The 115,343-nt window shown below is 72.3% G+C and carries 86 protein-coding genes, 1 tRNA gene, 2 rRNA genes, 1 other RNA gene and 1 pseudogene (1 of these 91 running past the window's edge); 26 read left to right on the top strand and 65 right to left on the bottom strand.

Going from position 1 to position 115,343, the window contains the following annotated elements:
* From ACEZDE_RS22240 to ACEZDE_RS22225, 4 genes are all read right to left on the bottom strand, one after another.
* A protein-coding gene (locus ACEZDE_RS22240) for a glycosyltransferase 87 family protein (RefSeq protein ID WP_380538521.1) crosses the window boundary here: on the bottom strand, positions 1-94 show its start. 1,376 nt of this gene lie to the left of the window's left edge; 94 of the gene's 1,470 nt are visible here — the first part of the coding sequence; its start codon is at positions 92-94; the stop codon falls past the left edge of the window.
* 167 nt (positions 95-261) lie between these two features.
* Entirely contained in the window at positions 262-1,773 is a 1,512-nt protein-coding gene (locus ACEZDE_RS22235; RefSeq protein WP_380538519.1) for a glycoside hydrolase family 18 protein, read from the bottom strand.
* A gap of 271 nt (positions 1,774-2,044) precedes the next feature.
* Complete coding sequence (locus ACEZDE_RS22230; RefSeq protein WP_380538517.1) at positions 2,045-3,490, bottom strand: sensor histidine kinase; 1,446 nt, start codon at positions 3,488-3,490, stop codon at positions 2,045-2,047.
* Positions 3,487-4,179, bottom strand: a complete 693-nt coding sequence (locus ACEZDE_RS22225; RefSeq protein ID WP_380538515.1) for a response regulator transcription factor — start codon at positions 4,177-4,179, stop codon at positions 3,487-3,489. Before ACEZDE_RS22225 ends, ACEZDE_RS22230 begins: the two co-directional genes overlap by 4 nt.
* A 67-nt stretch (positions 4,180-4,246) precedes the next feature.
* Between ACEZDE_RS22225 and ACEZDE_RS22220 the strand changes: the two genes are divergently transcribed.
* Positions 4,247-4,759, top strand: coding sequence for a hypothetical protein (locus ACEZDE_RS22220; protein ID WP_380538640.1), 513 nt, complete (start codon positions 4,247-4,249; stop codon positions 4,757-4,759).
* A gap of 12 nt (positions 4,760-4,771) precedes the next feature.
* On the opposite strand, the gene ACEZDE_RS22215 is transcribed toward ACEZDE_RS22220, so the two are convergent.
* The 4 genes from ACEZDE_RS22215 to hppD all read right to left on the bottom strand — a co-directional run bounded on the left by ACEZDE_RS22215 (position 4,772) and on the right by hppD (position 10,018).
* The gene (locus ACEZDE_RS22215; RefSeq protein WP_380538513.1) at positions 4,772-6,001 is read right to left on the bottom strand and encodes an FG-GAP-like repeat-containing protein; all 1,230 of its coding nucleotides are present in this window, start codon (positions 5,999-6,001) and stop codon (positions 4,772-4,774) included.
* Between the two features lie 54 nt (positions 6,002-6,055).
* Entirely contained in the window at positions 6,056-7,420 is a 1,365-nt protein-coding gene (locus ACEZDE_RS22210) for an FAD-binding oxidoreductase (RefSeq protein ID WP_380538511.1), read from the bottom strand.
* Between the two features lie 28 nt (positions 7,421-7,448).
* A complete protein-coding gene (locus ACEZDE_RS22205) occupies positions 7,449-8,846 on the bottom strand; it encodes a M1 family metallopeptidase (RefSeq protein ID WP_380538509.1) in 1,398 nt (465 codons plus the stop codon).
* A gap of 65 nt (positions 8,847-8,911) precedes the next feature.
* A complete protein-coding gene (hppD, locus tag ACEZDE_RS22200; RefSeq protein ID WP_380538507.1) occupies positions 8,912-10,018 on the bottom strand; it encodes a 4-hydroxyphenylpyruvate dioxygenase in 1,107 nt (368 codons plus the stop codon).
* A gap of 152 nt (positions 10,019-10,170) precedes the next feature.
* Between hppD and ACEZDE_RS22195 the strand changes: the two genes are divergently transcribed.
* The 5 genes from ACEZDE_RS22195 (at position 10,171) to ACEZDE_RS22175 (ending at position 14,542) form a co-directional block, all read left to right on the top strand.
* Positions 10,171-10,641, top strand: a complete 471-nt coding sequence (locus ACEZDE_RS22195) for an Lrp/AsnC family transcriptional regulator (protein WP_380538505.1) — start codon at positions 10,171-10,173, stop codon at positions 10,639-10,641.
* Between the two features lie 32 nt (positions 10,642-10,673).
* Positions 10,674-11,321, top strand: a complete 648-nt coding sequence (locus tag ACEZDE_RS22190) for an ABC transporter permease (protein ID WP_380538503.1) — start codon at positions 10,674-10,676, stop codon at positions 11,319-11,321.
* A 37-nt stretch (positions 11,322-11,358) separates the two neighbouring features.
* On the top strand, positions 11,359-12,597 hold the full coding sequence (locus ACEZDE_RS22185; RefSeq protein ID WP_380538639.1) for a betaine/proline/choline family ABC transporter ATP-binding protein: 1,239 nt from the start codon (positions 11,359-11,361) through the stop codon (positions 12,595-12,597).
* Positions 12,594-13,433 (top strand): ABC transporter permease, encoded by an 840-nt coding sequence (locus ACEZDE_RS22180; protein ID WP_380538501.1) that lies wholly within the window; start codon positions 12,594-12,596, stop codon positions 13,431-13,433. The genes ACEZDE_RS22185 and ACEZDE_RS22180 overlap by 4 nt, the downstream gene beginning before the upstream one ends.
* Before the next feature lie 152 nt (positions 13,434-13,585).
* Complete coding sequence (locus ACEZDE_RS22175) at positions 13,586-14,542, top strand: glycine betaine ABC transporter substrate-binding protein (RefSeq protein WP_380538638.1); 957 nt, start codon at positions 13,586-13,588, stop codon at positions 14,540-14,542.
* Positions 14,543-14,603: 61 nt separating this feature from the next.
* Here ACEZDE_RS22175 and ACEZDE_RS22170 read toward each other — a convergent pair whose 3' ends face one another.
* The 5 genes from ACEZDE_RS22170 to ACEZDE_RS22150 all read right to left on the bottom strand — a co-directional run bounded on the left by ACEZDE_RS22170 (position 14,604) and on the right by ACEZDE_RS22150 (position 21,124).
* Positions 14,604-15,473 carry a hypothetical protein gene (locus ACEZDE_RS22170; RefSeq protein WP_380538499.1) on the bottom strand — a complete coding sequence of 290 codons (870 nt, stop codon included), beginning with the start codon at positions 15,471-15,473 and terminating at the stop codon, positions 14,604-14,606.
* A 121-nt stretch (positions 15,474-15,594) separates the two neighbouring features.
* A complete protein-coding gene (locus ACEZDE_RS22165) occupies positions 15,595-16,332 on the bottom strand; it encodes an IclR family transcriptional regulator (protein WP_380538497.1) in 738 nt (245 codons plus the stop codon).
* Between the two features lie 187 nt (positions 16,333-16,519).
* The gene (locus ACEZDE_RS22160) at positions 16,520-18,277 is read right to left on the bottom strand and encodes a DEAD/DEAH box helicase (protein ID WP_380538636.1); all 1,758 of its coding nucleotides are present in this window, start codon (positions 18,275-18,277) and stop codon (positions 16,520-16,522) included.
* 203 nt (positions 18,278-18,480) lie between these two features.
* On the bottom strand, positions 18,481-19,962 hold the full coding sequence (locus ACEZDE_RS22155) for an MFS transporter (protein ID WP_380538634.1): 1,482 nt from the start codon (positions 19,960-19,962) through the stop codon (positions 18,481-18,483).
* A 190-nt stretch (positions 19,963-20,152) separates the two neighbouring features.
* Positions 20,153-21,124, bottom strand: a complete 972-nt coding sequence (locus ACEZDE_RS22150) for an esterase/lipase family protein (RefSeq protein ID WP_380538495.1) — start codon at positions 21,122-21,124, stop codon at positions 20,153-20,155.
* Positions 21,125-21,690: 566 nt separating this feature from the next.
* On the opposite strand from ACEZDE_RS22150, the gene ACEZDE_RS22145 reads away from it, so the two are divergent.
* Both ACEZDE_RS22145 and ACEZDE_RS22140 read left to right on the top strand, forming a co-directional pair.
* Positions 21,691-22,974, top strand: coding sequence for a helix-turn-helix domain-containing protein (locus ACEZDE_RS22145; protein WP_380538493.1), 1,284 nt, complete (start codon positions 21,691-21,693; stop codon positions 22,972-22,974).
* A gap of 203 nt (positions 22,975-23,177) precedes the next feature.
* Positions 23,178-23,249 (top strand) — tRNA-Cys (locus ACEZDE_RS22140).
* A 772-nt stretch (positions 23,250-24,021) separates the two neighbouring features.
* On the opposite strand, the gene ACEZDE_RS22135 is transcribed toward ACEZDE_RS22140, so the two are convergent.
* The 13 genes from ACEZDE_RS22135 to ACEZDE_RS22075 form a co-directional block, all read right to left on the bottom strand.
* Entirely contained in the window at positions 24,022-24,870 is an 849-nt protein-coding gene (locus ACEZDE_RS22135) for a helix-turn-helix domain-containing protein (RefSeq protein ID WP_380538491.1), read from the bottom strand.
* Positions 24,871-24,907: 37 nt separating this feature from the next.
* Positions 24,908-25,063: a hypothetical protein gene (locus tag ACEZDE_RS22130; RefSeq protein ID WP_380538489.1), complete on the bottom strand. Its 156-nt coding sequence runs from the start codon at positions 25,061-25,063 to the stop codon at positions 24,908-24,910.
* Between the two features lie 317 nt (positions 25,064-25,380).
* On the bottom strand, positions 25,381-27,018 hold the full coding sequence (locus tag ACEZDE_RS22125; protein WP_380538487.1) for a glycoside hydrolase family 13 protein: 1,638 nt from the start codon (positions 27,016-27,018) through the stop codon (positions 25,381-25,383).
* Positions 27,019-27,035: 17 nt separating this feature from the next.
* Positions 27,036-27,842, bottom strand: a complete 807-nt coding sequence (locus tag ACEZDE_RS22120; protein WP_380538486.1) for an ABC transporter permease — start codon at positions 27,840-27,842, stop codon at positions 27,036-27,038.
* A gap of 45 nt (positions 27,843-27,887) precedes the next feature.
* On the bottom strand, positions 27,888-28,664 hold the full coding sequence (locus ACEZDE_RS22115; RefSeq protein ID WP_380538484.1) for an ABC transporter permease: 777 nt from the start codon (positions 28,662-28,664) through the stop codon (positions 27,888-27,890).
* 26 nt (positions 28,665-28,690) lie between these two features.
* Entirely contained in the window at positions 28,691-29,635 is a 945-nt protein-coding gene (locus ACEZDE_RS22110; protein ID WP_380538482.1) for an ABC transporter ATP-binding protein, read from the bottom strand.
* A gap of 49 nt (positions 29,636-29,684) precedes the next feature.
* Positions 29,685-30,983 (bottom strand): condensation domain-containing protein, encoded by a 1,299-nt coding sequence (locus ACEZDE_RS22105; protein WP_380538480.1) that lies wholly within the window; start codon positions 30,981-30,983, stop codon positions 29,685-29,687.
* Positions 30,984-31,005: 22 nt separating this feature from the next.
* Positions 31,006-31,662, bottom strand: a complete 657-nt coding sequence (locus ACEZDE_RS22100) for an HAD family hydrolase (protein WP_380538478.1) — start codon at positions 31,660-31,662, stop codon at positions 31,006-31,008.
* Positions 31,663-31,709: 47 nt separating this feature from the next.
* Positions 31,710-32,630 (bottom strand): carbohydrate kinase family protein, encoded by a 921-nt coding sequence (locus ACEZDE_RS22095; protein ID WP_380538476.1) that lies wholly within the window; start codon positions 32,628-32,630, stop codon positions 31,710-31,712.
* Entirely contained in the window at positions 32,631-33,668 is a 1,038-nt protein-coding gene (locus ACEZDE_RS22090; RefSeq protein ID WP_380538474.1) for a zinc-dependent alcohol dehydrogenase, read from the bottom strand.
* Entirely contained in the window at positions 33,665-34,927 is a 1,263-nt protein-coding gene (locus tag ACEZDE_RS22085; protein ID WP_380538472.1) for an aspartate aminotransferase family protein, read from the bottom strand. The genes ACEZDE_RS22090 and ACEZDE_RS22085 overlap by 4 nt, the downstream gene beginning before the upstream one ends.
* Positions 34,928-34,992: 65 nt before the next feature.
* Complete coding sequence (locus ACEZDE_RS22080; RefSeq protein ID WP_380538470.1) at positions 34,993-36,624, bottom strand: glycoside hydrolase family 13 protein; 1,632 nt, start codon at positions 36,622-36,624, stop codon at positions 34,993-34,995.
* A 63-nt stretch (positions 36,625-36,687) separates the two neighbouring features.
* Positions 36,688-38,079: a condensation domain-containing protein gene (locus ACEZDE_RS22075; protein ID WP_380538468.1), complete on the bottom strand. Its 1,392-nt coding sequence runs from the start codon at positions 38,077-38,079 to the stop codon at positions 36,688-36,690.
* 395 nt (positions 38,080-38,474) lie between these two features.
* Here ACEZDE_RS22075 and ACEZDE_RS22070 point away from each other — a divergent pair, with 395 nt between their 5' ends.
* The 7 genes from ACEZDE_RS22070 (at position 38,475) to ACEZDE_RS22040 (ending at position 44,917) form a co-directional block, all read left to right on the top strand.
* Positions 38,475-38,729, top strand: a complete 255-nt coding sequence (locus tag ACEZDE_RS22070) for a phosphopantetheine-binding protein (RefSeq protein WP_380538466.1) — start codon at positions 38,475-38,477, stop codon at positions 38,727-38,729.
* 6 nt (positions 38,730-38,735) lie between these two features.
* On the top strand, positions 38,736-39,272 hold the full coding sequence (locus ACEZDE_RS22065) for a phosphopantetheine-binding protein (RefSeq protein ID WP_380538464.1): 537 nt from the start codon (positions 38,736-38,738) through the stop codon (positions 39,270-39,272).
* The gene (locus ACEZDE_RS22060) at positions 39,269-40,771 is read left to right on the top strand and encodes an AMP-binding protein (protein WP_380538462.1); all 1,503 of its coding nucleotides are present in this window, start codon (positions 39,269-39,271) and stop codon (positions 40,769-40,771) included. Before ACEZDE_RS22065 ends, ACEZDE_RS22060 begins: the two co-directional genes overlap by 4 nt.
* On the top strand, positions 40,768-41,586 hold the full coding sequence (locus ACEZDE_RS22055; RefSeq protein WP_380538460.1) for an alpha/beta hydrolase fold domain-containing protein: 819 nt from the start codon (positions 40,768-40,770) through the stop codon (positions 41,584-41,586). Before ACEZDE_RS22060 ends, ACEZDE_RS22055 begins: the two co-directional genes overlap by 4 nt.
* A 427-nt stretch (positions 41,587-42,013) precedes the next feature.
* Positions 42,014-42,736 carry a GntR family transcriptional regulator gene (locus tag ACEZDE_RS22050; protein WP_380538458.1) on the top strand — a complete coding sequence of 241 codons (723 nt, stop codon included), beginning with the start codon at positions 42,014-42,016 and terminating at the stop codon, positions 42,734-42,736.
* A 101-nt stretch (positions 42,737-42,837) separates the two neighbouring features.
* Complete coding sequence (locus ACEZDE_RS22045; protein ID WP_449341712.1) at positions 42,838-44,535, top strand: oleate hydratase; 1,698 nt, start codon at positions 42,838-42,840, stop codon at positions 44,533-44,535.
* A gap of 37 nt (positions 44,536-44,572) precedes the next feature.
* A complete protein-coding gene (locus ACEZDE_RS22040; protein WP_380538454.1) occupies positions 44,573-44,917 on the top strand; it encodes a hypothetical protein in 345 nt (114 codons plus the stop codon).
* A 69-nt stretch (positions 44,918-44,986) separates the two neighbouring features.
* Here ACEZDE_RS22040 and ACEZDE_RS22035 read toward each other — a convergent pair whose 3' ends face one another.
* A complete protein-coding gene (locus ACEZDE_RS22035) occupies positions 44,987-50,830 on the bottom strand; it encodes a hypothetical protein (protein ID WP_380538452.1) in 5,844 nt (1,947 codons plus the stop codon).
* Positions 50,831-50,947: 117 nt separating this feature from the next.
* On the opposite strand from ACEZDE_RS22035, the gene ACEZDE_RS22030 reads away from it, so the two are divergent.
* Genes ACEZDE_RS22030 through ACEZDE_RS22020 form a run of 3 tightly spaced genes read left to right on the top strand, consistent with a single transcriptional unit; the run spans position 50,948 to position 52,994 of the window.
* On the top strand, positions 50,948-51,622 hold the full coding sequence (locus tag ACEZDE_RS22030; RefSeq protein WP_380538450.1) for a class I SAM-dependent DNA methyltransferase: 675 nt from the start codon (positions 50,948-50,950) through the stop codon (positions 51,620-51,622).
* A complete protein-coding gene (locus tag ACEZDE_RS22025; RefSeq protein WP_380538448.1) occupies positions 51,619-52,008 on the top strand; it encodes a PadR family transcriptional regulator in 390 nt (129 codons plus the stop codon). Before ACEZDE_RS22030 ends, ACEZDE_RS22025 begins: the two co-directional genes overlap by 4 nt.
* A complete protein-coding gene (locus ACEZDE_RS22020; protein WP_380538446.1) occupies positions 52,005-52,994 on the top strand; it encodes a hypothetical protein in 990 nt (329 codons plus the stop codon). Before ACEZDE_RS22025 ends, ACEZDE_RS22020 begins: the two co-directional genes overlap by 4 nt.
* Before the next feature lie 54 nt (positions 52,995-53,048).
* Here ACEZDE_RS22020 and ACEZDE_RS22015 read toward each other — a convergent pair whose 3' ends face one another.
* The 6 genes and pseudogenes from ACEZDE_RS22015 to ACEZDE_RS21990 form a co-directional block, all read right to left on the bottom strand.
* Positions 53,049-55,568 (bottom strand): xanthine dehydrogenase family protein molybdopterin-binding subunit, encoded by a 2,520-nt coding sequence (locus ACEZDE_RS22015; RefSeq protein ID WP_380538444.1) that lies wholly within the window; start codon positions 55,566-55,568, stop codon positions 53,049-53,051.
* A gap of 515 nt (positions 55,569-56,083) precedes the next feature.
* A pseudogene (locus ACEZDE_RS33770) lies at positions 56,084-56,578 on the bottom strand ((2Fe-2S)-binding protein); the annotation flags it as partial.
* Between the two features lie 86 nt (positions 56,579-56,664).
* The gene (locus tag ACEZDE_RS22005) at positions 56,665-57,537 is read right to left on the bottom strand and encodes an FAD binding domain-containing protein (RefSeq protein WP_380538632.1); all 873 of its coding nucleotides are present in this window, start codon (positions 57,535-57,537) and stop codon (positions 56,665-56,667) included.
* 198 nt (positions 57,538-57,735) lie between these two features.
* Entirely contained in the window at positions 57,736-59,364 is a 1,629-nt protein-coding gene (locus ACEZDE_RS22000; protein WP_380538439.1) for a beta-N-acetylhexosaminidase, read from the bottom strand.
* Between the two features lie 85 nt (positions 59,365-59,449).
* Positions 59,450-59,740: a DUF3039 domain-containing protein gene (locus ACEZDE_RS21995; protein ID WP_380538437.1), complete on the bottom strand. Its 291-nt coding sequence runs from the start codon at positions 59,738-59,740 to the stop codon at positions 59,450-59,452.
* A 24-nt stretch (positions 59,741-59,764) separates the two neighbouring features.
* Entirely contained in the window at positions 59,765-60,343 is a 579-nt protein-coding gene (locus ACEZDE_RS21990; protein WP_380538630.1) for a YqgE/AlgH family protein, read from the bottom strand.
* Positions 60,344-60,597: 254 nt separating this feature from the next.
* On the opposite strand from ACEZDE_RS21990, the gene murA reads away from it, so the two are divergent.
* Positions 60,598-61,932: a UDP-N-acetylglucosamine 1-carboxyvinyltransferase gene (gene murA, locus ACEZDE_RS21985; protein WP_380538435.1), complete on the top strand. Its 1,335-nt coding sequence runs from the start codon at positions 60,598-60,600 to the stop codon at positions 61,930-61,932.
* Between the two features lie 114 nt (positions 61,933-62,046).
* Here murA and ACEZDE_RS21980 read toward each other — a convergent pair whose 3' ends face one another.
* The 8 genes from ACEZDE_RS21980 to ftsE all read right to left on the bottom strand — a co-directional run bounded on the left by ACEZDE_RS21980 (position 62,047) and on the right by ftsE (position 70,939).
* Positions 62,047-62,328 (bottom strand): HU family DNA-binding protein, encoded by a 282-nt coding sequence (locus ACEZDE_RS21980; RefSeq protein ID WP_380538433.1) that lies wholly within the window; start codon positions 62,326-62,328, stop codon positions 62,047-62,049.
* Between the two features lie 376 nt (positions 62,329-62,704).
* Positions 62,705-64,156, bottom strand: coding sequence for an NAD-dependent malic enzyme (locus ACEZDE_RS21975; RefSeq protein ID WP_380538431.1), 1,452 nt, complete (start codon positions 64,154-64,156; stop codon positions 62,705-62,707).
* Between the two features lie 315 nt (positions 64,157-64,471).
* The gene (locus tag ACEZDE_RS21970; protein ID WP_380538429.1) at positions 64,472-66,793 is read right to left on the bottom strand and encodes a HelD family protein; all 2,322 of its coding nucleotides are present in this window, start codon (positions 66,791-66,793) and stop codon (positions 64,472-64,474) included.
* A gap of 191 nt (positions 66,794-66,984) precedes the next feature.
* Positions 66,985-67,353: a transfer-messenger RNA gene (ssrA, locus tag ACEZDE_RS21965) on the bottom strand.
* A gap of 121 nt (positions 67,354-67,474) precedes the next feature.
* Complete coding sequence (gene smpB, locus ACEZDE_RS21960; RefSeq protein ID WP_380538427.1) at positions 67,475-67,972, bottom strand: SsrA-binding protein SmpB; 498 nt, start codon at positions 67,970-67,972, stop codon at positions 67,475-67,477.
* Between the two features lie 33 nt (positions 67,973-68,005).
* Positions 68,006-69,115 carry a S41 family peptidase gene (locus ACEZDE_RS21955; RefSeq protein WP_380538425.1) on the bottom strand — a complete coding sequence of 370 codons (1,110 nt, stop codon included), beginning with the start codon at positions 69,113-69,115 and terminating at the stop codon, positions 68,006-68,008.
* A 112-nt stretch (positions 69,116-69,227) separates the two neighbouring features.
* Positions 69,228-70,181 carry a permease-like cell division protein FtsX gene (gene ftsX / locus ACEZDE_RS21950; protein ID WP_380538423.1) on the bottom strand — a complete coding sequence of 318 codons (954 nt, stop codon included), beginning with the start codon at positions 70,179-70,181 and terminating at the stop codon, positions 69,228-69,230.
* Between the two features lie 68 nt (positions 70,182-70,249).
* On the bottom strand, positions 70,250-70,939 hold the full coding sequence (ftsE, locus tag ACEZDE_RS21945; RefSeq protein ID WP_380538421.1) for a cell division ATP-binding protein FtsE: 690 nt from the start codon (positions 70,937-70,939) through the stop codon (positions 70,250-70,252).
* A gap of 351 nt (positions 70,940-71,290) precedes the next feature.
* On the opposite strand from ftsE, the gene ACEZDE_RS21940 reads away from it, so the two are divergent.
* Positions 71,291-71,485, top strand: coding sequence for a hypothetical protein (locus ACEZDE_RS21940; RefSeq protein ID WP_380538419.1), 195 nt, complete (start codon positions 71,291-71,293; stop codon positions 71,483-71,485).
* A 104-nt stretch (positions 71,486-71,589) separates the two neighbouring features.
* Here ACEZDE_RS21940 and ACEZDE_RS21935 read toward each other — a convergent pair whose 3' ends face one another.
* The 4 genes from ACEZDE_RS21935 to ACEZDE_RS21920 all read right to left on the bottom strand — a co-directional run bounded on the left by ACEZDE_RS21935 (position 71,590) and on the right by ACEZDE_RS21920 (position 77,616).
* The gene (locus tag ACEZDE_RS21935) at positions 71,590-72,129 is read right to left on the bottom strand and encodes an LPXTG cell wall anchor domain-containing protein (protein ID WP_380538417.1); all 540 of its coding nucleotides are present in this window, start codon (positions 72,127-72,129) and stop codon (positions 71,590-71,592) included.
* Positions 72,130-72,313: 184 nt separating this feature from the next.
* The gene (gene prfB / locus ACEZDE_RS21930) at positions 72,314-73,423 is read right to left on the bottom strand and encodes a peptide chain release factor 2 (protein ID WP_380538415.1); all 1,110 of its coding nucleotides are present in this window, start codon (positions 73,421-73,423) and stop codon (positions 72,314-72,316) included.
* Between the two features lie 40 nt (positions 73,424-73,463).
* A complete protein-coding gene (locus ACEZDE_RS21925; protein WP_380538413.1) occupies positions 73,464-75,749 on the bottom strand; it encodes a protein kinase domain-containing protein in 2,286 nt (761 codons plus the stop codon).
* A gap of 163 nt (positions 75,750-75,912) precedes the next feature.
* Positions 75,913-77,616, bottom strand: coding sequence for a serine/threonine-protein kinase (locus ACEZDE_RS21920; RefSeq protein ID WP_380538411.1), 1,704 nt, complete (start codon positions 77,614-77,616; stop codon positions 75,913-75,915).
* Between the two features lie 297 nt (positions 77,617-77,913).
* Between ACEZDE_RS21920 and ACEZDE_RS21915 the strand changes: the two genes are divergently transcribed.
* Positions 77,914-80,865, top strand: a complete 2,952-nt coding sequence (locus ACEZDE_RS21915; protein WP_380538409.1) for an FHA domain-containing protein — start codon at positions 77,914-77,916, stop codon at positions 80,863-80,865.
* 91 nt (positions 80,866-80,956) lie between these two features.
* On the opposite strand, the gene ACEZDE_RS21910 is transcribed toward ACEZDE_RS21915, so the two are convergent.
* The 7 genes from ACEZDE_RS21910 to ACEZDE_RS21880 all read right to left on the bottom strand — a co-directional run bounded on the left by ACEZDE_RS21910 (position 80,957) and on the right by ACEZDE_RS21880 (position 92,552).
* The gene (locus ACEZDE_RS21910) at positions 80,957-81,901 is read right to left on the bottom strand and encodes a carbohydrate ABC transporter permease (protein ID WP_380538407.1); all 945 of its coding nucleotides are present in this window, start codon (positions 81,899-81,901) and stop codon (positions 80,957-80,959) included.
* Positions 81,898-82,872 (bottom strand): carbohydrate ABC transporter permease, encoded by a 975-nt coding sequence (locus ACEZDE_RS21905; protein ID WP_380538405.1) that lies wholly within the window; start codon positions 82,870-82,872, stop codon positions 81,898-81,900. The genes ACEZDE_RS21910 and ACEZDE_RS21905 overlap by 4 nt, the downstream gene beginning before the upstream one ends.
* An 85-nt stretch (positions 82,873-82,957) precedes the next feature.
* Positions 82,958-84,340, bottom strand: a complete 1,383-nt coding sequence (locus tag ACEZDE_RS21900) for an ABC transporter substrate-binding protein (RefSeq protein ID WP_380538403.1) — start codon at positions 84,338-84,340, stop codon at positions 82,958-82,960.
* 215 nt (positions 84,341-84,555) lie between these two features.
* Entirely contained in the window at positions 84,556-89,517 is a 4,962-nt protein-coding gene (locus ACEZDE_RS21895; protein ID WP_380538401.1) for an NAD-glutamate dehydrogenase, read from the bottom strand.
* Between the two features lie 154 nt (positions 89,518-89,671).
* A complete protein-coding gene (gene pruA, locus ACEZDE_RS21890; RefSeq protein ID WP_380538399.1) occupies positions 89,672-91,309 on the bottom strand; it encodes an L-glutamate gamma-semialdehyde dehydrogenase in 1,638 nt (545 codons plus the stop codon).
* Between the two features lie 13 nt (positions 91,310-91,322).
* Positions 91,323-91,988, bottom strand: coding sequence for an HAD family hydrolase (locus ACEZDE_RS21885; RefSeq protein WP_380538397.1), 666 nt, complete (start codon positions 91,986-91,988; stop codon positions 91,323-91,325).
* 48 nt (positions 91,989-92,036) lie between these two features.
* A complete protein-coding gene (locus ACEZDE_RS21880) occupies positions 92,037-92,552 on the bottom strand; it encodes a DUF6912 family protein (RefSeq protein ID WP_380538395.1) in 516 nt (171 codons plus the stop codon).
* Positions 92,553-92,842: 290 nt separating this feature from the next.
* Here ACEZDE_RS21880 and ACEZDE_RS21875 point away from each other — a divergent pair, with 290 nt between their 5' ends.
* Complete coding sequence (locus ACEZDE_RS21875; RefSeq protein WP_380538393.1) at positions 92,843-93,307, top strand: Rv3235 family protein; 465 nt, start codon at positions 92,843-92,845, stop codon at positions 93,305-93,307.
* Positions 93,308-93,353: 46 nt separating this feature from the next.
* Here the strand turns inward: ACEZDE_RS21875 and secA are convergent, their stop codons facing one another.
* The gene (gene secA, locus ACEZDE_RS21870) at positions 93,354-96,125 is read right to left on the bottom strand and encodes a preprotein translocase subunit SecA (RefSeq protein WP_380538390.1); all 2,772 of its coding nucleotides are present in this window, start codon (positions 96,123-96,125) and stop codon (positions 93,354-93,356) included.
* Between the two features lie 245 nt (positions 96,126-96,370).
* Between secA and ACEZDE_RS21865 the strand changes: the two genes are divergently transcribed.
* Positions 96,371-96,943, top strand: coding sequence for a GNAT family N-acetyltransferase (locus ACEZDE_RS21865; RefSeq protein WP_380538388.1), 573 nt, complete (start codon positions 96,371-96,373; stop codon positions 96,941-96,943).
* 44 nt (positions 96,944-96,987) lie between these two features.
* On the opposite strand, the gene ACEZDE_RS21860 is transcribed toward ACEZDE_RS21865, so the two are convergent.
* From ACEZDE_RS21860 to ACEZDE_RS21840, 5 genes are all read right to left on the bottom strand, one after another.
* Positions 96,988-97,830: an endo alpha-1,4 polygalactosaminidase gene (locus ACEZDE_RS21860; protein ID WP_380538628.1), complete on the bottom strand. Its 843-nt coding sequence runs from the start codon at positions 97,828-97,830 to the stop codon at positions 96,988-96,990.
* Between the two features lie 149 nt (positions 97,831-97,979).
* Entirely contained in the window at positions 97,980-98,675 is a 696-nt protein-coding gene (locus ACEZDE_RS21855; RefSeq protein WP_380538386.1) for a spherulation-specific family 4 protein, read from the bottom strand.
* 84 nt (positions 98,676-98,759) lie between these two features.
* Positions 98,760-100,214 (bottom strand): hypothetical protein, encoded by a 1,455-nt coding sequence (locus ACEZDE_RS21850; protein ID WP_380538384.1) that lies wholly within the window; start codon positions 100,212-100,214, stop codon positions 98,760-98,762.
* A complete protein-coding gene (gene pelF, locus ACEZDE_RS21845; RefSeq protein ID WP_380538382.1) occupies positions 100,211-101,683 on the bottom strand; it encodes a GT4 family glycosyltransferase PelF in 1,473 nt (490 codons plus the stop codon). Before pelF ends, ACEZDE_RS21850 begins: the two co-directional genes overlap by 4 nt.
* A 113-nt stretch (positions 101,684-101,796) precedes the next feature.
* Positions 101,797-104,037, bottom strand: coding sequence for a hypothetical protein (locus ACEZDE_RS21840; RefSeq protein ID WP_380538380.1), 2,241 nt, complete (start codon positions 104,035-104,037; stop codon positions 101,797-101,799).
* Between the two features lie 379 nt (positions 104,038-104,416).
* Between ACEZDE_RS21840 and ACEZDE_RS21835 the strand changes: the two genes are divergently transcribed.
* The gene (locus ACEZDE_RS21835; protein ID WP_380538378.1) at positions 104,417-105,616 is read left to right on the top strand and encodes a winged helix-turn-helix domain-containing protein; all 1,200 of its coding nucleotides are present in this window, start codon (positions 104,417-104,419) and stop codon (positions 105,614-105,616) included.
* An 18-nt stretch (positions 105,617-105,634) separates the two neighbouring features.
* Here ACEZDE_RS21835 and ACEZDE_RS21830 read toward each other — a convergent pair whose 3' ends face one another.
* Together ACEZDE_RS21830 and hpf are read right to left on the bottom strand one after the other, a co-directional pair.
* Positions 105,635-106,375, bottom strand: a complete 741-nt coding sequence (locus tag ACEZDE_RS21830; protein ID WP_380538376.1) for a response regulator — start codon at positions 106,373-106,375, stop codon at positions 105,635-105,637.
* Between the two features lie 168 nt (positions 106,376-106,543).
* Positions 106,544-107,173 carry a ribosome hibernation-promoting factor, HPF/YfiA family gene (gene hpf, locus ACEZDE_RS21825; RefSeq protein ID WP_380538374.1) on the bottom strand — a complete coding sequence of 210 codons (630 nt, stop codon included), beginning with the start codon at positions 107,171-107,173 and terminating at the stop codon, positions 106,544-106,546.
* Between the two features lie 427 nt (positions 107,174-107,600).
* Here hpf and ACEZDE_RS21820 point away from each other — a divergent pair, with 427 nt between their 5' ends.
* Entirely contained in the window at positions 107,601-108,344 is a 744-nt protein-coding gene (locus ACEZDE_RS21820) for a ComF family protein (protein WP_380538372.1), read from the top strand.
* Here the strand turns inward: ACEZDE_RS21820 and ACEZDE_RS21815 are convergent.
* Genes ACEZDE_RS21815 through mtrA form a run of 3 tightly spaced genes read right to left on the bottom strand, consistent with a single transcriptional unit; the run spans position 108,313 to position 113,090 of the window.
* Entirely contained in the window at positions 108,313-110,259 is a 1,947-nt protein-coding gene (locus ACEZDE_RS21815; RefSeq protein WP_380538370.1) for an LpqB family beta-propeller domain-containing protein, read from the bottom strand. The two genes, ACEZDE_RS21820 and ACEZDE_RS21815, sit on opposite strands and share 32 nt — an antisense overlap.
* Entirely contained in the window at positions 110,246-112,411 is a 2,166-nt protein-coding gene (gene mtrB, locus ACEZDE_RS21810; protein ID WP_380538368.1) for an MtrAB system histidine kinase MtrB, read from the bottom strand. The genes ACEZDE_RS21815 and mtrB overlap by 14 nt, the downstream gene beginning before the upstream one ends.
* A 1-nt stretch (position 112,412) precedes the next feature.
* Positions 112,413-113,090 carry an MtrAB system response regulator MtrA gene (gene mtrA, locus ACEZDE_RS21805; protein WP_123502153.1) on the bottom strand — a complete coding sequence of 226 codons (678 nt, stop codon included), beginning with the start codon at positions 113,088-113,090 and terminating at the stop codon, positions 112,413-112,415.
* 553 nt (positions 113,091-113,643) lie between these two features.
* On the opposite strand from mtrA, the gene ACEZDE_RS21800 reads away from it, so the two are divergent.
* Positions 113,644-114,636 carry a glycerophosphoryl diester phosphodiesterase membrane domain-containing protein gene (locus ACEZDE_RS21800; RefSeq protein WP_380538366.1) on the top strand — a complete coding sequence of 331 codons (993 nt, stop codon included), beginning with the start codon at positions 113,644-113,646 and terminating at the stop codon, positions 114,634-114,636.
* A gap of 411 nt (positions 114,637-115,047) precedes the next feature.
* Here the strand turns inward: ACEZDE_RS21800 and rrf are convergent.
* Both rrf and ACEZDE_RS21790 read right to left on the bottom strand, forming a co-directional pair.
* Positions 115,048-115,164, bottom strand: a 5S ribosomal RNA gene (gene rrf / locus ACEZDE_RS21795).
* Between the two features lie 76 nt (positions 115,165-115,240).
* A 23S ribosomal RNA gene (locus ACEZDE_RS21790) occupies positions 115,241-115,343 on the bottom strand; the annotation flags it as partial.

The following is a 115,343-nucleotide window of genomic DNA, read 5'->3' as shown; positions in this document are numbered from 1 at the left end:
GGTCGGCGACCGCGGCGGCGGGGCCGGTCCGCGGACCGGTTCCGCGGGCGGTCGTGCCCGCGGCGTCCTCGGCGTCCCATCCGAGACTTGTCACGCAGCGCTCCTCCAGCTGACCGGTGGGTGACCGGCTCACCAGACTTGCACGGAAGGACCCCGGAACCGCGCCGACTCCCGGGGCGGCAAAAGCCGGGCAGACCCCGGCAACCAGCCGGGGTCTGCCCGTCACGGCCCGATCGGGCCGTCAGAAACAGTGCGTCGGATTCACCCGTTGTAGGTACCGAACGCCTTGGCGAAGTCGTACGTGGACTGGGCGATGCTGCTGCAGCTGGCGTCGGCCCAGGCCTGCGCGCCGCCCGCGCACTGCTTGTCCCGGGTCGCGGACCACATCGACAGCCAGGCCAGGTGCTTGGTTCCGGCGAAGGTCGCCAGCTGCTTGGCGTCGGCGACGGTGAAGACCTCGCTGGCGGTGTCGTTGACGCCGATCATCGGGGTGACCGCCACGTGCTTCCAGGCGTCCGCGTCCGAGTAGCCGAAGATGCTCTTGACCTGGGCCTGGGTGGCGGTGGCCGCGTCGATCGCGTAGGTGCCCATCCGGCCGCTGGGGCTGGGGGCGGCGCCGTCACCGTAGTCCATCGCCATGATGTTGACCGCGGCCACCGAGACGCCGTTGGACTTGGCGTTCTGCAGCAGGTCGGTGCCGGACTGGACCAGGCCGGAGGGCAGCACCGGGAGGGTGAAGGAGACCTCCAGGGTCTTCCCCTTGGCCTTGGCCGCGGACTGGAGCTGGGCTATCGCCTGGTCGCGGCGGGTGATCCCGGCGGTGTCGGTGGTCGCGCCGCCCTCGATGTCGAAGTCCACCTTGGTCAGCCCGTAGGCGTCGATGACCTTCTGGTAGGCCGCGGCCAGCGAGCTGACGGAGGTGCAGGACTCCGCCAGCTCGGTCCCGTTGGCACCGCCGAAGGACACCCGGACGTCGCCGCCGGCCGCGCGCAGCGCCGCGATCTGGCCGGGGACGCCGGTGCTGTCCAGCGGGCTGACGCCGCCCCACTCCGGGGTGCAGGCCGCGCCCGCGGTGATGAAGGCGAGGTTGTAGTTCTTGGCGCCGCCGGCCTTGGCCGCGGCCAGGGTGTCGAACGCGGGGTAGAGGGAGGTGTCCACGTACGGGGAGAAGCCGCCGGTCGCGGTGCTGCCGCTGCTCGGGGCGCTGCTGCCGGCGGTGGGGGTCGGCGTGGTCGACTTGGTCGGGGACGCGGTCGGCGCGGCCGACGTGGTGGGCGCGGCGGAGGCGGAGCCGGTCGGCTGCCCGCTGGGCGTCGGGGCGGCGCCGGTGGAGCAGTCGGCGCCGTTGACGGTGCAGCCGGTGGGCGCGCCCGAGCCGGAGACCACGAAGCCGACCACCGCGTGCTGACCGGCCGTCAGGGTGCTGTCCCAGTTCGCCGGGGTGACCGTGATGTGGCCGCCGCTGGCGGTGTAGGTGGCGTTCCAGAGCGAGCTGATGGTCGCCCCGGCCGGGAGGTCGAAGGCCAGCTTCCAGCCGCTGACGGTGGAGCCGCCGGCGTTGCTGACGTCGTACTGCCCGCTGTAGCCGTTGCCCCAGTCGCTGGTGGTGGAGTACACCGCGCCGACCGTGGCCGCGCTGGCGCTCGCCGCGAGGGCCACCACCGTGCCGCCGACCAGGGCCGCGGCGACCGCCGAGGCCCCGATCACCGTTCCGCGGCGGGAGCGTCGGCGACGGGTTCCGCCGTTGGCACGGGCGCGGGAATGGGACGTCATCAGGGTTACCTCCGGTGCGGACTGCCGAGCATGGGGGCCGGGTCGCGTGGGGGAGGGCACGGAGGGGACGCCCTCCTGACGAAGAGTCACTCCCCGGCCCGTCGACCCGGCCGCCGCCGACGCTACCGGCCGGTCACCGCCGTGGAAGGCCTGCTCAGACAGAGGTAGAACCCCCTTAGGCCGCCGTTAAGGAACCCGCGGAACGCGTTGCTCCGGTCCGGGCCCGGCTTGCGGCTGGTCCGGGCTCCGGCCCGCACCCCGCTCCTGGCGGTTAGCGGACCACCCTGACCCGCATCCGGGCGCCGCGGCGGCGGGTGCGGGACTCCTGCTCCGGGGGGCGGGCCGGGACGGCGGCCCTGAGCATGATCCGGACCTCGGTGCCGCCCAGCATCGAGCGGCCGATGGTGACGCCGCCGCCGGTGGACTCGGCGACCCGGCGGGCGATGTCCAGGCCGAGGCCGGTGGAGCCGGGGCCGCCGTGGCCGTGGCCCCGGCGCAGCGCGGAGTCCGCGTCGGGGATGCCAGGCCCGGCGTCGGAGACCAGGATGTAGAGCGCGTCGCGCTCCCGGTGCACGTCCACCGCGAAGGCGGTGCCCTCCGGGGTGTGCCGGAAGACGTTGCCGAGCAGCGAGTCCAACGCGGCGCCCAGTTCGGCCGCCGGGACGGTGACCGGGGCGGGCTCCTCGGCCCCGGCGAGCCGCCAGTCGCGCCGTTCGTCCTCGGCCAGCGGGGACCAGAAGTCGACCCGCTCCCGGATCACCTCGGCGGCGTCGCAGGACAGCGGTTCCGGCACCGCGTCGCCGTCGGGCCCGGGGCTCTGGCCGGGGCCGATGCCGCCGCCGGGACCGGCCAGCGAGCGGCTGCGGTCGCGGGCGGTGCGGATGATCCGGTCGACCTCGCGTTCCAGCTGGTCCACCGCGTGCCGGGTCTGGTCGGCGGCGACGCCGGTGCCCAGCGAGGCCGCGTTGAGCCGCAGCACGGTGAGCGGGGTGCGCAGCCGGTGCGACAGGTCGGCGGCGAGTTCCCGCTCGGCGGTGACCAGCTGGGTCACCCGGTCGGCCATGGCGTTGAACGCGGCGGCGGCCTCGCGCAGCTCCGGCGGCGAGTCGTCGGCCTGCGGGACCCGCACCGCGAGGTCGCCCGCGCCGAGGGCGCGGGCCCCCGCGGCCAGGCGGCGGGCCGAGCCGACGATCCGGGTGCCGAGCCGGTCGGCGACCAGCACCGAGATCAGCACCAGCGCCAGCGCCACCCCGGTCAGCACCAGCCAGGCCGTGCGCACCCCCTGGCTCAGCGCCGAGTCCGGGACGAACACCTCGACCACGGCGATCCCGCCGCTGCCGACCGCGACCGGCGAGAGGTAGGCGTAGCCGCCGGGGACGGTGGCGCTGGCCGCGCCGCCCTTCAGCTCGACCGTGCGGACCTCGGTGTCGGTGGCCCGGGAGGGGCCGATGGTGGTCAGGAACGGGCCGCCGTTGATCGGCACGTGCACTGCGATCCGACCCTGCGACCAGGCCTGGGTGCTGGCCAGGGCGCGTTGCAGCGAGTCCTGGTTGGTGGTGATGGCGAGCGCCGGGCCGAGTCCGCCGGCCTGCCGCTCGGCGGCGGTGAAGGCGCGGTCGCGGGCGGTCTCCCGGACCATCAGGCCGAGCGGGATCAGGAAGGCGAGCGCGACCATGGTGGTGACCGCGACCGAGACCTTCACCAGGGCCCATCTCACAGCGCGGGCTCCACCGGCGGGTCCAGCCGGACACCCACCCCGCGCACGGTGTGCAGGTAGCGCGGCTTGGAGGCGGTCTCGCCGAGCTTGCGGCGCAGCCAGGACAGGTGCACGTCGATGGTCTGGTCGGTGCCGTAGGGCTGCCGCCAGACCTCGGCCAGCAGCTCCCGCCGGGAGACCACCACGCCGGGCCGCGCGGCCAGGAACGCCAGCAGGTCGAACTCGCGCCGGGTGAGGTCCAGCTCGGTGCCGTCCAGGACCACCTGGCGGCGCTGCAGGTCGATCCTGATCCCGCCGACCTGGAGGTGCTGCCCGGTGCCGGGCGCGGCGGCGGAGCGGCGCAGCACGGCCGCCATCCGGGCGCTGAGGTGCTCCCCGGAGAAGGGCTTGACCAGGTAGTCGTCGGCTCCGGCGTTGAGCAGCCTGATGATCTCGGCCTCGTCGTCCCGGGCGGTGGAGATGATCACCGGGACGTCTGTCAGGCCGCGGATCATCTTCAGCGCCTCGCCGCCGTCCAGGTCCGGCAGTCCCAGGTCGAGGATCACCACGTCACAGCCGACCTGCGCGACCTCGCGCAGCGCTTCGAACGCGGTGCCGACGCTGCGGACCGCGTGCCCCGCCCCGGAGAGGTGCCGGATGAGAGCGGACCGGACGAACGGGTCGTCCTCGACCACCAGGACTGTTGCCATGAACCTGAAGGTAACCCATTCGGATGATCTTCTGGGAGGGGCTGTCGTACATACTGTTCCCGTGCGCATGGGTCTGGTCCGGGCAGGGGCGTGGGCAGCGGCGACCGCGGCAGCGGTCTCGGTGTCCTGGTTCGGCGTGCACAGCGTCCTGGCGGACGACTCGGCCGGTCAGCCGCAGACCCTGGTGGTCGCGGTGACCGTGCCCGCCACGGTGCCCCCGCCCCCGCCGCCGACCTCCATCGGCACTCCGGCGCAGACGCCCTCGGCCTCGCCCACCCCTGACGCCGGGCCGACCGCCGCCCGCACCGCGCATGCGCAGCCGTCGGGCCCGGCCGCCCCCGCCGCGCCGCCCGCCTCGCCGTCCGAGGCGGTGCAGAGCTTCACCCGGCCCGGCGGGCTGATCGTGGTGGCGATGGGCGCGACCTCGGCCCACCTGGTCACCGCCACCCCCGACCCGGGCTGGTCGGTCCACACCTGGTCCCAGCCGACCTGGCTGCGGGTCGACTTCGAGAAGGACGACGGCACCGACTCGGTCTTCTACGTCACCTGGAACGGCCACCCGCCGACGGTCCAGACCTGAGCCGACGGCCGGTCAGAAGTACAGCTCGCGCGGGTCGATCGCCATGTACTGGTTCCAGGCCGTCCTGCTGTGGGTCAGCGTGCCCTTGCCGGTCCCGGAGAACAGGCTGAGGACCGGGGCGGTCACCGAGTAGAGGTCGTTGCGGCCGTCCCCGTCCACGTCGCCGACCGCGAAGAACCGGGCGGACTGGGGCACCCCGCTGATGATCAGGTGCCGTGCGCCGAGCACGCCGGTGGCGGTGCCCGGGTACAGCCACAGGTTGCCCTTGCTGTCCCTGGCGGCCAGGTCCGGCCTGCCGTCGCCGTTCAGGTCGCCGGCGCCGACCAGCGAGGTCATCCCGTTCCAGCCGGTGCCCAGCGCGTGACGGGAGCTCAGGGTGCCCTGCGCGTTGCCGGGGTAGATCCAGAGGTTGCCCTTGGCGTCCCTGGCCACCAGGTCGTTGCGGCCGTCCCCGGTCAGGTCGCCGATGCCGACCAGCGCGGTCATCCCGTTCCACTGCACCCCCAGCGGGTGACGGGAGCTCAGGGTGCCCTGGGCGTTGCCGGGGTAGAGCCACAGGTTGCCCTTGGCGTCCCGGGCGATGACGTCCTCGCGGCCGTCGCCGTTGAAGTCGCCGTGCCGGACCAGCGCGGTCATGCCGTTCCAGCCGGTGCCCAGGTTCTTCACCGAGCCGTCGACGTCGAGCCGCCACAGGTTCCCCTCGACCGAGCGCATCAGCAGTTCGCTCTGGCCGTCGCCCAGGAAGGAGCCGAAGCTGTGCGGGGTGGGGGTCGAGGACACCTGCGGCGAGTACCAGTCGATGTACTGCTGGCCGGTGTCGGCCTCGTGCCCGGTCGGCGCGAGCCGCACCGACCCGACGTGACCGGTCATCCCGGTGACGACCGAGGTGTCGCCCCAGGCGAACTCGTCCGCTCCCTCGGCCGGCGGATTGCTGTCCGACCCGTACTTACTGCCCGCCGGGGCCGAGTACCCGGTCCCGGGGAAGATGGTGGCGTACGAGGTGGTCCGGTTGGCCCAGGACCTGGCCTTGGTGCCGGCCGTGCCGAAGTCGCTCTGGCTGCTGTGGTAGATCGACACCGTCCCGGTGCCGCCGGCACCGGAGAAGAGGCAGAAGTCGCCGTTGGGGCAACGGCTCCCGGTCACGCTGGAGGCCGAGGCGGTAGTGGCCCCGGTCAGCGTCCCGGCGAGGACGCCGAGCAGCGCCGTCCCCGCCGCCAGGATTCGGGCAGTCCTCTTCAGCACGGTGTCCCCCACTCTCCCCACCGCACATCCGTGCGAGTGTCGGTGAGCAAACTACTACAGCACCTTGCCCGGGTTGAGCAGGCCCATCGGGTCGAACGCGGCCTTGACCCGGCGCTGCAGCTCCAGGCCGACCGGGCCCAACTCCTCGGCCAGCCAGTCGCGCTTGAGCAGGCCGACGCCGTGCTCCCCGGTGATGGTGCCGCCCAGGGCCAGGCCCAGGGCCATGATCGCGTCGAAGGACTCCCGGGCGCGGGCCGACTCCTCCGGGTCGTCGGCGTCGAAGACCACCACCGGGTGGGTGTTGCCGTCCCCGGCGTGGGCGACCACGCCGATGGTGAGGTCGAAGCGCTCGGCGATCTCGGCGGTGCCGTTGATCATCGCGGCCAGCGCGGTCCGCGGGACGGCGACGTCGTCGACCATGGTGGTGCCCAGCCGGTCCATCGCGGTCAGCGACAGCCGCCGGGCCTGCAGCAGCAGTTCGGACTCGGCGCTGTCGGCGGCCGGGACCACCTCGGTGGCCCCGGCGGCGGTGCACAGCTCCCCCGCTGCGGCCAGGTCGGCGACCGGGTCCAGGCTGTCGAAGGCGATCAGCAGCAGCGCCGCGGTGGAGTCCGGCAGGCCCATCTGCGCCATCGCGTTGACGGCCCGGACCGAGACCGTGTCCATCAGCTCCATCAGCGAGGGGGTGAACCCGGCCTCCATCACCGCGCAGACCGCCGCGCAGGCCGCGTCGGTGCTGGGGAACTCCGCGGCCAGGGCCAGTTGCGGCGGCGGGGTGGGCCGCAGCGCCAGGGTCGCACCGACCACCACACCCAGGGTGCCCTCGGAGCCGACCAGCAGCCGGGTCAGGTCGTAGCCGGCCACCCCCTTGGCGGTGCGCCGCCCGGTCCGCAGCAGCTGGCCGTCCGCCAGCACCACGTCGAGGCCGAGCACGTACTCGCTGGTGGTGCCGTACTTGACGCAGCAGAGCCCGCCGGAGGCGGTGCCGATGTTGCCGCCGATGGTGCAGCTCTCCCAGCTGGACGGGTCCGGCGGGTAGCAGAGGCCGTGCTCCCCGGCCGCGCGCGACAGCGCGGCGTTGACCACGCCCGGCTCGACCACGGCGGTCCGGTTCACCGGGTCGATCTCCAGGATCCGGTTCATCCGCACCAGCGACAGCAGGATGCACCCGTCCACGGCGTTGGCCGCCCCGGACAGGCCGGTCCGCGCGCCCTGCGGCACCACCGGCACCCGCAGCGCGGTGGCGCAGCGCAGCACGTGCCGCACCTGCTCGACCGTGTCCGGGAAGACCAGTACCGCCGGGGCCCCGCTGGCGCAGAACCCGGCCATGTCCTGCCGATAGGCGGCCGTGACGTCGGGATCGGTGACGACGGCCGCCTCGGGCAGCCCTTCCCTCAGCAGGTCGGCCAGGTCGCTCATGGCGGTACGCACCTCTCGAACACGTGGGCTACGGCTGTGCGGGCTTGCCCTGGCCATACAGCCATGTCGCGAACAGCGCGTCCAGTGCTTTGGCGCTGCCGGGCGCCAGTTTCCGGCTGAGCGCGACGAACTGGGCGGTGTCGCCGTGACCGTAGCGGTGATCGGTGGCCCAGGTCCGCAGGACGGAGAAGAAGACCGGGTCGCCGACCGTCTCGCGGAGCTTCTCCAGCACCATCGCGCCGCGCTCGTAGCCCGGGGTGCCGAACAGCCGCGCCGCGCCGCCCGGGTCGGCGGCGGGGTGGGACCAGAGGTCGGCGGACGCCGGGAGGGCGTAGGCGGCGGCGAACCGCGCGGCGGTGGTGGGGCCGCCGTGCTGGGCGTCCCAGAGCCACTCGGCGTAGGTGGCGAAGCCCTCGTTCAGCCAGATGTCCTTCCAACTGGTCAGGCTGACCGAGTCGCCGAACCACTGGTGCGCGGTCTCGTGGACCAGGGTGTCGATGTCCGGCGCCCGGTCGTAGATCGGCCGGGACTCGGTCTCCAGCGCGAAGCCGACCGAGGGGGCGTGCTCGACGATCGCCCCGGCCGAGTCGAACGGGTAGCGGCCGAACATCCGGCTCTCCCAGGTGACCACCTCGGGCAGCTGGGCCAGCACCGGCGCGGCAGCCGCCGCCTCGCGCGGGTCCACGGCGTTGTAGACCGGCAGCCCGGAGGCGGTCCAGTCCTGGCTGACCTGGAATTTCCCGACGCTCGCGGTGACCAGGGCAGCCGCGGTCGGGCGGCTCTCGCGCCAGGCGAAGACCGTGCTGCTGCCCTCGTCCCGCTGGCTGACCAGGCGTCCGTTGCAGACCGCGGTCCAGCCGTGCGGGACCGCGACGGCGATGTCGTAGGCCGACTTGTCCAGCGGGTGGCCGTTGGCCGGGAACCAGGTCATCGCGCCCTGCGGCTCCCCGGCGACGAAGGACGAGCCGTCCGGCTGGGTGATCCAGCCGTCGGCGGAGCCGTCCGGGTCGGTGACCGGCGCGGGCTTGCCGGCGTAGGTCACCGTGGTCCGGAAGCTGCTCCCGCTGTCGATCGCCGCCGCCGGGGTGACCAGCAGCTTCACCCCGCTCTGGGTGAAGTGCGCCGCGCTGCCGTCCACCACCACCGCACTGACGGTCAGTCCGGACAGGTCCAGGTCGAAGGCGCTGAGGTCCTGGGTCGCGGTCGAGGTCAGCACCGCGGTCCCGGCCAGCTTCCCGGTCGCGGGCGTGTAGCCGAGGCTGAGCCCGTAGTGGACGACGTGGTAGCCGCCGTCCCCCGACTGCGGGAAGTACGGGTCCCCGGCGCCGGCCGCGCCGGGCGTGGCGCCGCCCCCCTGGGAGGCGCCTGCCAGGAGGGCGACGAGCACGGGAACCGCCGCGAGGGCGAGAAGGCGACGAGTGATCATTTCCTCAGGCTAGATCTGACATGCCGTCATCGCATCCGCTGCGCGCGGCGGCGGGTGCCGTCCGGTCAGAGGTTGCCGCGGCGCTCCTGCTCCCGCTCGATGGCCTCGAACAGGGCCTTGAAGTTGCCCTTGCCGAAGCCCATCGAGCCGTGACGCTCGATCAGTTCGAAGAACACCGTGGGCCGGTCCTGGACCGGCTTGGTGAAGATCTGCAGCAGGTAGCCGTCCTCGTCCCGGTCGGCCAGGATCTTCAGCTCGCGCAGCTCGTCCAGCGGGACCCGGGTCTCGCCGACCCACTCGCCCAGGGTGTCGTAGTAGGAGTCCGGGGTGTCCAGGAACTCCACCCCGGCCGCCCGCATCGCCCGGACCGTGGCGGCGATGTCGTTGGTGGCCAGCGCCAGGTGCTGGACCCCGGGGCCGCCGTAGAACTCCAGGTACTCGTCGATCTGCGACTTCTTCTTCGCCGCGGCCGGCTCGTTCAGCGGGAACTTGACCTTGCGGCTGCCGTCCGCGACGACCTTGGACATCAGCGCCGAGTACTCGGTGGCGATGTCGTCGCCGACGAACTCCTTCATGTTGGTGAAGCCCATGACCTGGTTGTAGAAGGACACCCAGGTGTCCATCTTGCCCAGCTCGACGTTGCCGACGCAGTGGTCCACCGCCTGGAAGAAGCGCCGGGCCGGCGGCTCCACCAGCGGCGTCCTGGCCGCGTAGCCGGGCAGGTAGGGGCCGTCGTAGCCGCTGCGGTCGACCAGGGTGTGCCGGGTCTCGCCGTAGGTGGCGATGGCCGCCAGCACCACCGTGCCGTGCTCGTCCTTCAGCTCGTACGGCTCGACCAGGCCGGTCGCGCCGTGCTCCACCGCGTAGGCGTAGCCGGCGTGCACGTCCGGGACCTCGATGGCCAGGTCGACCACGCCGTCGCCGTGCGCGGCGACGTGCTGGGCCAGGAAGACGCCGTGCTCGGTGGCGGCCTTGACCACCGAGCTGAACACGAACCGGGCGCCGCCGGACTCCAGCACGTAGGAGGCGGTCTCCCGCTCGCCGGTCTCCGGGCCCGAGTAGGCGACCAGGCGCATCCCGAACGCGGTGGAGTAGTAGTGCGCGGCCTGCTTGGCGTTGCCGACGGCGAAGACGATCGCGTCCATGCCCTTGACCGGGAACAGGTCACCCATGACGGCCTCCGAGAGCGAAGTAGTGGTGGTGCGGGTACCGTCGCGCCGATCCGGCGGCTGCGCAACTGTGCCGCGAATCGCTGCACATGCTGTACAGCAGGACCAGTCAGCGGCGATGATGACTGGACAATCTGTACACCCTCGGAGGCCCCGTGTCCGGCATCGACCCGCTCGACTCGTCCCTGCTGGTGCTGCTGGCCGAGGACCCGCGCCCCGGGGTGCTGGAGTGCTCGCGCCGGCTCGGCGTCGCCCGCGGGACGGTGCAGGCCCGACTCGACCGGCTGCGGGCCAACGGGGTGATCCGCGGCTTCGCCCCGCAGCTCGATCCGGCCGGGCTCGGCTACCCGGTGACGGCCTTCGCCACCCTGGAGATCTCCCAGGGCCAGGGCAGCGACGTACGGGCCCACCTGGCCTCCGTCCCCGAGGTGCTGGAGCTGCACACCATCACCGGGCAGGGCGACATGCTCTGCCGGATCGTGGCCCGCTCCAACGCCGACCTCCAGCGGGTGATCGACCGGGTTGTGGGTTTTGATGGGATTGTGCGGGCTTCCACCGCCATCGCCCTGGAGAACCCGGTCCCGTTCCGGGTCCTCCCCCTGGTACGGCAGGCCGCCGGGGACTGAACCACCCGACGACCAGGGAGTGCTGACCACCGGTGAGTTTCTGGGACTACGTCAGCAGCCGCCAGCAGCAGCTGCTGAGCGACACCTACCAGCACGCCAGCGCGGTGTTCCAGTGCATGGTGGTGGCGGTGCTGCTGGGCGTCGCCATCGGCGCGCTGACCTACCGCAGCGACCGGGCCGGACGGCTGGCCACCCTCGCCACCGGCACCGTGCTGACCATCCCCTCGTACGCGCTGCTCGGGCTGCTGATCCCGGTGCTCGGCCTCGGCGTCCCGCCCACCGTCACCGCGCTGGTGCTGTACGCGCTGCTGCCGATCGTGCGGAACTCCATCGTCGGGCTGCGCGGGGTGGACCCGGCCCTGGTGGACGCCGCCCGCGGGATCGGGATGACCGGGATCGCCCGGCTGGCGAAGGTGGAGCTGCCGATCGCCTGGCCGACCATCCTGGCCGGGGTCCGGGTCTCCACCCAGATGAGCATGGGCATCCTGGCCATCGCCGCCTACGCCTCCGGGCCCGGCCTCGGCAACGAGATCTTCTCCGGCATCGCCAGCCTCGGCAGCGCCAACGCGCTCAACGAGGTGCTCGCCGGAACGCTCGGCATCGTGGTGCTCGCCCTCCTGTTCGACGCCGCCCTGGTCCTGCTGGGGCGCCTGACCGTATCGGCGGGTATCCGTGCCTGACTCAGCCAACCCGTCCACCGCCTTCCAGCCGCCGCCGATCACCAACAGCGCCCCGGTCACCGGCGCCACCATCGAGCTGGAGAACCTGACCAAGCGCTACCCGGGCAACCCCGCGCCCTCGGTGGACGCGGTCAGCATGGAGATCGCCGCCGGGGAGACGGTGATCCTGGTCGGCCCGTCCGGCTGCGGCAAGAGCACCACCCTGCGGATGATCAACCGGCTGATCGAGCCCAGCTCGGGCCGGATCCGGATCGACGGCGAGGACGTCACCGACATCGACCCGGTCCGGCTGCGCCGCCGGATCGGCTACGCGATCCAGTCCTCCGGCCTGTTCCCGCACCTCACCGTCGCCGAGAACATCGCCCAGGTGCCGCGGATGCTCGGCTGGGGCAAGCAGCGGATCAGGGAGCGGGTCGAGGAGATGCTCGACCTGGTCGGCCTGGACGCCCGCGAGTTCCACGACCGCTACCCGCGGCTGCTCTCCGGCGGCCAGCAGCAGCGCGTCGGCGTGGCCCGCGCGCTGGCCGCCGACCCGCCGGTGCTGCTGATGGACGAGCCGTTCGGCGCGGTCGACCCGATCACCAGGGACCACCTCCAGGACGAGCTGATCCGGCTGCAGCACGAACTGCACAAGACCATCGTCTTCGTCACCCACGACTTCGACGAGGCGATCAAGCTCGGCGACCGGATCGCGGTGCTGCGCGAGCAGTCCCACATCGCCCAGTTCGACACCCCCGAGGCGATCCTCACCAACCCGGCCGACGACTTCGTCTCCGGCTTCGTCGGCGCGGGCGCGGCGCTCAAACGGCTCAACCTGACCCGGGTCCGCGACGTCGGCACCGCCGACTTCCCCTCGGTGACCGTGGACGAGCCGCTGCAGGACCTGTTCGACCGGTTCCGCAGCGGCGGGGCCAACGAGATCCTGCTGCTGGACCGGCGCGGACGCCCGTACAAGTGGCTGCGCCGCGGCGACCTGATGCGTGCCCGCGGCTCACTGGCCCGCGCCGGGGCGCTGGTGAACCACACCGTCAGCCGCGACGCCACCCTGCGCGACGCGCTGGAGGCGGTGCTCACCGACAGCGGCGGCCGGGTCGCGGTCACCGGCCGGCGCGGCGAGTACGTCGGCGTGGTCGACATGGAGACCCTGCTCAACTCGGTGCACGAGCTGCTGGAGGCGGACCGGCTGACCGCCCTGGAGCACCGCGAGGAGCAGCACTCCCGGGTCGACGAGGAGTTGGAAGGCTATGCCGGCGGCGGCGGAGGCGAGCACCAGTGAGCACCAGCACCGAGGCGCCCGCGCCGGTCCCCCCGTCCTCCCCCTCGTCCGGGCTCGAACCCGGGCCCGCTCCGGCCACCGGCCGGCGCCGCTGGACCAGCCGGATCACCCTGCGGAAGCTGCTGGTCACCCCGCTGGTGCTGGCGGCGCTGCTGCTCGGCACCTACCTCTGGATCACCCACGCCGACCTGGACTCGATCGAGCGCACCTCGCTGGACGGCGGCCAGGTCCGGCTCTATGTCTGGCAGCAGGTGGTGCTGACGGCGGAGTCCACCTTCTTCGTCCTGGTGATCGCGCTGCCCGCGGGCATCCTGCTGACCCGGCGGTTCGCCCGCCGCGGCGTGCCGTTCGCGGTCGCGCTGGCCAACCTCGGCCAGGCCACCCCGGCGATCGGGCTGCTGGCGCTGCTCACCATCTGGCTGGGCATCGGCGCCCGCACCGCGCTGATCGGCATGGTCGCCTACGCGGTGCTGCCGGTGCTCAGCAATACCATGGCGGGGCTGCGCGCCATCGATCCCACCCTGCTGGACGCGGCCCGGGGCATCGGCATGTCCCCGCTGGGGGTGCTGCGCCGGGTCGAACTGCCGCTGGCGGTGCCGCTGATCCTGGCCGGGGTGCGCACCGCGCTGATCCTCAATGTCGGCACCGGCACCCTGGCCGCGTTCGCCGGGGGCGGCGGGCTGGGCAACCTGATCACCGCGGGGATCACCACCCAGCGCACCCGGGTGCTGATCGTCGGCGCGATCCTGACGGTGTGTCTGGCGCTGCTGGTGGACTGGCTGGCGTCCCTGGCCGAGCTGGAGCTGAGCCCGCGCGGACTGGAGGTCCGGCAGTGACCGCGGTCGGCACGGGCGGCGGCACAGGACGCGCGGCTGACGGCACGGGAGGCGGCACGGTGGTGACGCCCGTGCTCACGGCGGTGCGTACCGCAGGGCCGGCCCGGAGCGCGGAGCGGCCGGCCCGACGCCGTCCGGTCCGCCGGGCCGCGCTGGCCGCGGCGACGCTGCTGACGACCGTCCCGCTGGCCGGCTGCGGGCTGCACAGCGGCACGGTGATCCCCTCCGACGTCGGCCCCGGCACCCTCGGGCAGGGGCTGCCGCTGAAGGGCGTCACGCTGACCATCGCCTCCAAGAACTTCACCGAGAACGTGATCCTGGCCGAGATGATGGGCCTGGTCTGGACCGCCGCCGGGGCCACCGTGATCGACCGGACCAACATCTCCGGCTCCATCGGCGCCCGCCAGGCCATCGTCTCCGGCACCGCCGACGGGATGTACGAGTACACCGGGACGGCCTGGATCACCTACCTGGGCAACACCAAGCCGATCCCCGACCCGCAGCGGCAGTGGCAGGCCGTCCGCGACGCCGACGTCAAGAACGGGCTGACCTGGCTGCCGCAGTCCCGCTTGAACGACACCTACGCCCTGGCCGGGAACGCCGCCGCGGTCGCCAAGTACCACCTGAAGAACCTCTCCGACGTCGCCGCGCTGTCGAAGTCGAACCCGTCCGCGGTCACCCTGTGCGTCGACAACGAGTTCGGTGTCCGCGACGACGGGCTGACCGGGATGGAGAAGGCGTACGGGATGCAGATCCCCAAGTCCAACCTGCGGACCATGGACGCCGGGATCGTCTACACCACCGTCGCCGCCGGGAAGTCCTGCCTGCTCGGCGACGTCTACAGCACCGACGGCCGGATCCCGGCGCTGAAGCTCTCGGTGCTGGACGACGACAAGCGCTTCTTCCCCAACTACGACGCAGCCCCGGAGCTGTACACCAAGGCGGTGCGGGAGCACCCGGCGATCCCGGGGCTGCTGGACCCGGTCTCGGCGAAGCTGGACAACACCGTCGCCCAGGATCTCAACGGCAAGGTCGACGTGCAGGGCGAGGACCCGCGCGCGGTGGCCCGGCAGTGGCTGATCGACCAGCACTTCGTGGTGCCCAAGTAGCAGCGCCGGGGCTCCGGCCGCAGCCGTCGGGTACCCCGGTGGCAGCCGCCGGGGGCTCCGGTCAGCAGCTGGGGACGGTGCCGGTCCCGCTCTGCAGCGCGTTCAGCGCCTGCACCGCCTGGGTCAGGTTCTCCACCGGGACCAGCCGCAGCCCGGCCGGGAGCCCGGCCTTGCCGTCGCCGCACTCGGCCCGCGGCAGCAGGAACACCGTTGCCCTGGAGGCCGCCGCCGCCTTGGTCTTCAGCGCGACCCCACCGACCTCGGACACCAGCCCGGAGGAGTCGATCTCCCCGGTCCCGGCGATGATCGCGCCATTGGTCAGGTCCCCGGCCGCACCGGCCTTGCCGCTGCCGTTCCCGGCCAGCTCGTCGATGATGCCCAGGGTGAACATCAGCCCGGCGCTGGGGCCGCCGACGTCGGCGAGGCTGATGGTGACCTTCACCTGCGCCGGGTCCAGGTGCAGGAAGCCCAGCGCGGCGGCGGACGCGGCCGACTGCGAGTCGGTCATCTCCTGCTGGTTGGTCTGCTGCACCTGCTGGACGTTCTGCCCGGCCGGGTAGACCGCGCTGTGCGGGACCACCGCCTCGTCCTTGGCGGGCCAGGCCCTGAGCGCGTCCAGCAGGCTGACCGAGTCCTGCGGGCTGGTCGCCGAGATCGTGGTCATCCGCAGCTGGCCCACGGTCTGCCGGACCGGGTGCCCGGTGACGGTGATCACCGGGACCGGCTTGCCGTCCGACTGGCCCGGCTGCACCGGGGTGTCGGGGTAGCTGCCGAGGGTGTTCGCGGTGATCCCCGGGTACATGATCGTGAACGGCAGCGGCGCGAAGCCGGCCACCCCGAGCAGGGCCAGCACCACGACGGTGCAGACCGTCAGGACGACGGCGCGGCGCGACAGGCGGGACGCAGACAGAGAGAACGGCACACCGCGCATCAAAACACACCGCCCGCCGACCGGCCTCATCGGCTCGCTGGACCCGGACGGCGGAGCGCACGGCGGAGCGCTCGACGCAGCGGTCTGCGCAGCGCTCCGCGCGGCCGTCGGCGCGGGGCCGTCAGCGCAGCGCCTCGGCGACCTCGGTCGCCGCCTCGACCACCCGCGGGCCGACCCGCTCCGGAACCATCCCGCCGAGCATCACCACGCCCACGCAGCCCTCGATCCCGCTCAGCCCCAGCAGCGCCGCCGCGGCCCCGCAGGCCCCCGAGCGCTCCTCGGGGCCGCGGTGCAGACCGCCGTTCACGTCGCCGTCCACGCCACCGTTCAGGCCGTCGCCCCCGTGCCCGGAGCCGTGCGCCGCGGCCGGACCGGTGGCCGCGAACGGCGGCTCGGGTCTGGCCCCGTACGGCAGCGCGCGGGCGGCCAGGATCGCGCGGCCCGCGGCGTTCTCGTCCAGGCCGTGCCGCAGGCCGGTGCGGTAGGCGACGTGGAAGTCGGTCCAGCTGGGCTCGATCACCGCCACCACCAGCGCCTCGTGGCCGTCCACCAGGGTCAGGTGGGCGGTCGCGCCCAGGTCCTCGGCAAGGTTCCGCAGCGCGGGCAGCGCGGCCTCGCGCAGCAGCGGGTGCACCCGGTGCGCCAGCCGCAGCACGCCCAGGCCGACCCGGGCCCGGCCGCCGATGTCCCGGCGGACCAGGCTGTGCTGCTCCAGCGTGGCCAGCAGGCGGTAGACCACGGTCCGGTTGACCTCCAGGCGCCCCGCCAACTCGGTGACGGTGAGCCCGCGTTCCGAGTCGGCCAGGAGTTTCAGCACCCTGATCCCACGGTCGAGGGTCTGCGAAGTCTCGGCGGTCACAGCTCTGGCTCCCCTTCCGCCGGATGCGTTGAGGGAGGACGCTAGTGACGAAGCACCGCTCTGCGGAAGGGCTTGTCCAGAATTCGGTCAGGATTCCTTGAAACCGACCGACCGGATCGGGGCAAGAGCGGACAATCGGCCGGGGAGTCCGCCGACCGCGATCACTATGTGACCCTCGCCGGGATCTCTAGGTGATCTTCGTGGCCCACTCCTGGATCTTCCCGATCCGCGCCTGCAGCTGTCCCGCCGTCGCCTGCGCCGTCAGCGGACCGCCGCAGACCCGCCGCAGCTCGTTGTGGATGGTGCCGTGCGGCTGGCCGGTCCGGTGGTGCCAGGCGCCGACCAGACCGTTCAGCTCCTTCCGGAGCTCCTGCAACTGCTTGTGGGTGACCACCGGACGCTTCTCGGCGGGCAGCTCGATCAGGTCGGCCTGCTCGGCCGGTTTGGCCTTGCTGCGCTGGATCTGCCGGGTCTGCCGCCGTTGCAGCAGTATCTGCACCTGGTCCGGCTCCAGCAGGCCCGGGATGCCGAGGTACTCCTCTTCCTCCTCGGAGCCGGCGTGCGCCTGCATGCCGAACTCCTTGCCGTCGTAGAGCACCCGGTCGAACACCGCGTCCGACTCCAGCGCCTCCCACGGCAGCTCGTCCATGCCGCCGTCGGCCTCGTCCTTGGTCTTCTCGGCGTCGGCGAGCAGCGCGTCCTCCTCGTCGTAGAGGCCGTCCTCCTTGCCCTTCTTCCGGTCCAGGACGTGGTCGCGCTGCAACTCCATCTCATTGGCGAAGGTCAGCAGCGTCGGCACGGACGGCAGGAACACCGACGCGGTCTCGCCGCGCTTCCTGGCCCGGACGAAGCGGCCCACCGCCTGCGCGAAGAACAGCGGGGTGGAGATCGAGGTGGCGTAGACGCCGACGGCGAGCCGGGGCACGTCCACGCCCTCGGACACCATCCGCACCGCGACCATCCAGCGCTGGCTGCCCTCGGAGAAGTCGGTGATCCGCTGCGAGGCCTCGGCCTCGTCGGAGAGGACCAGGGTGACCTTCTCGCCGGTGATCTCCCGGATCATCTTGGCGTAGGCGCGGGCCACGTTCTGGTCGGTGGCGATGACCAGGCCGCCCGCGTCCGGGATGCCCTTGCGGACCTCGGTCAGCCGCTTGTCGGCGGCCCTCAGCACATTCGGCATCCACTCGCCCTGCGGGGCCAGCGCAGTGCGCCAAGCCTGGGCGATGGCGTCCTTGGTCATCGGCTCGCCGAGCCGCGCGGCGACCTCGTCCCCGGCCTTGGTGCGCCAGCGCATGTTGCCGCTGTAGGAGAGGAAGATCACCGGACGGACCACGTGGTCCTCCAGCGCGTGCCCGTAGCCGTAGGTGAAGTCGGCAACGCTCTTCCTGATCCCGTCGTTCCCGGCCTCGTAGCCGACGAAGGGGATCGGGTTGGTGTCCGAGCGGAACGGGGTCCCGGTCAGCGCCAGCCGCCGGGTGGCCGGCTCGAACGCCTCGGCGCAGGCCTCGCCCCAGGACTTGGAGTCGCCCGCGTGGTGGATCTCGTCCAGGATCACCAGGGTCTTCCGCTGCTCCACCCGGTTCCGGTGCAGCATCGGGTTCACCCCGACCCCGGCGTAGGTGATCACGATGCCCTGGTAGTCCTTGGACAGCGGCCCGCTGCTGTAGCCCGGATCCAGCCGGATCCCTATCCGCGCCGCCGCCTCGGCCCACTGCTTCTTCAGGTGCTCGGTCGGCGCGACCACGGTGATCTGCTGCACCACGTGCTGGTGCAGCAGGTACGACGCCAGCGTCAGCGCGAAGGTGGTCTTGCCCGCGCCGGGGGTCGCCACCGCGAGGAAGTCCCGCGGCTGCTGCTCGACGTAGCGCTCCATCGCCGCCTGCTGCCAGGCGCGCAGCGCCCCGGCGGTACCCCAGGGGGCCCGGCCGGGGAAGGCGGGCGACAGCGACGAGTGGTGCGGTGTCGGCTGGTGCGACGGCGGCTGGTGGGCTGACGGCTGGTGGGATGCGGTTGCGGTACTCACGGTCTCCGGCACGGGTCGGCAGCAGGAACGTCACCCGCACACCGCTCGGCGCCCGGCTCGGCGCCCGGTCGTCGGACAACCCGCCAAGCCTACCGGGGCAGTGCGTCGGCCCGGTGTCATCGGCGCTACCGGCGGGGTCGGGTCCGCGAACAGACGGCGGCGCCGACGAGGGCGACGGCGGCCATGGTGGCGAAGATCGCCGCGAAGCCGCCGCGCGTGTCCGTCCCGACCAGCGAGAACAGCACCCCTGCGGTGCCGGTCAGCAGCACGTTCCCGAGCGCGTCGCTGACCTGGAGCGACGCCGAGTTCTCGCCGGTGTCGTCGGCCGCGGAGAGGCTCAGCATCAGCACCCCGAGGCTGGCGATGGTCAGCCCCATGCCCATTCCGCCGACCGTCCAGAACAGCGCGACCACGTACGCGGGGACGGCCGGGAACAGCACAAGACCGGCTCCGGCGATGGCCAGCGCGGACATCAGCAGGCCGGAGCGGATCAGCAGCGAGCGGTGCCGGTCGGCCCAGGAGCGTCCCTGGATCCAGGAGCCCAGGGCCCAGCTGAGGCCGCCGCTGGTGAGCGAGGCGCCGGCCAGGGTCGGCGAGAGGTGGCGCTGGGTGACCAGCATCAGCGGGATGAACGCCTCGGCGGCGAAGAACGCCCCGGCCGCGATCCCGCGCAGCAGGATCACCGTGGGCAGCCCGCGGGCCGCGCGGAAGGTCCCGCGCGGGAGCAGCCGGGTGACGGCGGGGACGAGCAGCAGCAGCCCCGCCGCGGCGGGGAGCAGGGAGTAGAGGTCGAGCAGCTGCCCGGCGTACTGCAGCAGCCCGGCGCCGACGGCGAGGGCGAGTGCCAGCAGGATGCGACGGCGGTTCAGCTCCCAGGCGCGGGGGGCGGGGGCGGCGGTGCCGTCGGTGGCCGGGGCGGCGGGGGTGCTTCCGGGGGTGGCGGCGGTGCCGTCGGTGGCGGTGCCGTCGGCCGCGGTGCCGTCGGCCGCGGTGCCGGGGGCCGCGGCGTGGACGGCGTCGGGGGCGTCGGGGGCGTCCTGGGCACCCGCGGCCTGCAACCGGCGCAGCTGAGGCAGCATCAGCGCGACCGGCAGCACGATCAGTACCGGGATGGAGAGGAACACCCAGCGCCAGCCCAGCTGCTGGGTGACCGTCCCGGAGATCACCGGGCCGACGATCGACGGCAGCACCCAGGCCGAGGAGAACGCCGCGAACACCGAGGGCCGCAGCCGCTCCGGGTAGGCCCGGCCGACCACCACGTACAGGGCCACGATCAGCAGCCCGCCGCCCAGGCCCTGGACCGCGCGTCCGGCGACGAAGCCCCACATGTGCTGCGCGGTGCCGGCGATGACCAGGCCGACGCCGAAGGTGCCGATGCCCGCGGTGAGCGGTCCCAGCGGTCCGCGTTTGTCGCTCCACTCCCCCGAGACCACCATCGCCAGCAGGCTCGCGGTGAAGTAGCCGCTGAAGGCGAAGGCGTACAGCCCGAGTCCGTCCAGGTCGCGGGCGGCGACCGGCATGGCGGTGTTGACCGCGGTGGCCTCGAACGCGACCAGCAGCACGCAGGAGACGATGCCGAGGGTGAGCGCGCGGTAACGCCCGCTCATCACCCCGCCGGTCTCGGCGGAGCGGGCGGGGTCCCGGTCGTGGTCGCGATCGTTGTCGCGGTCGGGGGCGGAGGAACGCGTGCGGGTGGTCACCGAAGTGATTGTAAGGGTCATCCAATAGGTTGACCCCTGTCCGGAGGCGGACGACGACTCAGCCTCCGGACCTAGGCACACCTCCTGCCGCCACCGGTCAGAACAGCGGACCGGTGATCGGCAGCACCACCTCGCAGGGAACGCTCCGCGGATGCGCCGGGTCCAGCGCATTCAGTACGTCGGTGAGCGCGATCGGGTCGGCGGCGATCTCCAGGTGGTCGGTGGAGTCGAGCAGGCACTGGTGCTGGAGCGTGATGTCGGTGACGTTGGGCGCCGCCGGCAGGAAGGCGTTGGTGTACGGGGTGACCACCTCGTCGTCCACCGACTCGATGACGGTGTAGGTCACGCTCGGCGAGGTCTCGCCGCCCGCGTTCAGCGCGGTCAGGAACGGCGATCCGACCTCCTGCTCGACACAGGCCGCGCAGGGCCCGTTCAGCAGGCCGTTCACCGGGATCAGCAGCTGCAGCGCCTGGCCCAGCTGGGTGATCCCGTCCAGCGTGGTCCCGTTGTTGCTCGGGGCCAGCGCCACCAGCTTGTCCACCTTGGCCGCGCCGCCGAGGTTCTTGATGTAGTAACGCGGCATCATGCCGCCCTGCGAGTGGCCGAGCAGGTCCACCTTGGACGTCCCGGTGGCGGCCAGCACCTGGTCCACGAACGTGGCGAGCTGCGCGGCGCTGGCGCCGATCTCGCCGGTGCCCTGGAAGATCGCGTTCGGCGAGCTGCCGCCGTAGTTGAAGGCGAAGACGCAGTACCCGTTGTTGGCGAGCAGCGGGGAGGCCGCGGCCCAGTTGTCGGACATGTTGCCGAAGGTGCCGTTGACCAGCACCACCGCCTCGGGGTGGGCCGCGCTGGGCTTGCAGGACCAGTCGTTGGCACCGAGCGGCGCCTTGGTCGGGGTGAGCGCGCCGGCCACGGCGCCGGTCGCGAAGTCGTAGTTGACCGGGTAGTGGGTCGCCGCCGCGGCAGGCTGGGTGCCGGCCACCGCGAGTCCCAGGGCGACCGCCGCGGCAGCGGTGAGCAGCCGGGTCCCGCGCCGCGTCTTCTCTCTCTGTGCCTTTTCTGTGGCCATGCCGAAAACCGTCCCTGTCTCGGAATTGCGGATACGGTCCTGCCTATAATCGGATGGAATAGCGGACCGCTGACAGGTCGTGGACGCTAGAAGCGCCGTCCAATCCCGTCAATGCATTTCGCAGCCGGTTCCGTAAAGTACTCGACCGGATGCCATGATTCCCTCCGCCCACTCCGGCCGACCTGTCATCAGACCTAGCGGGAACGGCGCCGCGGCAGCGCCGCGGGAACGGCGCGGGGGCTCGCCGGGCCGGTGCCGCCGACCCGGGACCGCCGCTCCCGCCCACCCCTGCGAGGTCACAGACAGCCATGTCAGATCTATTGACTCGTCAGTAACATGGCCGCATACTCACGTCGGGCGGCTCCGCTCACAGGGTGGCGGATCCCTGATCCGAGGGGCATGAGGTTGTGGACAGGCCGTGGACCGCCCTGCCGCGCAGTTTCGCGGTCGAACTGAGGAAAGAGCAGACGACCCTCGCCGCCGAGATCATCAGTGAGATCAGGAAACAGGTACCCGAATTCTCCCGACCGCTGTCCGGGAATTTCGGCACGGGAATCAGGTACGGCGTGGAGACCGCGCTGGCCGAGTTCACCGACCTGGTGGACGGCTCCGCGCCGAGCCGGGACGAGCGGCTGCGGGTCTACCGGGCGCTGGGCCGGGGCGAGGCCGCGGAGGGCCGCAGCCTGGACGCGTTGCAGGCGGCGTTCCGCACCGGGGCGCGGGTCGCCTGGCGGCGCTACGCCCGGGTGGCCCGACGGGTCGGCCTCGGGCCGGATCTGCTGGTCGTGGTCGCGGAGGCGATCTTCACCCACATCGACGAGATGGCGTCCGCGTCGGTCCGCGGCTACAACGAGGCCAAGACCGACGAGCCCGGTGCCTTCGTCCGCCGGAGGCGAGCCCTGCTCGACCTGATCGTCACCGCGGCGCCGGGTCCCGCGGTAGCCCAGGCCGCAGCCGACGCGGACTGGCCCTTGCCCGCGTGGGTCGCCTGCGTCGCCCTGAGCCCGGCGGGCAGCGGCGCCGGCAACGGCGCGGGCGGTACGCGGACGGGCACGGGCACAGGCGGCAACGGCGCGGGGACGGGCCGCGCAGTCGGCAACGGCGCGGGCATCGGGGGCGTGGGCCTCGGCACCGGAACCGGCTCCGGCCTCAGCCCCAACCTCGAGCTCGGCCTCGGGCCCGGCGCCAACCCGACCGGTACCGGCCTCCGCAGCCTCCCTGGAGGGATCCTCTCCGAGCCCGACGGCCCCGCCCCCTTCCTCCTCCTCCCGGACCCGGCCCGCCTACTGACGGACCCCCACCTCCGAACCACCCTCGCCGACCGCGGAGCGGTGGTCGGTCCGACCGTCCCGCTGGAGCTGGCCGCCGACTCCCTCCGCTGGGCCCGCGCCGCCCACGCCACCACCCAACGCACCAACCCCGGCACCAGCGCCGGCCCCGACCGCCCCGGCCCCGGCCCCAATCCCGGCACTGCGACTGTGGCCCGCCCCGCCCCCCGCACCGTCGACGACCGCCTCGCCGAACTCCTGCTCCTCGGCGACCCCCCGCTGGTCCGCCTGATGGCCGCACGACGCCTGTCCCCGCTGTCCCCGCTCACGCCGAAACAGAGCGAGCGCCTCGGTGCGACCCTGCTGGCCTGGCTGCAGACCAACCGAGGAACCGCGCCGGAGGTCGCCACCCGACTGGGCATCCACCCGCAGACGGCCCGTCAGCGACTGCACCGGGTCCAGCAACTCTTCGGCCCGGCGCTCAGCGACCCGGACGCCCGCTTCGAACTGGAGGTCGCCTTGAGAGGGCGGCTCCTCGCCGCGGAGCCGGGACGGAATTCCCATGAGGGTGTTGACGAATAGGGGGGCGAATACCGTAGAGTCAATTGCAGAAGCGCAGGACCGGAACAAACGACCAGGAGCCGACGATGAACGGGAAGGCAGTGCACAGCATGCAGCGCACCCCCCGTCGCGGCGCCTGTCCGGTCGACTGTCGCCCCAGCTGTCGCACGACGTGTCACCCTTCCGTCGCTGTCTGACCCAGCATCACCGTTCCTCCCCGTCACGGCCGTGTGCCCGAGTGGTTGAGGGGACCGCCTGCAAAGCGGTTTACGCCGGTTCGATTCCGGTCATGGCCTCTGAGCTGGGACTTCTTCCCAGCCGATCAGAACAAGATCACCACACTCAAAGGAAACGTTCTTCGCCGAATCCATCACCCTTGCGCAGGCCACCACGAATAACGTGGCCGATCTTTTCGTGTACGCCTGGTAAATGCGTAGGACTTCCATCATGGCCCTGGCCAAATGGGCTTGAGGCGTCAGCCGGTGGCGGCGGAGCGGGCTTCCCGGACCGCGACACCCTCACCCTGAATCTCTACCTGCGGTGGGGCTGAGGCATGCTCAGCAGCGATGTGCCGACGCCAGAGAACGCGGACGTCGGAGCGTCGACTGAAGTCCCCACACACATGAGCCGCTGTCTCCTGCTCTCGCCAGTATCGACAGTCCGCACAGAGCTTAGGGACCGTCATAGCAGCCGGCGTACGGCTCTCCTGTGCCATCACCCGGCCTCCGTCATCCCAACTTCCGCCAGAGCGACCCGCACTGCGGCAGCAGCGGACCGGCGGGAGCACTCGGCGGTGAGGATGCCCACCAACTCCCACACATCAGCGGTCGCGAGAGTGCCGAGCCGCACGCCTTCATCGCTTCGCCCTACGGCGGCTCGGACCGAGGCGATCTCGATCCCGAGGGAGCCGAGAGCTTCGATCAACGCGAGCGACGCCGCGTGCGCTCCCCGTTCGGCCCGAGTCGTCCCCACGTCGAATCCCCTTCCTGCCTACCCACCACCGACTCTCAGACAGTAGGGACCTGCCGATTCGGACCGCGAGGAAGTTGCACGAGGTTGCTCGCCCCGTCACCCCAGGGCATCTATCGCCGACGTGATGAGTGCTCGGGCCTTCACTCCGTACACGGCGAGCTTCTGCAACTCGCCGAACGCCCGGATGTAGTCGGCCACTTCACTGGGCCGGCTCACGTTCACCTCTGCGGTGAGCGTCTCAACGGAGACGTGTTTCTCATCGAACAGGTAGAACGCTTCGAGCGGCCACAGTCCTCGGTTCACAGTCATCGGGATCACGCCGAGGGACACCGAGGGAAGTGGCATAACCGCAAGCAGGTGACCGAGCTGACCCGCCATCGTCTCAGCGCTGCCGATACGCGCCCGGAGCACCCATTCCTCGACCAGGACCGCGAAGCGATGGTTCCCCTCGTACAGGAAGCGGCTCCGGGCGACCCGTGCCTCAACTGCTTCTGCCACGTCGTCAGGGGTGCCCTGGAACTCTGTGATGGAACGCATGAGAGCGGTGGCGTACTCGGCTGTCTGGAAGAACCCTGGGACAACGTTGGACACATACACCCGACAGCGCTGAGACCTCTCCAGCGTCGTGAACCCGTCCTCCTGGGCAGCACGCATTCCCCTTTGATGCTGCCGCCTCCACTCCCAGTACATCGACTCGACTGCGCGGGATGCCGCGATCAGGTCAGCAACCTGATCGCCCGCTCCAGTCGCTGCGCACCAGGCACGCAAGTCGGCATCCGCTACCGGGACTTTGGCAGCCTGAATGCGAGACACCTTGGATGGGTGCCAGCCGCACGCAAGTGCCAGCTCACGGCCAGTCAGCCCCGCATCCTTGCGGAGATCTGACAGGCGCGAAGCGAGCGCGACCCGCGCGGCCCGCGCGCTGGACGAAGGGGACGAAGACATAGATGGTGACGGTCCGACTCGCAGGAGGGTTGAGGGATCAGACGCTGTACTTGCCGTGCTCAATCCCGCGCTCCCACACGGTCTCGGCGGCGTCGCTCTGAACGATGATCTCCAGCTCCTCGTCCTCGACCCACACCGTAGGCGAGCCCGACTTGCCGGTATCGGGATCAATCCCGATGAACTCTACTGACACGGGCTGTCTCCCAAGACTCGGAGTTGCACGGGCGTGCTCCAACCGTCACGCCTGGGAGCGAACGCGTCAAGAGCGCCAGGAGGCAAGCCGAACGATGCTGACGCTCCATCATTTCTGTGGATCTCGCACGATTTCAAAACCTGAGTGTCGGAATAGAAAAGGACCGATCGGCTCGTAGCCCCGCTCCAGCAGGAAAGTGGTGTGCCGCTGCAGCACGACGCCGACGCCGGGGTACCTCGGCAAGTGCGCCCGTTCCCGCACTTTCTTCGTCGCTGACTGCGCGCGTTCTGCCCAACCTGCGACCGCGGGCCGACCGGTCAGCGGCGCAGCCATACCGCCGTGTCGGTCGGGAGGCGGCCCTCGTCGAGGGGGCCGCTGGTCAGCAGGACCTCGCGGTGCGCGGGCAGGTCCGCGGGGCGGCTGTCCAGGTTCACGACGCAGACGAAGCCGTCGTCCCGGGAGAAGGCGAGTACCTGCTGGGGTGTGTCGAGCCAGGCCATGGTTCCGTCGCCGAGGGCGGGTTCGTCCCGGCGTAGCCGCAGCGCCCTGCGGTAGAGGGCGAGCACTGACCCGGCGTCACCGCTCTGCGCGGCCGCCGAGAGTTCGGCCCAGACCGGCGGCTGCGGCAGCCACGGTTCCGCACCGGCGCCGCGGGGGCTGAAACCGTAGGGGGCCTCGGTCCCGCTCCAGGGCAGCGGGACCCGGCAGCCGTCCCGGCCGGTGTCCGCGCCGCCGGTGCGGTGGAAGTACGGGTCCTGCCTGGCACTGTCGGGGATGTCGTAGACCTCCGGCAGGCCGAGCTCCTCGCCCTGGTAGAGGTAGCAGGAGCCGGGCAGGGCCAGGTTGAGCAGGAGCGCGGCCCTGGCCCGCCGGGTGCCGAGCCCGCGGTCGCTGGGTGCGCCCTGCTGCTGCGGGCTCCGGCCCTGGGCGCTCTCGGCCCGGCCGTAGCGGGTCACATGGCGGGTCACGTCGTGGTTCGACAGCACCCAGGTGGCCGGGGCGTCCACCGGCGCGTGGGTGCGGAGGGTGGTGTCGATGACCGAGCGCAGCCGGGCCGCGTCCCAGGGGCAGTTGAGGTAGTCGAAGTTGAAGGCGGTGTGCAGTTCGTCCTGGCGCAGGTACGCGGCCAGGCGTTCCGGGGAATCCAGCCAGAGCTCCCCGATCAGCGCCTTCGGCTCGGGGTAGCTGTCGGCCAGCGCCCGCCAGCCGCGGTAGATCTCGTGGACCTCGTCCCGGTCGATGAAGGGGTGCGGCCGCTGTGCCGACGACGGCCGGGAGCCTTCGGGTCCGAGGTCCGGCAGCAGCGGGTCCTTCGCCGGCATGGTCGCCGAGTCGATCCGCACCCCGTCGACCCCGAGGTCGAACCAGAACCGCAGGACGGACTGGTACTCCTCGACGACCTTGGGGTTGGTCCAGTTGAGGTCGGGCTGCTCGGCGGCGAACAGGTGCAGGTACCACTCGCCGGGGGTGCCGTCCGGGTCGGTGGTCCGGGTCCACGCCCCGCCCCCGAACTCGGAGTTCCAGTCGTTGGGCGGCAGTTCGCCGTCGGCGCCGCGGCCGGGGCGGAACCAGAACAGCTCCCGGGCCTCGGATCCCGGCGGCGACTGCAACGCCTCCTGGAACCAGGCGTGCTGCTCGGAGACGTGGTTCGGGACGACGTCGACGATGATGCGCAGGCCTCGCCGGTGCGCGTCGCCAATCAGCTCCCGTGCCTGGGGCAGGGTCCCGAAGAGCGGGTCGATCCGGCGGTAGTCGGCGACGTCGTAGCCGGCGTCCGCCATCGGCGAGGCGTACCAGGGGTTGAACCAGAGCGCGTCTACGCCCAGCTCCGACAGGTAGGGCAGCTTGGCCCGGACGCCGGCCAGATCGCCGACGCCGTCCCCGTTGCCGTCCGCGAAGGAGCGGATGTAGACCTGGTAGATGACGGCGCTGCGCCACCAGTTGGTGCTTGTCACGACGGGTGCTTCTTTCTTCAGTGGAGGAGCGACCGGGACAGGCGGCGGATCGCCACGGCCCGGCCGGCCAGGCCGAGCAGCAGCAGGTAGCCGACCGCCAGCAGCAGCCCCGGGGTGATCTCGCCGAGCGCCGGTCCGCGCAGCAGCTCGATCGCCTGGTACAGGGGCAGGCACTCGACCGCGATCTGCACGGGGCGCGGGTAGACGCCGAGCGGGTAGAAGGTCGTGGCGAAGAGGAACATCGGCAGCATGACCAGCTGGATCAGCTGGAAGTCGTGCGAGGTGCGCAGGTAGGTCGTCACCGCGAGGCCGACGGCGGCGAAGGAGAAGGCGATCACCGCGGCGCCGGGGACGACCAGCAGCACCCAGGGCGTGCGCACCGCGCCGAAGCAGCTGACCACGGCGAGGAACCCCACGCACGCGGTGACTCCGCGCAGCACGGCCCAGTAGACCTCGCCGGTCACCACGTCGCGGATGTTCATGGGCGTGGTGAGGATCGAGTCGTAGACCCGGTCGAACTTCAGTTTGTAGAACAGGTTGAACGTGGTCTCGTTCATCGCGCTGTTCATGGCGGCGGTCGCCAGCAGCGCGGGCGCGACGAACGCGGTGTAGTCGGCGTTCCGGGTGCCGAGTCCCGGTATGTGGCCGACGAGTTGGCCCACGCCCAGGCCGATGGTGAGCAGGTAGAGCACCGGCTCGAAGATCTCGGCGACGAACACCGACCAGGTGTGCCGGTAGATCATCAGGTTGCGCTCCACCAGGAGCAGGGCGCGACTGCGACCGCGGCGGGGGGCGGGGGGCGCCGCTGACAGGAGAGTGGCCATGTGGGTCCGGTCGTCCTTTGCTGCTCGTGTGCTGCTCGTGGGTCCTCAGCTGTGCAGGTGGCGGTGGTAGGTACGGCGGGCGGCGATGACGCCGCCGCAGGTCAGCGCCGCGAGGTAGGCGATGTGCAGGGCGCTGCCGGCCCAGGTGGCGGTCGACAGGGCGAGGGTCCGGCACAGGTCGACGCCCTGCCACAGCGGACTCGCGTAGGCGAGCGGCCGCAGCCAGGAGGGCAGTTGGCCGATCGAGAAGAAGGTGCCGGAGAACATGTACAGCGGCATCGCCACGAACCGGAAGAAGGAGTTGAGGGCGGCGGTCCGCTCCACGGTGATGGCCCACGCCGCCAGCGGGGCGGCGAAGGCCAGCCCGGTCAGCAGCGCGGCGGGGACGAGCAGCAGTGCCTGCACCGAGCGGGTCGCCGGGAACAGCTGCAGCACCAGCACGAACGCCGTGGCGCTGACGGTGATCCGGAAGGCCATGAAGAGCAGGTGGCCGCTGAAGATGTCGGCGGGGCGGAGCGGGGTCGCCGCGGCGGCCCGGTAGTTCCCGCGCTTCCGCGCGGAGGTGTGCACGGGTCGGCCGGCTTCCAGCACCGCTGTCTGCATGGTGGCCGCGGCCAGCAGTCCCGGGGCGAAGAAGGCGAGGTAGCCGACGCCGTGCAGGTACGGACTGTGCTGGTGGTCGACCAGCCTGCCCAGCCCCGCGCCCATCGCGGCCAGGAAGAACAGGGGGTTGGCGACGCTGACGACGACGGTCCCGCGCCAGGTGCGGCGGTAGTGGGCCATCCAGTACGAGTATTCCCGAAGGGCGAGTGACGAGGACATGAGTGCTGCTGCTCCTTCGGCCGACGTCAGTCGACCAGGGTCCGGCCGGTGAGCCGCAGGAACACGTCCTCCAGCGTCGACCTGCGGGTGAGTGTGGTGAGCGGGGCGATCCCCAGCTGCTGGACGGCGGCAAGCGCCGACTCGCCGTCAGCGGTGTAGAGCAGCACCCGGTCCGGGAGCACCTCGACGCGCTCGGCGGCGTCCCTGAGCTTCTCCGCCATGACCTCCTGCTCGCCGACGGCGAACCTGAGTTCGACCACCTCGCGGCTGGAGTGGCCGTCGATCAGCTCGCGCGGCGAGCCCTCGGCGGCGATCCGTCCCTTGTCCATCACCACCAGGCGGTCGCAGAGCTGCTCCGCCTCGTCCATGTAGTGCGTGGTCAGGATGAGGGTGACGCCCTGCTGCTTGAGCCGGAACAGGCGGTCCCAGAGCACGTGCCGCGCCTGCGGGTCGAGGCCGGTGGTCGGCTCGTCGAGCAGCAGGATCTCCGGGTTGTTGATGAGTGAGCGGGCGATGGTCAGCCTGCGCTTCATTCCGCCGGAGAGGGTCTCGACCTTGGCGTCCGCCCGGTCCTCCAGTTGGGCGAAGCCGAGCAGTTCCCCCGCGCGCTCACGGGACTCACGGCGCGACAGTCCGAAGTACCGGCCGTAGACCAGCAGGTTCTCCCGGACCGTCAGATCGACGTCGAGCGAGTCCTCCTGCGGGACGACGCCGATCCTGGCCCGGATCAGCTCGCCCTGGGTGGCCGGGTCCAGCCCGAGGATCCGCAGCCGGCCGGCCGAGGGCGTCGAGACGCAGCCGATCATGCGCATGGTGGTCGACTTGCCGGCCCCGTTGGGGCCGAGGAAGCCGAAGGCCACGCCCCGGCGCAGCTCGAAGTCGATGCCGTCCACGGCGCGCAGGCCGCCCGCGCGGTGGACCTTGGTCAGACCGGCGGCCTGGACCAGGACGTCGTCCTGTGGTTCGGGCATGGGGCTCTCCTGTCGGATGTCGGAGGTAGTGGTCGGGTCGGATACCGGGTCAGGGCAGGTACTGGCTCAGGCGGTGCAGGTAAGCGGCCCGTAGCGCGAGGCTCTGCTGGGCCGTCACCAGGGAGCGGCGGTAGACGATCACCCCGCTGGGGTCCGGCCTCGCGGCGTTCAGCTCCAGGGACACCAGGCGCCTGGTGGCCGCCTCTCCGGCCGGTGCGATCCGGCGCACGCGCAGTCCGCCGAGGGCCGGGGGCGGGTCGGGCTGGGAGTGGTAGCCGATCCGCGCGTGGTACTCGGTGCCTCGGCCCAGCGCCGTCAGGACCCGCTGGTAGTGCACGTTCATGTGCGCGAGCGCCGGATAGTGGGCGGCCTGCAGTGCCGGGACCAGGTCGCGCATGCCGTCGCCCGGGTCTGCGGCGAGCGGCATGACCAGCATGTTCGTCAGGTCGCCGACCAGGTCCGCCCAGCCCGGCCGATGGCGCAGGGCCATCGGGCTGGCGAGGATGAAGGACTGCGCACCGAAGACGTCCACCAGTGCCAGCGCCCAGGCCGCGGTGTGCAGCAGGTAGGCGGTGGTTCCGGTGGTGCGGCCGGCCGCGGTGACGGCGTCCTGGAGCCGCGCGGGCACGGCGACCGGTGTCTCGCCCGCCGTGTAGTCCCCGCCGGGCCGCAGCGCGGCCGAGGCGATGGCGCCGTCCGGGCGGAACCCGTCCAGGCGCTCACCCCAGAACTCCAGCGAGGGCCGCAGCCGCTGCGGCTCGCTCTCCGCCGCCTGCCAGTGGATGAAGTCCCGGTACTGGCCCGGCCGTTGTTCCGGCGAAGGGTCCTGGCCGCGGTAGAGCGCGTCCAGGTCGCGCAGCACGCAGCCGGCCGACCAGCCGTCGAAGGTGAGGTGGTGGAAGAGCAGCAGCGCGAGGTGGCGGTCGGCGCCGGTCCGGTACAGCCGCACCCGGAACAGGGCCTCGCCCCGGTGGGCGAATCCCGCACTCAGCTCGGCCCGGACGAGCTCGGCGGCCGCCGCGGCGGCACCGTCCCCGGTGAGCGACCGGACACGGTAGTCGATGGCGGCATGCGGTCGGACGGTCTGGACCACCGTGCCGTCCGAGGCGGGGGACGCGGCGGTGAATCCGGTGCGCAGCGCCTCGTGCCGGTCGGCCAGGGCGGCGCAGGCCGCCGCGAAGCGCTCCTGGTCCAGCGGGCCTTCGAGGTCGAGCAGCAGCGGGAGGACGTAGGGGTCGCCGTTGCGCTCCGGTCGGCTGAGGAATCCCAGGATCGATCGCTGGGTGTCGGCGACGGGCACCGGGTCGGCGCTGGGCGCCGACCCGGTGGCCGGGGTCTTCGTCTGCATGGGTCCCGTCTTCTGGGGAGGGTCAGCCGATCGGATGACGGGTGGTCAGTTCCGCCTGCCAAGCGGCGTCGGCGTCGAGGAGGGTGGCCAGGTGGACCACGCCGGGCGGGTACTCCGCCGGGTGGACGCCGGGCGGGGGCACCACGGTGACCCGCAGTCCGGCCGCCACCGCCGCCCGGGCGCCGGTCGGCGAGTCCTCCAGGGCGAGACAGTGCTCGGGGGCGACCCCCAGCAGCGAACACCCGGTCAGATACGGGTCGGGAGCGGGCTTGGGCCGGCAACTGCCGTGCGCCCCGACGACCACCCGCACGTACGGCAGCAGCCCGGTGTGCCGCAGGATGTCGCCGACCAGTGCCCGGGGGCTGTTGGAGACCACGGCGACCGGTGTCGTCGGGGCGAGCCGCCGCAGCAGCTCCCGGGCGCCGGGCATCGCAGTGGCGCCGTGCTCCGCCAGGTCCTGCCGGAACAGGTCGAGCAGGCGCCGCTCCAGTTCCTCCGGGCCCGGTGAACCGGCCCCGACCAGCCGGGACAGGTGGAGTACGGTCTCCGCCAGCGAGACCCCGGTGAGCTGCTCGGTCAGCGCGGCGTCGTCGACGCCGATGCCGAAGGCGGCCAGGAGCCGACTGGTCGCCCGGCCCCAGGCCGGCTCGGTGTCCGCCAGCAGGCCGTCGCAGTCCACCAGGACGGCCTGTGGCAGGAGCGGACCCGGTGCCGTGTCCGCGGAGGTCATCCGGCCGCGGCCGGGTCTGTCCGGAGGGCGGCCATCGCCTCCGGGGGGACTCGGGGGCCGGGGAAGCGGCACTTGAGGGCGCCCGCCCGGTTGCCGAGCTCCGCCGCTTCGACGATCCCCGCGCCCCGGAGCCGCGCCGCGAGGTAGCCCGCGTGGAAGGCGTCGCCCGCGCCGGTCGAGTCCACCACCTCGGTCGGCACCGCGGGCAGGACCACCAGCCGGCCCTGCTCGTCCAGGGTGCTGCACCCCTCGCCGCCCTTGGTGGCCACGACCACCGCCGGGCCCAGCTTCCGCACTCCGGCGAGGATCTCGGCCTCGTCGGTCGCACCGGTCAGCTCGGCCAGCACGGCCAGGGGCGCGACCAGTTCGCCGACGTGCCGGAGCAGCCGGTCGGTGTCCGGCCGCAGCGATTCCAGGTCGGAGAAGACCGGGACGCCCAGGGAGGCGGCGAGGGCCGCCGCCGCGACGGACAGCTCGAACTCGTGGCCGTCGGTGTACAGGGCCCTGGTCGTGCGCAGCAGCCGCTCGTCGACGAGGTCGGCCGGGGCGGTCAGCCGGGGGTCCTTGCACATCACGATGGACCGGGTGTCGTGGGTGGTGTCCACGACGACGACCGCCACATGGTTGGGGCAGTCGGCGACGGTGCGGGAGGCGGCGGTGCCGATGCCCGCGTCGGTCAGCGAGGCGGCGCTGAGGCCGCCCCAGGCGTCGTCGCCGAACATCCCGGCGTACTGGACCGCGAGGCCCAGGCCGGCCAGGTCCACCGCGGCGTTGGCGCCCTGGCCGCCGGCGATCTGCAGCAGTCCGGTGGAGTGGATCTTCTGGTCCGGCCGGATCGCGTCGGGACCCGAGAAGACCAGGTCCAGGGTGTTGAATCCGAGGACCACGACATCGGATTCCGGTGGGAGCTGAGACATCTATTCGGCCTTTCCTGGCTGCAGGCACACCTTGAGGTGGTCACTGGGTTCCGTGCGTCGGCGCGAGCGGAGGTCGACGCCGAGAAGGGCGAACGCGGTGGCGAAGTCCGCCATGGGCACCTCGGCGGTGACCGTCCCGTTCAGGGGCAGGGTGCCCGTCTCCAGCAGGTCCACCGCGTCGGCGAAGGTGCCGAGGGAGTCGATGGAGCCGAGGATCTGCAGGCTGTTGTCGGCGATCGAGGCGGGTTCGACGGTCGCCGTCCCTCCGCTCAGGCCCACCAGGAGCAGTTGTCCGCCGGGGCTCAGCCGGGCGACGGCCGGCTCCAGCAGGTGTCCTGTGGTGTCGACGACGACGTCGAGACGGCCGTCCTCGGCGCCGGGGACCTGCTCCAGGGTCCGCACCAGCGACCAGTCCCGGCCGCCGACCGCGCGGACCCGGTCGGCCCGCGCGGCGGACTGCTCGACCAGGGTGACCCGCAGCCCGTACTGGGCCAGTCTGGCCGCGTACAGCACGCCCATCGGGCCGGCGCCCAGGACCGCGGCGTGCATCTGCGCGCTGAGGGACAACCGTCCGACGCCGGTCAGCACACAGGCCAGCGGTTCGCTGAGGACCGTGTTCCGGGAGCCGGGGCCGCCGGTGACCGGGTGGACGAAGCGGCGGGTGGTGCTGAAGTACTCGGCGAACAGCCCGTCCGCGGAGACCCCGGCCTCGGTTCCGAGCTTGCGCCGGCAGTGGTTGGGACGGCCGGTCGCGCACAGGTGGCAGGCGCCGCAGAAGTACGTCGGGTTGACTGCGACCAGGGTGCCCGGCCGCAGGTCCTGGACGTCGGGGCCGGTGGCGACGACCTCGCCGACCGCCTCGTGCCCCATCACCACGCCGGGCTCGGCGTCGTAGCGGCCGGTGGCGATGCCCAGGTCGGTCCCGCAGATGCCCACCCGGTGCACCTTGACCACGACGTCGTCGCGCCGGGGCTCGGCGGGATCGGGCACGTCGGTGATCCTGAGGTCCCAGGGGCCCTGGTAGGTCAGCGCCTTCATGCCGCCACCCCGTCCCCGGCGCCGGTCGCCGCGGCGAGGGCGGCGCCGAGCCGGGTGACGATCTCGGCGAGGTCGTCCTGGGTGGCGATCAGTGCGGGGCGGACCTTGACCACGTTGCCGCGCCCGTAGCGCGAACCCCGCAGCACCAGGCCGAACTCCCGTTCCGCGACCTCGATCACCCGGTGGGTCAGCGGGATGTCCCGGCTTCCGTCGGGGTGCGAGAGCTCCAGCCCCCACATGTAGCCCATGCCGCGTACGTCGCTGACGCACGGGTGCTCCGCGGCGAGCTTCTTCAGCGCCTCGCCGAGCAGGGCGCCGTTGATCCGCACCTGTTCCAGGAAGCCCGGTTCCTCCAGGACGTCCAGGGCCGCGTTGGCCGCGGTCAGGCCGAGGATGCTGGCGCCGCCGGTGAACGAGTGCTCGTGGGGCTCAAGTACGTCGAGCTCCTCACGCATCAGGACGGCGCCGATGGGCAGTCCGATCCCGCCCAGACCCTTGGCGAGGGTGATCACGTCGGGCCGCAGCCCGAGGGCCTCGCTGGCGAACATGTGGCCGGTCCGCCCGAGGGCCGTCTGTACCTCGTCGGCGATCAGGACGATGCCGTGCCGGTCACAGATGCGCCGGATCTCATGGAAGAACTCCGGCGGTGGGACCGCGTTTCCGCCGTTGCCCTGGATCGGCTCCACGATCAGGGCGGCCACCGATCCACTGCTCGCGTACTCCAGGAACTCCTCGATCCGGGTCGCGCAGAGCACCGCGCAGTTCGGGTGGCTCTTGGCGTAGAAGCACCGGTGGCAGTAGGCGCCCGGTACCACCAGGGCCTCGGCGGCGGTCGCGGCCGCCGGGAAGGAGCCGCGCCGGAAGGCGTTGCCGGACATGGCCGTCGTCGCCAGGGTCTGGCCGTGGTGGGACAGGAAGAAGCTGATGACCTGTCGCCGCCCGGTCGCCTTCTGGGCGATCTTCACCGCGCACTCGTTGGCCGTGGATCCGGTCGCGTCCCTGATCCAACTGCGGGATATCCCGGCGGGTGCGTGGGCGAGCAGTCTGCCGCCGAGCCGTTCCGAGGCGTTCCTGGTGAACCCGGAGGGGGCATGGCTGAGTCGGCCGGCCTGCTCCTGGACCGCCTGGACCACATGCGGGTGGGCGTAGCCCAGGGGCAGGTTGAAGGTTCCGGAAGCGGCGTCGAGGAGCCTGCGGCCGTCCTCGGTGGTCAACCACAGTCCGTCCCCGGAGATGGTGTGCGTCGCGTGCTGGAGCATGGAGGAACGTCTCGCTTCTCGTGGTTGGTAGGGCCAGGGTTGCGGATGCGTCCTTGCGTGTGCGGTCAGTCGGTGAGCCACCAGCCGGCGGTGTTCCCCGGCAGATGGACCGTGCCGTCCCCCGGCGTGACCGGCAGCGGGCCGCTGGCCAGCAGCAGGGTTCGCGGCGGGTCGATCGGCACGGCCTCGTCGGTCGTGTTCACGATGCACAGGAAGTTCGGGGAGCGGCGCAGCACCAGCACCCCCTCCTCGGCCTGGTCCCAGCTCAGGTCGCCGTCCACCAGGGCCTTGTGCTCGCGGCGCAGCCGGAGCGCGGCGCGGTACAGGGCCAGCGTCGAGTCGGACCTGGCCTCCTGCTGCTCGACGCTGAGGCTGCGCCAGCTCTCCGGCGTGGGCAGCCAGCCGTTGTCCTCCCCCACCGTGTTGAAGCCGAAGGGGGCGCGGTCGCCGTGCCAGGGCAGCGGGATGCGGGCGCCGTCGCGTCCGCGCTCGGTGTGGCCCGAACGCTCCCACACCGGGTCCCGCAGCAGTTCCTCGGGCAGGTCCAGGACCTCCGGCAGGCCGAGCTCCTCACCCTGGTAGATGTAGACGGACCCGGGCAGGGCCAGGGTCAGCAGGGCGGCGGAGCGGGCGCGCAGCAGACCGGCCTCGCCGTCGCCCAGCCGGGTGACCACGCGCTGGGTGTCCGGGCTGGAGAGCATCCACGAACTGACGCCGCCGACCGCGTCGTTGGCCGCCAGGGTGTCACCGACCGCGGCGCGCAGTTCGGCCGCGGACCAGGGGGTGGACAGGTAGCGGAAGTTCATGGTCTGGTGCAGCTCGTCCGGCCGGACGTACCGCGCGAGGCGCTCCTCGGTCGGCGTGACCGCCTCGCCGATCGCGATCCTGGGGGTCGGGTAGCTGTCGAGGACAGTGCGCCAACCGCGGAGGATCCCGTGCACGTCGTCCTGGTCGAAGTAGGGGACCGGCTCGCTGCCCAGCAGGCCGCTCTGCGCCTTGCGGTCGAGGTCGGCGTAGGAGGTGTCCTTGGCCATGCCGTGGGCGTCGGCGATCCGCAGGCCGTCCACCCCGCGGTCGAGCCAGAACCGGATGATGGCGTCGAAGTCCGCGCGAACCTGCGGGTTCTCCCAGTTGAGGTCGGGCTGCTGCGGGGCGAACAGGTGCAGGTACCACTCCCCCGGCGTGCCGTCCTGGCCTGCGGTGCGGGTCCAGGCCGGGCCGCCGAACACCGACTCCCAGTCGTTGGGCGGCAGTTCACCGTCCACGCCGGATCCGGGGCGGAAGTGGTAGCGGTCCCGGTCCGCGGAGCCCGGCTCGGCGCCCAGGGCCCCGACGAACCACGGGTGCTGGTCCGAGGTGTGGTTGGGAACCAGGTCCACGATGACCCGCAGGCCGAGCCGGTGGGCTTCCTCGGTCACCGCGTCCAGGTCGGCGAGCCGGCCGAACATCGGGTTGACGTCGCAGTACTCCGAGACGTCGAAGCCGCTGTCGACCATCGGGGAAGGGTAGAACGGGGTGATCCAGAGGGCGTCCACGCCCAGGTCGCGCAGATAGGGCAGCCGTGACCGCAGGCCGGGGAGGTCGCCGTTGCCGTCGCCGTCGCCGTCCGCGAAGCTGCGGACGAACACCTGGTAGATCGCGGCGGTGCGCCACCAGGTGTCGGGGGCGCCGGGCTCGACTGCGGTGGAATCGGTCATGGGTGGTTCGCCTCCGGGTGGAAGTGGAGTGGGGTGGGGTGGGGTGGGGAAGGGCGTGCGGGGTCAGCCGCGTCGCGCCGCGGTGCCCGCGGCGTGGGAGCTCCACAGGTCGTCGACCGGGCAGTCGCTCTCGGCGACCCGGGTGACCAGTGCTTCGAGGTCGGTGAGGAAGCGGGCCGAGGTCAGGCCCGCGCCGAAGCGGCGGTCCATGCCCATGGTCAGCACCGCGTGCGGGGTCAGTTCGTGCAGGTAGAGGAAGGTACGGGCGCCCTTGGCCTGGATCTGCTCAGTCGGTGTGGTGATCCGGCCGGCCAGCGCCGGCAGTGCCGTGCCGCCGCCGGTTTCCGCCTGGGGCCGCCCGGCTCGGGCGGTGTAGCGGACGTCGTTGAAGAAGTGGTAGCCGTCCACCGGGATGCCCCGGTCCCGGCCGATGTCCGCGCTCAACCGGTCCAGCAGCCTTGGGTGGTACTCGCTGTGCTGGTAGGCGGCGAACTCGGCGTCCGCCGCGCGCCGCAGCAGTTCCGAGAACATCCCGCCGCCGACCGGGAGCCGCAGCAGGGCGTTCTGGTTGAGCGCGCCGACGGTGTGCCGCGCCTCGGACCGGAACCGGGTGGCCACGATCAGGCGCAGCGCTGCCTCCGGTGTTCCCTGGTAGGCGCTCAGCAGCAGTGCCGAGGCGGCCAGCAGAGTGGTCGAGGGCTTGATCCGGTACCGGAAGTTGAGCGACCACAGGGCTCGGGCCAGCCGGACCGAGTCCAGCCGGGACCACTCCAGGACCGGTGCGCCGCCCTCGCCGCCGAGCATCTCGGCCGGCACCTCGCGCAGGTGGCGCTCCCAGAACGCCAGGCTCCTGCGCTGCCGGTCGAGCCCGGCCGCCGAGGACTCCCAGGCGGCCCGCTCGACCGGCTGCTGCGCGTCCGGCAGGGTCGGGGCGGTGGCTCCGGCCTGCAGCAGCGCCGTCAGTTCGCGCTGGACCAGGTTCAGGCTCCACCCGTCGAGTGCCATGTGGCTCACCGCCAGGACGATCTCGGTGACCTGGTTGTCCCTGGTGAACACGGCGGCGCGGACCGGTAGTTCGGTGTCCAGGACGAACGGCCGGCTCCGTAGCGCCTCCGCGACGCGGGCCGTCGGGGCCCGCCCCGCCCCCGGCGGGATCTCGTATACCTCGGCCGTCAGTACCCCACAGGCTCTGACCTGCTGCAGCAGACTGCCGTCGCGCGCCAGGAACGCCGAACGCAGCACCTCATGACGCTCCATCAGGGTCTGCAGCACGGCCCGGACCCGGTTCGTGCCGGTGTCCGGCGGTGCGGTGACCCGCAGCAGTTGGTTGAGCCCGGAACCGCCTTCGGGGAGCCACCGCAGGACATCCCAGATGGCTGTCTGCCCCCAGGTCAACGGTGCCTCCCGCTCTGCGCCGGCCGCGAAGGCGACCGTCAGCAGATGCGGACGTGCCACGAGTACTCCTAACATTTTCTTGCATAATATTGACTTTTTCTTGCAAGTTCGTCACTGCACGGCTAGATACTCATGACCGCTCCGGGTAAATGTCAAGCACTATTCCTGGCCTGTTCCGCGTTCCACCTGGCCTTGTCTGTATGAATCCGGATATCCCCGCCGAAAGTTTCGATCACTGGGCACTCCGAAGCCCGCGGTCCCGCTTGCGTTCCCCTGAGCCCCTTGCCAGCGGCTGACGCGGTGGTGCAGACTCCAGGTCGCGATCGACCGCCCACCGCGGTCACGCCTTCCGCCGCAGCAGAGCCGCCGACTGCTCACTGCCGCGCCCACCACCCCGCGATGCCTGAGCTTGCGCTGTCGAGCGAGAGGACCCCCCTGTGACGACGGACCCACCCATGCCCGCTGCCGGAGCACCCACGCTGACGGAATTCCTGGACCTGTGCGGCGAGTTGCTGCACACCGCCGCCCCCGCGCCCGAGAGCGACTTCTTCACCCTGGGCGGGAACTCACTGACCGCACTGGAGCTGACGGCGGCGGTCGAAGCACGCTGGGGATGCGAACTCCCCATCGCTGACGTCTTCGTGGCCCCCAACCTGGAAGCCGTCCACCACTCCCTGACCACCGAGACACCTGCCCGCCAGGAGGTATGAACGCCGATGCTCAAAGAACTCACCATCGCTGACGAGACGTCACGGATCCTCCGCGAGAAGCTCCTGACGACCGAGGCGGCCCTGGTCCTGAGCCCGCCGACCGGGCAGACCGTGCTGCTGGTCACGGCCCGGCACACCCCCGCCCTGGAATTCCGGATGACCCTGCGGCGGGAGACGGACCAACTCCCCGACGTGGTCCTGGTGGTCGACGGCATCCCACGGGACGCCGAGGGCGGCATCGATCCCGCCTGGCTCCAGGACGGCCTGCGCGGCGGGTCCGCGCACACCCATGTCGCCCCGGCCACGGACCTCGAACGCGGCCTCGCCGCGATCTGGGCGGAGGTGCTCGACGTGCCCGAGGTCGGCGTCGAGGACGACTTCGTCGACCTGGGCGGCGACTCCTTCGCCGCGGTGGAGATCATCCATCGCACCGAGGAGGAGTGCGGTCTGGGCACCCTGGCCTCGGACCTGTACCAGGCGGGGACCATCCGCGCCCTGCTGGCCTCCGCCGGGGACAGCTCCGGAGACGGGGCCGCCCGGTGACCCGGCAGCGCGAGGCCCCGGTGCTCTCCCCCTCGGTCGTCCGGCAGTTGGCCCGGCTGGCGGCCGACTCGCCCGACGAACTGGTCCTGTCGGCCCGCTCCTCCAGCGGGGACTGGCTCAGTCTGACCCGGGCCGAGCTGGGGCGGCACATCGACCGGGCCACCAGGGAGCTGACCGCGGGGACGACCGGCGGCAAGACCCTGGTGTCGCTCCCCAACAGTGCCCAGTTCTTCATCGCGGTCCTGGCCTCCTGGAACGCCGGCCGGACCCCGCTGATCGTGCCGCCGCACTCCACCCCCACCGAACTCGCCACCCTGTTCACCGGGGTGGACGAGCGGCAGGAGGACGTCCACGAGTTCCCCGACCTCGCCCCGGCCGACCTGACTCCGGCCGACCTGACCGGGTCGGCCCAGCCTGCCGACGCCCCCACCGCCGCCTACACCGCCGAGGACCCGGTGGACGAGCCCGCCGAGGCCTGGTACCTGCCGTCCGGTGGCAGCACCGGCCTGCCGCGGCTGATCCCGGTGGCCGGCCGGCCGATCGCGCAGCTCTCCAGCCAGCGGATACTGCTGCAGGCGATGGGCTGGCAGCCCGACTCCACCCAGCTGGTGATGGGTCCGCTGTGCCACGCCGCGCCCTTCACCTCGGCGATGACCGGACTGCTGGCGGGCAACCACCTCGTGGTCGTCGACCGATTCACCGCGGCGGCGCTGCGTGACGCCTGCCTGCGCTTCCCCCCGACCTGGTGCCAGACCACGCCCCATCAGATGGCGGTCATCGACTCCTCCGACGACCTGGCGGACGCCTTCGGCGCCCGGCTCACCGGCCTGATGCACACAGCCGCGGCCTGCCCCAAGGACGTGAAGCAGGCCTGGATCTCCCGCCTCGGCGGCGAGCGGGTGTTCGAGCTCTACGGCTCCACCCAGATGGTCGGCGCGGTCGTCAACTCCGGTACGGACTGGCTGGCCAGGCCCGGCACCGTCGGACGCCCGTTCATGACCCAGGTCCGGGTCGTCGGCGAGGCCGGACGGCGGCTTCCCCCGGGCGAGGTGGGCGAGGTGTTCATGCGCACCGGGGCGACCCGGCGGCTGACCGCGGCCGAGACCGCCCACCTGCGCTCCCAGCCGGGCGGGTTCTTCAGCGTCGGCGACCTCGGCTACCTGGACCAGGACGGATTCCTGTTCCTCACCGACCGGGTCGACGACGTCATCATCGTCGGGGGCGCCAATGTCAGCGCCCGTGAGACCGAGCACTGCCTGCTGACGCACCCGCAGGTGAAAGAGGTCCTGGTGGTGGGCAGGACGCACCACCTCCTCGGCCACACCGTGCACGCCCTGGTGGTGCCCGAGGACCTCGGCCGACCGCCGGCCGCGGCGGAGCTGCGGCAGCACTGCGCCGAGATCCTGGCCGCGCACAAGGTGCCGGCCACCGTCGAGTTCATCGCCCAGTTCAGCCGGTCCCGGGCCGGGAAGATCCAGCGCTACCGGTACCAGGAGTGACCGCGGCCGGACGTGACCGGACGGTCCACCGGGACCTCTGCTTCGCCGAGATCGAGGGCTACCGGCCGCTGCTGCTGGATCTGAGCGTCCCCGCCGACGCCCCCGGCCCGGTCCCGCTGCTGGTGTGGATCCACGGGGGCGGGTGGCGCTTCGGCTCGCCGCGGGTCGGCGAGTCCTGGCTCGGCGTCGCGGACCCCGTCGGCGCGGCGCTCGGCTGCGGATTCGCGGTCGCCACCGTGCAGTACCGGTTCAGCGGGGAGGCCCGCTGGCCGGCCCAGCGGGACGACGTCGCGGCGGCCGTACGCTGGTTGCGGCAGCACGCCGCGGAACTGGGCGTCGATCCGGCCAGGATCGCGGCCTGGGGCGAGTCGGCAGGCGGCCACTTGGCCGCCATGCTGGCCCTGACCTCGACCGGAACCGACAGCGCGGTCTGTGCGGCGGTGGCCTGGTACCCGCCCACCGACCTTCCCGCCCTGCAGCGGCAGGCGCATCCGGACTCCGTGATCGACCACGACCACCCCGGGTCCTCGGCCTCCCGGCTCATCGGGGCCGCGCTGCCCGACGCACCCGAACAGGCGGCGCTCGCCAGTCCGCTCCACCACGTCTCGGCGGCGGCTTCCCCGGTCCTGCTGATGCACGGGACCCGCGATCTGACCATCCCGCACCAGCAGAGCGTCCGCCTCGCCGGCGCGCTCAAGGACGCCGGAGCCGAGTGCGAGCTCGTCCTCGTCGAGGGAGCCGACCACTGCTTCGCGGGCGCCGACCTGCGGGAGATGGTCGCCACCAGCCTGCGGTTCCTCCAGCGCCGGTGCTGACCCCCGCTCCACACTGTTGATCACCTCCGAGTCCGGGCCCAACGCCCGGCGGCTTCGGTCAACCTGACCCGGTGGGGCAGCGGCTCCTCGCGCGTGCGGTGCGACCAGAACGCGTGAACGGTCCGGGCGAAGACCGCCAGGCGGTCGGGGTCGGCGTCGCGATAGACGGGGATGCGACGGGCCGTGCGGTCCGCGTGCTCGGGAGTGTGTCCGGCCGCGATCAGCCGGGGGACCCACAGGGCTGCGTCCGTCCAGTCGGGCCCCGGACACGACAGGGCCCAGTCGAGCAGCCGGACGCCGGAGCCGGTGACCATCAGGTTGAGTTCCCCGGCATCCGTGTGCGCCAGTGCGGAAGCACCCCGCTACGGTTGCCAGTGCACTAGTTTGCTCTTTGACGGAACGTCACCAGTGCGAAGGAGCACGGCACATGGCCAGCTCGAAGACCTTCACGGTCATCGCGGACCACTTCCGGCAGCGCATCCTGTCCGGGGAGCTGGAGCCCGGCACGAAGCTCCCCACGAACCGTGAGATCAGCGGGTCGTGGCAGGTGGCCGCCGCTACCGTCTCGCGCGCCCTTCAGGCCCTGCAGGTCGAGGGATTCATCAGGACCACACCACGCGGCACGTTCGTTTCGGACGAGCCCCGCGTGGGCCTCAGCAGCCGCGACAGGCTCGCCAGGGTCCAGCGGGTCAAGAGCATCCTTGCGGAGGGGGAGACAAGCCGCGTGACCGCCGCCGGATTGGTCCTGCCTCCCCTCTACGTGGCGGAACTGTTCGACCTGGACACCGGGGACCAGGTGGTACGTCGTGAGTGGATCTCCGGACGGGGCACCACTCGGACGTGCTTCGCTGTCACGTGGTACCCGGCCCAGTTCGCCGCCCTGGTTCCGGACCTGCTCTCAACGGCACCCGGCAAGAACGCCGGACTCACCGCGCGGGTCCTTGAAGCAACCGGCCGCCAGATCACGCATGCGCGCGATGACATGCACGGCCGGGCCGCTGACGCACGCGAGGCGGCCGGACTCGGCATCCCGGTCGGCTCCGCGATCCTCGCCGGCGCCCATCGCTGGAGTGACGACAACGGCGTGGTCGAGTACGGGGAGTGGGTGCTGCCTCCCCGCTTCGTCATCGGCTACGAATACACGCCCTGAGAGCAGCACAGACCCCCACCCCTGGGCGCGACGCGCTGGGGTGGCAGCCGCCGCACCCGGTGAAGGTGATCAGCGGCCCCGCCTGGTGTGGGGTCAGTCCAATGGAGCACTCGAGACGCCAAGCGGTGGGCGCGGTGGTGAGCTGGGGGGTGGGTGACTGCGCGCGGCCTCCCGGCACGGGGCTGTCGGGGACGGCGGACGGTGCGGCCCCTCAAGCGAACGGGAGCTGTGCTGTGGCGAAGGCCTATCTGGTGGGTGCGGGGATCGCGTCGTTGTCGGCGGCGGCGCTGCTGATCCGGGACGGCGGGTTCGCCGGGTCGGACATCACCATCCTGGAGGCACAGGACCGGGTCGGGGGCAGCCTGGACGCCGCGGGCTCGCCGCAGGACGGGTACACCATGCGCGGCGGACGGATGTTCGAGCTGCACTTCGAGTGCACCTACGACCTGCTGGACTCCATCCCCTCCCTCGACGACCCGGCGAAGTCGGTGACCGCGGACACCTTCGCGTTCCACGAGGACTTCGCCTGGAACGACAAGGCCCGCCTGGTCGACGCCTCCGGCAGCCCGGTCGACGCGCACTCGATGGGCTTCTCCGAGCGGAACCGCCTGGACCTGGTCACCTGCGTGGGCACCCCGGAGAAGCACCTGGACGGCAAGCGCATCTCGGACTGCTTCACCGAGGACTTCTTCACCACGAACTTCTGGTACATGTGGTGCACGACCTTCGCGTTCGAGCCCTGGCACTCCGCGATCGAGTTCCGCCGCTACCTGAACCGGTTCGTCCACCTGTTCAGGACCTTTGACACCATGTCGGGCATCTACCGCACCCGCTTCAACCAGTACGACTCGATCGTGCGCCCGCTGACGGCCTGGCTGGAGGGCCAAGGGGTCGCCTTCCAGCGGAACACCACGGTCACCGACCTGGAGCTGGCCCCGGCCGACGGCGTCACCGTGACCTCCGTCGCCTGCACCCGCGACGGTGTCCGCCAGGACCTCCCGGTCGCCGCCGGGGACCTGGTCTTCGTCACCAACGGCTCGATGACCGCCAACTCCACCCTCGGCAGCACCGACGCCCCCGCCGTCCTGGACACCTCCGCGCCCGACGCCTCGTGGGCGCTGTGGCAGACCCTGGCCGCCAAGCGGCCCGGTCTGGGCGACCCGGCCGTGTTCACCACCTCGGTCAAGGACTCCACCTGGGGCTCGTTCACCGTCACCACCCAGGACCCGACCTTCTTCAAGCTGATGGAGGAGTTCTCCGGCAGCCAGGCCGGCAAGGGCGGCCTGATCACGTTCAAGGACTCGCAGTGGCTGCTGACCATCGTCCTCAACCACCAGCCGCACTTCCACGAGCAGCCCGCCGGCACCTACGTCTGGTGGGGCTACGCCCTGTTCCCGGACAAGGCGGGCGACCACGTCGCCAAGCCGATGTCGCAGTGCACCGGCCGGGAGATCCTGACCGAGGTGATGGGGCACCTGCGCTTCGCCCAGGCCGAGCAGATCGTCGAGTCCTCGATCGTCCGGCCCGCGATCATGCCCTACATCACCAGCCAGTTCCTGGTCCGCAAGGCGGGTGACCGCCCCCAGGTCGTGCCGGAGGGCTCCACCAACCTCGCCTTCATCGGCCAGTACGCCGAGGTCCCCGATGACGTCGTGTTCACCGTCGAGTACTCGGTCCGCACCGCGTGGGCCGCCGTGGCGGAGCTGCTGCACCTCGACAAGCAGCCCCCGCCGGTCTACAAGGGCGGCCACGACCCCAAGGTCCTGCTCGAAGCCCTGCAGACCATGCACCGGCACTGATCGACCAGCACCGGCACTGACCCAAGGGAGTGGGCGCGTGTACTACAGCAACGGGAACTACGAGGCGTTCGCGCGCCCGCGCAAGCCCGCCGGCGCCGACCGGAAGACGGCCTGGTTCGTCGGGGCCGGGCTGGCCTCCCTGGCCGGTGCGGCCTACCGGCTCCTCGGGGTCGAACGCGGAGTCCCCGAGGTGCATGCCTCCACCTACGACCTGCGGGCGCTGCTCGCCGCCGCCAGCCGACTCCGCGACGGCGCCGAACTGAGCCTCCCCGGGCCGGAGTTCCTCCGCAGGCGGGTGCTGCACCGGCTGGAGGAGACCCAGATCGGAGCGCTGCTCGCGGAGTACGACCTGCTGAAGGAGGAGGAGCCGGACCGCCCCTGAGCCTGCGGTCGGCTCACCCCGGCCACCCCGCTCACCCGGTCACCCCGGCCACCCCCGGCGGCCCCCCGCTCACCCCCGGCGGCCCTTGCGGGGCCGGGTCACCGTGAACGCCCCGATGCCGAGCAGGCAGGCCGCGACGGCCCCCCACAGGTAGGGCAGGACGACGGCCCCGGTGTCCGGCAGCGGCTTCGGCCCCGGGGTCGGCGCCGAGCTACGGGTCGGGGTGGGCGTCGGCGTCGGCGTGGGGGTCGGCAGCGGCTTCGGCGGCAGCAGTCGCACCACCGCCGTTCCGGTCGCGCCGGGGTCGGCCGGGTCCGCGGCCGGGGCGGTGACGGTGGCGGTGTTGGTCAGCGTGCCCGTCGCCGTGCGGGCGATCCTCGTGGTGAGCGGGACGACCGCGGTGCCGTCGGCGGCGATCCGGCCGACCTGGCAGGTCACCTTGGCGCCCGCCGTCGCGCAGGGCGCCGAGCCGCTGTCGAGCAACGTCGTCCCGGCCGGGAGGGTGTCCGTCACCACCGCGTCATAGGCGTCCGAGGGGCCGGAGTTGGTGACCGTCAGCAGCCAGACCGCGGTCTCGCCCGCGGTCGCCGGGGACGGCGTGACGGTCTTGACCAGGGTCAGCCGCGCCCGCGGGTGCAGCTCGGCGGTCGCGGTCGACTCGTTGTCGGCCAAGTGCGGGTCGAGCACCAGCGAGTGGGCGAACGCGGTGTTGGCGATCCGCTGGTCGCGGAAGCCGGAGTCGACCCGCGCCGTCACCGTGACGGTGCGGCTCGCGCCGGGCGCCAGGGCGCCGAGGTCGCAGTGGATCGCCTGGCTGGAGGTCGCGGACAGCAGTCGGCCGCCCTTGAGGTCGAACAGGGTGTTGGCGTCCGTGCACCCGGGACGGCCCGGGGTGACCGTCGCCGGGCCCAGGCCGATCGGCAGCGCGTCGTCCAGGACGGCTCCCAGCGCGGTGGACGGTCCCGCGTTGGTCACCGTGAGCGTGTAGCTGAGCGGCTCGCCGGGGGCGAGGGCGGCGGGGCCGACGGTCTTGGTGATGCCGAGGTCGGCGACCGCGTCCACCGGCAGGGTGACCTCGCTGCTGTTGTTCGACGGGTCCGGGTCGGTGACGCCGGCGTCGCCGGTGGACACCGTCGCGGTGTTGCTGATCTGCCCGGGGCTGCTGTCAGGCGCGATGGCGACGACCAGGGCGACGGTGGCGATGTCCCCGGGCGCCATCGTGCCCAGCGCGCAGCTGACGGTGGCGCCGGGGGTGCAGCTGCCGGTCGACGGAGTGGCCGACACCAGCGTCGTCCCCGCGGGCAGCGGATCGGTCACCGCCACCTCCCCGACCGTCGAGGGTCCGTTCTGACGCACGGTCAGCACGTAGCCGACCTCGGTGCCCGCGTGGGCGGCGGTCACCGGCGAGGTCTTGGTGACGGCCAGGTCGGCCTGCCGGACCACGGTCGAGGTGGCCGCCGCCGTCGCCGGAACCGGGGCGGTCGGGGAGACCGCCCGCACCCGGTTGGTCACCGACGTCGCCGTGGAGGTCGGCGCGATCCGGACGATCGCCACCACGGCGATCGACTCGCTCGGGCTCACCTCGCCGAGTCGGCACACCAGCGGCACGGCCGTGGTGTCGCAGCTGCCCTGGTCCTGGGTCACCGAGATGACCTGGGCGTCCGCGGGCAGGGTGTCGGTGAGGACGACGTCCCGGGCGGTGGAAGGGCCCTGGTTGGTCAGCACCATCCGGTAGGTCGCGGACGAGCCCGCCACCAGCGGTTCCGGCTCGACGGTCTTGGTGACCAGCAGCGTCGCCAGGGTGCTCACCGGGGTGTCCAGGGTGGTGGTCCTGGTGTCGGGGCCCGGGGTCGGCGAGGCCGCCTCGGCCTCGTTGTGCAGCGTCCCGGTGGCCGAGGCGGCGACGTCGACGGTGATCCGGACGGTCATCGTGCCCTGGGCCGGCAGCCGGTCGGCCCGGCAGGTCAGCACGTTCGCCTTGGTCGCGACGGTGTCCTTGGTCTCGCAGGTGCCGATCGAGGGCTGCGCACTGTCGAACACCGCGTCCGCCGGGAGCGGGTCGGTGACGGTCAGGTCGGTGGCGTCGGACGGTCCGGCGTTGCCGACGGTGACCGTGTAGACGGCGCGCTGTCCGGCGACGACCGGGTCGGGGGACACGGTCTTGGCGATCGAGAGCGCGGCGTCGGTGGTGACCGTGGTGGTCGCCGCGGCCTCGTCGTTGGCGGCGTTCGGGTCCTGGGTCGCGGTGTTCACCCGGGCGGTGTTGGTCAGCGTCCCGGCGGGGGTGGAGGCGCGGACCCGGACCTCGACCGTGATCTGGACCGAGCCGCCGTCGGGGACGGTGCCGAGGTCGCAGTTGACGTTGCCGCCGGAGGCCTCGCAGCTGCCGCCGTTGGAGACGGTCGCGGAGAGGAAGTCCGTCCCCTCCGGCAGCGGGTCGAAGACGGTGACGTGCTGGGCGTCGGAAGGACCGTGGTTGGTGGCCCGGAGCCGGTAGCTGACGGTCTGTCCGGCGGTGACCGGGTCCGGCGTGCCGGTCTTGGTGATCCCCAGGTCGGCCTGGGTGGCGACCGGCGTGGTCGAGGTGGCCCTGTGGTTGGAGCCGGTCGGGTCGTCGGTCGTGGTGGTGACCGTGGCCGTGTTGCTGACCGTCGCGGCCGTCGTGTCGGCGGCGACCCGGGCGACCACGGTGATCGTCCGCGACGCGCCGTTCGGCAGGGTGCCCACGGTGCAGTGGACCGGGGCGGTCGGGCCGCAGCTGACGCCGCCGGTGCCGGTCGCCGAGACCAGGGTCAGCCCGGGAGCCAGCGGGTCGGTGACCGCGACGTCCTGGGCGTCCGACGGGCCGTGGTCGGTGACCACCAGGGTGTAGCTGACGTCCTGTCCGGCCACCACGGTGGCCGGCGAGGCGGTCTTGGTGATCCCCACGTTGGCCTGGGCCGCAGCCGTCGAGGTGTAGGTCGCGCTGTTGTTGCCGTGGTCCGGATCGGCGGTCGTGGCCGAGACCCGGCCCACGTCGGTGAGGTCCGCGGCCGACCCGGACGGGACGGTGGAGCCGATCGTCACCGTCGCCGTGCCGCCGTTCGGCAGCGTCCCGAGGTCGCAGCTGACGGTCGCGACCACGCAGCTGCCCTGCGAGGCGGAGACCGACCCGGCGGTGAGCCCGGTGGGCAGGGCGTCGCTCGCGGCCACGCCCCGGGCGTCGGAGGGGCCGTGGTTCACGATCGTCAGCGTGTAGGTCACCGGCCGGCCCGGCACCGGCTGCGCCGGGTTCGAGGACTTGGTGATGGCCAGGTCGGCGGAGGCGTCGACCTGGGTGTGCGCGGTGGCGCTCTCATTGCCGGGCGCCGGGTCCGGGGTGGTCGAGGTGACCGTCGCGGTGTTGGCGATCGGACCGGTGGCGCCCGCCGCCACCGCGGTGTTGACCGTCACCAGCACGGTCGCCCCGGCGCCGACGGTGCCGAGCCCGCAGCGCACCGGGCCGCCGAGCAGCATGCCGCAGGGCCCGTGGTCGGTGGAGGCGTCGACCAGGGTCAGCCCGGGCGCCAGCGGGTCCTGGACCACCACGCCCTCGGCGTTGGACGGGCCGTGGTTGGTGACCCGGATCAGATAGCGGCCCGCGGTCCCGGCCGTGAACGGCGTGGGCGAGGCGACCTTGGTGATGCTCAGGTCGGCGGAGGAGGCGACCGGAAGGCTTGCGGTGGCGGTGTTGTTGCCCGTGTCCGGGTCGGGGGTGGTGCTGGTCGCCGCGGCGGTGTTGTCCAGGCTTCCGGCCGGACGGCCCGGATCGACGTCGAGCACGACGGTGACGGTGCGGCTCGCCCCGGCGGCCAGGGCGCCCACCGGGCAGGTGATCACGGCGCCCGAGCTGGTGCACCCGCTCGCCGAGGCCAGCGTCGTCCCGGCCGGGAGGGTGTCGGTGACGGTCACTCCGGCCGCGTCCGAGGGACCGGCGTTGGCGGCCACCAGGGTGTACCGGACCTGCCCGCCGCGCACGGCCGTGGTCGGCGACGCGGTCTTGGTCAGCGAGACGTCCGCGGACGCCGCGATCGACCCGGTGGTCCCGGTGGTGTTGTTGGCGAGGTTCGGGTCCGGGGTGGCCGAGGTCACCGAGGCCGTGTTGGTCAGCGGCCCCGGCGGCTGCGCCGCGGCGACCTGGACGGTCAGCGCCACGCTGGAGGTGGCGCCGTCGGCGAGCGTGCCGAGGCGGCAGGTCACCGTCTGGCCGGCGGCCGAGCACAGCCCGGCCGGCGCCGCCGAGACGAAGGACGTGCCGCTGGGCAGCACATCGGTGAGGACGGTGTCGACGGCCGGCGAGGGCCCGCGGTTGGAGGTGTCCAGGGTGTAGACCAGCCGCCCTCCGGCCGCGCCCGGATTCGGCGAGACCGACTTGGCCAGGACCAGGTCGGCGGACCGCGCCACCGGGGTCACCACCGGGTATCCGGTCGCGGTGTAGGGCTGGTCGATGGTCTTCGCCCGGTAGTCGAGCGTGGTGGTGTTGGTCAGGGTGCTGCCGCCCGCGGCGCGGTCGACGGTGGCCCGGAAGGTGAAGGTCGAGGTGTCCCTCGGCGCCAGCGTCCCGCCCCGGGCCGCGTTCGCGCCCGCGCCGATCCGCATCCGGACGGTGCGGGTGGCCGCGTCGTACTCGCCCTGGTCGTCACCGGTCCGGTCGGTCTTCGGGCCGGGGTTCGCCCCGGCGGTCACCACCAGCGACCCCGGTACGTAGCTGATGCCGCCCGGCAGTGGATCGGTGACCACCGAGTCGGTCGCCGAGTCCTCCCCGGTGTTGCTGTAGACGACCGTGTACTGGAGCGTGTCGCCGGGCTGCACCGGGTTGTTGCCGTCGAGGTCGACCACCGACTTGGTGTCCCCGGGGAACTGCGGCGAGTAGAGGTCGATCGCCGTGGTCACCACACCGGGGTAGTACACGTCGCCCCGGGTGGTGAGCCCGACCGACGCCGAGGTCGACCCGTTGGCCAGGATGCCGTCCGCCTGCAACCGCTTGACGTCGTAGCCGAACTGGTTGCGGTCGGCCGGGTTCCGGGTGGTGGTCAGCCGCCCGAGCGAGGTGTTGCCCGAGTCGAAGAAGTTCTCCGGTTTCACCACCTGGTCCTGCAGGGCGACGTGGTCGAGCTGCATCTGATCACCGGTCAGACCCAGGTCGCCCTCGTAGGCGACCACGCCGACCTGGGTCTTCACCGGCCCCGAGGGCGGGGTGAGGAAGCCGCTGAGCCGCAGGGTCTGCTGCGCGGCGGTGGTGATCTGGGTGAAGCCGTCGAAGACGGTCAGGTCCCGCAGCGGCTGGGCCGGGTCGCGGTAGGCGACCACCAGCGACCAGCCCGCGTACTTGTCGGCGCCGGTCTGCGAGACCACGTCGGCGCCCCACCAGGTGCCGGTCCCGCCGCTCCGCACCCGGGCGGTCACGTCCGCGAACGCGTGGTACGGGCCGCGTCCGGCGGTGAGCGTCATGTACCGCTGCGCCGTCAGCGACTGGTAGGCGCCCCCGGGCGCGCGCAGCTTCATCGTCCGCGACGCCGCGTCCCCGGACGCGGCCCGGTCGCCGCCCCAGTACAGCCCGGCCCAGAGCACGGTCGCCCCGGTCGGCAGTACCACGTCGGAGCTGGACGACGAGATCGTGGACGCGTCGTTGTCAGCGTCCACCCAGGTCATCGACCAGTCGTTGTTGTTCAGCCTCGATCCGGCCCCGGTCCGCGCCTGGGCGCAGCCGGACTGCGCGGTCGGGCAGCTCATCAGCGAGTTGCCGAAGATCGCGATGGCGCCGTTGTCCTGCGCGGTGAAGACCCGCGCGAAGTCCGTTCCGGCCGCCAGCACGGCGGCGGGGGCCGGGGTCGAGCCCCACAGCGCCGCCAGTGTGAGGACGAATACCGCGAATCGGCGCAGAAGAGACAGCATGCCGCGAGCTTCTCAGCCCCCGCGGGACGTCCCGGGCGACACACCGAAACGCACGTCCCGAGATCACCTGTTTGTCGTTTCGTAGGACCGAAGCACCCCCGCGACTACCGTGTCCGGATGAGCACCCACGACTGGCTGGCCGACACCCGCGCCTCCTACGACACCGTCGCCGAGAGCTATGCGGAGCAGGTGCGCGACCTGCTCGACCGGATGCCCTACGAACGCGCGGCCCTGGCCCTGTTCGCGGAACTGGTCCGGGACGGCGGCGGGGGGCCGGTCGCGGATCTGGGCTGCGGGCCCGGCAGGGTCACCGCCCATCTGCGCGGCCTGGGCACGGACGCGTTCGGGATCGACCTGTCCCCCGGGATGGTCGAGGTGGCCCGGCGCGACCACCCGGGCCTGCGGTTCGAGGTCGGCTCGATGACCGACCTCGACCTCGCCGACGCCTCGATGGGCGGCCTGGTCGCCTGGTACTCGCTGATCCACGTCCCCGACCAGGAGATCGGCGCGGTCCTGGCGCAGTTCCGGCGGGTGCTGCGGCCGGGCGGCCTGCTGCTGCTCGGCTTCCACGTGGGCGACGACGCGCGACTGAAGACCGAGGGCTACGGCGGCCACCCGATGCGGGTCCTGGTGCACCGCCGCAGGCCCGACCGGGTGGCCGAATGGCTCGCCGACGCCGGGTTCACCGTGGAGGCGCGGACCACCCTCCGCTCGCCCGAGAGCCGGCTCGGCGCGATCCTCTTCGCGCGCTCTTCCCATACTTCGGCTGCCGATATATCTTCGGAGCTGTGAGCAGACGACGGAGCATGATGAGTGAGGCCACGTACTTCATCCTCGCCGCACTGCTGGATGGACCGCTGCACGGCTACGCGGTCATCAAGCGGGCGCAGGAGCAGTCCGGAGGCCGGGTGAACCTCGCCGTCGGCACCCTGTACGGGGCGCTGGAGCGGATGACGGACGACCGCCTGATCGAGGTGGACCGCGAGGAGGTCGTCGCGGGTCGGCCCCGGCGCTACTTCCGGGTCACCGAAACCGGGCGCGAGGCGGTCCAGGAGGAGGCCGGGCGACTGGCCGCCGCGGCGGCCGTGGTGACCGGACGGACGGCGCGGACCGCGCCCAGGCGCACGGCGCGCGGCACCGGACCGGCCGCGGCCGGAGCGGGACCGGTGATCGCATGACCGGCGGAGTGGGCTGGACCGAACGCTGGTACCGGGCGCTGCTGTTCGGCTACCCCCGGGAGTACCGCGAGCGCCACGGCGACGAGCTGGTCGGCACCCTGCTGGAGGCCGCCCCGTCCCGGCGGCTGCCCTCGCCGCGCGAGTCGGCGAGCCTGCTGGACGCCGGGCTGCTGGCCCGCCTGCGCACCGGGCTCGACCTGGTCCCGGCCTGGGCGGACGGACTGCGGCTCGGCCTGCTGCTGCTGGCGCTGACCCAGGCCGGGACGCTGCTGGGCAGTCTGTCGGGCAGTCAGCAGCGGGCCGACCTGCCGGTGCTGCTGCCCGCAGCGCTGCTGGCCGCGCTCGCGCTGCTGCGCGGCACGATGGTCGCCGCCGCCGTACTGGGGCTGGTCCCGGCACTGGTGACGACCTATCAGACGCTGCGGCTGCCCGCACACGGCACCGACCTCCTGGTCGGGTTCTTCTCCTCCCGGACGATCGCGATGTCGGCCGGGGCAGGCGGCTGGCTGAGCCCCGGCACCGCGCAGTTCTGGCTGATCGCGGTCGGCTCGCTGGTCCTGGCCGTACACCGGCGGACCCGCGGGGCGCTCCCCCGCCGGTCCTGGGGGTGGCTCGCGGTGCTGCTGGTCCAGGCCGGGTTCACCGCCTGGAGCAGGACCCTGCTGCTGCCCGCGCCACGGCCACCGGCCTTCCCGACCCCGGGCGGCGCCACCCTGGCCGCGATGCTGGCGCCGCCGCTGGTCGCGACGGTCTGCCTGCTGCTGCTGGCGCTACGGGCGACGGTGGCGATCCGCGACCCGCGCTGGATGGTCGCGGCCGGGGTCTACCTGGTCCCGGTCGCCGTCTTCGCGGCAGCGGTGGTGTCCGTGCAGCCGAGCGCCATCGTGACGCTCGACTACGAGCTGCCGGTGGTGCTGCTGGCAGCCGCAGGCGCGGTGGTGCTGCTGCGCGGGGCCGCGCGCCGGGCCGTGGCCGAGGAGGACTGAGGCGCTACCGCCAGGGTCCGTCCGGTGAACGACCTCGAGAAGCCACCGGGCGGGCTAGCCCGCGATGTCCTCGGCCGGGATCGGCAGCCGGGTGACCGCGCGGCCGGTGGCGGCGCGGACCGCCGCCGCCACCGCCGCCGGGGCGACCACGGCGGGGGCCGCGCCGACGGCCTTGGCGCCGAACGGCGCGACCACGTCCCGCTCCTCCACCAGCGCGGCCACCCGGATCACCGGGGCGTCCAGCGAGGTCGGCAGCCGGTAGTGGGTGAAGGACGGGTTGGCGACCCGACCGCCGTCGCCGACCAGCTCCTCCATCAGCGCCAGGCCCAGGCCCTGGGTGGCCCCGGCCTCGATCCTGGCCTCGATCTGCTCGGGGTTGAGCGCCCGGCCGACGTCCTGGGCGACCGTCAGTTCGACCACCCGGACCGTGCCCAGCTCCACGTCCACGTCGACCACCGCGCGCATCGCGCAGAAGGCCAGGCCGACGAAGGCGTCGCCCTGGCCGGTCTCCGGGTCCAGCGGCTCGGTGGGGTGCGGGCGGCACTGCGCGGTGGCCCACAGGTCCTTGCCCTCCAGCGCCTGGAGCACCGGCATGCCGAGCACCCCGTCATAGGAGGTGATCTTGCCGTCGGCGATGGTGAGCAGCTCGGGCGACATGCCGAACTGCGCCGCCAGCGGCTGCAGCAGCTGGTGCCGGACCATCAGCGCCGCGCGCTCGACCGCGCCGCCGGAGACCCAGGTCTGCCGTCCGCGGGCGGACGGTCCGGCCGGGGGCTGGTCGGTGTCGACCGGGGCGATGTAGACGTCGCTGATGCCCAGCACGTCCTGGACGATCTGCCGGGCCAGCGTGGAGAAGCCGGTGCCGGTGTCCACCGCGGTGCACATCACCGACGCCTGCGCGCCGCTGATCCGCACCGAGGCGGTGGAGACCTCGTCGGCCCCCTCCGCGCCGAGCATGTGCGCCATGCCGACCGCGTAGCCGATGCCGCGCCGCACCGCGGCCGGGTCGCCGGCCCCGTGCGGGCCGCCGGGCAGCAGCCACTCGTCGTCGGGCTGGTCCACCGGCAGGGCCGGCAACGGTTCCGCGGCCAGCGCGTCCAGCAGGCCGAGCACCGGCGCGGGGCAGGTGACGGCCTGTCCGGTCGGCAGCAGGTCACCGGTCGACATGGCGTTTCGGCGACGAATCTCCAACGGGTCCAGGTCCAGCGCGGCGGCCAGCTTGTCCAGCTGCGACTCGTAGGCGAAGCAGGTCTGCAGCGAGCCCTCGCCGCGCATCCGCCCGGCCGGCGGGTTGTTGGTGCGCACCGCCCAGGCGTCCACGAAGACGTGCGGGACCACATAAGGGCCCACGGCCATCGCCGCGGCGGCGGCCAGCGCCTCGCTGGACACCTCGGCGTACGCGCCGCCGTCCAGCAGCAGTTGGGCCTCGACCTTGACCAGACGGCCCTCGGCGTCCGCGTGGTGCCGGTAGCGCAGCAGCGCGGGGTGCCGGTGGGCATGGGTCAGGAAGGACTCCTCCCTGGTCAGCGCCATCTTCACCGGGTGCCCTGTGCGGATCGCGAGCAGGCCGAGGGCGACCTCGAAGCCGACGTCCTCGCGGTCGCCGGTGGCCCCGGGGACGCCGCTGACGACCAGTCGGACCCGGTCCGGCTCCAGGCCCAGGCACATCGCGGCCCGGTCCCGGTCGCCGTGCGGGTCGGTGCTGGCGACGTGCAGTTCCACGCCGCCGTCCGGGCGCGGCACGGCGAGTCCGGCCTCGGCGCCGATCGGGGCCGGGTCCTGCCGGCCGACCTGGTAGAGCCCCTCCACCACGATGTCGCCGACCGCCTCCGGGTCGCCGAAGCGCACCGGCTGGTGCCGGAACAGATTGCCGTCGGGGTGGATCGGCGGCGCGGTGAACGCCTGTTCGGGGTCGGTCAGCGGCTCCAGCGGCTCGTACACCACCAGCACCGCGGCGGCGGCGAGCCTGGCCGTGTCCGGGTGGTCCGCGGCCACCGCGGCGACCGGCTCGCCGTGGTGCCGGACCACCTCGGCGGCGAAGACCGGGCGGTCCTGCACGATCGGCCCGCTGGGCGCGCCGTCCGGTCGGCCGGACGGTCCCGGCCGCAGGTCGGCGGCGGTGACCACGGCGTGCACACCGGGCACGGCCAGCGCCGGGCCGATGTCCACGGACACGATCCGGGCGTGCGGGTAGGGGGCGCGGGCGACCGCGCCCCAGAGCAGCCCCTCGGCCCACAGGTCGGCGGCGTAGGGGAAGGTGCCCATGGCCTTGGCCAGCGCGTCGGCGCGGACCGGCGAGGCGCCCAGGCCGATCGGCGCGTCCGCGACCGCCGTCGCGGATCCGCCGCCCGCGCGCGCCGGGGCGGTCAGGCTCAGGCCCGCGGAGGTGACGGCCGCCCCGGCGGACTGCTGCGCCGGGATCCGGGCGCTGCCGCTGCCGACCGTGGCGGCGGTGCCCGCCTGGCGGGCGCCGCCGAGCGCGCCGCCGGTGGCGCTGCCGGGTGCTCCCTGCGGGACCCCGGGGGCCGGGGCGGTCAGGTTGTCGTCGTCACCGGCGGTGGAGGGGGTGGTCATGCTCCGGCCTCCGGGGCGGGCGCGTGCGTGTGCTGCTGGTGCGGCAGGACGTAGACGCCGGGCTCGGCCTCGGCGGGCGCGGCATAGCCGTTCTGGTCCTGCGGGTAGCCGCCCGCGGCGAGGTGCTCCGGCACCGGGAACTGGCCGGTGTGGTAGTCGGGCTGCGGGAACTGGCCGGTCGGGTAGTCCTGCCCCTGCGACTCCTGCGCCGGGATCGGGAACTGCCCGGTGTGGTAGTCCGGCACCGGGAACTGGCCGGTGCGGTAGTCCCCCTGCTGGTACTCGGCCGCCTCCGGGTAGCCCGCGTACTGCGGGACCTGGTGCTCGCCGGGGATGTCGCCCGCCGGGCCGAACAGCGGGTCGGGCTCGGCGGTCTGCTGCGCCGGGAGGTCCAGGTACACCGGCGGCTCCGCCTCCCGCAGCAGCTCCGCGCCGGTGTCGTAGTCGTCGTACGAACCCTCGGAGCCGGACTCCTCGGCCGCCGCGGTCTCGGCCGTGCCGCCGGCGTCCGGGTCGTCGGTCGAGGCCGCCTCCTCCGCGCGGGACCGCGCCACCGCCTGCACCGCCGCCAGCGCCCCGCGGTAGCCGGTGCAGCGGCACAGGTTGCCGCACAGCGCCTCGCGGGCCTGCAGCTCGGTCGGCTTGTGGTTGCGTTCGAGCAGGTCGTGCACGGCCATCGCCAGCCCCGGCACGCAGTAGCCGCACTGCACCGCGCCGCTCTCGGCCAGCGCCCGCTGCACGTCGGAGGGGCCGCCGTCGGCGGTCAGCCCCTCGACCGTACGGATCTCGCTGTCGGCCGCGAGCGCGGCCGGGACCAGGCAGGCGGCGGTCAACTGCCCGTCCAGCTGCACCGAGCAGGCCCCGCACTCGCCCTGGTCGCAGCCGCCCTTGGCGCCCGCGAGGCCGAGCCGTTCGCGCAGCACGTAGAGCAGGCTCTCGCCGATCCAGGCCTCGTTGACCGGCCGCTCCAGGCCGTTCACCCGCAGGGTGTAGGAGACCCGCGGCGACTCACCGCCGAATCCGCTCGTATCGTTCATGCCAGTCATACCCATGCCTTCGGCGATGCCGAGCGCCGCCGGGTTGGTCAGGTAGTCCGTCACTTCAACGCCCTCCCGAGTGCCCGGCGGGCCAGTACGGACACGGTACGACGCAGCCGAACCGCCGCCGCGCCCGGCCCCCCGTCCTTCCCGTCCTGGCCGCTCCCGGGGGCCGCACCGCCGGGCGGCTCGGGGACGCAGGCGGAGGCGACGTACTCGCCGAAGGCCGCCGCGGCGGCGGGGTCTATGGCCCGGTCGCCGTCCCAGTCGATGCAGCCGGAGACCCACTGCTCGGCCTCCAGCGGGCGCAGCGGCACCGGCGCGACCGCGCCGACCGCGCAGCGCACCGCGCGCCGGGCCGGGTCCAGCACCAGGGCCACCGACACGCTGGAGCGGGACGGGCCGCTGCGCCCGGTCGCCTTGAGGAACACCTGCGGCGCGTGCAGCAGCGGGACCCGGACGTAGCCCAGCAGTTCGCCGCCGCGCATCGGGTCGAGCCCGGTGAGCAGGTGACTGACCGGCACCTCGCGGGCGCCCTCGGGCCCGACCAGGGTGACCGTGGCCTCCAGCGCGGCCAGCACCGGCAGGGTGTCCCCGGACGGGTCGGCGGTGACGATGTTGCCGCCGAGCGTCCCGGCGTTGCGGACCTGCGGCGGGCCCGCGCTGCGGGCGGCCTCGGCCAGGGCCGGGATCAGCGCGGCGAAGTCGGGGCGGCCCATCCGGGCGTGGGTGAGACCGGCGCCGAGCTGGGCCGCGCCGTCCTGGTACTGCCAACCGCGCAGCTCGTTGATCCGCCCCAGGCCGATCAGCGCCATCGGGCGCAGCAGGCCGGCGTTGACCGCCCCCATCAGGTCGGTCCCGCCCGCCACGGGCACCGCGGCCGGGGAGGCAGCCAGCGCCGTGACCGCCTCGTCCAGCGAGGCCGGGAGCATGATCGTTTGGTTCACCTGTGTCCCACCGTGCTCGGGTTCCTCACACCGCCGTTCTTCGCCGTACCGTACGTGCAAACAGCCCGGACGCGCACCCTTCCGTCGCGCTGACCCCTCCTGAGGGTGGAGACCCGTCCCTATTGCCCGAATTGAGGCCCTTTTTGGTCGGACTGGGACGGATCCGCACCGCATCGGACCGGCTCAGACCTCCGGCGGAAGCCCCTCGATCGGACGTCCGGCCACCCCGGGACGCCGCTGCCACGGCTTCGGCCCCTCCGGCTGCCGGTACTCGACGCCCAGCGCGTCCAGCCGCGGGTAGTGCGCCCGCATCCGGGCCTCGAAGCCGTCCCAGTCGCGGTCGGCGGGCTGCTCCGGCAGCCGGGACCAGGCGACCTCGGCGAAGGCCGCGAGCCGCGGGAAGGCGCGGTAGTCGACGTCCCTGGCCTGCTCCATGAACTCGGTCCACAGGTTCGCCTGAGTGCCGATCACATGGGCCGCCGCCACCGGGTCCTGACGCAGCGCCGGCGGCACCGGCTCGAACCGGTAGACGTCCTCCAGGCTGCGCACCCAGCCGACCGGGACCGGCTCGTCCGGGCCGCCCGCCTGCCGGTGGTCCAGGTAGACGTGCTGCTCCGGGCACATCACCACGTCGTGCCCCGCCCTGGCCGCCGCCACTCCGGCGGAGTAGCCGCGCCAGGAGGAGACGGCGGCGCCGGGGGCGAGCCCGCCTTCGAGGATCTCGTCCCACCCGATCAGGCGACGTCCGCGCTCCGCCAACCAGGTGTCGAAGTGCCGCAGGAACCAGCTCTGCAGCTCGTCCTCGTCGGCGAGGTCCAGCTCCTTGATCCGGTTCTGGGCCGCCGCGCTGGCCTTCCACTGCTCCTTGGGGCATTCGTCCCCGCCGAGGTGGACGAAGGTCGAGGGGAAGATCTCCAGCACTTCTTCCAGCACGTTCTCGTAGAAGCGCAGCGTGCTCTCCTCGACGTTCAGGACGTTGGGGTTCACCCCCCAGTCGGTCCAGGTGCGCAGCGCCTCGGTGTCGACCACGTCCTGGTTGCCCAGCTCCGGGTAGGCGGCGATGGCCGCCTGGGCGTGCCCGGGGACGTCGACCTCGGGGACCACGGTGATCTGCCGGTCGGCCGCGTAGGCGACGATCTCGCGCAGGTCGTCCTGGGTGTAGTAGCCGCCGTGCGGGCGCTCGTCGCGGACCCCGCCGCTGCGGTAGCCGACCATGGAGCGCTCCCGCCAGCCGCCGGTCCCGGTCAGCTTCGGGTAGCGCTTGATCTCGATCCGCCAGCCCTGGTCGTCGGTCAGGTGCAGGTGCAGCACATTGAGCTTGTGCGCGGCCAGCAGGTCCAGGTAGCGCAGCACGTCCGCCTTGGGCAGGAAGTGCCGGGAGACGTCCAGCAGCACCCCGCGCCAGCCGAAGCGCGGCGCGTCCTCGACCACCACGGCCGGGACCGACCAGCCGTCCCGCCGCAGCGGGGCCCGGCGGAAGGCGTCCGGGCCGAGCAGCTGCCGCAGCGTCTGCGCGCCCCAGAACAGCCCGGCCTCGCCGCCGGCCGAGATGAGCACCCGTTCGGCGGTGGCTTCGAGCCGGTATCCCTCGGCGGCCGAATCGGCGTCCAGCGCCAGCTCGATGCCGCGCGCGCCCAGCACCCCCGGCTCCCCCGGGCCCAGCGGCAGCCCGGTGGCGGCGCCGAGCGCGGCGCGCAGCCAGTGCTGGACCCCTTCCGTCCCGGGGCCGCCGCGGAGCGTGGTGCCCGGGTCCAGCAGGAACGGTTCGCCGTCGGTCGCGAGGAAGTGAAGCGGGGCGGGTATGAGGTCCATGGGAGCCCATACTGCCCCGCCTCCCCCGATTGGTCCAGACCAGCCCGGCCAGCCGTCGGACGGCTGTCGGGCGGCCGTCGGGCGGCTAGGAGTCCTTGCCGCCCTTGTCCTTGCCGCCGCCACCGTCGAGACCGTCGAAGATCTCCTTGCACATGGGGCAGACCGGGTACTTCTTCGGGTCGCGGCCCGGCACCCAGACCTTGCCGCAGAGCGCCACCACCGGGGAGCCGGAGAGCGCGCTGTCCATGATCTTGTCGCGCTTGACGTAGTGCGCGAAGCGCTCGTGGTCGCCGTCCCCGTGGGAGGTCTGGGGTACCGACTCGGTCAGGGTGCCGAGACCGCCGACGCGCTGGGGCTCGGGTTCAAGGGTGCTCATAGCACCTCAGTCTAGGACCCCGGCTCAGTTCATCGACGGGTCGTCCGGGTAGGTGGCCACCATCGCCAGCTCGCCCCGCTGCCGCCGCAGCACCGCGCGCCACAGCCGGGCCGGGTCGGGAGCGGAGACGTCGCCGGGCTCGGACTCCACCACGTACCAGGAGCCCTCCAGCAGCTCGTCCTCCAACTGCCCCGGCCCCCATCCGGCGTAGCCGGCGAAAACCCGCAGCGAGCCCAGCTCGGAGGCCAGCAGCTCGGGCGGCGCCTCCAGGTCCACCAGGCCTATAGCGCCGTGCACCCGGCGCCAGCCGAGCACCTCCTCGACCGCCTGGTCGCCCGGCACCACGGCCAGCGCCAGCGCCGAGTCCAGCGCCACCGGACCGCCCTGGAACACCACGGCGGGCGAGCCGGCCAGCTCGGCCCAGCACTCCAGTACCGACTCGACCTCCACCGGGGTCGGACGGTTCAGCACCACGCCCAGCGTCCCCTCCTCGTCGTGGTCGAGCAGGAGCACCACCGCGCGGTCGAAGTTCGGGTCGGTCAGCGCCGGTGTCGCCACCAGCAGCCTGCCCGCGAGCGAGACGGCCTCGGTCATGCCTGCGATGATTCCGTACAGGACTCCGGGCGGGCAAGAAGAACCGCCGGGGCGGGGAAGCCGCGGCGAACCCGCGCCGAACCGTCCACCGGATGAGACGTTCGCCACACCACCCCAGCGGGGCAGGCCCTTTGACCCGGCCATACCAAAGTCGGACGTCACCGGGAACCACCCGTGGTCGCATTACCATCTTCTGGGGTGGTAGACCCGCATGTGAGTCGACACCTCCCGACCGCCCTCCCTCACCCCTGGATCGCGAGAACATGACCGAAGACGTCCTGCTTGTCCATGGCGGCAACCCGCTCGAGGGTGAGATCCGTGTCCGCGGCGCGAAGAACCTCGTGCCCAAGGCCATGGTGGCCGCCCTGCTGGGGCACGAGCCGAGCCGGCTCCGCAACGTCCCGGACATCCGCGACGTCAAGGTCGTCAGAGGACTGCTGCAACTGCACGGCGTCACCGTCCGCGAGGGCGACGAGGCCGGCGAGCTGATCCTCGACCCGACCCATGTCGAGAGCGCCAACGTCGCCGACATCGACGCCCACGCGGGCAGCTCGCGGATCCCGATCCTGTTCTGCGGCCCGCTGCTGCACCGGCTCGGCCACGCCTTCATCCCCGGCCTCGGCGGCTGCGACATCGGCGGCCGGCCGGTGGACTTCCACTTCGACGTGCTGCGCCAGTTCGGCGCGGTGATCGAGAAGCACCCGCAGGGCACCGTGCTGACCGCGGAGCAGCGGCTGCGCGGCTGCAAGATCGAGCTGCCCTACCCCTCGGTCGGCGCGACCGAGCAGGTGCTGCTGACCGCGGTGCTCGCGGAGGGCGTCACCGAGCTGCGCAACGCCGCGATCGAGCCGGAGATCGTCGACCTCATCTGCGTGCTGCAGAAGATGGGCGCGATCATCTCGATGGGGACCGACCGCACCATCCTGGTGACCGGCGTGGACCGGCTCACCGGCTACAACCACCGGGCCCTGCCGGACCGCCTGGAGGCCGCCTCCTGGGCCTGCGCGGCGCTGGCCACCGGCGGCAACGTCTACGTCCACGGCGCCCGCCAGCTGGAGATGATGACCTTCCTCAACACCTTCCGGAAGGTCGGCGGGGCGTTCGAGGTGGACGACGAGGGCATCCGGTTCTGGCACCCGGGCGGCGAGCTCACCGCCATCGCGCTGGAGACGGACGTGCACCCCGGCTTCCAGACCGACTGGCAGCAGCCCCTGGTGGTGGCGCTGACCCAGGCCTCCGGCCTGTCCATCGTGCACGAGACGGTGTACGAGTCCCGGCTCGGCTTCACCTCGGCGCTGAACCAGATGGGCGCCCACATCCAGCTCTACCGCGAGTGCCTGGGCGGCACCCCCTGCCGCTTCGGCCGGCGCAACTTCCTGCACTCGGCGGTCGTCTCCGGACCGTCCAAGCTGCAGGGCGGCGAGCTGGTCATCCCCGACCTGCGCGGCGGCTTCTCGTACCTGATCGCGGCCCTGGCCGCGCAGGGCACCTCCCGGGTGCACGGCATCGACCTGATCAACCGCGGCTACGAGAACTTCATGGAGAAGCTCCGCGACCTCGGCGCCCAGGTCGAGCTCCCGGGCGAGGACGACGAGTAGCCCCGGGATTCCACCCGATCGGCCCACCGGGCCGACAACGCACCGCGCCGGATCGCCCGCCCCGGAAGGGGCCGGAGATCCGGCGCGGTGGTGTCGCGGTCCTGCTGGTCCTGCTTACTTGCCCTTGGCGGCTTCCTTGAGCTTGGAGCCCGCGGAGACCTTCACGCTGTAGCCGGCGGCGATCTGGATCGGCTCGCCGGTCTGCGGGTTGCGCGCGGTACGAGCGGCACGGTGGGTGCGCTCGAAGGTCAGGAAGCCGGGGATGGTGACCTTCTCGTCACCCTTGGCGACGACGTCGCCGACGACCTCGGCGAGCGCGGCCAGGACGGCGTCGGCGTCCTTCCGGGTCACCTCGGCACGCTCGGAGAGGGCGGCCACCAGCTCACTGCGGTTCATGTGTACTCCATTGTGGTCTGTGCGCGATGCGGTCCTCGGCTGCCCCGGAGGACCGCCGCCTCGGCTGTCGCGCCACCCTGGAAGGGTGACGTACCGACAGGCGATGGGGGTGCTGCTTGCTGCCCCAGGCTGCGCAAATCTCTTGCCTAGGGACGAATCCTGCCCCCACCACCGCCGGGAAAGCGAATCCGGCTGCTGCGGGAGTCACACGAACAGCGCCATGCGACACGCGCAGTGACGGTTCGTCGGCTCCCGCCGACACTCTAGGCGCTGTGTCCCGTGTGGCAGGCACGGCGCGCCGGTGCAGGGCTTACCGTACGCCCTCGGGCCAGATGCCCCCAAACGGCGCGCATCCGACACCCTGAGGTCCGTGGGCTCAGAGCTGGGCCGCGGGGAAGCCCCCGGTGTCGCCGGCCGGGTTGCGCGGGGCCTGGGCCGTCCCGGCCGCGAACGCGGCGTCACGGACCGCCGCGGCGACCGTCTTGGCCACGTCCGGGTGGAACACGCTGGGGACGATGTAGTTGGCGTTGCGCTCGTCCGCGGAGACGGTGGCGGCCAGGGCGCGGGCTGCGGCGATCATCATCTCGCTGTTCACGGTGCGGCTCTGAGCGTCCAGCAGGCCGCGGAACACGCCCGGGAACACCAGCACGTTGTTGATCTGGTTGGGGAAGTCGCTGCGCCCGGTGGCGACCACGGCTGCGGTCTGCCGGGCCACCGCCGGGTCCACCTCGGGGTCCGGGTTGGCCAGCGCGAAGACGATCGCGGCGTCGGCCATCGTGGCGATGTCGTCCCCGTCCAGTACGTTGGGGGCGGAGACGCCGATGAAGACGTCCGCGCCGCGCACGGCCTCCTTGAGGCTGCCGGTGCGCCCGCTGCGGTTGGTGTTCTCGGCGACCCAGCGCAGCGAGTCGTCGAGGTCCTCGCGCCCCTCGTGCACCACGCCGTGCACGTCGGCGACGGTGGCGTGCTGGACGCCGGCGTCCAGCAGCAGCTTCAGGATGGCCGTGCCCGCCGCGCCCGCGCCGGACATGACGACCCGTACGTCGGCCATCTCCTTGCCGACCACCTGGAGCGCGTTGGTGAGCGCGGCCAGGACGACGATCGCGGTGCCGTGCTGGTCGTCGTGGAAGACCGGGATGTCCAGGGCCTCGCGCAGCCGGGCCTCGATCTCGAAGCAGCGCGGCGCGGAGATGTCCTCCAGGTTGATCCCGGCGAAGCCCGGCGCGATGGCCTTGACGATGGCCACGATCTCGTCGCTGTCCTGGGTGTCCAGGCAGAGCGGCCAGGCGTCGATCCCGGCGAACCGCTTGAACAGCGCGGCCTTGCCCTCCATCACCGGCAGCGCGGCCTTGGGGCCGATGTTGCCGAGGCCCAGCACCGCGGAGCCGTCGGTGACCACGGCCACGCTGTTGCGCTTGATGGTGAGCCGGCGGGCGTCGTCCGGGTTCTCGGCGATGGCCATGCAGACCCGCGCCACGCCCGGGGTGTAGATCATGCTGAGGTCGTCGCGGTTGCGGATCGGCAGCTTGGACGACATCTCGATCTTGCCGCCGAGGTGCATCAGGAAGGTGCGGTCGGAGACCTTGCCGATGGTGATGCCGTCGATGGTGCGGAGCTTGTCGACGATCTCCTCGGCGTGCGCGACCGAGGCGGCGGCGATGGTGACGTCGATCCGGAGCGCCTCAAGACCTGAGGCGGTGACGTCGAGACCGGTCACGGAACCGCCGCAGGACTCCACCAGGGTGGTGATCTGGCTGACCGCGTTGCCGCGGGCCGGGACCTCCATCCGCACCGTGATCGAGTTGGACACACTGGGCACCGTCGCCATCGACGTTCCTTCTCTCGTACGCGCACTGCACATGCTTCTTCAGGTTGGCAGTCCGATCGTCGCACCTACCGGCCCGTAAGTGGAAATGTTGTTCCACACAGCGGAGGGAGAGGATTCTCGTGCGAAGGGAATGCGTTCCCGGGGACCTTTGTTAGTCTGGGTGTGCGGCACCGATTCGATCCAAGCCCCCGGGCCCAACCTTAGTCGCCCAGAGCGACCACTTGCCGCGAGGCGAGCATGGCGGGTCGGTGCCGTACTGAACGTCCGTGAGGGGCGCTCTGACTCCAGGTCAGAGCGCCCCTCACGCGTGTGCCCTCAGGGCCGCAGCAGGGCCGGGACGCCGTCGCCGTCCGGGAGGTCCAGCGGGCCGGAGAGCACGGTCAGCCGCTGGGTGGCCCGGGTCAGCGCCACGTAGAGCACCCGCAGCCCGGCCTCCGACTCCCCGGCGATGCCGGACGGGTCGGCGACCACGGTGGCGTCGTACTCCAGGCCCTTGGCCTCCAGGCTGCCCAGGGCCACCGCCCGGCCGCCCAGGCCGGAGATCCACGCCGCGGCCTCGCCGCGGCGGTCCATCGGCACCACGATGCCGACCGTGCCGTCCACCTCGCCCAGCAGCCGCTCGACCTCGGCCCTGGCCGCCGGGCCGACCGCGTCCTCGGCCGCGACCGAGACGAAGCGCGGGTGCACCCCGGTGGAGCGGACCGCGTTCGGCGGCTCCACCCCCGGCGCGGCCTGCGCCAGCACCCGCGAGGCCACGTCGGCGATCTCGGCCGGGTTGCGGTAGTTCGTGGTCAGCGTGTAGCGGCGGCGGGTCTTGCTCCCCAGCGTCTCGTCCATCGCGGCCTGGGCCTCGGCCGGGTCGATCCAGGAGCTCTGGGCCGGGTCGCCGACGATGGTCCAGGTGGCCTGGCGGGCCCGGCGGCCGATCATGCGCCACTGCATCGGGGTGAGGTCCTGCGCCTCGTCCACGATCACGTGCGCGTACTCGGTGCGCTCGGCCGCCTCGCGGCGGGCGTCGAAAGTCCGCCGGTTGCGGTCGGCGGCGGTGGTGACCTCGTCCAGGCCGGTCAGCAGGTCCACCGCGTCCACCTCGCGGTGCCGGGGCCGGGCCGGCTCGCCGAGCAGCACCAGCAGCTCGTCCAGCAGCGCCGTGTCGTGGGCGGTCAGGGCGCCCCTGCCGTCGTCGTCCAGGTGCTTCCAGGAGGCGGCCAGCAGCCGGGTCTCCTGCTGGCTCAGCGAGCCGCGGACCAGCCGGCCGACCAGCCGCTGGTCGCGGAGCGGGGCCAGCGCCCGGCGCGGGGTCAGCGCGGGCCACCAGGCGTCCAGGAAGGTCAGGAAGCGCTCGTCGTCGCCGATGTGCTCGTCGAAGGCCTCCCGCTCGCGCTGCTGGTGCTCCCGGTCCACCCGGTCGCCGGTGCGCGGTCTGGTGCGCAGCAGCAGCGACCACAGGGCGTCCAGCAGCAGCCTGCGGGCCCGGGGCTTGAGCAGGTTGACCGGGGTCGCGCCGGTGCCGAGGACGCTGCGGCGGATGTTCCGCAGCGCGGCGGCGTCCAGCCGCAGCACCTCCCCCAGTGCGCTGACCCGCAGCTCGGCGGGGGCGCCCGGGGCGTCCAGCGCGGCACGGGCGGCCCGGCGCATCAGCGCGACCATCCGCGAGGAGCCCTTGATCCTGGCGACCTCGGGGCTGTCGTAGCTGTCCGCCTCGATGCCGTCGACCAGGCTGCCGACCGCGCGGATGGCGACCTGGCCCTCCTCGCCCAGGGCCGGCAGCACGCCCTCGGTGTAGGAGACCAGCAGCGCGGTCGGGCTGACCACCAGAATGCCGCCCGCGTAGCGGCGCCGGTCCTGGTAGAGCAGGAAGGCGGCGCGGTGCAGCGCCACCGCGGTCTTGCCGGTGCCGGGGCCGCCGGTGACCAGGGTGGCCCCGGCCGCGGGCGCGCGGATCACGGTGTCCTGCTCCTGCTGGATGCTGGAGACGATGTCGCGCATGCTGTGGCCGCGGGCCCGGCCCAGCGTCGCCATCAGCGCGCCGTCGCCGACGATCACCAGCGGCTCGCCGTCCAGCACCGGTTCCAGGTCGGGGCGGAGCAGGTCGTCCTCGACGCCGAGCACCCGGCGCCCGCGCGAGCGGATCACCCGGCGGCGGACCACCCGTCCCGGGCGCAGCGGGGTGGACTGGTAGAACGGCGCGGCGGCGGGCGCGCGCCAGTCGATCACCAGCGGGCCGTACTCGGTGTCCAGCACCCCGAGCCGGCCGATGTGCAGGGTCTCCGCGACGGCGGGGTCGGCCGGGTCCAGCGGGGTCTGCGAGGGGAAGCCGTCCTCCTCCGGGCCGTCCGGGCTCTGCAGGTCGATCCGGCCGAACAGGAAGTCCTCGAACTCGCTGTTCAGCCGCTGCAGGTGCAGCCCGGCCCGGAACACCTGGGCGTCGCGCTCGGCCAGCGCGCCGGGGGTGCCGACCGAGGCCTTGCTGGTGGCGTCGTTGAGGATGTACTCGGCCTCGGCGAGCTTCTCCTCCAGCCGGCGGTACACCCGGTCGAGGTGCTGCTGCTCGACGGCGATCTCACGGTCCCGGAGTGAGTCCGCGTGGGCGCGGCTGCTGCTGGTGCCGGCCTGGATGTCGCTGGGCGCGGTCAAGGGACCCCCTGTGTGCGTGGTGTGCGGCGCTTCACCCCTCGTCCCGGCGAAGGGAAAAGGGGGACGGACGATCGTACGTCATCCGCACACGTCGGCGCGCGCCCGCTCGGCCGGAAACGCCGAAAGCCGCCACGTCACGGGGACGGGCGGCTCTGACGCATGGGGGTAGGGCCTTTTCCTGAAAGGCCCGGTGGTGGAGGTGGCGGGAATCGAACCCGCGTCCTGTGGTGTGAAACCAGGGCTTCTCCGAGCGCAGACCGCTGCGATTTTCTCGGCCCCGGCAGTCTCGCGGACAAGCCGCCGACGGGCCCAGTCACTGTTTGGTTTCCCGGCGCACCCCGTGACCGGGTGCGACGGTGGAGTTCCCTAGATTATGCCAGGATCCGGGACGGGAACGCGCCCGGTCTGACACCTTTTACTCTCGCTCAGGCGGCGAGAGCGAAGGAATCGCTCTTGTGATTGGCGATTATTTTTTTGCGACATATGGTTTACGAGATCATTGCCGCTTCCTCGGCTCGCTTCCCCTGATTCGACATCCCCAGTCGAAACCGATCACCCCCATGGGGTGCTGTTCAATTGTCAAGGCACCCGCGCGTGCTCCGGGCGCCGTCTCGCACGGACCTGGGGGGTCCGGCTCGACACCTTCATCCTACGGCTCCGCGGAGGGGCCGGTCCACCACATTAGCCCTGGGCACGGCGGCGCACCGCGGACAACGCGCGGTCGGTCTCGCGCCGGTCCTGCTTCTCGCGCAGGGTCTGCCGCTTGTCGTGCAGCTTCTTGCCCTGGGCCAGCGCCAGCATCAGCTTGGCCCGGCCGTCCTTGAAGTACAGCGACAGCGGGACCAGGGTGAAGCCGGACTCGCGCAGCTTGCCGTCGAGCTTGCGGATCTCCTCCTTGTGCAGGAGCAGCTTGCGCTTGCGCCGGGCGGCGTGGTTCGTCCACGTGCCCTGCGCGTACTCCATGATGTGGACGTTGTGCAGCCAGGCCTCACCGTTGGTGATCTCGGCGAAGCCGTCGACCAGCGACGCCCTGCCTGCCCGCAGCGACTTGACCTCGGTGCCGGTCAGCACCATGCCGCACTCGATCTCGTCCAGGATGTTGTAGTCGTGCCGCGCCTTCTTGTTCTGCGCGACCAGTTTGCGTCCGGGTTCTTTTGCCTTGGCCATGATGCGGGCCATTCTCGCATCCGGAGCACCCTGACGGCACGGAGGTTATCCGCCGCCGGATCCGGACAGCCCGGCCAGGTCGTCCAGCACGGTGATCGCCGTCCGCTCCGCCGCCTGCGGGCCCGCGGACGGCGGGACCTCCACGTCCGGGGTGATCCCGGTGCCGTCCAGGTCGCGCCCGTCCGGGGTGCGGTAGTGGCCCACCGTGCGCTCCACCGCCGCGCCGCCGGGCAGCGGGGTGGCCTGCTGCACCGCGCCCTTGCCGAACGTCCGCGAGCCCACCACCACGGCCCGGTCCCGGTCCTGGAGCGCCCCGGTGAGCAGCTCGGCGGCGCTCATGGTGCCGCCGTCCACCAGCACCACCAGCGGGACGGCGGTGTCGCCGCCGGGCTCGGCGGTGAGCCGCCGCACCGTGTCGCCGTCCTGGTACGAGCCGACCGGGCCGCCGTCCAGGAAGCTGGAGGCGGCCTCCACCGACTCGTCCACCAGGCCGCCGGAGTCGCCGCGCAGGTCCAGCAGGATGCCCCGGCCGCGGCGGTCGGCGCTCTGGTGCACCGCGGCCTCGACCAGGTCGCCGGTGCCCCCGGTGAAGGCGGAGACCGCGATCCGGGTGATCCCGGCGGCCGGACGGTCCACCACCACGTCCTGGGCGTCCAGCAGTTGGCGGCGCAGGGTGACCGAGTGCGCGGCGCTGCCGCGGCGCAGGGCGAGGGTGACGGTGCTGCCCGCGAGCGGGCTGTCGCCGCGCAGCAGGGCCACCACCTCGGTCACCGGCAGGCCGGTCACCGGGCGGCCGTCCACCGCGGTCAGCTGCTCGCCCGCGCGCACCGAGGCCCGCGCGGCCGGGCCGTCGCCGCGGACCCGGGAGACGGTGACCACCCCGGCCGGGCTGCGCACCACCCACAGCCCGACCCCGGCGTAACGGCCGTCCAGGGCCTGGGCCATGGCCGCGTACTGCTCGGGTCCGTAGTAGGCGGCCCAGCGGTCGCCGCTGTCGGCGACCCAGCGCCGGGCGGCGGCGTCCACCGCGGCCGCGGTGGACGACCGCGGGCTCTCGCTGCCCCAGGCCCCGGCGGTGGCGCCGGTGGCCAGCACGGCCGCGAACACCAGGCCGAGGGCCAGCTGCAGGCGGAGTCGCGAGTGGCTACGGGACATGCTGGCTGAGTCTAGGGGGACGACGTGCCGTTATCGTGGCGAACGCAGCAGAACGCCCCGGACGCAGTACAACCTCCGGGGCGTTCATGGGACTTGCCGATGATCCGACGGCTCAGACCCGCAGGTACTTGCGCAGGGTCAGGAAGGCCGCGAGGGAGGAGACCGCGAGGCCGGCCAGCAGCATCAGCGGCATCACCTGGAACACCGGGCCCCAGCCGATGAAGGTGATCAGCTTGACCTGCTGGCTCAGGAACCGGTCGATGATCAGGTACTTGCCCACCGCCAGCATCGCCGAGGCCAGCGCCGCGCCGACCACCGCCGCGAACGCCGCCTCCGCGATGAACGGCATCTGCACGTAGTAGTTGGACGCGCCGACCAGTCGCATGATCCCGGTCTCGCGCTTGCGGCTGAAGGCGGACACCCGGACCGTGTTGACGATCAGCAGCACGGTGACGAAGGCCATCACCCCCATGATGATCCAGGCCACGATCTGCGCCCCGTTGAGCAGGTTGAACAGCGGCTTCAGCACCTCGTTCTGGTCCTGCACCTCCTTGACCCCGGGCTGTCCGCCGACCAGGCCGGACACCACCTGGTACTTCTGCGGGTCGGTCAGCTTGACCCGCAGCGAGTTCTGGAACGAGTCCGCGGTCAGCGAGGGGATCAGCGGGTTCTTCGGGTCCTGCTTCTTGAACTCGTCCAGCGCCTGGGCCGGGGTCTCCGTGTAGAACTTCTCGACCAGGCCGGTCTTCTGCAGCTGCTGCCGGACGGTGTCCATCTGCGTCTGCGTCGCCGCGCCGGAGGCGCAGTTGGGGGCGATCGCGTCGGTGGACGCGCCGCCGGGAACGGTGGCCGCGCCCTGTCCGGCGTCGGCCTTGTTGCAGAAGAAGATCGAGACCTCGACCTTGTCGCCCCAGTACCCGCGCATGTCGCGGACCTGCGCGTTGAGCAGCAGGGCCGCTCCCACCATCGCGAGCGAGAGCGCCACGCTCACGACCACCGCGATGGTCATCGTCAGGTTGCGGCGGAGACCGATGCCGATCTCCGACATGACGAACTGTGCTCGCATGACTTCCTAGCTGTTCTCTTCGTGACGCCGCCTGGTGCGCACGCCGTGGGGTGGGAGGCGGACGGGCCCTAGTGCTGGTAGCCGTAGACGCCGCGGGACTGGTCGCGGACCAGGTGGCCCTGGTCAAGCTCGATGACCCGCTTGCGCATCTGGTCGACGATCGCCTGGTCGTGCGTCGCCATCAGGACGGTGGTGCCGGTCCGGTTGATCCGGTCCAGCAGCTTCATGATGCCGACGGAGTTCTGCGGGTCGAGGTTTCCGGTCGGCTCGTCCGCGATCAGCAGCATCGGGCGGTTCACGAAGGCGCGGGCGATGGCCACCCGCTGCTGCTCGCCGCCGGACAGCTCGCCGGGCATCCGGTCCTGCTTCCCGGCCAGGCCGACCAGTTCGAGGACCTCGGGCACGACCTTGCCGATCACCCCGCGCGGCTTGCCGATGACCTCCAGCGCGAAGGCGACGTTCTGGCCGACCGTCTTGTTCGGGAGCAGCCGGAAGTCCTGGAACACCGTGCCCAACTGGCGGCGCATCTGCGGCACCTTCCAGTTGGACAGCTTGGCCAGGTCCTTGCCCAGCACGTGCACCTCGCCGGTGCTGGGCCGCTCCTCGCGCAGGATCAGGCGCAGGAAGGTCGACTTGCCCGAGCCGGAGGAGCCGACCAGGAAGACGAACTCGCCCTTCTCGATCTCTAGCGAGAGGTTGTCCAGGGCGGGACGGTTCTGCTTCGGATAGGTCTTGGAGACGTTGTCGAATCGGATCACGGCTGCATCACGGTCGGCCAGTCTAGGTGTAAGAGGGAGCGCGGGTGCCGATAATCCGGAACCGTGCTTCCCTCCCTCGCGGACAGGGACAGGTCTGCCGACCTTACGCGAAGCTGATGCGTGCTCGCAGTCACGGGCACACAAAGCCAGGGGAGTTCCCGGTCAAAAGCCATCAAATCGGAACAGAAAAACCGGTAAGATCTTGGATTCCGCAGTGCTGATCACTCAGTGTGATCATGTCACCGGTTGGCCCCGGAACGAGAATCCGCCCCGGACGGGTTCGGCATGGCACAGTGGAGGGAACCCACCCGGCATGGTGTCTCGTTGGGCAGGTCGAAGGAGGAGATCGAAATGACGCTCGACCGTCTGGTGTGCGCCAACTGTGCCGGCCCCGTGGCCGAGGGCCGCTGCCCCACCTGCCGTGCCAGCCGACAGCGGATGCAGGAGCAGCAGGGTCCGCTCGGCGGCCTATCCCCCGCCGCGCTGATCGCCCTGCTGGTGGCGCTGATCGCGTGCGCGCTGATAGCCCGGCACGCCTTCGCCTAGCCGAACCGCCCCGAACAGACCGAGCAGGCCCCCGGAGTGCGCTCCGGGGGCCTGCTGCGTGCCGGGGTTCTGCTGTGCTGCCGGGGGTCTGTCGGGTGCCGGGCTCAGGCGCCGTGCCGGGGGGCCGCGGTGCGCGGGCCGAAGCGGAACACCAGCCCGCCCGCGAGCAGCGTGAAGCCGCCCGCCAGCAGGTAGGGGACGCTGTGGTCGGAGCCGGTCTCGGCGAGCGTCTGCCGGGCGGTGGGCTGCGCCATCGTGCCGCCGTCGCCGCCGGTCGCACCGGTCGCGCCGCCCGCGGCGGTGTCGCCGGTCGCCGTGGGCGTCCCGGTGGCGGAGCCGCCGGCGGTGGCGGAGCCGCTGGGGTCGTCACCGGGTGTCACCGTGGTGGCCGGCACGCTGGTCGGGTCCGCCGCCGGGTCGGTGGTGCTGCCGGTGTCCGCGGGGGCGGTGGTGTCGGGGGCGGCGTCACCGGTCGGCGTGCTGGTCGGCGTGCTGGTGGGCACGTCGGCCTCGTCGCCGGGGAGGTCCAGCGGACCGTTGATGACCTTGCCGGGGGCCAGGCTCGGGGCGGTGACGGCGTTGGCGACGCCGGTGACCATCAACCCCGCGCCGGACAGCGCCAGCGCGGCGGCGGCCACGCGCACCTTGCGCGACCGTATGCCGGCGCCCCTCTTCCGGTGTCCGCGACGCATATCGGCCACAACGGCCCCTCTCACCACTCGCCTCCTGCCCGTACCGGGCATTGCGGGCCAGCATGGTGAATCACGCTACGGAACGTCAACGGCGATCTGTCCGGTTTCCGGGGCAGATCGCCGTGACTGGTAGGAATTATTCGGCCTTCTCGCTCTGCTTGCGCCAGCGGATGCCGGCCTCGATGAAGCCGTCCAGCTCACCGTCCAGAACCGCCTGCGGGTTGCCCACCTCGTACTGCGTGCGCAGGTCCTTGACCTGCTGGTACGGGTGCAGCACATAGGAGCGCATCTGGTTGCCCCAGGAGTTGCCGCCGTCCTTGAGCGCGTCCATCTCCGCCTTCTCCTCCTGGCGGCGCCGCTCCAGCAGCTTGGCCTGCAGCACGTTCATCGCGCTGGCCTTGTTCTGGATCTGTGAGCGCTCGTTCTGGCAGGAGACCACGATGTTGGTGGGGAGGTGGGTGATCCGGACCGCCGAGTCGGTGGTGTTGACGCCCTGTCCGCCGGGGCCGGAGGAGCGGTAGACGTCGATCCGCAGGTCGCCCTCGTCGATGTCGATGTGGTCGGCCTTCTCGACCACCGGGAGCACCTCGACGCCCGCGAACGAGGTCTGCCGCCGGCCCTGGTTGTCGAACGGGGAGATCCGGACCAGCCGGTGGGTGCCCTGCTCGACCGAGAGCGTGCCGTAGGCGTAGGGCACCTTGACGCCGAAGGTCGCCGACTTGATCCCGGCCTCCTCCGCGTAGGAGGTGTCGTAGACCTCGGTCGGGTAGCCGTGCCGCTCGGCCCAGCGCAGGTACATCCGCATCAGCCGCTCGGCGAAGTCGGCCGCGTCCACGCCGCCGGCCTCGGCCCTGATGTTGACCAGGGCCTCACGGGCGTCGTACTCGCCGGAGAGGAGGGTGCGGACCTCCATCTCGTCCACCGCCTTGCGGATGCTCTCCAGCTCGGCGTCGGCCTCGGCGCGGGCGTCCTGGTCGTCCTCGTCGGCGGCGAGCTCGAACATCACCGAGAGGTCCTCGATCCGGCCGCGCAGGGTCAGCACCTTGCGCAACTCGCCCTGGAGGTAGGAGAGCCGGCTGGTGACCACCTGGGCGGCGTCGGGGTCGTTCCACAGATCGGGCGCGGCGGCCTGCTCCTCGAAGATCGCGATTTCGGAACGGATCTTGTCGAGATCGACCACGGCCTCGATCGACGACATGGTCGTTTCGAGGGACTTGATTGCTTCGGAAGGATCGATGGCTGCCACGCCACCAGCCTAGTGCTTCCCGGGACGGGATCCCGCCCGGCTACCGGGTGTGCGCGTAGGCCACGCCTCCGGCCGCGGTGCGCAGGAACAGGGCGACGCCGGTGGCGTCGGTGCAGGCGGCCGGTTCGCCGGCGGCGCCCGGCAGCGTCCCGGACGTCCACAGCGCGCCCCCGGCGCTGCCCGCGGCCTCCGCGCCGGAGGCGGCGAAGACGTACTGCGCCCCGCCCGCGGTCTGCACCGCTTCGGGACGGGCCCCGGCGCCGGTCGCGGTGACCCCGGTGACCGGCTGGGCCGGACGCCACAGCCCGTTCACCGCCTGGGTGCGCAGCACCGGGCCGCCGCCCGCGGGCAGCACGAAGGCGTCGATCCGGCCGCTGCTCTCGGCCACCAGGGCGGGCGCGCCGGTGATCCGGCCCGCCGTGCCGACGGTCTGCCAGACGCTCCAGGCGCCGCTGCCGCTGTACGAGGTGGTGGCCAGGTCGGAGCCGATCCTGGCGACCAGGTCGATCCGGTCGCCGTGCACCGCGGCGGCGGGCGGCGAGTCGACCCGCATCCCGCCGTCCAGCTTGCCCCAGGCGCTGTCGCTCCACCGGCCCTGGACCAGGGTGCGCTGGTAGACCAGGCCGTCGGTGCCACGGGCGAACAGCCGCAGCCTGCCGTCCGGCAGCGCCACCGCGGCGGGCTCCCCGGTGACCTGTATCCCGGTCAGCTTGCCCCAGCCGCCGAAGGCGGTGGCGCCGCGGGTGAGGTAGCGGATGTAGCCGTCGGCGTCGGTGCCGAAGACATAGGCGGTGCCGTCCAGGTCCACCGCGCGCAGGCCGCTGACCAGCGGGACCGGCGGGGCCGGGGCGGTGGCCCAGGCGGTCCAGCCGGGCAGCGGCACGGCCGCGGGCGGCGCGGTGGAGTCCAGCTTCCCGGCGACCGGGGCCTGCCCCAGGGTGGCCGCCGAGGCGGCCCGGGTGCCACGGGAGCCCGGGGCGCTGTGGCGGCCGTCCTGGCTCGGCTTTCCGGCCGGACCGGGGGAATCGCCCGCGAAGGCCTTGTAGGCGCCCGCCGCGCCCGCCACCACCAGCAGCGCCAGCGCCGCCGCCAGCAGCCTCCTGCGGCGCCGTACGGCCGCGCCCGCGCCGCTGCGCTTGGCGCCCGCGTGCCGGTGCCCGCCGTCCTTGCGGCCGGCCCTGGCCGCCCGCTCCTGGCGGGAGGCGTCGGCGAAGGCCACCAGTTCCTCCGGGCTGGGGCGGCGCAGGCTGGTGTGGGTGTCCCGGCTGGAGTCCGGCTGCGCGCCGGGCACCAGCGGGACGGCCGGGCCGCGGCGGCGGCGCCCGCCGGCCGCCGGGCCTGAGCCCGCGCCGCCCCCCGGGCCGACGCCGACCCGGTCGCCCGGGGCGCGGCGCTCCCTTCCGTCGTCGGAGCCGTCGCGGTCGTCGGCGTCCTCGTCGTCGTACTCGGCCGGGTACGCGGCGGGCGGGGCGTCCGGGTGGCTCACCGAGAGCACCGGGAGGCCGGCCAGCGAGGGCAGCAACTCGCGCAGCCTGGCCGCCAGTTCGCTGGCCCGCAGGCGCGAGGCCGGGGCCTTGGAGAGGCACTGCGCGACCACCCGCCACAGCTCCTCCGGCAGGCCGGGCAGCGGGGCCACCGTCTCGGTCACATGGCGGCGCAGCACCGCTCCGGTGTGGCCGCCGCCGAACGGGGTGAACCCGGCCAGCAGTTCGTAGAGCACGGTGGCCAGGGCGTAGATGTCGACCGCGGCGCGCGGCTCCAGCCCCTCGATCACCTCGGGGGCCAGGTAGTCGGGGGTGCCGATGATCCGGGTGGCCCGGGTCCGCCGGGGGGCGTCGACCAGGCGGGCGATGCCGAAGTCGGAGAGCTTGGCGCGCGGGGCGCCGCCAGGACCCGGCGAGGAGGCCTGGTCCAGCAGGATGTTCTCGGGCTTGACGTCGCGGTGCACGATCCCGGCCGCGTGCGCGACCGCGAGCCCCTCGGCCACGTCGGCGACCACGGAGACCGCGGCCTGCGGGGTGAGCGGGCCCTCCCGGTCCAGCCGGGCGCGCAGGTCGGAGCCGTGCACCAGCTCCATCACCAGGGCCAGGTCGTCGCCGTCCACCACCAGGTCGTGCACGCCGACCACCCGGGGGTGGTCCAGGCTGGTGAGGGCGGTCCGCTCCTGGACGAAGCGGCCGACCAGGACCTGGTCCGAGGCGAGGTCCTCGCGGAGCAGCTTGATCGCCACCGGCCCCTCCGGGCCCTCGCCCAGCCAGACCGTTCCGGCCGAGCCCCGGCCGATCACCTGGTGCGCGGTGTAGCGGCTGCCGATCTTGCGTGCCAAGGCTGCTCCGTGCGCGTAGGGACCTCTGTGGCGGGCACCCCGGCCGCGGCCGGTCCGGTGCCAGCGACCAACGTACGCGGGTTGGGGCCGCAGGGGGGAACCGGTCCGGTGTTACCGCAGGTCAGATGTCGACAAAGCGTCAATCCCGGCTGGAATTCAGCCCTTAGGGTTTCGGCGGCGCGGTGATCCCGGTGACGCCGTCAACGCCCTTCTTGGCCTTGTCCACGGTGCCGGTGAAGCTGTCCCACCACCGGGTGACCTGGTGCCACCAGGACTCGACCTGGTGCACCCAGTGCTGGGCCGGGGTGAAGTACCAGACGCAGACCGCGATCACGGCCAGCACCAGCAGCACCTTGAGGCAGCCGGTGCCGGGGATCCGCATCCGCCGCCGACGGCGCGGCGGTCGCGGTTCGCGCTCCCGCCGCGGCTCGGGCTCCGGTGCGGGCGCGGGGCGCGGGGCGGGCTCCGGCGGCGCGGAACGGCGGCTCCGCGCCGGGGGCTGGGCCTGCGGCGGGCTCTGCGGCTGCGGCTGGTACTGCCGCGGCTCCTGGTAGCCCTGCGGTTCCTGATACCCCTGCGGTTCCCGGTAGCCCTGCGGCTGTTGGGGCTGCTGGTACCCCTGCGGCGCCGGACGGTACGGCGGCGGGGCGACCTGCGGCTGCGGCTCGGTCGGGAAGCGGTAGTCCACCCTGGTCTGCTCGTTGCGGGTGCGCGCGGCCCGCAGCTGGTTCTCCCAGGGGTGCGGGCCCTGCGGCGGCTGCGGCTCCGCCGGGGACTGCGCCTGCACCGCGGCGGCCACCGGCTGCGGGGCCCCGGTGGGCGCGGCGATCCGCTCGGTCCGCTCGGCCGCGCCGGGCGGCAGCACCTGGGTCGGGTCGGCCGCGCCGAACGGGTAGGACACCCCGCCCAGCACCGTCGCCGCGCCCGGGTCGAAGCGGACCCCGTTGGGCACGGTCGGGTCGTTCCCGGCCGACGGCGGCGGGGCCAGCAGCGCGCCCACCGCCAGCGCCGCGTCGATCTGCGCCGGGGAGGCGTGCACGCCGACCCCGGCCGCCACCGTGCGCAGCGCGGTGGCCAGGGTGACCGCGGTCGGCCGCAGCGACGGGTCCTTGCGCAGGCAGTGCTGGATCACGGTCCACAGCGGCTCCGGCAGGTTCCGCGGCCGGGCCGGCTCCTGGGTGAGGTGTGCCTGCAGGATCTGCAGCGGCCCGTCGCCGTGGAACGGCGGACGCCCGGTCAGCAGTTCGAACAGCATGATGCCGGCCCCGTAGACGTCCACCGCGGAGGTCTGCTCGCGCCCCTCGGCCGACTCCGGCGCGACGTACGCCGGGGTGCCGACGAACTCGTGGGTGCGGGTCAGCCCCGGCGAGTCGGCCAGCCGGGCGATGCCGAAGTCGGTGAGCAGCGGGTGCATCTGCCCGTCCGTGGTCGCCAGCAGCACGTTGGCCGGCTTGAGGTCGCGGTGCACCACGCCGTCGGCGTGGCTGGCCGCGAGCGCGTCGGCGACCTGCGCCATCAGCAGCGCCCCGGCGACCGGGCTGAGCGGCCCGTGCTCGCGCAGGTAGCGGTTCAGGTCGAGCCCGTCGACCAGGTCCATCACCAGGGCCAGCAGCTCGCCCTCCACCACCAGGTCGCGGACCCGGACGATATTGGGGTGGACCAGCCGCAGCAGCACCGAGCGCTCCCGCAGGAAGCGCATCACCACGTCGGGGTCGGTCGCCAGCTCCTCCTTGAGGACCTTGATCGCGACCTGGTCCGGGCCCGCGGCGCCGCCGTCCCCGACCCGGATCCGGGCACGCCAGACCGTCCCGGTGGCTCCGCGTCCCAGCGGCTCCTCCAGCAGGTACTTACTGCCCACAGGCCGCACCCGTACGCTCCTCGTCGTGCCTCTGCCGCCCGGTACCCGGCCGTCGCCTTCCCGAATATCTGTTCCGCAGGGCAACCCTAAGCCCCTACCCGCTGGACGCCCTGCCCGGCGCCGGAAGTTCCCAAGATCACTGGAAAGGGTGCGGCGCGCGAGATGTCAGTGCCGGATGGGAGGATGCAGTCAGGCATCCTGACGCCCACTCCGCGTACAGGGACTGCTCGTTGACGACGTCGCACCGGGGTAGGGGCAGCGGGGTGCGGCGGACCGCAGGTGCGGAGCGGAAGGGGCCAGGGGACGATGCAGATCCGGCTGAGCGTGCTCGCGGCGCGCGACGGCGCGCCCTCGGCGCGGACGCAGGCCCGCGGCCTGCCGCCCGCGCAGTTCGCCGACGTGCTGGTCACCGCCCCGGCGGGGACCGCCCTCGGCGCCGTCGCCGGGGCGCTGGCCGGGGCCGTCGGCGCGCGCACCGGCCAGCGCGGCGGGCGCTCGGCCGTCCAGGTCCTGCTCTACGCCGGCGACCAGCGGCTGGACGAGCGCTCCGTGCTCGGCCACCCGCCGCTGGTGGACGGCGTGATACTGCGCCTCGACGAACCCGATCCGGACCACGTCTCCGGCACCGGCAGCCCGGACGCCCCGGCCGAGCTGCGGGTGGTCGGCGGCCCGGACGCGGGCGGGATCCACCTGCTGCTGCCGGGACAGGTCAGGGTCGGCCGCTCCGCCGACGCCGACGTCCCGCTGGACGACCCCGACGTCTCCCGGTTCCACCTCGCCCTGGACGTCTCCGCCGACGGCCGGGTCACCCTGGCCGACCTCGGCTCCACCAACGGCACCGTGCTCGACGGCGCCCCGGTCGGGGCCGAGCCCCGCCCGGTCCCGCCGGGCGCGGTGATCGGCCTGGGCGAGTCGGCGCTGCTGGTCACCCGGGCCGCCCCGGCCGGCGCCGGGCCTTCCGGCGAGCGCCGCGGCGACCGGCGCCGGGCCGAGCTGCTGCCGGACGGCCAGGGGCACCTGCAGCTCTCCGCGCGCCCCGGCGCGCACCCCCGGCCGCCCGCGCCGCCGAGCGGCCCCGGCGGGCCTACCGCCAGCGGCACCGGCAGCGCCGCGCCCGCGCCGCCGTCCCACGACCGGGCCAGGAGCCTGCTGGCCCGGGGCAGCGAACGGCTGAAGCGCGGCGGCCGTTCCGCCGGACGGGTCACCGAGCCGCCCGCCGCCGCCCGCCGCCCCGACGGCGCGAGCGGCAGCGGGGCGACCCCGACCCACGGCGTACGGCTGCCCGCCGCCCGCCCGGCGGCGGTCGCCGACTCCGGCCGCTGGCCCGACCCGGCCGAGCTGCTGCACACCGTGCTCGACCCCGGGCCCCGGCTCTGGGAGCGCGGCCCCGAACACCCCGACGCCCTGGTGCTCAGGCTCGGCAGCGCCGGGCCGCGTACCGCGCCGGTGACCGTGGACCTGCGTGCGGTCGGCAGCCTCGGCCTGACCGGCCCGCGCGAGCGGCTGACCGGCCTCACCCGCGCCCTGGTCGCCCAGCTCGCCGTGCTGCACGGCCCCGGCGCGCTGGAACTGGTGCTGGTCGCCACCGACCCGTCCCGCCCGGCCGAGGACTGGGCCTGGCTGCACTGGCTCCCCCAGCTCCGCCCCACCCGGGGCCAGGCCTGCCGACTGCTCACCGCACTGGACCCGGAGCAGGCCCTGGCCCGGCTGTCCGAGCTGGAGCCGTCCGGTGGCCCGCTCGCGCCCGGCCCCCGCGCCTGCCCGTTCACCGTGCTGGTGGTGGACGGCGATCCGGGCAGCCCGCAGGCCCGCACCGCGCTGGAGGGCCTGCTCGCGGACGGCGCGGCCCGGGGGGTGCACGTCCTCGCCCTGGCCGAGCTGCCCGAGCTGCTGCCGCCCGGCTGCGGCGCGACCGCCGCCGTCGCCGGCGAGGTCGGCACGCTGCTGACGCTGGAGCGCCCGCTGCCCGCACCGCTGCCGCCCGCCGCCCCGGACGGGCGGCACCGCGCCCCCGCCGCGCGGGAGCTGCTCGACGGCATCGCCCTGGACGCGGTCTCCGCCGCCTGGGCCGAGCGGCTGGCCCGCGCGCTGGCCCCGCTGCGCGAGCCGGACGGCACCCGGCGGCCCGGCCGGGGCGCGCTGCCGGACACCCCCCGGCTGCTCGACCTGCTCGGCCTTGACCAGGTCACCCCGGCCAAGCTGGCCGACCGCTGGACCGAGCTGCGGGTCGGCGCGGGCGTGCTGCCGGCCGCCGTGGTCGGCGCGGACCGCGAGGGGCCGTGCGGCCTGGAGCTGACGAACCATCTGCTGATCGGCGGGGCGCCCGGCTCGGGGCGCACCGAGCTGCTGCGCGCGCTGCTGGCGGCGCTGGCCGTGGCCGAGCGCCCGGACCGACTCGGCATGGTGCTGATCGAGGGACGCCCCTCCGCCGACCCCGCCGCCGGGCTGCGCCCCTGCGCCGAGCTGCCGCACGTGACCGACCTGGTGGACGGCTCGGACGAGCAGCGGCTGCTGCAGGCCGCCCAGGCCCTGCTGGGCGAACTGGACCGGCGTGAACGGCTGCTGCGGGGGCGTTCGTTCGCCGCCTGGCACGCCGAGCTGGCGCTGTCCCGGCTGGCGCCGCCGCGCCGTCCCGCCGACGACCACCCGGGCGGCTACCCGGCCGACCGCCCGGCCGAGCCCGGGTACCCGGCCGCCGCCGGACACCTGGTCGTGGACACCGCACCGCCGGCCCACCTGCTGGTGGCCGTGGACGACCACGACGAGCTGCTCCGGCCCGGTCGCGGCCGGGCCGCGCTGGCCGCGGCGCTGGACGCGGTCGCGGTCCGCGGGCCCCGGCTCGGCGTGCAGCTGGCGGTGGCCACCGGCCGCCCGGACCGCGGCAGCGGCGCCGACCTGGACGAGTCCGCGCACCTGCGGATCGCCCTGCGCACCGACGACGCCCGGCTCTCCTCGCTGCTGATCCACGTCGACGACGCCGCGACCGTCCCGGAGGACCGGCCGGGACGGGGCTGGATCCGGCACACCGACGGCGGGGTGACGGCGCTGCAGACCGCGCGGATCAGCGGCCGGATCCCGAGGACGGCGACGCTGCGGCCCACCGTCGCCCCGCTGGACTGGACCGCGATGGGCGACCCGCCGCCCCGTCGCCCGGTCCGCGAGCTGGGCAACGGCCCCACCGACCTGGCGCTGCTGGCCAGCGCGCTGCAACGGGCCGCCGAGACGCTGTCGGCGAGCCCGCTGCCGCCGCTGCTCTAGGCCTGCCGGGCACGGAGGTCGGCTGCGGCGTCTGCCTGGCTGGTCGCGCAGTTCCTCGCGCCCCTTGGGCAGTGCAGCCTGATCGCGGCGCTCAGCCCTTGACCGAGCCCGCCAGCAGGCCGCGGACGAAGTAGCGCTGGAGGCCGAAGAACACCGCCAGCGGGATCACGATGGAGATGAACGCGCCCGCGGTCAGGATCTCCCAGTGGTCGCCGAAGGAGCCGTTCAGCTGGGCCAGCCGGACCGTCATCGGCGAGACGTCCGCCGTCCCGCCGGTGAAGGTGAGGGCGACCAGCAGGTCGTTCCAGACCCAGAGGAACTGGAAGATCGCGAACGACGCCAGGGCCGGCGTCGCCAGCGGCAGCACGATCGAGCGGAACACCCGGAAGTGGCTCGCCCCGTCCACCCGGGCCGCCTCGATCAGGTCGGTCGGCAGCTGCGCGATGAAGTTGTGCAGCAGGAACACCGCCAGCGGCAGCGCGAACATGGTGTGCGAGATCCACACCGGCGCGTAGGTCGCGCCCACGCCCAGCCCGGGGAAGATCGTGACGCTGCCGATGTGCGCGCCGCCCGAGTACAGCTGGAGCAGCGGCACCAGCGCCATCTGCAGCGGCACCACCTGCAGCGCGAAGATCACGAAGAAGATCACGTCGCTGCCCCGGAACCGCACCCAGGCCAGCGCGTAGGCGGCCATCGAGGCCAGCGCCAGCGGGAAGACCGTGGCCGGGATGGTGATCGCCAGCGAGTTCACCAGGTAGGGCATCAGCCCGTCGGAGACCCCGAAGCCGCCGGTGAACAGCACCGAGTGGTAGTTGGAGAGGGTGATCCCGGGGTGCGAGAAGAAGGTCCACCAGCCGGAGTCGGACACGTCCTTCTCCGGCCGCAGCGAGGTCACCAGCAGGCCGAGCGTCGGCACGGTCCACACCACCGTCAGCACGATGACCAGGAAGGAGGCTATCGGGCTGCTGAACGCGCGCCGGACGGCCTTCGCCCCGGCCGGCGGGGCCGACGGCCGGTTCGCGGGCATGTCGCTCATCGGTGGGCACGCTCCCTGCGCAGCTGGACGATGTTGTATCCGACCAGGGGCAGCACCGCGATGAAGAGGATCACCGCGAGCGCGCTTCCCCGGCCCCTGCTGAACTGCACGAACGACTGCGAGTACATCTCGTTCGCGAGCACCTGGGTGCCGAAGTTGCCCCCGGTCATGGTGCGGATGATGTCGAACAGCTTGAGCGTCGTGATCATGACCGTGGTCAGCACCACGACCAGGGTGTTCCGGATCATCGGGATGGTGATGTGCCGGAACAGGCCGAAGCCGCGGGCCCCGTCCAGCACCGCCGCCTCGGTGATCTCGTCCGGGATGGCCTTGATCGCGGCGGACAGCACCACCATGGCGAACCCGGTCTGCACCCAGACCATGATCGCCATCAGCAGGAAGTTGTTGAGCGGGTGCGACAGCATCCAGTTCGGCGGGTTGCTGCCGCCGACCCACAGCCAGATCTGGCTGAGCAGCCCGATCTGCGGCTGACTGGGGTCGCGGTAGTCGTAGACGAACTTCCAGATGATGCTCGCGCCGACGAAGGAGATCGCCATCGGCAGGAAGATCAGCGACTTGTAGAGGGCCTGCCACTTCAGCCGGTCCACCAGCAGCGCCAGCATCAGCCCCAGCGCGGTGGTCACCAGCGGCGCCACCACGATCCAGACCAGCGTGTTCAGCAGCACCTGCTGCTCGTCGCTGTTGGTGAAGGCCCAGGTGTAGTTGCCGAAGCCGAGGAACTTGGTGGCGCCGTCGTTGTAGAAGCTCAGGTAGACGGTCCGGATCGCCGGGATCACCAGGCCGACCGCCAGCAGCACCAGGGCGGGGCCCAGGAAGATCACCCCGGCCAGCGGCTTGGCGAGGCGCCCGGTCGCCCGGCCCGCCGCGTAGAAGATCACGACGAGGACGGCGACGAAGACCAGGATGGCACCGGCCGCATTGCCGAACTTGGTCAGTGCGTCAGCCCACATGCGAGTGGAGCTCCTCTGGGTGGGTCGGGACCGGGGCGGGGCGCCGCGCGGGCGCCCCGCCCCGTCGAGCGGGGCCGGGCAGGTACTACTGCGGCCAGGCCGCGTCGATGTTCGCGGCTGTCTTCGCCACCGACTGGTTGCTGGAGAACCAGGCGGTGAACTCCGACCACTCCTTGCCCGAGCCGATCGCGGCCGGCATCAGGTCGGAGGCGTCGAAGCGGAAGGTCGCGGTCGGGTCGGTCAGGTACTTCGCCGACAGCTGGTCGATCGGGTCGGTGTAGACCGCCGGGTCGACGCCCTGGTTGGCGGAGACCCACCCGGTCGCCACCTTGATCCGCGAGGTCGCCCAGGCCGCGGTGGACAGGTAGTTCTGCACCGCCTGCACCTCGGGACGGTCGGAGAACGCGGCCACGAACTCGCCGCCGCCCTCGACCGGGTCGCTCACCGACGGGTCCACCGCGGGCAGCTTGAACGCCCAGATGTCGCCGTCGGGACCGACCGTGGTGCCCTTGGGCCACTGCGCCTCGTAGAAGGACGCCTGCTGGAGCATCGAGCACTTGCCGCTGAGGATCGGCGTGCCGGCGTCCTGGAAGGTGGTGCTGGCGATGGTGCTGACGCCGCCGAAGCCGCCGTTCACCCAGGCCGGGTTGTGCATCCAGCCCTGGACCGTGTTCATCGCCGCGATGATCTTCGGGTCGCTGAACTTGACCTGGTGGCTGATCCACTGGTCGTAGGTGTCGCCGCCGTAGCTGCCGAGGACGACCTCCTCCAGCCAGTCGGTGGCCGGCCAGCCGGTGGCGGTGCCCGAGCCGAGGCCGCCGCACCAGGGCTTGTTCTTCCCGGCCTTGGCGATGGTGTCGCTGAGCTTCATCAGGTCGGCCCAGGTGGTCGGCACGGCGTAGCCGGCCGCCTTGAAGGCCTTGGGCGAGTACCAGACCAGCGACTTCAGGTTGGCGCTCATCGGCGCGGCGTAGAAGGTGCCGTCGACGGTGCCGTAGGTCTTCCAGGCCGCGGACCACTTGTCCTCGTTGGCGACCGTCTGCGCCGGGGGCTTGACCACCTTGCCGGTCTTCACCATCTGCTGGAGCAAACCGGGCTGCGGGATGATCGCCAGGTCGGGGGCGGTGCCGCCCTGGACCCGGACCGGCAGCTGCGACTCGAAGTCATTGGATCCGACGTAGGAGATGGTGATCCCGGTACAGGTGCTGAACTGCTTCCAGGAGGTCTGGAGCGAGTCGGACTCCGGGCTGAGGATGGACGCGAACATGGTCACCTTGGTGCCCGCGTGCCCGGCGTAGGCCTGGTACTGGGCGCAGTCGCCGGTGAGCTTCGCCGAGCTGGCCGAGGCCTTGGGTGTGGAGCTCGAACTGTTGGAGCACCCCGCGAGCAGCACCAGTGAGGTTGCCGCCCCGACCGCCAGCACCTGCCGGTGGCGACGCCACCCGTTCCTGCCGACCTGGTTGAGCATCTTGCAAGCCTCCTAGAGGGAAGTCGACCGCACTGTCATTTCCCGCCTGCCCCCGTACGGCCTTGCAGGCACAACCATCAAGGGGAGCAAGGATTGGACCATAACTTGCAGCGGGAGCCACGCCAAGGGCTCCCACAGGCTTCGTCCTCCAAACGTGGCCGGGGCCGCCCCTGTCCGTGACAGAGGCGGCCCGCGCCGCGCCGACCCGGAGGCGGTCAGCGCATCGTTCCGGTACGGAGCAGGGTGCGGATCACCCGCATCGCGACGCTGAGGTTGGCGAGGTCGTAGCCCTCCGCACCCCTTATGTCGTCCAGGGTGGCCCTGGCCCGGCTGACCAGCGTGGCGTTTGTTCCGGCCCAGGCGTCGAAGCGCTGCTCCGGGGTCGCCCCCGGCTCGCCGTGGCCCAGCAGGTCGGCGGTGAGCACCGCGTGCGCGGCGAACAGGTCCTCGCGGATCGCGGCGCGGGCCATCGACTGCCAGCGGTCGCCGCGCGGCAGTTCGATGATCCGGTCCAGCAGACCGGTGATCTGCAGCCGGTCGGCCAGGTCGTAGTACAGCTCGGCGACCGTGCCGACGTCCTGCTTGGTCCGGTCGGCGACCTCGACGACGTCCAGGGTCGGGAAGACCGAGGACAGCCCGGCCACCCGGAGCGCCAGCTCGGCCGGGACCCCGGCCTCGACCAGCTCCTGGTGCACGCCGTCGAACCACTCCCGGTCGGAGCCGCGGAGCAGGCCGGGGAGCAGGCCCCAGACCTCGTTGCAGCGCTCCCGGAACACCTCGATGGTCTCGGCGATGTCCAGCGGCTGGCGCCGGTTGTTGAGCAGCCAGCGGGTGGCCCGCTCGACCAGGCGGCGGCTGTGCAGCCGCATCCGGGTCTGCACCTCGGCCGGGACCAGGTTGTCCAGGCCCTCGATCTCGGCCCAGATGCCCTTGAGGTCGAAGATCGCCCGCGCCGCGGTGTGCGAGCGGATGATCTCCTCGTAGCTGGCCCCGGTCTCCTCCTTCAGCCGGAAGGCGAAGGTGCAGCCGCCGCGGTTGATGGTCTCGTTGACCAGGACGGTGGTGATGATCTCGCGGTGCAGCGCGTGCGCGTCGATCTGCCCGCCGAAGCGCTCCTGCAGCTGCCGCGGGAAGTAGCGGTGCAGCTTGCCCTGGACGTAGCCGTCGTCGGGCAGGTCGGAGGCGAGGATCTCGTCGGCCAGGGTGATCTTGGTGTAGGCCAGCAGCACCGACAGCTCGGGCTGGGTCAGCCCGCGCCCGGCCGCGGCCCGCTCGCGCACCTGCGAGCCGTTGGGCAGGAACTCCAGCGCCCGGTCCAGATGGCCGTCGGCGACCAGCCTGCGCATCATCCGGGAGTGCACGTCGAGCATGCTCGGCGCCTGCGCCAGCGCGTTGGCCAGGGCCACGTTCTGCGCGTAGTTGTTCTCCAGGACGTGCTCGCCGATCTCGTCGGTCATCTCGGCCAGCAGCGCGTTGCGCTGCTTGACCGTCATGTCGCCGTCCTGGACCACCCGGTTGAGCAGGATCTTGATGTTGACCTCGTGGTCCGAGGTGTCCACGCCGGCCGAGTTGTCGATGGCGTCGGTGTTGACCGCGCCGCCGGTCCGGTCCGGGCCGCCGACCGAGGCGAACTCGATCCGGCCGAGCTGGGTGGCGCCCAGGTTGCCGCCCTCGCCGAGGACCTTGACCCGCAGCTCGGCGCCGTCCACCCGGATCGCGTCGTTGGCCTTGTCGCCGACCTCGGCGTTGTTCTCGGCCGCGGACTTGACGTAGGTGCCGATGCCGCCGTTCCAGAGCAGGTCGACCGGGGCCAGCAGGATCGCCTTCATCAGCTCGGCCGGGGTGAGCCGGGAGACGCCGGGCTCGATACCCAGCGCCGAGCGCATCGGCGCGGTGATGTTGATCGACTTGGCGCTGCGCGGGAAGACCCCGCCGCCGGCCGAGACCAGTTTCCGGTCGTAGTCCTCCCAGGAGCTGCGCGGCAGCTCGAACAGCCGCTTGCGCTCGGCGAAGGAGGTTGCCGCGTCCGGGTCGGGGTCGATGAAGATGTGCCGGTGGTCGAACGCGGCGACCAGCCGGATGTGCTCGCTGAGCAGCATCCCGTTGCCGAAGACGTCGCCGGACATGTCGCCGATGCCGACCGCGGTGAAGTCCTCGGCCTGGGTGTCGTGGCCCAGCTCGCGGAAGTGCCGCTTGACCGACTCCCAGGCGCCCTTGGCGGTGATGCCCATGCCCTTGTGGTCGTACCCGGCGGAGCCGCCGGAGGCGAAGGCGTCGCCGAGCCAGAAGCCGTAGGAGACGGCGACCTCGTTGGCGATGTCGGAGAAGGTCGCGGTGCCCTTGTCGGCGGCGACCACGAGGTAGGTGTCGTCCCCGTCGTGCCGGACCACGTCCTTGGGCGGGACCACGCCGACCCCGGGGACCAGGTTGTCGGTGATGTCCAGCAGCCCCGAGATGAACGTCTTGTAGGACGCGATGCCCTCGGCCAGCCAGGCGGCGCGGTCCAGCGCCGGGTCCGGCAGCTGCTTGGCGACGAAGCCGCCCTTGGAGCCGACCGGGACGATCACGGTGTTCTTCACCATCTGCGCCTTGACCAGGCCCAGCACCTCGGTCCGGAAGTCCTCGCGCCGGTCGGACCAGCGCAGCCCGCCGCGGGCGACCTTGCCGAAGCGCAGGTGCACCCCCTCGACCTGCGGCGAGTAGACCCAGATCTCGTACGCCGGGCGCGGCGCGGGCAGGTCGGGAATGGCCTGCGGGTCGAACTTCATCGAGACGTACGCGTGCGGCTCGCCGGTGGCCGGGTCGCGCTGGAAGAAGTTGGTCCGCAGGGTGGCCTTGATCAGGGTCAGGAACGAGCGCAGGATGCGGTCCTCGTCCAGGCTGACCACCTGGTCCAGGGCGCCGTCCAGCTCCTCCATGATGCCCTCGGTCAGCTCCTCGCCGCCGGAGCGGTGGGCCGGGGACAGCCGGGCCTCGAACAGGTTCACCAGCAGCCGGGTGGTGTGCACGTTGTTGGTGAGCGCGTCCTCCACGTAGTCCTGCGAGAAGGTCGAGCCGGCCTGCCGCAGGTACTTGGCGTAGGCGCGCAGCACCACCGCCTGACGCCAGGTCAGACCGGCGCGCAGGATCAGCGAGTTGAAGCCGTCGTTCTCGGCCCTGGCGGTCCAGGCGGCGCTGAAGGCGTCGTGGAACCGCTCGCGGGCGTCCTCGTTGACGCCGGAGGCGATCTCCGCGGGCAGCCGCAGCCCGAAGTCGTACACCCAGGCGACGGTGCCGTCGCTACGGCGCAGCTCGTACGGGTGCTCGTCCAGCACCTCGACGCCGAGCCGCTGCAGCACCGGCAGCACGTCGCTGAGCGAGACCGAGCCGCCGACCCAGTAGATCTTGAAGCGGCGCTCGCCCTCGGCCGCGTCCACCGGCTGGTAGAGGCTCAGTTGGAAGTCGGTGGGCCCGGTCAGCGACTCCAGCCGGCGCAGGTCGGCGACCGCGGTGGCCGGGGTGAAGTCGGCCCGGTAGCCGTCCGGGAAGGCGTTGGCGTAGCGGCGGGACGCCTCGGCGGCACGCTCCTCGCCGCACTCGCGGACCAGCACCTCGCCGAAGCCGTCCATCCAGGAGCGGGCGGTCTCGGCCAGCTTGGCCTCCAGCCGCTCCACGTCGGACTCGCTCAGCACCGGCAGTTCGGTCCCGGCCGGGACCCGGACCACGAAGTGCAGCCTGGCCAGCACCGACTCGGTGTTCCAGGCGGTGTAGTCGATGGTGCTGCCGCCGAGCTCCCGCATCAGCAGGTCCATCAGCCGCAGCCGGACCCGGGTGGTGTAGCGGTCCCGCGGCAGGTACACCAGCGCGGAGAAGTAGCGGCCGTACTCGTCCTGGCGCAGGAACAGCCGCAGCTTGCGGCGTTCCTGCAGGTAGAGGACGTTCAGCGCGACCTGGAGCAGCTCCTCCGGGTGGGTCTGGAACAGCTCGTCGCGGGGGTAGGTCTCCAGGATCTGGACCAGGTCCCTGGCGTCGTGGCTCTCCCGGGTGAAGCCGGACTCGGCCACCACCTGCTGCACCTTGCGGCGGACCACCGGGATCCGGGTCACCGACTCGGTGTACGCGGCCGAGGACAGCAGCCCGAGGAAGCGGCGCTCGCCGACCACGTTGCCGTCCGCGTCGAACTTCTTCACCCCGACGTAGTCCAGGTAGGACGGACGGTGCACGGTGGAGCGGCTGTTGGCCTTGGTCAGCACCAGCAGCTTCCGCTCCCTGGCCTTGGCCCTGGCCGGGGCAGTCAGTCGGCCGAAGGAGGCGGACTCCATGGTCCCGGTCCCCGGGTCGCCCTCCGCGTGCGACTGCGCCCGCGGGTCGGAGCGCAGCACGCCCAGACCGGTGCCGGGGATCGCGGCGAGCACGTCCTCGCCGTCCTGCTGCACCAGGTCGTACTCGCGGTAGCCGAGGAAGGTGAAGTGGTCGTCGGCGAGCCAGCGCAGCAGCTCCTCGGCCTCGGCCACCTCCTGGACCGGCAGCAGGGCGGAGGACTCGGCGGCCAGCTCCCCGGCCAGCCGCAGCGCGCCGTCCCGCATCTTGGTCCAGTCCTCGACCACCTCGCGGACGTCGCCGAGGACCCGGCGCAGGTCGGTCTCGATGGAGCGGAGGTCGTCGCGGTCGGTCTCGCGGTCGATCTCGATGTGCATCCAGGACTCGACCAGCGCGTCCTGCGGGCGGTCGGGGCCGTCCGCGGCGCAGACGCCGGTGTCCAGGATCTCCAGCAGCTTGCCGGTGATGTCACGGCGGACCAGCAGCTGGGGGTGGATCACCACGTGGATCGCCCGGTCCTGGCGGGTCAGCTCGTTGGTGACCGAGTCGACCAGGAAGGGCATGTCGTCGGTGACCACCTCGACCACGGTGTGGCCGCAGGTCCAGCCGTTCTCCTCGACCGTGGGGGTGTGCACCCTGACCTCGGCGGAGCCCTGCGGGCGTCTCCCCGCGAGCCGGTAGTGCGAGGCCGCCGCGCCGTAGACGTCCACGGCGTCCCGGTCGAGCAGGTCCTCGGGGGCGGTGTGCAGGTAGTAGTGCTTCAGGTACGAGGCGAGCGCCCCCTCCCCGAGCTCCGCCCCTGCTCCGGTTCCCTGTTCGCCCTGGACTGTTGCCTTGCTGAGCAGTTCGGCCTTCGCTGCGTCCAGCTGGGTCTGCATGACTGTTTGGCTCCTGTCGCGCGCCGTTGCGTGACTCGGTGGTGCGGGTCGGTTCAGGACGGGACCGCCGGGTCTGTCCGTATCCTCCCGCAGGTTTCCCGGCGAGCCTAACCGGGGTAAGTGACACTGTCAGGGGCCGGATCGGTGCACTGCGTCAGGAACTTTGGTCCGGGCTGTACGGGTTGTCCAAGTAGGTCGGCGCGACGAAGGTCTCCTTGATCGACCGCGGCGAGGTCCAGCGCAGCAGGTTCAGCGGCGACCCCGCCTTGTCGTTGGTCCCGGACGCCCTGCCGCCGCCGAACGGCTGCTGGCCGACCACCGCGCCGGTCGGCTTGTCGTTGACGTAGAAGTTCCCGGCCGCGAAGCGCAGCCGCCGGGTCGCGGTGGCGATGGCGGCCCGGTCCCGGGCGATCACCGCGCCGGTCAGCGCGTACGGGGAGACCGCCGCCAGCTGGTCCAGGGTCTGCTCCCAGCGGGCGTCCTCGTACACGTGCACGGCGAGGACCGGGCCGAACAGCTCGGTGGAGAAGATCTCGTGCCGCGGGTCGCTCACCATGACCACGGTCGGACTCACGAACCAGCCGATGGCGTCGTCGCAGTGGCCGCCGGCCACGATGTCCAGGCTGTGGTCGTTGCGGGCCCGGCCGATGGCGTCCCGGTTCCTGGCGAAGGCCCGGTCGTCGATCAGCGCGCCCATGAAGTTGGAGAAGTCGGTGACGTCACCGGCCGTCAGCCCGCGCACGTCAGCCAGGAACTCGTCCTTGACCTCCCGCCAGAGGCTGCGCGGGACGTACGCGCGGGACGCCGCCGAGCACTTCTGCCCCTGGTACTCGAACGCGCCGCGGACCAGCGCGGTCCGCAGCACCGCGGGATCGGCGCTGGGGTGCGCCACCACGAAGTCCTTGCCGCCGGTCTCGCCGACCAGCCGCGGATAGGCCCGGTAGCCGCCGATGTTCGCCCCCACCGTCTGCCACAGGTGCTGGAAGGTCCGGGTGGAGCCGGTGAAGTGGATCCCGGCCAGCTCCGGGTGCGTCAGCGCGACCTGGGACAGCGCCTGGCCGTCGCCGGTGACCAGGTTGACCACCCCGGGCGGCAGTCCGGCCGCCTCCAGCAGCCGCATGGTGTACCAGGCCGACAGGGTCTGCGTCGGCGAGGGCTTCCAGACCACGGTGTTGCCCATCAGCGCGGGCGCGGTCGGCAGGTTCCCGGCGATGGCGGTGAAGTTGAACGGGGTGATCGCCAGCACGAAGCCCTCCAGCGGCCGGTGGTCGCTGCGGTTCCACACGCCCGGCCCGCTGACCGGCTGCTGCTCCAGGATCTGCCGGGCGAAGTGCACGTTCCAGCGCCAGAAGTCCACCAGCTCGCACGGCGCGTCGATCTCGGCCTGCTGCGCGGTCTTGGACTGGCCCAGCATGGTCGCCGCCGCCAGCGTCTCCCGCCAGGGACCGGCCAGCAGGTCGGCGGCCCGCAGGAAGATCGCGGCCCGGTCGTCGAAGGACAGCTCGCGCCAGGCCGGCGCCGCCTTCAGCGCGGCGTCCACCGCGAGTCGGACGTCCTCCCCGGTCGCGTTGCCGAACACGCCGAGCTTGGCGGCCCGGTGGTGCGGCTGCTCCACCTCGATCCGCTCGCCGCCGCCCATCCGCTGGACGCCGCCGACGGTCATCGGCAGGGTCGCGTACTCCCCGGCGATCGAGGCGAGTCTCGCTTCCAGCCGGGCCCGCTCGGCGCTGCCGGGGGCGTACCCCTGGGGCGGCTCGTTGACCGGCAGCGGTACCTGCGTGACAGCGTCCATATGTCACATGCTGTCACGATGCGACCAGTTCCTGGGCGTACTGGACGGCCTGCGCCAGGGTGTCGGCGACCGGCACGCCGACCTGCTCCAACGCCGAGCGCGCGTGCGAACCGCCGCTGTAGAGCACGGCGTGCGCGCCCACGTGCGCCGCGGCGAGCGCGTCGTCCACCACGTCGCCGATCAGCACGGTACGGGCCGGGAGCACATCCGCGGGGGCGAGCGCGGCCAGGTGCCGGACCAGGTGCTCGGCCTTGCCGGACACCCCGCCGGTGCTGCTCCGGCCGTCCACCCGGACGAAGTGCCGCTCCAGGTCGAACCGGCGGACCAGCGGCAGCAGTTGGTCGTGCCCGTACATCGACAGCAGCGACTGCGAGCTGCCGCCGCCGGACCAGCCGGTCAGCAGCTCCTCGACGCCGGCGGTCAGCCCGCAGCCGTCGCGCAGCGCCTCGTAGTGGCGGTGGAAGGAGGCGTCCATCCGCAGCCACTCCTCCGGCGAGGGGGCCCGGCCCAACCGCTCCTGGTAGAAGTCGACCACCGGGACCCGGTACTGCTCGCGGTACTCCCGCACGGTCAGCGGGGAGAGGTCGATCTCGGCGAAGGCGGCGTTGCTCGCGGCGACCACCGCCCCGATGTCGTCGAAGAGGGTGCCGTTCCAGTCCCAGACGATGTGTGCGCGCATGTCCGCCACCGTATCCGCCGCCTTCCCGGCGCCGACAGGGCCCCGCGGTCAGCCCAGCAGACCGGGGATCTCCTGGTTGGCGAACCAGAGCAGCTCGTGGTCCTCGGCGCCGTCCACCACGAAGCGGGCGTCCTCGTCGCCGGCGTCGGCCGCGGCGACCGCGTCCGCCGCGGCGCCGACGTCCTCCCGGACCTCGGCGTCGTCCGCGTCCGCGTGCACCGCGGCGGCCTTGGCCAGGGACGGGGCTTCGGCCAGGCTGACCGCGCCCAGCGCCGCCGAGTCGGCGTGCTCGGCGTCGTTGCGCAGCGCCACCGCGCGGTCCGGCACGTCCACCGCGAGCACCACCCGGCGGCGCGGCGCGGTGCCGTCCGCCGCCAGCAGCCGCAGCGAGGCCTGGGCCGCCCGCACCAGCGCCGCGTACTCCAACTCCTCGATGTCGTCGCTCAGATACCACTCGCGCAGGGCCGGGGTGACCGCGTAGGCCAGCAGCGGCGCCGGGCCGAGCGAACCCTCGGCCTGTGCCTTGGCGAGGGCGTTCATGGTGGTGGGGACGTAGACGCGCATCGGGGGCGCTCCGGGTGACGGTGGGGCGGGGACGACTTCAGATGCCCAGCATAGGGCGGCCGACCCACGACTGCGGAGAGTCACCGATCGTGTGGGTTGTGACTGCGCCGGGTGACCGTCACGACGGTGGGCATCCGAGCGTCTTCGCTGGTCAGAGCCGTTTCCTCGCTCGAATAGGTGAACTTCGGGGAGGCTGCCGCGGGCCGCTCGGGATGCTTGCCGCCACCGATCGGCCGGGATACGAAGGGGCCGTACCGCAGCACCGTGATCGACTGACGGGGGTAACCGTGATGATCGAGACATCCACCTGCCGACCGGGGCCGCGCCCGGCCCCCGCCCGGTCCGGCGTCCGGGTGGGCCGACTGCACGGGGTCGGCGCCCGGCCCAGGGCCTGCGGCTCCGCACCGACCAGGACCAGGGACAACGCCCTGGCCGGGCACTACGCCCAACGCCTGCTCGAAGTGCTCAGCGGGCACCGGGTCTGCGACCAGCTCGCCGCACTGGCCACCGAGGAGGTCTTCGACGACGTCCGCACCCTGGTCCGACGCCGACTGCTGCGGGCCCCCGGGGACGTGCGGCCGGTCCTCGGCCGGGTCTTCGACGACTCCCCCGCGCCGGGGGTGCTGGAGGTGACCGCCACCGTCGGCGTCGGCGACCGGGTCGAACTTCTGGCCTTCAGGCTGGAGCAGCGCGGCACCCCGCGCCGTCCCGAAACGACCACATGGCGGTTCACCGCCCTGGAGACCAGGTGGTGAACCGCCATGCGGCTGCTGTCGCTCCCGCCGCTTCCCGCGGCGGCGGCTACTTCTTGCGGCGGCGGCCCTTCGCGGCCTTGCGGCGCTCGGCGCGGGTGCCGCCGTCGGCGTCGCCGTCCGCGCCGTCCTCGAAGTCACCGGTCACGAAGTCGCCCTCGACCACGCCGCCGTCACCGTCCGCCGAAGGGGCGGTGTAGTGCAGCCGGTCCGGACGCTGCGGGGCCTCCAGGCCCTTGGCCCGGATCGCCGGACGTGCGTCCTCGGGCGCCTTGTCCAGCACGACGCCGTCCTCGCCGTCCGCCAGCGGGACCTCCTCGACCTGCTGCTCGACCTGGACCTCCAGGTTGAACAGGTAGCCGACGGACTCCTCCTTGATGCCCTCCATCATCGCGGAGAACATGTCGAAGCCCTCGCGCTGGTACTCGACCAGCGGGTCGCGCTGGGCCAGCGCCCGCATGCCGATGCCCTCCTGGAGGTAGTCCATCTCGTAGAGGTGCTCGCGCCAGCGGCGGTCCAGCACCGAGAGCACGACCCGGCGCTCCAGCTCCCGCATCACCGTCTCGCCGAGCTGCTCCTCGCGCTCGACGTACTTGGCGTGCAGGTCCTCCTTGACGGCCGAGGCGAGCAGCTCGGAGGTGATCCCGCCGCGGTCGCCCTCCTCGTCCTCCAGGTCCTCGACGGTCAGGCTGATCGGGTAGAGCTGGCCCAGCGCCTGCCACAGCTTGTCGAAGTCCCACTCCTCGGCGAAGCCGTCGGCCGTGGCGTTGTTGACGTAGGCGTCGACCGTGTCGTCCATGAAGTGGTCGATCTGCTCGCGCAGGTCCTCGCCCTCCAGGACCCGGCGGCGCTCGCCGTAGATGACCTCGCGCTGACGGTTCAGCACCTCGTCGTACTTGAGCACGTTCTTGCGGATCTCGAAGTTCTGCTGCTCGACCTGGGTCTGCGCCGAGGCGATGGCCCGGGTGACCATCTTGGACTCGATCGGCACGTCCTCCGGCACGTTGGCCATCGACAGCACCCGCTCGACCATGCCCGCCTTGAACAGCCGCATCAGGTCGTCGCCCAGCGACAGGTAGAAGCGGGACTCACCCGGGTCGCCCTGACGGCCGGAACGGCCGCGCAGCTGGTTGTCGATCCGGCGCGACTCGTGCCGCTCGGTGCCGAGGACGTAGAGGCCGCCCAGGTCCTGGACCTCCTCCTGCTCGGCCTTGACCGCGGACTTGGCCTTCTCCAGCGCCTCGGGCCAGGCGGCCTCGTACTCCTCCGGGGTCTCCACCGGGGAGAGGCCGCGCTGCGCCAGCTCGGCGGAGGCGAGGTGCTCCGGGTTGCCGCCGAGCATGATGTCGGTGCCTCGACCGGCCATGTTGGTGGCCACGGTGACCGCGCCGCGGCGGCCCGCCTGCGCGACGACCTGCGCCTCGCGCTCGTGGTGCTTGGCGTTGAGGACCTCGTGCTGGACGCCGCGCTTGCGCAGCTCCTGCGCCAGGTACTCGGACTTCTCGACGCTGGTGGTGCCGACCAGGATCGGCTGGCCCTTCTCGTGCTTCTCCACGATGTCCTCGACCACGGCCGCGAACTTGGCCGGCTCGGACTTGTAGATCAGGTCCGCCTGGTCGACGCGCAGCGGCGTCTTGTTGGTCGGGATCGGCACCACGCCGAGCTTGTAGATCTGGTGGAACTCGGCCGCCTCGGTCTGCGCGGTACCGGTCATCCCGGAGAGCTTGTCGTAGAGGCGGAAGAAGTTCTGCAGGGTGATGGTGGCCAGGGTCTGGTTCTCGTTCTGGACCTCCACCCCCTCCTTGGCCTCGATCGCCTGGTGCATGCCCTCGTTGTAGCGGCGGCCGGCCAGGATGCGGCCGGTGTGCTCGTCGACGATCAGGACCTCGCCGTTGATGACGACGTAGTCCTTGTCCTTCTTGTAGAGCTCCTTCGCCTTGATGGCGTTGTTCAGGAAGCCCACCAGAGGGGTGTTGACCGACTCGTAGAGGTTGTCGATGCCGAGGTAGTCCTCGACCCGGGTGACCCCGGCCTCCAGCACGCCGACCGTGCGCTTCTTCTCGTCGACCTCGTAGTCGCGCTCGTCCTTCAGCCGGTTGACCAGCTTGGCGAAGTCGCCGTACCACTTGGTGGCCTGGTCGGCCGGGCCGGAGATGATCAGCGGGGTACGGGCCTCGTCGATCAGGATCGAGTCGACCTCGTCGACCACGGCGAAGTTGTGGCCGCGCTGCACCAGCTCGTCCGCCGACCACGCCATGTTGTCGCGCAGGTAGTCGAAGCCGAACTCGTTGTTGGTGCCGTAGGTGATGTCGCAGGCGTACTGCGCCCGACGCTCGGCCGGGGTCATGTTGGCCAGGATCACGCCGACCTCGAGGCCGAGGGAGCGGTGCACCCGGCCCATCCACTCCGAGTCGCGCTCGGCCAGGTAGTCGTTCACCGTGATCAGGTGGACGCCCTTGCCGGACAGCGCGTTCAGGTAGGTGGGGAGCGTGCCGACCAGGGTCTTGCCCTCGCCGGTGCGCATCTCGGCCACGTACCCGAGGTGCAGCGCCGCGCCGCCCATGATCTGGACGTCGTAGTGGCGCTGGCCGAGGGTGCGCTTGGCGGCCTCGCGCACGGTGGCGAAAGCCTCGGGGAGGAGATCGTCCAAGGACTCGCCGTCCGCGAGACGCTCCCGGTACTCGTCGGTGAGCGCACGCAGCTCGGCGTCCGTCAGGTTGACGAAGTCCTCTTCGATGGAATTGACCTGGGCGGCAATGCGGTGCAGCTTGCGAAGGATCTTTCCTTCGCCTGCGCGCAGGATCTTGTCGAAGACGGACACGTGGGCTGGCTCCTTGCCTGGGCTGGCAGTGGGCGGGCTGTGCGCCCGCGTACTGCGCACTGGCGATGGAGACGGCACCACCGCGTGGCCATCGTATGCGAGGAAGCGAGCGGGTCGGGAGGTCCGTCAGCAGACCAGCTCGGTGTCACCCTCAGGAACCTGGCCGGTGAATCATGACAAAAGGTGTGAAAGGTACATAGGGACAAGCGATACCGCTTCGTGGACGGCTGCTGGATACTCCGGTGATGGAACCTGTGAACCTGCAAACCGACCGGCTGACCCTCCGCGCCCTCGGCGAGGAGGACATCCCGGCCGTCCACCTCGCCTGCCAGGACGAGCAGCTGCAACGCTATGTCCCGGTTCCTTCCCCGTACCTGTACGAGCACGCCGAAAGCTTCGTCCGCGAGGCCAGCCCGGCCGGCTGGCGCGAGGAGACCATGCTGAACCTGGGGGCGTTCACCCGGGACGGCGGCGACCTGGTCTCCTCGGTGGGGATCGCCTTGCGGCAGCCCCGGGCCGAGGCGGTCGCCGAGGTCGGGTACTGGACCGCGAAGCAGCACCGCGGCAACGGCTACACCACCGAGGCCGTCATCGCACTGTGCCGCTGGGGCTTCGCCGAGCTGGGCCTGCAGCGGATCGAGTGGCTGGCGATCACGGGCAACGACAGCTCCTGGGCCGTCGCCGAACGGGCCGGCTTCACCCTGGAGGGGACACTGCGCTCCCGCCTGCTGCACCGGGGGGAACGGCAGGACGCCTGGATCGGCTCGCTCCTTCCTACAGACCTGGAGCTGGAGCTGGACGGCTCGGGCGGGCGGTGATCGGCGGCTGCCGGATCGGCGGCGCGTGACCGGCGGCCGGCTGATCAGCAGCTGCGCCGCCAGGCGTCCAGTGCCAGGTGCTTGAGCAGCGCGCTGAAGCGCATCCGCCTGGCCGCCGGGCAGAAGTCGGCGACCGGCAGGTGGTACTCCGCCTGGAACACCGCCTTGCCCTGGCGGATGAACGGGAGCAGGGCGTCGCACTCCTGGTACTCGGCGCACTGCTCGTTCACCGCGAAGTCGAAGGCGCCGACCAGACCGGGCACCTGGTCGAGGTCGTTCTTGAGGCCGACGGCCAGGCCGCGCTGATGGGCCAGACCGGCCACCATCCGGTTGAAGGCCAGCTGGTCGGCGGCGGTGAGCGGAAAGCCCGAGTGGTTCTGGTAGCCGTCGACGTTGTCGGGCTCGACCGCGTCGAAGCCCTTCGCCCGGCACATGTCGAAGCGCCGGGCGATGATCGGCCGCAACAGATCCAGTCGCCGGACGTCCAGCCAGCGCTCGCCGGGCCAGCCGTCGCTCGCTCCCAGCACCGCGGCGGGGTAGGCCGTCCGGTCGGGACGGAAGTCCTCGTAGGCCCCGACATTGACGTAGCAGATCACCCGGCGGCCCGCCGCGTGCAGCGCAGCCACCGTGGCCGCGCCGGTGTCGAACCCGTCGACGTCGTAGACGGCCGCGTCCACGCGGGTGTCCAGCACCCCGCTGAGCTGCCACTGCCAACTGACCCCGGGCACCGGCCGCCACCGACCCGACGCGGTCGGGGAGGGGTGCAGGGGCGGTGACGGAGGCTGGGACGGGCTCGCGGAAAGCGACGAACCTGGAGCAGCGGACCCGACCCCGGCCCCGCCGGACCCCGCACTGCCGGATACAGCACCGGACGCACCGGGCCGCAGGCTGCCGGAGGCGGTGGCAACACCGCCGTCCGACGACCCGCCACGCCCAACGCCCCCCGTACCGCTGCCGGAACACCCCACAAGCACCACCAACAGCAGCGCACTCCCCCACCCCAGCAGCACCCACACCCGACCCACGCCGCCCCGCCTCACCGCGTGCTCGCGTCCGCGCTCGCCCCGACCCTGGTCTCCCCCGACCACTGCGACTGCAACTGCGGCATCAGCACCGACCAGGGGTCACGCCCCGACCCCGTCGTCGCGTAGCAGTACCCCGCGCCGTACTCCTCCGCGGTCCGCGGCACCAGCGCACAGACGTCCGCCGGGGCGCTGTGCACCAGGTGCCCGAAGCGCCGCGCCGGGAACTCCGCGGTCCAGTCCGGGATCCGCAGCTGCCGGTAGGTCTCCCACGCGCCCTCGAAGGTGATCAGCACATCCGCGATCGTGGCATACCCGGGATCGGGATGGACGCCGGGATTGAGCACCACCTGCCGTGCCTCCAGCGACCGGGCCGCCACCGCCAGCCGACGGTAGTACGGAAGCAGCGCCGCGCCGGACCCGGCCTGGTCCAGGAACACACCGTCCACCGGATACCACTCCTGGTACCGCTCGACGTCCGCGACCACCTCACGGTGCCCGCGCCTGCCGTAGTCGGTGTCCACGTACCCCAACATCGGGACACCGGCCGCCCGCAGGGTGGCCGCGGCCTGCGCGAACTCCGGCTGCGGCGCCGGGCCGGGGCCGCTGGCGGGGTTGAACACCACCCAGCCCACGTCCTCCGCCCGCGCGGCCACCCCCTCCCACGCCCCGGGGTCCGTCCCCGGGTAGACGTACAGGGGAACCAGCAACCGTCGCCGCCCATCCCTCTCAGGCATCGTCAAATCCACTCCCCTGTCTAGTTGGTAAACACTCACCCACCCAATCCGCCCACGCTACCGATGCACCGTCACCCTGCTCAGCGACCAGCAGGCCACCGCCACCAGCAGCACCGCGGCCAGCCCGCCCACCGCAACCTCGGCCGCCCCGGCGAGGGTCGCCGCCGCCGCGGGGGTGCAGATCCCGGCCGCGGCCCAGACCGAGCCGAGCGCCTGCAGCAGCAGCGCCGTCCAGATGGTGGCCCCGAGCGCCAACAGCCCCGGCAACTCCTGCCCGAGCCCGCTGACACCACCCCACACACCGCCCGCACTGCCCGCGCCCCCGCCCCCGTGCCCGGCCAGCGCCGCGCCCAGCGCACCGCCGAGCACCCCGAGCAGACCCAGGTACGTCAACAGCCCCACCGCCAGCGACCGCGCCGACAGCAGCGCGAACCCGCGCAGCGTGTGTGCCGCCCGCAGCGCCCCGTGGATCCGGTGGCGGTAGCCGTAGAGCAGCCACTCGGCCGGTCCCATGCTGACCGTGAGCGCCACCATCGGCGCCAGGTCGAGACGCCCGCCGCGCAGCGCGATCCCCAGGGTGAGCAGCGACATCGCCATCCCGAACAGGCCGTGCGGCAAGGACGCCAGCAGCGGCGGCAGCGGTTCGGCCGAGGTCTCGTCGTCGTCCGTCTCCCGTAGTTGCCGCCGGAGGACCCGCCAGGCCTGGGTTATCGCGAACAGCACGGTGCCGAGCAGCAGCAGCGCCGTCAGCGGGGTCGGCCGGAACAGCCCGAGCAGCGCCGCGGCCCCGCCGAGCGCCGCGGGCGCCAGCACCGCGAGCAGCGCCCGCTCCCGCCCGATGACCAGCAGCACGCAGGAGGCGCCGAGGTAGACCGCCTGGCCGCAGCAGAACAGCAGCACCCCGCCGCTGTCGCGCCCGGCGGCCAGCACCCCGACCAGCGCGCCGAGGAGGCCGAGCCCGGCTCCGGTGAACGCGCCGCGCAGCAGGCAGCGCCCGGCCGAGCGGTGTCGGCCGCGTCCGATCCAGTGGTGGGTGCGGTGCGCGAGCGCCTGGTTCCAGGCCCAGTTGAACAGCACCGAGAGCGCCAGCGCGACAGTCCCGTGCGGCAGTCCGCCGGAGTCTGCGGGGCCGGTCAGCATCGGCGCGCCGAGCGGGAAGGCCAGCCCGGGGAGGGCGTACAGCACCCCGCGCAGCACGCTGGTGGGCAGCGGGCTGTGCCAGGGGGACGGGGCCGCCGCGGGCTCCGGGTAGCTGCGCGGGGTCACCTGGTACAGGTCCTCGGCCAGCTCGAAGGCGTCCAACCGGCCGTAGTCGCGCTGTACCTGACGGTCGGTCACCCCCTCGGCCTCGATCGCGGCGGCGACCTCGAAGGGGTGGACCGCGGCGGCGGCGACCCCGCCGAAGCGGTGGGCGGCCTCCTCGGCCGGATCCATCGGGGTGTCCGGCCGCGGCAGGATCCGGGGCAGCGGGCTGAGCCGCAGTCCTGGCAGCAGTTCCAGTACGGCGCTCACGCGTAGGCCTCGATCCGCTCGGTCGCTGCCGGGGACCACATCGTCCGCGGGTCCTCCAGCAGGCCGTCGTAGACGCCGCGGAAGGTGGCCACGGTGCGGCCCAGGGTGAACTGCTCGATCACCCGGTCGCGGGCCGCGTCCCCCAGTTCCTGCCGCCGCTGCCGGTCCTTCAGCAGCCCCAGCGCGGCACGGGCCATCGCCTCGGGCTCCCGGGGTGGGACCACGAGTCCGGTGTCGGCCACCGCCTCGCGCACCCCGCCGACGTCCGTGGAGACCGTGGCGCGACCGCAGGACATCGCCTCGATCAGCGAGAACGGGAAGCCCTCGGAGATGCTGGAGAGCATCACCACGCTGCCGGCCGCGTAGGCGTGCCGGACGGTGTCGATCCGCCCCTCGAAGACCACGCCCTCGGCGACCCCCAGCCTCCCGGCCAGGGACCGGCAGGCGTCCAGATAGCCTTCGCCGCCGGTCGGGGCCGCCCCGAACAGCCGTAGTCGAACGTCCGGGATCTCCGCCCGGACCAGGGCGAACGCACGGATCAGGGTCTCCAGGTCCTTGATCGGGTCGACTCGCCCGGCCCAGCTGAGGGTGGGGGTCTCCGGCTCGGGACCGGCGTAGGGGAAGAGGTCGGGGTCGACGCCGTTGTAGACCGTGCGGATGCGCCGCGGGTCGCAGCCGCCGCGTTCCTCCCAGCGACGGTTGTAGCGGTTGCAGGGGGTGATCAGATCCGCGCCCCGGTAGCCCTCGGTGGCGAGCATCCGGAAGAAGCCCAGGATCAGTGCCTTGACCGGCCAGCGGTACGGCGCGGTGCGATAGCTCAGATAGCGTTCGCGCAGGTAGATGCCGTGTTCGGAGAGCAGCAGCGGCACTCCGTGGAAGCGCCGGGCGGTCAGCCCCGGCAGCACCGCGAGGCCGCCGGTCACCGCGTGGGCGACGCCCCGGCTGGGCGGCTGCACCGCCAGCGGGCGCAGCGCGTGCTCCAGCAGGTCGGTGGCCTCCAGCGCGTCCTGGACGGTGGGGCGCGAGGCGTGGGTGGCCAGGAAGGGGCGCTGCCAGAGCTTGTGCAGCGAGCGGACCGCGCCCTCGGTCCGCAGCGCGGCCGTGAGCGAGCCGCCGGTCAGCGCGAACTCGGCCAACTCGTAGAGCTCGTCCGCGAAGTACTGCTCGAAGTCGGCGTCGAGCAGCGAGAGCAGGAACCGCTCGTAGCCGGCCAGGAAACGGCGCAGGGCACGGCCGCGCGGGGCGGCCCCTCCCGGCGTCCGCCCCCAGAGCGGGACCGAGCTGACCGAGGCGACGTGCGGCGGCAGCTCCCAGACGTGCGGCTCGCGTCCGCTGCCGGTGATGCCCAGGACGTGGAAGCGCACATCCGGCATGCCCCGGACGAGTTGGTCGCACCAGACGCTCACGCCCCCGTGCACATACGGGTAGGTGCCCTCGGTGAGAAGGGTGACCTCCACTGGTCCGTTCATCGCGTCGTGTTCCCCCTCGAACTGTTCGGTCGTGCCGCGTCCGGGGCCCTGGATGCTGTCATGGGCCCCGGACGCGGTCCGGATCTAGCTGGTCTGCGCTGCTGCGGTACGGGTCAGAGCAGGCCGCCGAGCAGCTTGGTCACTCCCGCCACCGTCATCGGCACCACGTTGAGCAGGCCGCCGGGGACGACCGGCTTGGTGCTCCCGGTCGGCGGCGTGGTCGGCGCGCCGCCGGTCGGGGTGGGGCTCGGGGTGGGCGTGCCGGCCGCACCGGGGGCCGGGGCGGCCGGGGTGCCGGCGGCGTTGAGCGTCAGCGTGACGTTGCTCTGCAGCAGGCCGGGCGAGACCCAGCCGGAGAGCTCCCCGGCGTAGGCCGTGCCGAAGGCGCTGGTCCCGAGCAGCTGCTTCTGCACCGTCCCGGTGGGCGCGGTGACCTGGGCCGCGACCCCGCTGGGGGAGGTCACGGTCACCGTGTTGCCGACCCGGTAGCCGCTGGCGGTGCCGGCCTTGACCGCGGCGCTCCAGGCGCCGCGCTGCTTCAGCTCGGTGCCGATGGCCGACTCGCGCAGGTTGGTGATCGGCGCGTTGGCGGCGAAGAGGTTGGCGTAACTGGCGAAGATCTGGTCCAGCACCGGGTAGAGGATCCGGTCCTCGGTCAGGTTGGACTGGTGCGCGTAGGTCGGCAGCGGGCTGTTGTCGATGATGTGCCCGAGGTCGATCTTGGCTTCCAGCGGGGCGATGTAATCCGCGTACCCGGTGCTCAGGTCGAGCGGCGCGGGCAGGCAGGTGCTGGTGGCCGGGTTGGCGGTGCACAGGCCGCTGCCGCCCTGGGCGGCGCTGGTGTACAGCCAGTTGTACTCGTCCACCTCGTCGGCCACGTGTCCGGCGTTGTAGTAGATGTTCATCGGGAAGCGCGGCACGGTCAGCGCCTGGCCCACCGCGCGCTGGTTCAGCTCGCGGGAGTGGTCGCTGCCGGTCCACTTGATCCCGGTCGCGGCGAAGGCCTGGGCCAGGTTGGGGTTGTCCACCGGCTGCTGCGGCAGCGTCGCCAGGCCGGAGTGCTCCCCGGTCACCAGTTCGCTGCTGTCGATGCTGAAGCCCTTGCTCGCGGCCCACTGCTGGTTCTTGCTGATGGCAGTCTGGATGGTCGACTCGGACACCCAGGCGGTGCTGCCGTCGGCGTTCTTGGTGCAGACCCAGGGCACCACCGTGTTGTCCTGGACGCAGCCGAGGAAGGGGTGGTCGTAAGTGTGGTTCACCCACCGGAACGAGGACTTGGCCGCCTGCATCGCGGTCAGCAGCGGGTCGGAGCCGGTGTCCGCGACCTGGTCGTCGCTGCCGCCGCCGTTGAAGAGGAAGTCGAAGGTGAAGTTGTGCGCCGCCTCCCACTGCTGGGCGAAGGTCACGTCGGCCGGGGTCATCCGGATGGTGGACTCGGTCGGGGTGCCGATGCACGCGGTGATGGCGTCGCCGGGGGTGCACTTGGCGGTGCTACTCCAGCGGTCGTCCGGCAGGAAGATGTCGTCGACGTGCTGCTCGTAGTAGTTGCGGTCGTAGCCGAGGTGGATGCCCTGGGTCATCCAGTCGACGATGCCGCGGGCCAGCAGCCGGTACTGCTCCTGGTACTGGTTGTAGGCGAAGGTCAGTACCAGCTCGGAGATCCCGCTGTGGTCGTACTCGCCGGCCAGGACGCCGGGCGAACTGCTGCCCGGGATCGGGGCGGTGATCAGCGGGGTGAAGGAGGCCCCGGCCGCCTGGGCGGCCAGCGGGGTCGCCAGATAGCCGTAGCTCTCGGTCACCGTCGGGTCGTTGTCCTCGAACGGCAGGCTGCCCTTGAGGTAGCGGAAGGCCCCGCCGAGCCCGGCCGGGGTGACCGTCCCGGTGATGCCGTCCAGCGAGCCGATGTAGCCGGGGTCGGCCGCGTAGTTGAGGCCGACGGTCGGCTGCGCGTAGGTGTAGGCGTCGACCTGGCGCACCCCGAAGGTCTGCTCGTACGTGGTCAGCGCCGCCATCTCGGCCGAACCCGCCGCGAACGGCTGGTTGTTGGGCAGCACCACGGCCTGGTACTTGCCCTCGGCCTGGCCGCCCACCGTGCCGCTGAGGAACGCGGCGTTGATGGTCGGCCGGTTGCCGTCCGAGAGTTTCACCACGGTGTACGGCGTACCCGAGATGTCCATCTCGTCCATGATCGCGGCGGTGGCCGGTCCGCCGTCGTCCACGACCAGGACGCGCAGGTCGATCCGCTGCGCGGCGGCCGCGTGCGCGCTCATCGCCGGGGAAAGCGCCGACAGCAGTCCCGCCGCGGTGAACGCGGCGGCCCAACGGGTCCTGCGACCCAGGGTCCTACGACCCATGTTGTCCCCTCCAGAGGCAGCCCTGCCTTGGCAGAGGGCGTGCCGAAGTACGGATCGGCGCGCTTGGTCAGGCCTCAGGCCCGTCGCGCCAGAATGGAATGAGTGGTCCCCCGTCGCCCCCGCGACGTCGTGACAGGCCGCACACCCCCCAGAAGCGTCACGGAGGGTGCCTCCGCGACCTCGGTGCGTGGTCCCGTGGTTCATATGTTAGGAGCACGGAATAGTCCGGTGTGACCGCTACCTGCGAGATCGCCCCAAAGCTCACCCGTGCGTGTCGTTTCTCGCACGCCGATCCGAATCACATCGCCCGAACGAGCGACTACGGGCCCGTCGGCCCGGCCCCGGCGGCGTTGTCGGTGCGGGCTTCTACGCTGATCCCATGAGCACCCTCCCCGCTGCCGCAGGCCCCGCTCCCACCCTCACCCTGCGCGCCGACGACGCCCGCCGGATCGCCCTGCGCGCCCAGGGCCTGCTGGGCGCGCCGGACCGGCGGGCCGGGGTGCGCGGCCTGCTGCGCCGCCTCGGCTCGGTGCAGTTGGACACCATCTCGGTGCTGGCCCGCTCGCACGAACTGGTCCCGTACGCCCGGCTGGGCGCGGTCGGCCGGGAGGCGGTCGAGACCGCGTACTGGAGCGGCGGCGGCAGCTTCGAGTACTGGTCCCACGCCGCCTGCGTCCTCCCGGTCGAGGAGTGGCCGCTGTTCTCGTTCCGCCGCCGCGCCTTCCTGGCCCGCGGCCACCGCTGGCACCGGATGGAGGACGGCGCGCGCTCCTGCGCCGAGGTCCTGGCCCGGCTGCGCGCGGACGGCCCGCTGACCGCGACCGACCTGGGCGGCGCGAAGAAGGGCGGGGTGTGGTGGGACTGGTCCGAGACCAAGATCGCGGTGGAGTGGCTGCTGGACACCGGCCAGGTCGTCTGCACCGAGCGGCGCGGCTGGAAGCGGGTCTACGACCTGACCGAACGCGCCGTCCCCGACCAGCTGTTGGGCCTCGACCCGGACGACACGGCCTGCTTCCGGCAGCTGGTGCGGCAGTCGGGCGCGGCGCTCGGCGTCGCCACCCACAAGGACCTCACCGACTACCACCGGCTCAAGGCCGACCAGGTGGACGCCGCGCTGCCCGACTCCGGGCTGGTCCCGGTGCTGGTGGAGGGCTGGGGCCGGGCCGGCACGGCCGCTCCCGCCTGGGCCGACCCGGCCGCCCTGGACACCGAGCCGCGCGGCCGGCACCGGACCACCCTGCTGTCGCCGTTCGACTCGCTGATCTGGGACCGGGCCCGCACCGAGCGGATCTTCGGCCTCAGCCACCGGCTGGAGGCCTACACCCCCAGGGAGAAGCGGCTGCACGGGTACTTCGCCATGCCGCTGCTGTCCGGCGGCCGGCTGATCGGCCGGGTCGACCCGGCCCGCGACAAACAGACCATGGTCGCCCGTCAGATCTCGCTGGACTCCCCGGCCCAACTCCCGGCGCTGGCCCAGGCGCTGCGCGAGGCCGCGGACTGGGTCGGCTGCGACGCGGTCAGGGTGGAGCGGCTGCACGACGAGGCGCTGCGCCCGGCCCTGGAGAAGCTCCTCGGCTGAGACCGCCCGGTCGGCCGGTCAGCCTATCTCCAGGATCTTCTCCCGCATCGCGTACACCACGGCCTCCATCCTGGAGTGCAGCTGCAGCTTCTCCAGGATGTTCCTGACGTGGTTCTTCACTGTGTTCTCGCTGATGAAGAGCTGCTTGGCGATGTCCCGGTTGTTCAGCCCGGTGGCCACCAGCTTCAGCACCTCCAGCTCGCGGTCGGTCAGCCGCGGCGCGGGCAGCAGCCTGCGGTCGTCGGTCCGCTGCTGGATCATCGACTTGAACTCGGTGAGCAGCTTGGCCGCCATCGAGGGGCTGATCTGCGACTGCCCGTCGGCGACGGCGCGGATCGCGGTGGCGACCTCGTCGGTGGAGATCTCCTTCAGCAGGTACCCGGTCGCCCCGGCCTTGATCGCCTCGTAGAGGTCGGCCTCCTCGTCGCTGATCGTCAACATGATGATCTTCGTGCTGGGGGCCACCTCCTTGATCGATGTGCAGGCCTCGATGCCGCTGCGCCGCGGCATCCGGACGTCCATGAGGATGATGTCGGGCAGCAGGTCGGCGGCCTTCTCCACCGCCTCGGCGCCGTCCCCGGCCTCACCCACGACCTGGATGTCCTGCTCCTGGGCGAGGACGATCTCCAGGCCGCGCCGGAAAAGCGCGTGGTCGTCGACGACCAGGACCCTGATCGGTTCGACCGCGCGCCGAGGACCGCCGGCCCCCCGGTCCTCGTCGAGCCGGTCGTCGTGTTGGTCGTCCCATCGATCCGCCATCCGGTCCTCCCCCTCGGCTGGTCGGCTGTTGCCGCCATGATTCCACGCCGCGTCCCCGGCGCGATCATTCCGCCGGTCCGGTTTCCCCCGGATGTGTCACGCCGGGGCGGCGCGGGCGCACGCGAAGGGGCGCGATGCCTGTGCACCGCGCCCCTTCGCTCCTCTGCGCTACTGCCCTTCGACCTTCAGGTGGATCACTCCGTAGTCGTATCCGTGCCGCCGGTAGACCACGCTGGGCTGGCCGGTGTCGATGTCCTGGAACAGGTAGAAGTCGTGCCCCACCAGCTCCATCTCGTAGAACGCCTGGTCGAGCGCCATCGGCACGGCCGCGTGGGTCTTCTCGCGGACCACCAGCGGACCGTCTCCCTCGACCTCCATACAGCCGATCTTCGTGCGGCTGACCGGCTCGGCGCGCTCCTCGGCCGAGGCCACGTCCGGGGCGGACGACAGCCTCGCGGTCGCCTCGGCCACGCTGATCGGGGCCCGCGGGCCCTTGTGCACCCGGCGCCGGTCGGCCGCCTTGCGGAGCTGTGCGTCCAGCTTCGCCGAGGCCAGATCGAGCGCGGAGTACGGGTCGGGGGCACTGGCCTCGGCCCGGATCACCGGACCACGGCTGTGCAGGGTGATCTCCACCCGCTCGGAACGCTCCGCCTGCCGCGGGTTGCGCTCCTTGGACAGTTCAACGTCCAGGCTGATCACCTTGTGGTCGAGCTTCTGGATGTGCTCCAGCTTCTCGCCGACATGCTTGCGGAACCGCTCGGGCACCTCGGTCTTGTGACCCTTGACGACGATGTCCACGCAGAACTCCGATCACTTGCCCTGTCGCCGGTCGGACCCTGATAGGTCCGCGCGGCCCATCGAGTACGCAGCGCCACCCGCTCGGGTGGGCGGGGCCGCCCCTCACATCCCTTCCTCCCCAGAAGAAGGGGTTGGAACCCCATGGAACAACGGTTCCGGGGATCCTGCCCACCCTGCGGCGGAGGTCCGAACGTGTTCGGTGCGGCCGTGGCGTGCCAGGCGCCTCCGACACACCGGTGCACCCAAAGTCGCGGCACTGCGGGAGCTTGTACAGCCCCTACGTCAGTCCTACCCCCGTACGGATGAATCTGCGGTAAAGAACACCCGACCGCACGGGTACTGCAGCAGGCTGCTGTCCACGCTCCGGCCTCGGCCGCGGAGGCGTCCCCGGCACCGTCCGACCACCGGAGGAGGCGCTGTGACCAGCATGTCCGTAACACTCTTCGACGCCGCCCTGGACCTGCTGGTCCCGGTTCCGTGCGTCGGCTGCGGCACCCCGCACATCCAGCTCTGCGCCGCCTGCCGGGCCGAACTGGAGGGCGCGCGACCCCGCGCCGCACGCCCCCACGCTGCACCACCCGGACTACCCGAGGTGTATGCAGCAACCACGTACGAGGGGGCCGCCCGGCAGATCCTGCTGGCCCACAAGGAACGCGGGGCGCTGCGGCTGGCCCAGCCGCTGGGCCGGGCCCTCGCCGCGGCGGTACGGGCGGCCGTCCCGACCGGCGGCGCCAGGGACTCCCCGCTGCTGCTGGTCCCGATGCCCTCCGCGACCGCCACGGTCCGGGCCAGGGGGCACGATCCGACCCGGCGGCTCACCCTGGTCGCGGCCCGCGCCCTGCGCCGGGCCGGCGTCCCGGCCCGGGTGCTGGCGGTGCTGCGGCAGCGGCGCGGGACCGCGGACCAGTCCGAGCTCGGGGCGGCCGAGCGGCTGCGCAACCTGAGCGGGGCGCTGACCGTCCGGCCGCACCGCGGCGGGCAGCTCGGCCGGGGCCGGATCGTCCTGGTCGACGACCTGGTCACCACCGGCGCCACCCTCGCCGACGCCGCCCGCGCCCTGGCCGAGGCAGGCGGCGACGTCCTGGCCGCGGCAGTGGTCGCCGCGACCGTCCGCCGACGGCCGGGCCCGGGGCGGCCGCTCAGCCCGGGTAGCTGGGCATCGGGCCGTTGACGGTCGTGTCGCCCTGCGCCACTTCCTGCCACTGGTTCTTGCTCCAGCGGTAGACCTTGCCCTTGCCCTTGTCCGCGGTGTCGCCGATCCCGGAAGCCCCGTTGGAGTCGCCCAGCAGTGGTGCCTTCAGCCCGTTCTCCAGCGAGGAGTACTGCGCCAGCGCGGCCACCGTGGTCATCCCGTCGGCCGGGGACGGCAACTGGTCGTCGGCGGCCAGCACCGAGGAGCCGTCGACCTGCCAGGTGGTCAGCCCCGGCGCGGTACCCGCGGACTGGCCGAGCACGATCAGGCTGTCGCCGTCGAACCAGGAGACCGACTTCACCCCGGTGAGCGACTGGGTGACCGACTTCAACCCGCTCACCGTGAGGACCGGCGCCGCGGCCGTGCCCGACTGCTCGATCCGGCCCACCTGGACCGAGGTGGTGTCGCCGTTCTTGACCGTCAGGGCGATCCTGACGCCGTCCGCGGCGACCCGGACCCCGGTGACGGTGCCGTGCAGGTCAGCCACCGGAACGGTCACCACCTTGCCGCCGACCACCGCACGGAGCGCGGGAGCCGCGGGAGCGGTGTCGGCGACCCACAGCCGTCCCAGGCCGTCCCAACTGGGCGAGCTGAGTCCGCCGACGACCGTGCTGCTCAGGGTCGGATGCATCGGCGCAGTGCTCTGCGGGGACAGTGAACCGATGTAGAGATCCCGCTGGTTCGCGGACAGCACCGCGACCTTGTCGCTGATGCCCGGAGCCACCGCGAACCCGCCGATGTGCCCGGCCGAGGCCGGCGCGAGGGCCACCGGCACCGGCTTCGGCACGGGCGAGGTGTTGCCAGAGCCGACGTCCAGGCTCTCCAACCGACCGTTGGCGCCGACGAAGTAGCTGGTGGTGCCGCTGCCGACGGCGAACGGCGAGTAGTGGCTGGTGCCGTCGGCCCGGCAGGACGCGGTGGCGTCGCCCTTGCGGTACAGCGACACCGACTCGATCTTCTCGCCCCCCTGCTGCGCCTGCAGGGTGGGGATCTCGGACAGGGTGAAGTACAGCTGGGCGGCCATCTGATCGCAGTCGGGCGGGTTCTGCAGCCGCGCACCCACCGCACCGCCGAAGGTGAGGCTGACGCCGTTCCCACCGGTTTCCCCGCCGATCGTCACCACACTCTTCCCCAGCGAGGAGCCCTGCGGGAAGCCGGTGGCGACCGCCGGCGCCAGCCAGGCGCTCGGGCCGCCGAGCAGCGCGTTCGCCGCGTCGGTGAGCGGGTCGATATGGCTGCGGACATAGATCGGGTCGGCGACGAGCGCCGAGGGCGCGGCGGTGCTGTCCCCGCCGTCCGGGGCCGCCACCGGGAAGTAGAGATCGACGGACTCGTATATGCGGGCGAAGTCGACCTCGTTGAGGATGATGCCTTCGGGCGGCGTGTCGATCCGCCAGCCCTGCGCCCCCTTCAGCAGGGTGAACTCCTGTGTGTAGGTCTCCTGCTGGGGCGGCTTGAAGGCGTGCCTGGCGTCGAGCACGGCCACCTCGGTGCCGCTCACCCTGATCGTGGCCCGGGTGGCCGTGGGATCGCCGACGAGGCTCGCGTTGACCTTGTCCAGGACGGCGACCTGCTGCTGCGGGTTCCAGGCCTTCGCCGCCGCGGGCGTCAGAAACTCCTTGGCTGTGTGGTAGTCCTGCTCGTCCGACACCAGGTCGTCGAGGAAGCTGGAGAACAGCGCGGCGGGCTGGTCGTTGGCGTTGGGCGCCTCCGCCACCACCACGACCTGCTGGGCGGCCTGGGTGTTGTCGCCCGAGACTGGCTGCGCCGGGGGCGCGCCGGTACTCGGCATGGTGGCGCACCCGGCGAGGACCAGCCCGGTTCCCAGCGCGCCCAGCGCCCGGAGGCGGGGGGAAGTGAGGCGGGAACGGGAGCGGGCGCTACTCGTCCTCATGGGTATCCTCATCGCGCCCCTCCTTGGACACCACGACCTGCGCGCCGGTGGCGCCGTACCCGGACGCCGCGCGGACGTCCGAGGGCTTGCTCGGCGGCAGCGGAGTCCGTCCCGGCACCCCGGGGATCACGGAACCGTACCCCAGCACCCCGCCGAGGCCCGGCCCCAGGCCGGTCCCGAGCATCGCCGCGTCGTCCGACGGCTCCCCGCCCAGCGCGGTCGCCCCGATCGGCCGGGACGCCCGCATGTACGGCATCCCGGAGACCGCCAGGCCGCGGTTGCCGCGCGAATCGTCGGGCTCCAGCGGGATCGGCGAGCGGGTGATCTCAGCCCCGGCGTTGCGGGGCACGGTCAGCCGGAACTGCGAGCCGCCGCCGGGCTCGCCCCAGGCGTGCAGCCAGCCGCCGTGCAGGGCCGCGTCCTCCAGCGCGATCGACAGTCCGAGACCGGTGCCCCCGGTGGTCCTGGCCCGAGCCGGGTCGGCCCGCCAGAACCGGTTGAACACCCGCGACGCCTCCCCCGGCTTCAGCCCGATGCCCTGGTCCCGCACCGCCACCGCCACTGCCCCGTCCCCGGCCGCCAAGCGGACCTCGATGTCCCGGCCCTCGCCGTGCTCCAGCGCGTTGACCACCAGGTTCCGCAGGATGCGCTCGATCCGGCGCGGGTCGACCTCGGCCACCACCGGCTCGTCGGCGCCGCGGACCAGGATGCTGCTGCCCTTGGTGGCGGCGAGCGGCTCGGCCGCCTCGATCACCCGGCCGACCACGTCGCGGAGGTCGGCCGGCTCGGCGTCCAGGATCGCCGCACCGGCGTCGAAGCGGCTGATCTCCAACAGGTCGGCCAGCAGCGACTCGAACCGGTCCAACTGGTTCTGCAGCAGTTCGGCGGAACGTTCCGCCGCGGCGTCGCCGAAGTCCCCGCGCGACTCGTACAGCAGGTCGGCGGCCATCCGCACGGTCGTCAGCGGCGTCCTCAGTTCGTGCGACACGTCCGAGACAAAGCGCCGCTGGACCCGGGAGAGCTCCTCCAGCTGACGGATCTGGGTCTGCAGCGCGGCCCCCATCCGGTTGAAGGACTCGCCGAGACGGGCGATGTCATCCGTTCCGGTGACCTTCATCCGCTCGTCCAGTCGCCCGTCCGCGAGCCGCTCGGAGATCTCCGCGGCCATCCGCACCGGCGTGACGACCTGCCGGACCACCAGCCAGGAGATCGCGCCCAGCAGGATCACCACGAAGATCCCAGCGGTGAGCAGGGTGGTGGTGACCAGGCTCAGCGTGTTGCCCTCCAGCGTGAACGGGAAGACGTAGTAGAGCTGGTAGGTCTGGTTGGTCGCGGTCCCGGTGGTGGGCGAGGAGACCGGGATGGTCAGCTCCGCGCCGACGATCAGGCCCGCCTCGCTCGGCGTGGGCGGATTGTCGGCGTAGTAGATCGTCGTGTAGGCGGACTGCGCCTGCCCCGCGTTGAGGTGCACCCGGTTCCGGAGATCCTGGCCGATGGTTCGGTCCGGGTCGACGTTGCCCACCACTCGGGGGTTCCGGGAGCCGGAGTTGCTGCTCGCGGTCTTCGTCTGATCGGTGCCGGGCACCATGCCGACCACCGCGTACTGTCCGGCCCCGCTCGTGGCCAGGAACTTCACCTGGTCCGCCAGCAGGCTCCCCAGGTCTATCTGGCCGTCGGAGGTGGTGGCCGGCTGCTGGCCGCCGGCCGGGGTGCCGGTGTTCCCGTGCGTCGAGGCACCGCCCCCCAACTGCTCGTTCGCAGCCTTGAAGCCGTTCTGCGCCTGCACGGTCGCGGCTGCCACCTTGGACTTCAGCAGCCCGTTCCGCACCTGGTTCACCACCACCACGCCGAGCAGCAGCACCACGCCGAGCGAGAGCACCAGCGTGGTCGCGACCACCCGCAGCTGGATCGAACGCCGGTACAGGCCGGTGAACCGGCGCACCGGACGCCGAAAGCGGCGGGTCAGGCGCCGGCACAGGGCCCGGATGCCCGCCAGCACCGCGACGAAGCCGCGCCGGGGCGTGTTCGACTCCGGGACCGTCGCGCCGCTGTCGGTGATCTCGTCCATGCCGCTGCTCGTACCGCCGTTCGTCCCGCTGACAGTCGACCGCCCGCCGACCGGACCGGGCGCGGCGGGGGTCTGACCGCTCATCTCAGCTGGGTCCTGCCTTGTAGCCGACGCCGCGCACCGTCACGACGATCTCTGGACGCTCCGGATCGCGCTCGATCTTGGAGCGGAGCCGCTGGACATGGACGTTCACCAGACGGGTGTCCGCGGCATGCCGGTAGCCCCACACCTGCTCCAACAGCACCTCGCGGGTGAACACCTGCCACGGCTTGCGGGCCAGCGCGACCAGCAGGTCGAACTCCAGCGGGGTGAGCGGAATGCTGCGACCGTCCCGCTTCACCGAGTGGCCGGCCACGTCGATCACCAGATCGCCGATGGCGAGCTGCTCGGGGCTGGGCTCCTCCGCCCGACGGAGCCGCGCCCGCACCCGGGCCACCAGCTCCTTCGGCTTGAAGGGCTTGGTCATGTAATCGTCCGCACCGGACTCAAGGCCGACCACCACGTCCACGGTGTCGGTCTTCGCGGTGAGCATGACGATCGGTACGCCCGACTCGGCGCGGATCTGACGGCAGACGTCGATCCCGTCCCGGCCGGGCAACATCAGGTCGAGCAACACCAGGTCGGGCTTCACCTCGCGGAAGACGGCCAGAGCCTTGTCGCCGTCAGCGACAAAAGACGGCTCAAAACCCTCCCCGCGCAGCACGATGCCAAGCATCTCGGCCAGAGCTGTGTCGTCATCGACGATCAAGACGCGTCCCTTCATGTTCACCATGGTCTCATTCCGGAAACGTGAGCTGGGGCACAGTGGGCAGAGAGATCCGCCACTCGTTCGAGTTGCCCTGTCTTACATACCTTGTTTTCGGTGCAAAACGGACATTGATCGTGGGACGGATTGTGTCCAAGGTGGCCGAATGAGGCCCATCTCGCCGGACCGCGCCTGAATCGGATACTCCTGTGGACCATGGCCCCGGCCATGACACGATGTCCGGAACCAGCCCCGACCCGCAAAAAAGACTAGAGACGGACCGCGCATGACCGACACCCCGAGCCGGCCCCCAGAGACGCCAGCTGCTCCCGAGTCGGCCACCACGGAGACACCGGTCCGCCCCGGAATCCCCGCACAGGCCACCACCGACTCCGCGACTTCGGCCGACGCCTCTGCTCCCGCCGCTCCTGCGGCTGCCGCCCCGGTGTCGACGCCTGTGGCTGCGCCTGCGCCCGAGCTCACACCTGCACACGCGCCCGCTCCTGCGCACGTCCCCGCTCCTGCGCCGACCTGGAACGCCGCGCCTGGCTGGGGGAGGTTCCCGACCCCGGTGCCCGGCTGGGAGTGGTCCAACGGCTGGGTGCCGAAGCCCGGCATCATCGCGCTGCGCCCGCTCAAGGTCGGCGACATCCTCAGCGCGAACTTCGCCCTGCTCCGGGTTCACTGGCGGGCGATACTGCCCTTCACCGCCGTGATCGCCCTGGTCACCCAGGTAGCAGGACTGCTGATCTCCGCATCGGTGAAGCAGCCCCAGAACGTGCCCTCGCCGTTCACCCCGTCCCAGAACCCCAACGCCGACCTGCGCAAGAGCCTCAGCACTCTCGCGGACTCCTACCCGGCGCTCGGCGCGGTGGAGTTGATCTCCTTCATCGCCGGAATCCTGGCCACCGCGGTGACGATCCTGATCCTCAGCAAGGCCGTCATCGGACGCCCCGCGCCGCTCGCCGAGGTCTGGCAGTCGGTACGCCCCCGACTGGCCCAGGTCTTCGGCCTCTCCGCGATCATCGCGCTGATCATGGGCGGCACCATTGCTGTCTTCTTCGGCCCGGTCTTCGCAGCACGCTCCGCCGGAGCCTCGGACGGAGCCCTGGCCGGCCTCTCCCTGCTGATGATCCCCGGCTGCGCGATCGTGCTGTGGCTCTGCGTCTCGCTGCTGATGGCGGCGCCCGCCCTGATTCTGGAACGCCAGGGCATCCGCAGCGCCCTCGCCCGCTCGTTCCGACTCGTCCGCGGCTCCTGGTGGCGGGTCCTCGGCATCATGCTGCTGGTTACGATCATGATCGTGATCGCGGAAGGCCTGATCAGCGTCCCGTTCACCATGGGCGCCGTCTTCTCCCAGGGCCTGAACCCGGACACCGCCACCTCGACCACGTACCGGATCCTGGCCGCCATCGGCGGGACCATCGGCATGACGGTCACGCTGCCGGTGGTCGCCAGCAGCATCGCTCTTCTCTACCTGGACCAGCGCATCCGCCGCGAGTCCCTCGACGTCAGCCTCGCCGCGGCGGCGGGTATCCCGGGCTACACCCACGCTGAGGGCTGACGGCCCGTCTGCCCCCTCCCTCGTCCGCCTCCGCCCCCGTACAGATCCTGTGCGGGGGCGGAGGCGTTCGGGCGTTGGGGGTCGGCGCTGGGTTGGGTGGGGTCGGCCTTCGCCGTTGGTGCGGTGTCGGGTCCGTCTCGCGCCTGCGGCGCACTGCAGCAACGACGCGGGAGCTGGGGCGGGGTTCGGGTTGGTGCCTGGCTGGCGGGTCGGCGAGTGAATACTCACCAACCCGAACCATCCCGGGCCCTGCCTTGTTGTGGTTGCTGCTGTGCGCCGGAGGCGCGAGACGGCGCCGCACCCACGCCACGGTGAAGGCCGACCCACCAACCCCGCCTGTTCCCGCCTTTTGTGCCTGAAACGCAGTGAAGCCCCCTGACGCGTGGTCAGGGGGCTTCACTGTTAATGGTTGTTCGGCGGCGTCCTACTCTCCCACAGGGTCCCCCCTGCAGTACCATCGGCGCTGTGAGGCTTAGCTTCCGGGTTCGGGATGTTACCGGGCGTTTCCCTCACGCTATGACCACCGAAACGCGGTGAAGTTGACGCGCTGCCAGGTACTGGCAGGGTCGTGGCTTCAGAACTGTACAGTGGACGCGTAGCAACTATGGTCAAGCCCTCGGCTTATTAGTACCGGTCAGCTCCACCCCTTACAGGGCTTCCACATCCGGCCTATCAACCCAGTCGTCTACTGGGAGCCTTACCCACTC

The organism is Streptacidiphilus cavernicola (assembly GCF_042510955.1).
Lineage (GTDB): Bacteria > Actinomycetota > Actinomycetes > Streptomycetales > Streptomycetaceae > Streptacidiphilus > Streptacidiphilus cavernicola.
This window is presented reverse-complemented; position numbering and strand designations above follow the sequence as displayed.

Excerpts from the sequence above, each read along its gene's own strand:
- ACEZDE_RS22235 (WP_380538519.1), bottom strand. The coding sequence starts at position 1,773 with ATGACGTCCCATTCCCGCGCCCGTGCCAACGGCGGAACCCGTCGCCGA.
- ACEZDE_RS22225 (WP_380538515.1), bottom strand. The coding sequence starts at position 4,179 with ATGGCAACAGTCCTGGTGGTCGAGGACGACCCGTTCGTCCGGTCCGCT.
- ACEZDE_RS22220 (WP_380538640.1), top strand. The coding sequence starts at position 4,247 with ATGGGTCTGGTCCGGGCAGGGGCGTGGGCAGCGGCGACCGCGGCAGCG.
- ACEZDE_RS22210 (WP_380538511.1), bottom strand. The coding sequence starts at position 7,420 with ATGAGCGACCTGGCCGACCTGCTGAGGGAAGGGCTGCCCGAGGCGGCC.
- ACEZDE_RS22205 (WP_380538509.1), bottom strand. The coding sequence starts at position 8,846 with ATGATCACTCGTCGCCTTCTCGCCCTCGCGGCGGTTCCCGTGCTCGTC.
- hppD (WP_380538507.1), bottom strand. The coding sequence starts at position 10,018 with ATGGGTGACCTGTTCCCGGTCAAGGGCATGGACGCGATCGTCTTCGCC.
- ACEZDE_RS22170 (WP_380538499.1), bottom strand. The coding sequence starts at position 15,473 with ATGCGCGGTGTGCCGTTCTCTCTGTCTGCGTCCCGCCTGTCGCGCCGC.
- ACEZDE_RS22155 (WP_380538634.1), bottom strand. The coding sequence starts at position 19,962 with ATGAGCGGGCGTTACCGCGCGCTCACCCTCGGCATCGTCTCCTGCGTG.
- ACEZDE_RS22150 (WP_380538495.1), bottom strand. The coding sequence starts at position 21,124 with ATGGCCACAGAAAAGGCACAGAGAGAGAAGACGCGGCGCGGGACCCGG.
- ACEZDE_RS22135 (WP_380538491.1), bottom strand. The coding sequence starts at position 24,870 with ATGTCTTCGTCCCCTTCGTCCAGCGCGCGGGCCGCGCGGGTCGCGCTC.
- ACEZDE_RS22120 (WP_380538486.1), bottom strand. The coding sequence starts at position 27,842 with ATGGCCACTCTCCTGTCAGCGGCGCCCCCCGCCCCCCGCCGCGGTCGC.
- ACEZDE_RS22115 (WP_380538484.1), bottom strand. The coding sequence starts at position 28,664 with ATGTCCTCGTCACTCGCCCTTCGGGAATACTCGTACTGGATGGCCCAC.
- ACEZDE_RS22110 (WP_380538482.1), bottom strand. The coding sequence starts at position 29,635 with ATGCCCGAACCACAGGACGACGTCCTGGTCCAGGCCGCCGGTCTGACC.
- ACEZDE_RS22105 (WP_380538480.1), bottom strand. The coding sequence starts at position 30,983 with ATGCAGACGAAGACCCCGGCCACCGGGTCGGCGCCCAGCGCCGACCCG.
- ACEZDE_RS22095 (WP_380538476.1), bottom strand. The coding sequence starts at position 32,630 with ATGTCTCAGCTCCCACCGGAATCCGATGTCGTGGTCCTCGGATTCAAC.
- ACEZDE_RS22090 (WP_380538474.1), bottom strand. The coding sequence starts at position 33,668 with ATGAAGGCGCTGACCTACCAGGGCCCCTGGGACCTCAGGATCACCGAC.
- ACEZDE_RS22085 (WP_380538472.1), bottom strand. The coding sequence starts at position 34,927 with ATGCTCCAGCACGCGACGCACACCATCTCCGGGGACGGACTGTGGTTG.
- ACEZDE_RS22080 (WP_380538470.1), bottom strand. The coding sequence starts at position 36,624 with ATGACCGATTCCACCGCAGTCGAGCCCGGCGCCCCCGACACCTGGTGG.
- ACEZDE_RS22070 (WP_380538466.1), top strand. The coding sequence starts at position 38,475 with ATGCCCGCTGCCGGAGCACCCACGCTGACGGAATTCCTGGACCTGTGC.
- ACEZDE_RS22065 (WP_380538464.1), top strand. The coding sequence starts at position 38,736 with ATGCTCAAAGAACTCACCATCGCTGACGAGACGTCACGGATCCTCCGC.
- ACEZDE_RS22050 (WP_380538458.1), top strand. The coding sequence starts at position 42,014 with ATGGCCAGCTCGAAGACCTTCACGGTCATCGCGGACCACTTCCGGCAG.
- ACEZDE_RS22045 (WP_449341712.1), top strand. The coding sequence starts at position 42,838 with ATGGAGCACTCGAGACGCCAAGCGGTGGGCGCGGTGGTGAGCTGGGGG.
- ACEZDE_RS22035 (WP_380538452.1), bottom strand. The coding sequence starts at position 50,830 with ATGCTGTCTCTTCTGCGCCGATTCGCGGTATTCGTCCTCACACTGGCG.
- ACEZDE_RS22030 (WP_380538450.1), top strand. The coding sequence starts at position 50,948 with ATGAGCACCCACGACTGGCTGGCCGACACCCGCGCCTCCTACGACACC.
- ACEZDE_RS22020 (WP_380538446.1), top strand. The coding sequence starts at position 52,005 with ATGACCGGCGGAGTGGGCTGGACCGAACGCTGGTACCGGGCGCTGCTG.
- ACEZDE_RS22015 (WP_380538444.1), bottom strand. The coding sequence starts at position 55,568 with ATGACCACCCCCTCCACCGCCGGTGACGACGACAACCTGACCGCCCCG.
- ACEZDE_RS22005 (WP_380538632.1), bottom strand. The coding sequence starts at position 57,537 with ATGCTCCCGGCCTCGCTGGACGAGGCGGTCACGGCGCTGGCTGCCTCC.
- ACEZDE_RS22000 (WP_380538439.1), bottom strand. The coding sequence starts at position 59,364 with ATGGACCTCATACCCGCCCCGCTTCACTTCCTCGCGACCGACGGCGAA.
- ACEZDE_RS21995 (WP_380538437.1), bottom strand. The coding sequence starts at position 59,740 with ATGAGCACCCTTGAACCCGAGCCCCAGCGCGTCGGCGGTCTCGGCACC.
- murA (WP_380538435.1), top strand. The coding sequence starts at position 60,598 with ATGACCGAAGACGTCCTGCTTGTCCATGGCGGCAACCCGCTCGAGGGT.
- ACEZDE_RS21980 (WP_380538433.1), bottom strand. The coding sequence starts at position 62,328 with ATGAACCGCAGTGAGCTGGTGGCCGCCCTCTCCGAGCGTGCCGAGGTG.
- ACEZDE_RS21975 (WP_380538431.1), bottom strand. The coding sequence starts at position 64,156 with ATGGCGACGGTGCCCAGTGTGTCCAACTCGATCACGGTGCGGATGGAG.
- smpB (WP_380538427.1), bottom strand. The coding sequence starts at position 67,972 with ATGGCCCGCATCATGGCCAAGGCAAAAGAACCCGGACGCAAACTGGTC.
- ACEZDE_RS21955 (WP_380538425.1), bottom strand. The coding sequence starts at position 69,115 with ATGTCCCGTAGCCACTCGCGACTCCGCCTGCAGCTGGCCCTCGGCCTG.
- ftsX (WP_380538423.1), bottom strand. The coding sequence starts at position 70,181 with ATGCGAGCACAGTTCGTCATGTCGGAGATCGGCATCGGTCTCCGCCGC.
- ACEZDE_RS21940 (WP_380538419.1), top strand. The coding sequence starts at position 71,291 with ATGACGCTCGACCGTCTGGTGTGCGCCAACTGTGCCGGCCCCGTGGCC.
- ACEZDE_RS21915 (WP_380538409.1), top strand. The coding sequence starts at position 77,914 with ATGCAGATCCGGCTGAGCGTGCTCGCGGCGCGCGACGGCGCGCCCTCG.
- ACEZDE_RS21910 (WP_380538407.1), bottom strand. The coding sequence starts at position 81,901 with ATGAGCGACATGCCCGCGAACCGGCCGTCGGCCCCGCCGGCCGGGGCG.
- ACEZDE_RS21905 (WP_380538405.1), bottom strand. The coding sequence starts at position 82,872 with ATGTGGGCTGACGCACTGACCAAGTTCGGCAATGCGGCCGGTGCCATC.
- ACEZDE_RS21900 (WP_380538403.1), bottom strand. The coding sequence starts at position 84,340 with ATGCTCAACCAGGTCGGCAGGAACGGGTGGCGTCGCCACCGGCAGGTG.
- ACEZDE_RS21895 (WP_380538401.1), bottom strand. The coding sequence starts at position 89,517 with ATGCAGACCCAGCTGGACGCAGCGAAGGCCGAACTGCTCAGCAAGGCA.
- pruA (WP_380538399.1), bottom strand. The coding sequence starts at position 91,309 with ATGGACGCTGTCACGCAGGTACCGCTGCCGGTCAACGAGCCGCCCCAG.
- ACEZDE_RS21885 (WP_380538397.1), bottom strand. The coding sequence starts at position 91,988 with ATGCGCGCACACATCGTCTGGGACTGGAACGGCACCCTCTTCGACGAC.
- ACEZDE_RS21880 (WP_380538395.1), bottom strand. The coding sequence starts at position 92,552 with ATGCGCGTCTACGTCCCCACCACCATGAACGCCCTCGCCAAGGCACAG.
- ACEZDE_RS21875 (WP_380538393.1), top strand. The coding sequence starts at position 92,843 with ATGATCGAGACATCCACCTGCCGACCGGGGCCGCGCCCGGCCCCCGCC.
- ACEZDE_RS21865 (WP_380538388.1), top strand. The coding sequence starts at position 96,371 with ATGGAACCTGTGAACCTGCAAACCGACCGGCTGACCCTCCGCGCCCTC.
- pelF (WP_380538382.1), bottom strand. The coding sequence starts at position 101,683 with ATGAACGGACCAGTGGAGGTCACCCTTCTCACCGAGGGCACCTACCCG.
- ACEZDE_RS21840 (WP_380538380.1), bottom strand. The coding sequence starts at position 104,037 with ATGGGTCGTAGGACCCTGGGTCGCAGGACCCGTTGGGCCGCCGCGTTC.
- ACEZDE_RS21835 (WP_380538378.1), top strand. The coding sequence starts at position 104,417 with ATGAGCACCCTCCCCGCTGCCGCAGGCCCCGCTCCCACCCTCACCCTG.
- ACEZDE_RS21830 (WP_380538376.1), bottom strand. The coding sequence starts at position 106,375 with ATGGCGGATCGATGGGACGACCAACACGACGACCGGCTCGACGAGGAC.
- ACEZDE_RS21820 (WP_380538372.1), top strand. The coding sequence starts at position 107,601 with ATGTCCGTAACACTCTTCGACGCCGCCCTGGACCTGCTGGTCCCGGTT.
- ACEZDE_RS21815 (WP_380538370.1), bottom strand. The coding sequence starts at position 110,259 with ATGAGGACGAGTAGCGCCCGCTCCCGTTCCCGCCTCACTTCCCCCCGC.
- mtrB (WP_380538368.1), bottom strand. The coding sequence starts at position 112,411 with ATGAGCGGTCAGACCCCCGCCGCGCCCGGTCCGGTCGGCGGGCGGTCG.
- mtrA (WP_123502153.1), bottom strand. The coding sequence starts at position 113,090 with ATGAAGGGACGCGTCTTGATCGTCGATGACGACACAGCTCTGGCCGAG.